This is a genomic window from Paenibacillus sp. GCM10027628 (genome assembly GCF_042676385.1).
Classification (GTDB): Bacteria; Bacillota; Bacilli; order Paenibacillales; family NBRC-103111; genus Paenibacillus_E.
On sequence record NZ_JBHTHA010000002.1, the window covers coordinates 288,358 to 403,700 of the forward strand.

Consider the following 115,343-nt stretch of genomic DNA (forward strand, 5'->3'; position numbering starts at 1 on the left):
TCAGATCTGTAATGACTTTATCGCCAATGACGATGCTCCCTGAGTCCGGCTCCTCTAACCGGTTCAGACAACGGATCAATGTGGATTTGCCTGCGCCGCTAAAGCCGATGATGCCGAAGATTTCACCTTTTTCAATGTGTAAGTTGATGCTATCCAAAGCTAGCATGCGGGTACTTGCAGTATGATACGTTTTGCTTAGCTGTTGAACGACAATCATCTGCATTCACCTCAGATAGACATGATGTTGTTGAAACCGCGACAACGCAAACGGAGAGATATCGTGTTCCGTTCGTCCATTCCGCGTTAAATCGGACAAAATTTCACCAACCACGCTGGCGAATTTAAACCCGTGACCGGAAAATCCGCCGGCAATAAGGACATGGTGATGCTCAGGATGTCTGTCGATAATGAACTGTTCATCGGGCGTCAATTCGTATTTGCATACGGCTTCACGCAGTACGCGTCCAGCCGCTTGGGGCAGAAACGCTTGTAGCGCATCCCGAAGATCCCGTTCATCATCGTCATAATGCCCGAATGACTCGAAAGGCGATCCCGGCTGCCAGAGCTGACCGGCATCATGGCGTCCGATTTTCACACCGGAGCCTCCGATGCTTGGGAAGCCATAAAACCCGCCGCCATTCGGTCCAGCGAATGTAAAACCAGGAAATCTGGAGACGTCGTACAAGGCTTCGTCTGCCTCGAACCAAGCGACAGCTTTGCGAACAGAACGGATGGGCAATCGAATCACAGAATCGATCTCGCGAAACCAAGCTCCGGCGCACAGGATCAGTTGATCCGCATGATAAGAGCCGTCCGCGGTATGGACCGTAACTCCACTGCTCCATATATGGATGCGCGTCACTTGTGTATTCAAGAGCAATCGGGCGCCAAGCGCCAAAGCTTGCTGCCGATAAGCGCGAATGCAGGCCTCGCTATATAGAAATCCGGCTTCCTGCTCATAAAGTCCCTCGTAGAATTCAGGCGGCTCAATGCCAGGCCAGCGTTTGCGAATTTCATCGGCATCTAACCGTTCCACTTGGAGGCCAAATGCTTCCGTTGTTTTCCATTTTTGTTCCAGACTGCCGGAGTCCGCCGGTCCCATATTGAGCACACCGCTGCGCACGAGCAATGACTTTCCGCTTGCAGCCTCCAGTTCTTGCCATAGCTGATCAGCTCGTAGCGCCATGGCCGTATATGTAAGGCTGCCGGTATAGGCATGCCGGATGAGACGCGTATCCCCATGGTGGCTTCCCGACAGATGAGGCGGGTCAAATTTATCGATGAGCAGCGCCCTGACATTGTGCTTCGCGAGATGATAACCCGCACTCATCCCCATCGAACCTGCGCCGATGACAATAACATCATACGAGGTTGGAATGTCGCTCGCCCTCCTTATCCGTGTTGAGGCCAACAGCAACGGTACCCGTTACTCCTGCGTTTAATTGTTCAAGCGAACGAATCGCTGTTAGAGCAAACAATGCGCTGCTCGGGGCAAGCGCTTCTTCGTTGACCGTAAACTTCGGATGATGCCATTCCTCTGTGCCGCTAGTGCCCATCCAGATGAAACTGCCCGGCACCTTTTCCTGGTAATGAGCAAAATCTTCGCCGCCTGTCGATGGCTGCGCCGTAACGACGCGAATCCCCAGTATCTCCGCAGCCTGGCGGAAAATCTCGACCGCTTCGGCATCATTATTCACGGGCGGGATGCCCGCATACCAGCTTAGCTTGACCTCCGCGCCGTAGCCGGATGCGATGCCGGTCGCCAGACGCTTCAGCAATTCGGGCATCTTCGCCCGAACTTCCGGCGTGAACGTGCGGACCGTCCCGTCCAGCACAGCTTCATCGGGAATGACGTTCCACGTCGTTCCCGCATGGAAGCTGCACACGCTGACGACCGCGTGATCGAAAGGCGAAATGCTGCGCGAAATCGCCGTCTGGATGCCGCCGACGAGTGCGCTGGCGGCGACGATCGGGTCGATCGCCCGTTCAGGGATGGCGGCATGGCCGCCTTTGCCCTGAACGCGGATCTTGAAGCCGTCGACTGCGGCCATCAGCGGCCCCGCCGTTAAGCCGATCGTGCCGACCGGCAGCTCCGGCTTATTGTGCATGCCGAAGATCGTCTGCACGCCGTCGAGCGCTCCGGCCGCAATCATAGCCTTGGCGCCGGTGCCCTTTTCCTCGGCCGGCTGAAAGAGCAAACGAACCGTCCCCTTGAACAAGTGGGCGTTCCGTTTGAGCAAAATCGCTGCGCCCAGGATCGCAGCCGTGTGGAAATCATGGCCGCAGGCATGCATGCGGCCATGGATCTCCGAAGCGAACGGTAGCCCCGTCTCCTCGATCACCGGCAGCGCGTCGATATCGGCGCGGAGCGCAATGATCGGCACTTCGCCGGACACCGATTCGCCGCCTGCTGTGCCCGACACCTCGGCCAGGACGCCGACCGGCATATCCAAAGGCAGCAGCCGGATCCCCTCGGCCTGCAAAATCTCCTTAATTCGGCGAGTCGTCTCGAATTCTTCCATCGACAGTTCCGGGAATCGGTGAAGCTCCCGCCGGATCCGGGTGAGCTCTGGCAATAAGGCTTCCGCCTGCTCCCTCACATCATCTGCCCAACCGGTGCTCATAACGACTGCTTAATCCGGTCAATCTGCGCCAGATGCACCTGCACATGATTAACGAAAGCTTCATATAGTTCCGAAAGTTTGAACGTTTTGCCTTTCACATTTACACCGGTACGCTCCCAATCTTCTGCCGAAAGTCTTTTGAAAAACAATGCATTATACGTCAGCAGCGCTTGATAAACCGCCAGCACTTCATCTAGCGAGCTTTCATTCGCTTTGGAGCGGCTAACCCACGGATCCTGATCAAAAGCAGGCAGCTTAACATCGGACTCCGCTACGATTTGGCGAATCCGAAACGAAGTCACAATGCTGTGATCCACCAAGTGGGAAATCACCTCGATCACGCTCCACTTCTTTTCCGACGCTTTCCATTTCAGCTGTTCATCGCTTAGTCCCTGGGTAGCCAAACGCAATTGTTCGTAAGTATTCGTAAATAACTGAAGATCAATAAGACTCTGACTCATAATTGTCGCCTCCATTAAGTTAAATGACATAGCTCCATTCCGGAGTAACGCGTTTCAAAAATTGTTTCGTTCGCTCTTCTCTCGGCCGCACAAACAGCTCTTCCGGCTGGCCTTCTTCCACGATGACGCCGCCATCCATGAACACGACATGGCTCGAAACATCGCGGGCAAAGCCGACCTCGTGCGTAACGATAATCATCGTCACCCCTTCGCGCGCGATCTTGCGGATTACTGTCAGCACTTCGCCCACCAGTTCGGGGTCCAGCGCCGAGGTTGGCTCGTCGAATAAAATGACTTCCGGGTTTAAGGCGAGAGCCCGGGCTATACCCACCCGCTGCTGCTGTCCGCCGGATAGCTGGCTCGGATAGGCATCCACCTTCTCCGAAAGACCGACTTTGTCCAGCACTTCCAGACTTTTGCGTCTAGCTTCTTCCTTCGGCTTCTTCTGCGCAATGACAAGTCCTTCCATGACGTTTTCAAGCACCGTTTTGTGTTTGAAAAGGTTATAATGCTGGAACACCATCGCCGTTTTACGGCGGAGTTGAATAATGTCCTGCTTGCTTGGATGCTTGCCGCTGATTTTGAAATCGCCGATCGCCACCTCGCCTTCATTCGGACGCTCAAGGAAGTTGACGCACCGCAGGAGCGTCGTTTTACCGGATCCGCTGGGGCCCAGAATGGCGACAACGTCGCCTTTTTCCACGGTCAGATTAATGCCGTTCAGCACCTTTTGCTTCCCGAAGGACTTATGAATATTGGTTAACCGAATCATACGACTCCTCCTCGATTATAGGCATTCACTTTTTTCTCCAAGAAAGCGGTGAGCCTTTCAGCCAGCAGCGTCAATCCCCAGTAGATGAAAGCGGCGGCGATAAAAGCTTCCAAAAATTTCAGGCTGACCGACGCGACAACATTCGCTTTACCCGTCAATTCCATCTGTGACACAGCAAAAGCCAGCGACGAGGTATGAAGAAAGCCTACAAAAATGTTGCACAAGTTCGGCAAAATAACGCCAATCGCTTGCGGAGCAACGATGCGCCGGAGCGCTTGCGTCGTGCTCATGCCAATCGAATAAGCTGCTTCGATCTGTCCCCGGTTCACCGATAGGATGCCTGAGCGTATGATTTCCGACATGTAGGCTCCCGCCGTAATGGAAAATGCCGTAAGCACGATGAGCAGCGAAGGAATGGATGCGGATTTGAAGCTCCATCCGAAATAAGCCGACGTTCGGTCAATGATGAGCGGTAATCCCCAATAAATCACGAATATATGCAGCAGGATCGGGGTACCGCGCAAAAACGACACATAAAAATCAAGGAGCCGATATATATATTTGACCTTATAAATTCTTGCAAAAGCGGTCACCAAGCCGATCCCGAAGCCGATAACGAGCGGTACGAAAGTCAGCACAAGCGTCAACGGCAAGGCCTTCAAAATTTCTATAAACGCCGTGAAAATAAACGCAACATCAATGCTCATGTTTCCCACCTCATCCGGCTAATGGACGCTCATGCTTTTGCAGCCTGAACTCCGTATGTTTGAAACCTTTTTCCAAAATCAGAACCGTCACGTAATAAATGATCGTCAGGCTAATGTACACCTCTAGCGTATGAGCCGTCGCAGCAATGAGCGTTTCCCCCCGCCCCATCATATCCATAACCCCGATCGTAAAGGCGAGCGAAGTATCTTTGAGAAACCCGATCACGGAGTTCGCGAAATTCGGAAAAGCGATGAGCAGCGCCTGAGGAACGACAATGCGGAAAAAGGACTGTGGCCCTGTCATGCCGACGGCATAAGCCGCTTCCGTTTGTCCGCGGTCGACCGAATTCACGGCGGCCCGGATATTTTCCGATTTGAAAGCCGCGATGCTTAGACCGTAGGTGATGATCACGAAATAAATCGGATCCCAGCGCGAGATATCGACATTTACCAGTTTCAGCAGCATCGGCAAGCCGTAGAAAACGAGAAACAGCTGAATAATGATCGGCGTCCCGCGCATAAAAGATACATATACAATCGAGATTTGATTAAGTACAGGTACCCGGTATAGGCGGGTCAATGCGATTAGCAAGCCGAGAATGAACCCAAGCGTCAAGGAAGCCACTAGAATTAACAAAGTTAGCGGCAAATAATAGAGCAGCTTCGGCAGAAAGGTGGCGACGAGCGTGATATCAAATGATTTCCCCATCTATTGCCCCTGTGTGTAGTCGGCTCCCAGCCACTGCGTGCTTAATTTAGCCAGCGTGCCGTCTGCTTTGATCGCTTTTAAAGCTTCGTCGATTTTCGCTTTCAGGTCTGTCTCGTCTTTTCGCAAAATGAAGTAGACTTTGGAGTTTGACAACGGTTCCCCTACTGTTTTCAATTGCGCATCTGCCGATTTATTCAAGAAATCGACCGCAAACTGAGTGCTGATCGATGCGTCCGCACGCCCCGCCTTAATGGATGTCTTCGCATCTTCGCCTGCTCCTGTATAAACAATGTTAATTCCTGCATTGTGCTCCTTATTGTATTTCTCAGCCAGTACTGCCGCATTGCTCGTAGCGGTGACCAAAAGCTTTTTCCCTTTCAGGTCGTCGATCGATTTCACCGTGTTGTTGTCTTTATGAACAATAATTTTGTTCGGGAAAATGTTATACGCTTCGTCGTTGAAGAGGAACTTTTTCTGGCGTTCTTCATTCACTTCCATTTGATGGGCGATGAAGTCGATTTTGTTCGTTTCCAGGCTGAGCAGCAGGTTTTTGAACTCCATCGTTTTCAACTCGAATTCGTAATCGGGAAGCCGTTTGTCGATCTCTTTCACAAGTTCCACATCATAACCGGTCAAATTTCCTTTATCATCAATAAAGCAAATATTGGGGAACTGCGTGCCCGTTCCGACGACGATTTTCTTCACCGCTTTGGATGCCGGCGCCGGGCTGGAGGTGCTAGCCGCTTGAGTCGTGGCGGCTGCAGTTGCTGCAGCCGTTGCTGCCGGAGAGCTTCCGGCAGTTTTCGCTTGATTGCCGCAGCCCGCTGCTAACACGGTTGTGAGCAGGATTGTGCTAAGTACAGTTAACTTTTTCATAGTATTTTGCCTCCAGTAAAATATATATTTTATATTATGTTTATCGTTTAACTCGGATTAATAACAACACTTCCGCTCCGTTGCGGAGATTAGCTCGGGTTTGGACCAGATCGCCTCTGCATGCTCGACTTAACACGGTTATTCAGCTTTAACTAGCTCAGCTTCACCGAATCTGCTACTTTAATACGGTTTTTCCGCGCTAAAGCTCGGGTTTCCGCCAGATCGCCTCTGCATGCTCGACTTAACACGGTTATTCCCCCTTAACTAGCTCAGCTTCACCGAATCTGCTACTTTAAGACGGTTTTTCCGCACTATAGCTCGGATTTGGACTAGATTGTCTCTGCTATGCTCGACTTAACACGGTTATTCCCCCTTAACTAGCTCAGCTTCACCAACTCTGCTACTATAACACGGTTTTTCCACGCTAAAGTAGTAGGTGCAGAATAGTAACAGCTTCATGTCCTGCGTTCCCGGACAAGATCTTACGCGTTGCACGTACCAACCCCCCGCCTTACAACGGGTAATGGCAAGCGGTCCAGTGCCCTTCCCGTACCTGGAGCAGCTCCGGCGTTTCTTGCTTGCACCTGGCAGTTGCTGCCGGGCAGCGGGTATGGAATCTGCAGCCGCTGGGCGGATTGGCCGGCGATGGTATTTCTCCTTGAATGGCGGTCCATTCTCTTTTTCGCGTCGGATCCGGCGAAGGAATGGAGGCAAGGAGCCCCTTCGTGTAAAGATGCGCCGGATGCCGGAACAGCTCCTCACTTGGCGCAATCTCCACAAGCTTGCCCAAATACATCACGCCGATCCGGTCGGAAAGATGGCGGACAATGTTCAAGCCATGCGCGATGAACAAGTACGTCAGTCCCAGCTTCTTCTGCAAATCCTGCATCAGGTTCACGATTTGCGCCTGCACGGAAACATCTAGCGCCGATACCGCCTCATCCGCGAGTATAAACTGCGGATTGAGCGCAATCGCTCGGGCGATGCCGATCCGCTGCCGCTGTCCCCCCGAGAATTCGTGGGGGTACCGATCATACAGCGAACCTTTTAAACCGACCAGCTCCAGCAGCTCCTCCACTTTTTCCCGTTTTGCGCTTGAGCTTAAACTGTGGTGAACATCAAGCGGCTCCGCGATAATGTCGCCAACCCGCCATCGCGGATTCACCGATCCGTAAGGATCCTGGAAAATGATCTGCATATCCCGGCGGGCTTCCTGTAAGCCTTTAGCCGAAAGTTTGGCTAAGTCACGTCCCTGAAAAAGCACTTGACCGCTCGTCGCTTTTTCAAGCTGCAGCAGCACCCTGCCCAAAGTGGATTTACCACTGCCGGATTCGCCGACGAGTCCGAAAGTTTCACCTTTTTCAATTGTAAAAGAAACCTGATTTACCGCTTGAATCAGCGATTTCGAACGATTCAGCAGCCCTTTGCCCACCGGGTAATATTTGCTGAGTTCACGGATCTCAAACAAATTCTCTTTCCCCGTTCCCACCGATTTCCCCGATACCCGAACAGCCTCACCCGGTTCATTGACGCTGACATCAGGAGCAGCCTGCTCCTTCCACCCGTCAAGCTCCACCAGGTCCTCGGCGTACCAGCATGCCGTTTGCCTCCCGTTCACTTCGCGCAGCGCCGGACTGTCATTGCGGCAGCGATCCGTCGCATGAGGGCACCGGGGATGAAAGCGGCAGCCCTCCGGCAAATCGGAGAGGCTCGGTATTGAGCCTTCGATGGCATACAATCTGGAACTGCGGTCCCCGTCCATCGTCGTGATCGAACGTAACAGCCCGCGCGTATACGGATGATGCGGCCGATCAAAGAGCTGCTGGGCCGTCGCCTGCTCGACGATCTGTCCGGCATACATCACGATGATGCGATCCGCCATCTCGGCGGCGATCCCCATATCGTGAGTGATGAGCAGGATGGACATCTTGAATTCCGCTTTCAATTCCTGCAGCAAATGCAGAATTTGCGCCTGAATCGTGACATCCAGCGCGGTTGTCGGCTCATCTGCAATCAACAGCTGCGGACCGCAAGCCAGCGCCATTGCAATCATGGCCCGCTGGAGCATACCGCCGGACAGCTCGCCGGGGTACTGCTTCATCCGGATTTCCGGTTCGGGAATACCGACTCTTCGCAGCAAATGGACGGCACGTTCCCAAGCTTGCGCTTTATTACCTTGCTTGTGTTCGATGATCACTTCCATAATCTGACTGCCGATCGGAAAGACCGGATCAAAAGCAGCCATGGGTTCCTGAAACACCATCGCCATCTTCTTCCCCCGCAAAGCGCGAAGTTCTTTCTGCGACAAGGTTGCAAGATCAATGCCTTCAAGCGAGATACGCCCTTCGGTAACGGCGCCGTTTTCGTAATCGATCAGTCTCATGACGGTTTTGGAAGTGACGGATTTGCCGCTCCCCGACTCCCCGACGAGACAAACCGTCTCACCGACGCCCAACTGAAAGGAAACGTCGCTTATCGCGGTCAGAGAGCCATTTTTCGTTGTAAAATCTACACTGAGCCTATCAATTTCAAGCAGCTGCTTCATCCTCTCGTCCCCCTTGCTAGACTCTGCTCTGTTTCGGATCCAAGGCGTCGCGCAGTTTATCTCCAATCAGGTTGACAGACAAGACGAACAGCGTGATCGCCAGACCGGGGAAGGTACATATCCACCAGGCTACGGTCAAATACCCTCTTCCTTGCGAGAGGAGTGTCCCCCAGTCCGGTATTTCTTTCAAAACACCCAGGCCCAAAAAACTCAATCCCGACCCTACCAAAATGGATGAGCCAAGACCGATCGTAGACATGACCAGCAGCGGTGACCAGGCATTAATGAGCACATGGCGGAAAAAGATGCTGACCTTTGAAGCGCCGATTGACCTCGAAGCGATCACAAAGGGTCGGTTCTTAACGTTCATGATTTGCCCGCGCATAACTCTCGCATACTGCGGGATGGCAGCTGCCGCAACGGCAAAAATGATATTATACAGATGGGGTCCGAGAGCTGCGGCAATGGCCAAAGCCAGCAAAATCCCCGGAATCGTCATCAAAACATCGATAAACCGCATGCAGATCTTATCCACAATCCCACCGATATAACCGGATAAAGCACCGATGGCGCCACCGACAAGAGCACCCGCTAAAACCGAGGCGAAGCCGATGATTAAGGAGTCTCGGCTGCCGTAAACGACCAAACTGAATACGTCCCTCCCGAAATAGTCCGTACCAAACAGATGAGAGCTGCTCGGCGGATTTAATATATGATCCGTCAGCATCGCTGTCGGTGCGTAGGGTGCAATCCACTGCGGAACCACCGCGCAGCCCACAATGAACAGCGTCACCGCAACGGCGATATAGACGAAACCGTCGGTTACCGTCATTTTGCCCCGGTGTGATGTCGCCTGCCTACGCAGTCCCTGCCTGCTTCCTTGCCAAAAAGCTTTCGACGAGATGACCTCTTTCATCTTCGGATTCCTCCCTTCACTCTGTTCTCCGCACCCGAGGATCAATAAATGCATATGAGATATCGACAAGCAGATTTACCGCTACATATACAATCGCTGAGAAAAAGACAACGCCCTGTACGACCGGCAAATCCTTCGCCATGATCGCATCCGCCAGAACCCGCCCGATGCCTTGCCGGGAAAAGACAGTTTCAATAACCACGGTGCCCGCCATTAGATCGCCGATATGAATGCCGATGATCGTAATAGCCGGGATCAACGCATTGCGCAGTGCATGCCGATACATCACCATGCGTTCCGATAAGCCTTTGGCACGCAGCGTTACGATGAAATGCTCATGAATAACCTCCAGCATGCTGTTGCGTACCATGCGAACGATGAATCCTGCACCGACAAAGCCCAGCGCAATCGCAGGGAGAATGAGCGTTTCCAGGCCATCGGACCCCATCGCCGGAAACCATCCCAAGTAGACCGAGAAGATGAGGATGAGCAAGATCCCCGACCAAAATGTCGGCATCGAAATACCGAATAATCCTACGAGACGGGCAATGACGTCAATCCAACGATTTTTGTGAATGGCGGAAAGTACGCCCAGCAGCACCCCCAGCACGATCGAAAGGATCGAGCTGGCCAGGGTAAGCGCAAGCGTCGCCGGGAAATGCTCCAAAATTTTCGGCAATACCGGATTACTGTTCACAAGCGATTTTCCGAAGTCCCCCTTCACAATGGAGGCGAAATAGTGCCCGAATTGTACGTAGAAGGGTTCATTTAATCCGAGCTGATGTCGAAGGTTCTCTATGGCCTCCGGCGTCATGGTGGTCGGATCGATCATGGACAGGACCGGGTCCCCGGGAAGCACATAGAGAATACAGAATACGAGAATGAGAGAGCCAATTATGACCAGCAAAGAAACTAGAAGCCGCTCCGTTATCGTTCTGCCCATTTCCATTGCTCCTTGTTTGTTTATTTTTGAAGATTGACGTCATTGAAGAGCGGATAACCAAGCGAGTCGAATTTTAAGCCTTTGACCGTTTTCGCTGCTGCTACCGTATAAGGGAATACATAGACAGGAATGATGACGGCGTTATCGATGATAGAATGCTGAACCTGTTTATAAAGCTCTGCGCGTTTCTTATCATCCGTTTCTACGACGCCTTGCTCCAGCCACTTATCGACCTGCGGATCGGCAAGACCAGGAAGCGTCGGTCGACCTTTCGGATCTCCCGTATGGTAGAACGCATAGAGCGCGGTCGGATCAGAGTTCACTTGACTGTTGCCGTACAAGTCATAATTGCCTTTCGTATAGACGACGTTCGCGATATCTTTCGTAATTTCAATCTCAACGGCAATTCCGATTTGCTTCAATTGCTGTTGAATAATGACCGCAATATCGTTTCGTTTTTCACGGTTCGGCGTTCCGTCCACATAATGCAGCGTTAGCTTTTTGCCGTCTTTCTCACGAACACCATCCGCTCCCTTCACCCAGCCCAGTTCATCCAGCAGCTTGCCCGCTTTGGCGACATCGGGCTTGAGCGAGTTCTCTAGGGTGGCATCGTAGCCGAAAATGCCCGGAGATAACGGGGACCAAGCACGAGGATAGGTGCCCAGATACAAAGTTTTGACAATGGCATCGACATCGATCGCAGATTGTACCGCTTGCCTTGCTTTCACGTCGTTCCATGGTTCGTGTCTTTGATTGAAGAACAGCGTGTACGGCAATCCGACCGTGTTCACTTGCAGGACTTGCACATTGGGATCGCTTTTAAGCGATACGATGTTTTGCGGCGGCACCGTTTCTACGGCCAGCACCTGCTTACTTTGCACGCTGCCGATACGCGTCGCCTCTTCGGGAATGATTTTGAATGTGAGTTGATCCAAATACGATTTTCCTTTGTTCTCGACAAGGTCAGGCGCCCAATTATAGTCCGGGTTGCGTTTCACTTGAATCGCCGCATTCTCTTCCCATTTCACAAAGGAAAATGGACCGGTTCCGACCGGGTTTTTACCGAATTGGTCGCCGTCTTTTTTGGCCGCTGTCGGGGACACAATGCCGAGCAATGCTTGACTCAAGTTGCCCAAGAACGCTCTGGATGGTGTTTCCAGATTCAGCTTGACGGTGTACTCATCGATAACTTCGGCCGATTTGTATGGCTTCAGCAGCGCTGCCGAATTCGCCGCTTTCGTGGCCGGATCGAGAATCCGGTCGTAGTTGTATTTAACGGCTTCCGCATTAAACGGCGTCCCATCATGGAACTTGACGTCCTTGCGCAGCTTGAACGTGTAGCTTTTGCCGTCCGGCGAAACGGTCCATTCCGTGGCCAGCCATGGCTTGATCGTGCCGTCCGGCAGTTGAACGACCAAGCTGTCATAAATGGTTCGGATTACCCTGACCGCTACCGCAAGTCCGCTGCGGTGCGGATCGAGCGTGTCCGGCGATGTGGCAAGGCCATAGGTTAATTCACCTCCGACTACAGCTTGCTTCGCAGCTTGTGCAGCGCCCTGCAATGGAACAGCACCTCCGCTTTTAGCTGAACTGCAGCCGGTTAGCGCTAATGCGAGCGCCATCCCTAGCGCGCTATATTTGATCCACCCTTTTTGTTTGGCCATACGTGTGCACTCCCCTTATCTATTTCGCAGCGGTTGCGCCGGCATATCGGTTAACCGGAATCGGAATTCCCAAATTTCCGCGCAGTGTATCTGATTCATATGCCTCCCGATAAATCCCCCGTTCCTGCAGGATCGGAACAACCAAATCAACGAAGTCATCCAGAGCATGCGGCACCGTAGCACGAATAACGAGTCCGTCAGCGGCTCTCTCTTCAAACCACTCTTGAACGAGATCAGCGATTTTCTCCGGCGTTCCGATAAACCCGCTTCTCGGCGTTGACGCTTTGAGCGCCACTTCACGTAGAGTTAGATTGTTCGCTTTGGCATCTTCCTTGATTTTATCGGTCGTCCCCCGGAAGCTGTTGCTTCCGAAATCGCCCAAATCCGGGAAAGGCTCATCCAGCGGGTATTGTGAGAAGTCATGGTGCTCAAAATAGCGCCCTAAGTAATCAAGCGCATTCTCTATCGTTACCAGATCCGCGACCTCTTTGTATTTACGCTCCGCTTCCTCTTGCGTCCGGCCAATGATCGGATTGATCCCCGGAAAGATCAGCACTTCATCGGGATTACGGCCATATGCTCCAACGCGCTGCTTAATATCCTGGTAGAAAAGCTTCGCTTCCTCTATGCTCTCGTGCCCGGTATAAATCGCTTCGGCCGTCCTTGCCGCCAAATCTCTGCCGGTATCGGAAGAACCTGCCTGGAACACAACGGGGTGTCCTTGCCGGGAACGGCCAATATTCAGCGGACCTTGCACCGAGAAAAATTCGCCTTTATGATTCAGCGTATGGAGCTTGCCCGGATCAAAGAAGACACCGGTCGCTTTGTTCCTTACAAAAGCGTCATCCTCCCAAGAATCCCACAGCCCCTTCACCACACTGACGAATTCTTCGGCGATTCGATAGCGCAGCTCGTGTTCGGGATGTTCGCCTTTACTATAGTTTTTGGCCGATCCTTCCAGTGGGGAGGTGACGACATTCCAGCCGGCCCGGCCTCCGCTAATATGGTCCAGAGAGGCAAACTGGCGGGCCACGGTGAACGGTTCGCTATACGATGTGGAGAGCGTTGCGACCAGCCCGATGTTCGAAGTGACCGCTCCGAGCGCGGACAAGATCGTAATCGGTTCAAAGCGGTTTAAAAAGTGCGGATTCGATTTTTCCGTAATATATAAACCGTCGGCAATGAAAATCAGATCGAATTTGCCTGATTCCGCTTTTTGCGCTTGCTGCTTATAAAAATCAAGGCTAACGCTTGCGTCCGATGGGACATCAGGGTGTTTCCAGGATGACATACTGTTGCCGACGCCATGAATCATGGCAGCTAGTTTCAACTTTCTTGGTTTTGACATGCTCTGACTGACCCCCTCACTTTATTCGACAATCCTATCCGTTAAATCAGATCTATAAGAATTAGTTCGTCACTTTTTCTTTCGCATAGCGGTTGACGGGGAACGGCAGCCCTAAATTCCCACGGAGCGTGTCGGCTTCATATTCCGTACGGTATATACCGCGCTCCTGCAGAATCGGAACAACGAAATCCACGAAGTCGCTCAGACCATTCGGCACACCAGAACCGACAATAAAACCATCGGCAGCCCCGGCTTCAAACCATTCTTGAATCCGATCAGCCACCTGAGTCGGCGTTCCGATAAACAACGGACGCGGCGTAGCTTCCTGTAAGGCGACTTGACGCAAGGTCAGGCCATTGTCTTTGGCATTTTGTTTGATACGGTCCGTCGTGCTGCGGAAGCTGTTCTGGCCCAGATCGCCGAGTTCCGGGAAAGAAGCATCGAGCTCATATTGGCTGAAGTCATGATGATCAAAATAACGTCCTAAATAATCGAGCGCCTCCTTGACCGTCACCAGGCTCGCCACTTCCTGATACTTGCGTTCCGCCTCCTCTTCCGTTTGCCCAATAATGGGGCCGATACCCGGAAGGATCACAAGATCGTCAGGGTTTCTTCCAAATCCGGCCGCCCGGCTTTTCACATCCTCATAAAAACGCTTGGCATGTTCCACGGTCGGGTGCCCAGTGAAGATCGCATCCGCTTCCTTGGCGGCCAGATTTTTGCCGTCCTCAGAGGATCCCGCCTGAAAAATCACCGGCTGCCCCTGCTTGGATCGGCCGATATTGAGCGGTCCTTGCACGGAGAAGAACTCGCCTTTATGGTCCAAACGGTGGAGCTTCTCCGGATCGAAGAAAACTCCGGATGCTTTATCCCGCACGAACGCATCATCTTCCCACGAATCCCACAAGCCTTTGGTCACCTGCAAATATTCCGTCGCGATCCGGTAGCGCTGAGGGTGGGTCGGATGCTCTTCCAGCTTCTTGTTATAATTGAGCGCCGAGCCTTCAAGCGGCGAGGTGACGACATTCCAACCCGCGCGTCCATGACTGATATGATCCAGCGAAGCAAACTGCCGGGCCACCGTAAACGGTTCACTATAAGATGTGGATAGCGTGCCAACTAGACCGATCTTGGACGTGACCGCCGCCAGTGCCGATAAAATCGTAATCGGTTCAAACCGGTTTAAAAAGTGCGGAATCGACTTCTCGTTAATAAATAAGCCGTCTGCGATAAAGAGCAAATCGAACTTGCCTTCTTCCGCTTTTTGCGCCTGCTGCTTATAGTAAGGAAAGTTCACGCTTGCATCTACGATAGCGTCCGGGTGCCTCCACGCCGACATGTTGCCGCCGACTCCGTGGATAATGGCGCCTAATTTCAATTTTCTTGGTTTGGTCATCGTAATTCCTCCTCGGACATTGATTGATTTATACGGTTAATTCAGCAAATGCTTCTTGTAAAAGAACAATTGCGCGTAGCCGCTGTTTAAACTCCTGCATCGCCACGGTGATGATAATTTCATCCAGCTGGTAAGCCTGCTGCAGATCTAGCAGCTTCCTCCTCACCGTTTCCTTTGACCCGTGAATTACGCTTGCTTCCTTGACTTCAATCGTATAGGACTCACCTGATTGTTTGCCGAATTCCTCGGCTTTCTCCTCGTTATTCACCGTAACGGTACGTCCGCTTTCCAAATGAACTTTGACATTCTTGGCATCGGCGGCAAGAGCTTTCGCTTCTTCATCGGTATCGGTCAAAATGACGGAAACGGCAAGTATGGCTTGCGGCTTCGACTCGTTCACGGACTTGAAATGCTGGCGGTAAGACGCTATAGCCTGTTTAATGACCGTTTCATCGCCATTAATAAATTGGGCGAATACATAAGGTATGCCCAAGCTTCCCGCTAATTCCGTGCCCGTTCCTCCGCCGCCAAGCAAAAATAATTTGGCCGGTTCTGCAGGTAAGGGAACCGCTTTGATCCCATGCAGCTCATGCTCAGGATCCAGCTTGTCATGGATGAATTGATCCAGTAACACGAGCTTATCTGCAAGAGGGGCTCCCTTGCCCGCCAGCTCCTGCTGCAGCGCTTTGGTTGACCTTGGCAGCCCGCCCGGCGCACGTCCGATTCCGAGATCGACACGACCCGGCGCCAAGGCTGCCAGCACATTGAAGTTTTCGGCTACTTTGTACGGGCTGTAATGCTGCAGCATTACACCGCCCGAACCAATGCGGATTCGCTCCGTTTTAGCTAGCAGATACGAAATCAACACCTCCGGAGAGGAACCTACCACACCGTCAGAATCATGATGTTCAGATACCCAGAAACGATGATACCCCAGTGCATCTGCTTTTTGCGCAAGCTCCAGCGTATGCTGAAATGCCTCTACGGCGGTTACATGTTCACGAATTGGACTCTGGTCTAAAAGGCTTAATTTTAAAGTCACGATTTTCTCCTCCCATGAAGCCGAATGATAAACAATAATTCCAATTGGTTTTGTCGGTTTTAACTTTCTACTACTTTATCACCGGCTCAGGAGGCGGTCAATTTCGTATAGAGATGTTCTATTGAAGGATAGAAAGTTTCTATGATGCGTGTGTTCGAAGATCAATTGCTTTCGCCGCATCCACAAAAATATGTGAGAAATTGGTGCTCGTTTCTTTGAGCGTAATGAGATTGGTACGCAAGGAGAGGCCGCTTAGCGCAGGAATATCGATCGGCACCAGCACCCCGTCCTTCACCTCTTGCCGAACGCAGAGCTCCGGCAGAAAGGAGATCCCCAGCCCTTTGGTTACGAGCTTTTTGGCCGTTTCCAAATTATCAATCTGGTATTCGATTCTGGGCGGTTGCTCCAACGTCGCGAACAGGCGGTGAATTTTCATCCAATCAAGCGACCCGCATTCAAAGAAAACGAGCGATTCACGGCTTACATCTTCGATGGTAAGTTGGCTTCTTTCTGTAAAAGGATGACGATGATGAACAAAGAGACGTATCGGATCCTCGTAATATCCCGTACTCTCCACATGCGGATGCGTCACATTACGGATAAAGCCGATATCCAGCTCTTTACCCAGCAGCTTCTCCAGGATGCTCTCCGACGGAGCCGTGTAAAGCTTAATTTGAAGATGGCGATGCTTTTTTTTAATCAGCGGCAAAATTTCCGGCAGTACATAGTTAGAAACCGAAACGGTACATCCGATGCGCAGCTCATTCGGCGCTGTGTTCAAATTCTGCAGCAGTTGTTTGCCCTTCTTGTACGTTTGAAGTATTTGCTGTGCGTAGGGAAGGAATTGTTTGCCTTTCTCCGTCAGCGTGAAATTTCTTCCTTCGCGTTCGAAGAGCAGCGTATTCAGCTCACGTTCCAAAGACTGGATACGGGCCGTCACCGAAGGCTGGGATAAGAATAATGCGTCGGCCGCCTTATTAAAACTGTTGTAGTGAATCACATAGACGAAGGCTTCAATGTTTTCTATATTCATGCCGCTTCCTTCCTTTCCATATCGCCTTTACTCAAGAGCTTCGAGAGTATGGAGTCCGCCTTGTCTGATCATTGCTTTGCAAATAACCGACTACCTGCCCGAACGCTTCCTCGGCGTCGCTGCCATCCAGTTGAAGAACGACAGCCTCTTGCTTTCCTAAAGACAAGCTTAACGAAACGATGCCCAACAGTCCTTTGGCGTTCAGCATCCGCTCTTTTTTTCCTATGTATATATTACATCTATACCGGTTCGCGATCGTGACAAAATCAAGCACCCGATCTAGCGTCCATGGCTCGTTAAGTGTAAAAGTCCACTCCATTCTCATTTTCATTCCTCCTCCGGCTTTAGAACAATATCCTTATAAAACAAAAAGACACAGGCATCCCGCTTCAGGATGCTGTATCTCCAGTGGTCTGGTCGATTACTTTTCCAATAATTCCGATTAATTTACTTGTATTTAAATTATAGGAGTACGGACATCCATTTGTCAACGGTTAAAATTTAATATGGATAAACAGCGCGGTTATGTTATTCTAGGCGAAGAATTACTCAAGGAGGAGCAGCAAATGACAGCACAAACGGACCTAAAGAAAGGCTCAATCGGCGAGGTGTTTCGCGTATCCTTAAAGTTAGGACTTACCTCATTCGGCGGGCCTGTTGCACATATCGGATATTTTCGGGATGAATACGTGAAACGAAAACAATGGCTGGATGAGCAAAACTATGCCGATCTCGTGGCGCTCTGCCAGTTTCTCCCCGGACCCGCCAGCAGTCAAGTCGGCATGTCCATCGGCATCCTGCGAGCGGGACTACTGGGGGGGATAGCATCATGGGCAGGGTTTACCTTGCCCTCCGCGATAGCTCTCATGTTGTTCGCGATGATTGTTCGCAGCTATGAGTTGACGCATGCAGGTTGGCTGCATGGTCTCATGCTTGTTTCCGTCGCAGTGGTCGCTCAAGCGGTGTGGGGAATGGCCCGTTCGCTTGCGCCCGATCGCACCCGAGGGACAATTGCCGTGTTGAGTGCGATTGCCACATTAGCCTGGCCTGCTGCCTATACGCAGCTGATACTGATCGCAGCAGCCGCTGTTTTCGGACGCTTGTTTTTGCCGCAAGCTGCCTCGACCGAAGTCACTTCAAGTGCTCCCGTCTTAAGCAAACGTATTGCCGTGCTTGCATGGGTGGTTTTCGGGGGACTATTGATAGGCCTCCCTATCCTGCGGCAATGGTTCCCCTCACACGGACTTGCTTTGTTCGATAGCTTTTTCCGCGTCGGTTCTCTTGTATTCGGCGGCGGACATGTCGTCCTGCCGATGCTTCAGGCAGAGGTCGTCCCGACGGGATGGATAACGGACAGCCAGTTTTTGGCCGGATACGGTGCGGCACAGGCGGTTCCCGGTCCCCTTTTTACACTGTCCGCTTACTTAGGTGCAGTCATAAACGGGTGGAGCGGTGCGGTTATCGCTCTGCTGGCCATGTTTCTGCCTTCATATCTGCTCATCGTTGGAGCTCTGCCGCTTTGGGGGGCGATACGCCGCCGGCCGAAATTCCAAGCAGCTTTGCAGGGCATAAATGCGGCAGTCGTCGGTATTTTGCTCGCAGCGTTGTTTAACCCCGTATGGACTAGTACGATCCACAACGCCTACGATTTCTCCCTTGCCTTGGCGGCCTTTGCATTGCTCGTGCTTTGGAAGCTGCCCCCATGGATCGTTGTCGTCCTAGCCGCCGTTGGCGGAGCGGTTTTATCTGCTCTGACAGCCCTTTGACGCCATCGCCGGAATGCGAAGCGAAGCGATAAATAGGTTTTGAACGCCGCCATGCGTCGGCGGCACAACGCGCGCCCGTGATTCGCGAGCTATGAATTCGCTTTAGCAGGAAAAGATCCCGCTAATTGTCCATCATTTCAGCATTTTCGCTGCACGAACTGGAATAACTCCCGTTAAATCTTTCGATCATTGCCTTTTCGCTTCGAATGGACAGATTTAGCAGGAGGTAATCCCGTTATTCGCAGATCTTACGGGATTGAGCCCAAATTAGCGGGATGATTTCCTTGTAATCTGCTCCAGGTCCATCTCCACGAAGGTACATCGAACCCTCACGCTTGATGATGCCGTCAATACCTCCAAAAATCAGTCCCTCAAATCGCGGTCGATCGGTCGCTCTTACAAAATCTTAACCTCATTTTAATACTACCAAAATATCCCTTTTCTATTATAAAATTAATTTTTGAATTCATAGAGAGGGAGTGTACGCTTAGATGATTCGTAAAATCAGTGGCTTCATCGTCACAGGCGCCGTATTTTCCGCTATTTTTGCTGGAGGAGCGCTCGCAGCGCCTATAAACGCTGTATCACATACAGCATGGATGCAAAAAAAGTCGATCATTGAAGGAGACTTAGGAGGAAATCTGGCGCTGGATCGCCCCGTCACAATTGCTGAAGCCGCAACGGTATTGGCTAGGTTGAAAGGTGTGACCGGCTGGACAACGGATGCTTCAAAGCACTGGGCCTCGGTTCCACTAAACGGGGCAACCAAATTCGGCGTTACCGCAGATGAAATTCGATTGCCGGATCAACCCGTATCGTCCGCTCGCCTTGTTGACATCTTCGGCAAAGCCGGTTACAAGCTGCAGCTTGCGGATGCCGCAACGGTCAAACGTGCAGATTTTTTCCAAGCGATCGGCGATGCCGCCACACTTCATATTACGATAGGCCACACGAACGACGTGCACGGTCATATTGAGGAAAACAAATCGAACAAAGAATTCGGTTATGCCAAAATCGCAACGCTCGTGAAACAGTGGCGCAGTGAAAATCCGAATTTTCTATTGATGGATGCGGGCGATACGTTTCAGGGGACGGTTTTCGTCAATCAGTTTAAAGGCGAATCGATAGTCCCCATCCTGAATGATTTGAATTACAACACGATGGCAGCCGGCAATCACGAGTTTGATTTTGGCTATCAACAACTGCTCAAACTCCGTGACATGCTGAAATATCCTGTCATCAACGCTAACGTCTTCAAGCAGGACGGCAGCGAGCTGCTGCCACCCGTCTACTACGCGGAAATCGGCGGCAAAAAGTTTGCCTTCCTCGGATTTGTGACGGAAGAAACTCCGATCTTGACGCATCCCGACAACGTAAAGGGACTGACGTTCAAAAACCCCGTCGAAGTCGCCAAGAAAGTCGTACCCGAGCTGAAAAAGAAAGCCGACCACGTTGTCGTCGTTTCCCATGTAGGCATTGAAACCGACCGCGAAATCGCGAAAAACGTGCCAGGCATCGACATGATCATCGGCGGCCACTCCCATACCCCGCTGAGAACGCCAGAGCAGGTTAACGGTACATATATTGTGCAGGACTGGGAATATGGCAAGTCGCTCGGTCGCGCCGATCTTTACTACCTGGGCAATGAGCTCGTGAACTTCTCCGGCGGTCTGCTTGAATATGATGATAAGGTGCAAGACGATCCGGAAGTCGCCAAATTAGTAAAAAACATCGTCTCAGATATCGATAAAGCGCTGAACGTCGTCATCGCCAAATCCGATGTCGACCTGGATGGCGACCGCAACTTCGTGCGCAAACGCGAAACGAACCTCGGCGACTTCATCACCGATACGATGATCGAGCGTTCCAAAAAAATCAACGGCTATGCCGCTGATGTGGCGCTGACGAACGGCGGCGGCATCCGCACGCAAGTGAAAAAGGGCGACATTACGAAAAAAGCGCTCTACGACGTTCTGCCGTTCCCGAACACAGTCGTGATCCTCGAAGCGAAAGGCTCCGAGCTGAAAGCGGCGCTCGAAAACGGCGTCAGTCAAGTCGAAAGTGGAGCTGGGCGGTTCCCGCAAATCAGCGGCATGTCGTTCAGTTACAATCCGACAAAGCCTTCCGGTCAGCGCGTCATCGACGTGAAAGTAGGCGGCAAAGCGCTTGAGCCGGACAAAACGTATCGTTTGGCTACAAATGATTTTGTTGCTGCCGGCGGCGACGGATATGACATGTTCAAAGACAAGAAAGCGCTGAACACAGGCATCACCTTATACGAGCTCGTAGAAGAAGCGCTGATCGCTCGCAAGACAATCAATCCGACTACGGAAGGCCGGATCGTAGAAGTGAAATGATGCACAAATAATAACAGCCTTTGATCGCGTTAAGCGACAAAGGCTGTTTTTGTTGATCACTCAATCTATCTTATTTCATTTGCTGGAGCAAATTCACGCGATAGGCCTCACTTTCAAGCCCTTGGATTTCTTTATACTCTTCCTCCGTCAGTCTTCTAGGCTTTCCTACCGATTTGGCAATCAAGTAGATTTTAGCGCTTTCTTCCATCACTTCCGTGCGGTAGTAAGCCTCGCGCAAGTTTTTGCCGGTTGTGACAAGCCCGTGATTTTTAAGTAAAATCGAGCTGTACCGGTCGGCCTTCTCGGCTACAAGGTTCGCCAGCTTATACGTTTGTCCTCTTTATTAAAGTTACCGATAACTCAAAATTAACAATTTCCCGCCTTTCTGTCAATCCTTAATTTCTATACAATAGACGAATACAATGAATGAAAAGGTGACTGTACGTGATTACAATCTATGATATCGCTGAAAAAGCCGGCGTCTCCGCCATGACAGTTTCAAGAGTTATCAATAACACAGGACGAATCAGTGAAGCGACTCGCAAGCGGGTACGCAAAGTGATGGAGGAACTCCATTACATCCCAAACTCCATGGCTCGCAGTCTTGTGCTGCAAAAGACAAATATATTATCGCTGCTGATTACGGATATCACGAATCCGTTCTATACGACAATTGCGCGCGGTGCCGAGGATGCGGCTAAGCGTTCCGGTTTCAGGCTGCTTTTTGGCAATAGCGATGAGAACTACGCGAAGGAAAAAGATTACGTCGATATGATCTTATCGACACGCGTGGATGGCGTCTTGTTCGCGCCGACGGGGGACGATTCGCTGGAGCATCTGCTGCAGCTGCAAAAACACAACATCCCCTTCGTCGTGCTCGACCGCGAAGTGCCGGGCATTGAAGCGGATGTTGTGCTCGGGGACAGCAAGGAAGGCGCACGCAAGCTCGTCGAGCACCTGATCGGGTTAGGGCATCGCCGGATCGCTCTGATCAACGGTTCGCAAGACGTTTCGACGGCCCGGCTGCGGCACCTAGGATACCGGGAAGCGCACACGTTGAACGGACTGCCGATCGACGACTCACTTATTATTCACGTCAATTATCGTGATTTCCACGACGAGTCGGCTCTTGATGCCTTATTGAAGCAGCCCGAACCGCCAACTGCGATTTTTGCCGCAAACAATATGCTTGCCGTTGGCGTCATTCAAGCTCTGCGGAAGCGCGGACTGCAGGTTCCGCAAGATCTGTCGGTCGCTTGCTTCGACGACTTCGTCCATGCGGAAGCGATCAATCCGTTTCTTACAGTCGCTGCGCAGCCGGCTTATCAATTCGGGTCGCTAGGCATGCAGCTTCTCATCGAACGAATCGAAGGTGAGACGGTTCAAGTGAACCGCAAGCTCATTCTTCCGTGTGAGCTGCAGATTCGCGCTTCTACTCAGGCGCTAATTCGTTAGACATGCAACTCTTATTTGCTTTGAGCGAAACGATCAATGGTTTCGAACGGCAAATCGTCTGTTATTAAGCGGTTGTAATGAGCCACCTGCAAGATTCCTTCTTCGTCGATCAAAAATTCGGCCGGAATGCGATTGAAATTGGAGCCTTCCTCGGGTGTTAATCTAAAACCGGCTGCTTCGGCTTCGGCGATGACAGTTTTACTATGGGCATCAGCTATCGTAGCCTGTACTTTCTCTTCAGAGATCTCGACACCGTACATCTCGTAGATAGCAGCCTTCGGGTCGGCAATGAGCGGGAACGGAGCATCCTGTTTACCGACATATGCGTGCAAGTTCATCTCAGGCGATTCGAAAAAAGCGATCACATTAAGCCCTTGCAGCTGCCATTCGGGGAAACGTTTAATAAAACGTTGAACTCTTAGATTACATAATGCACAAGCAGAGTTACGGAAAAATGCAAGAAGCACTTTACGTCCACGGTAGGTTTCAAGCGAAACGGACTCACCATTTTGATCGGTTGTACGGAACAAAGGGGCGATATCGCCCGGTTGAAGCTTTTTAGTCATAAGGAATTCCTCCTAAGTTTGATGTTAGGCACATAGCCTGCATTCATACCTTAGCAGGAATCTTTCCACTGTTCTGTGACCTAGTCACCAAGCTGATCCTCGAGCTCGCCTCGGCTAACGATTCGTACCCATCCCCGCCCCGTCTCTACCCAGCCTTTCTTGTGGAAGCGCTGCAATGCACGAGATACGACTTCCCGAGCGGATCCAATTTCGACTGCTAGTTCTTGATGCGTAGTGTGAAGGAGCGGCTGTATGTCCGAGGTGACGCGCAATAACGCTCTAGCGAGCCGGACATCTAACGGTATGGTTTGCTTTGGCTGCAAAAACTCGCTCATGCGCACCATACCATCCAGCAATCCGCCGAATATGGCATGACGAATCGGTTCGTGCTCCTGAACCCAGCGGAGGAAACTGCTTTTTGATACGAACAACACCTCGACATCAGTCTCGGCTATAAGTGAGCCTGGATAATCGCGGCCGCTCAGACCGCTCAACACCATAAGAGAGCAGACCTCGCCAGCTGAGAGCACGTTTAGGATGGATTCGCTGCCGTTCTCCCCGATCAGGGTGATACGGACGGTACCTCGTAATAGAAACATGCCATAAGATGCGGCATCTTCTTTTTGAAAAATAGGGGTTTTAGCGGGAAACGCCACTACGAATGGCTGTGCTTTGGCCCATTCCTCGGATGGAATGGTGCTTAGGAATGGGAATACGTCCAGTAGACGCGATTCCTTCAAGTTCAATGTCACTCTCCATTCCCTCTTTCTGTAATTTTATAGGTTTATGCTCATGCTCACCTCAATAACCGCAGCACAATTGCCTCGTACCATTTCCATGGCAGCAAAGTACGCCCCCACAAGCCAAGCCTCACGCCTCGTCCGAGCAGGTAACGAAGTCTCGGATTGGCTGCCCCAACAACTGCCGCAATCTGATCAGCAACCTCTTGCGGATCCGTTGCTGACTCAGCCGCCTGTTTGGAATAACGAAGCATTTTGTTAAGTCTGCTCCGATACGGAGACGACTCGTATGTATGAACGGCATCGAACCCTTTGCGCCAGATTTCCGTCCGGTAAGCTCCTGGCTCTATAAGGATGACCTTAACACCGTAGGGCTTCATCTCCAGCCGCAGCGATTCGCTGAAGCCTTCGATGGCGAACTTTGACGTGCTGTACGGCGCATAACCAGGAAAGGCGGATAAACCGCTAACGCTGCTGACATTCACGATACAGCCCGATCCTTGAATGCGCATGTGCGGAAGCACCGCTTTGGTTGCTGCAATGACACCGAACACGTTCGTTTCCAACTGCGCTCGCCATGCATCCATGGGCACATCTTCGACATAACCTCCAGTTGCGAAGCCTGCATTGTTAATCAACACATCGATTCTTCCATATTCTCGGATGATCGCTGCAACAGCTTGTTCAATCGTCGCATGTACCGTCACATCTACCTGCACGATTTCAATCGCTTCGCGGACACCAGCTGCCTCGGCAAGCTCCAGCAAGCGTTTACCATTGTCCAAATCGCGCATCGTCGCGACGACGCAGTATCCCTTTTTCGCCAATGTCACCGCAGTCAACATTCCAAAGCCGCTTGACGCACCAGTTACCATAGCGGTTGGATGCTCAATAGCCATCGTGCTCGAAGCCCCCTTTTACAATTGCACTTGCTTCCATAATCCCATAGAAAGGGTCCGCTGTCGACGCTAACTTGAACGAATCGACGGCCCAAAAGGCACAAAAAAGAAAGAAGCCCCTTCGTTCGGGCCTCCTCATTATCATCTGTTCAACACAAAAGACAGCCGGGATATTCCCGAACTGTCCTAAAATCCATTAACCCAAATCCGGCGCATCTGTCAATTCGATAACCGGCTTCTCCGTATGATGTAATTCAAACACGATGATTTCATTGCGGCCCTCGCGGAGTAAAGGAGCCGGTAAGTACAACGTTCGCTGCGGACCTTTTTCCCAGTAACGGCCCAAATTGAAACCGTTGATCCAGACCACACCCTTTGACCAACCATCCAATCGGACGAACGTATCACCTTTCTCCTCTATGGTGAACTCGCCTTTATAGAAAGCAGGTCGGTCTTTCTTTTCATTCGTCTCAGGAGCGGATCCAAACGGAATCGATGCTGTTTTGTCCAGCGGGAGTGGATATATCGTCCAATCAAACAAGAACTGATTGTTCATCCTTACACCCTCTGTAATGCCTTTAAAATCTTTCAGTTTCGGGCCGTAGTTGACGCGCCCCATATTTTCCACCAGAATGTCCAGCTTGGCGCCTCCGTCTGGAATGTCCAGCTGTAGTGGACGTGAATCCCAACGTTCCACCGTTCCTTGATAGACGCCGTCAAGGAACACTTGCGCGCGGTCATGCACCTCTTGAAGGTGCAGCTTCTCGCCTGTTCGCGGTCCGGAGACGTTCGTCGAATATACGATGAAGCCGTAATCTTGACCTAGCTTTTCCATTGGCTCCGGGGCCACACGCTTCACAGACTGTGATAGCAGTGACAAGTGCTCGAAGAGGTCTGCCTTTTCCGTCAAGGCAATGCGGCCATAATTTTTCTTCGCAATCGGATCAGGCAACGCAGGAAAACTATTGACATCGGTCCCTAAATAATTGGCGATGACACTGCGAACAGCGCTATATTTCTCCGTTACATCCCCGCATTCGGACAACGGCGAATCATAGTCATAACTGGTAATCGTCGCTTCATATTTCTCATGGAAGTTCGCTCCGTTATAGAACCCGAAGTTGGTTCCACCGTGGAACATATAGAAATTGACCGAAGCACCCGCACGCAGCATGCGATCGAACACATCGGCGACATCGCCAGCATCTCGCGTATGATGCGGCTTCAACCAATGATCGAACCAACCGTTCCAGTATTCCATGCAAACAAGCGGTTCATCGGAACGGTATTGCCGAAACTTTTCAAAAGCTTCCTCCGGCTTAGATCCGAAGTTAACGGTTGCCAGCGTGCCGGGGATGGTTCCCCCTTGCAGCATACCGTCTTCCGGGCCATCGGAAGTAAACAACAACACATCTACACCGCGCCTCACAAGTCCATCACGCAAATAAGTTAAGTAAGCGGTGTCGTTGCCGTAACTGCCGTACTCGTTCTCAATTTGCATCGCAAGGATCGGGCCACCGTTTGTACAAAGCAGTGGAGTCAGGCGTGGAATTAGTTCATCATAATAACGGTCGACCTTCGTCAGATAAGCCGGATCCATGCAGCGAAGCCGCATTTCAGTATCTTGCAGCAGCCACGCCGGCAGCCCGCCAAATTCCCATTCTGCACAAATATAGGGGCTTGGCCTCACGATCACATGCAGACCCAAATCTCCGGCAATCCGGATAAATCGTTCTACATCGGCAATTCCGGCAAAGTTAAATGAATTTTCCCGGGGCTCATGCAAATTCCATGGAATGTACGTTTCCACCGTATTAAACCCGCAAGCCCGCAGTTTGAGCAGACGATCTTCCCAATATTCTGGCACAACACGAAAATAATGAATAGCTCCAGAAATCAGTTGCAAAGGTTTTCCATCTAATAGAAACTGTTTGTTTTTTGCTTGTAAAATTGCCACGATTATCCCTCCGGATCATTGGTACTCTAAAGTCATGTCTTCCTAGTCCTATCATGGCTGAAAGATCACCTTTGCTCAATCTCCAAAATGAGCATCTTCTATACCAAATGTGCCAATTCAGTGATATGATTGATTTCATACCGCTGACGAACGAAAGGAAAAGTCTATGGATGAATTGTATCGTTTCCCCAACGTCGTGAATACACTGCAAGTCGTTGGCTGCCATTTTGGCTTGCAGCCTCCGGGGTGGCATTATCCAAGACATCATCACCATCTGTTTGAGCTGCTGTATTGCTCGGAAGGTGAAGTCGTGCAAGAAATGAACCGCGAGTCGTTGACGATGCGCGAAGGCGACTGGCTGTTGATCAAAGCCGGCGTGCGGCACCAGTCTTCGAATGTCGCCGGCATGGATTACGGTTATTTTAATGTGCATTTTGATCTCGACGACACCGAAATTCGCAGTCTGCTTGCCGCTGCTCCCTATCGGCACATCCATCATCAGGAAGCAGAACAAAGCAAACTGCGTTTCTATGTCAGCGAGCTTGAGGCGATTATGCAGCGCAATCGGGTTGATGACAGACTCGCTCAAGGCGAGCAGTCCGCTCTCCGCTTTGAGGATAAGCTGCTGCTGCAGTCGTATACGCTGCTCATCGTTCACGATGTGTTGAATTTACTGCGCAATCACACAGCACAGAATATGCGGACGTCGTCGCCAGGCAAAGACGCTTCGCTGTTTGCCACCGATGTTGCGCACGCGATTGAAGAGAAGCTGTCGCTCGGGCTGTGCGAGGAAGCATCCATTGCTGGCGTCGCCAAGGAGCTGAACCTCAGCCGCAGCCAATGCAGCAAGCTCTTTTCTAAGGTTTACGGGCTTTCCCCGAGGCAGTATGTCAGCCGACAAAAGCTGAACCTGGCGAAAGAGTTGCTCGTCACGACAAATCTGCCGATGGCGGATATTGCAGAACAGCTCGGCTTTCATTCCGCCAGCCATTTCTCCAGGCAGTTCCGACGCTGGGCCGGCCAGTCGCCGACTGAATTCAAACCGAAGCATCATTCGGTTTAGTTATCGTCTGGCGACGATTTAATCGGCAGATTGCGTCCCCACCTGATTCCAATCGAAAAAACGTCGCCGCACGCATGAGGCACGCTATTAAGATGGGGACCTGACTTCCAGCCTCACTTCTTCAATAATCTTCCGCACGCCTTCCTCGATTTGCTCCGGCCGCGCCCGTGAGATGCTGATTCGTAAAAACTTCTCCCGATCCAAATAATCCGATAAATAAAATCGCTTGCCGGAAACGACAGAGATATCCTTAGCCGCAAGCCGCTCTACTAAGCGTTCAAGATTGACCGTCCGCGGCATCTTGAACTGTACGAACACACCGGAATGGACATCCGAAGTTTTGAGTAAGCCTGAATCGTTATGACGCTTCACTGCCTCGTTCAGAGCGTGAATCCGCTGTGCATATTGTTTGGATATTTTGCGTTTGTGCCGCCCGTACATGCCGTTTTTGATGTACACTTCGAGCGCCGCCTGTGACAGCTGCGAGGTGTCTGCGTATCTTTGGTATTCGCAGAACGTCTCCATCAGCTTTTCCGGCAAAACGGCGACGCCGAGCCTGAGTCCCGGAAAAATGATTTTCGAGAAACTTTTTAAATAAACAACGTGTGACGTACCGTTATAAGAGTAAATGGGATCGATCCCCGATTCTTCACCTAAATCGGCCATGTAATCGTCCTCTACGACGTATACATCATATTTGCTCGCCAAACGGGCGATCGTTCTCCTATCGTCCGCGCTGTACGAGGTGCCGAGCGGGTTGTGGTACCTAGACATGGTGTAGAAAAACTTGATTCCGCCATGTCTGAATTTCTCCTCCAATTCCCGTAAATCAATGCCCGCAGTCGAACGGGCGATTCCGCATACCGGAATGCCCTCCGCCTCAAGAAACCGCAAATACAGATCATAGCTCGGCTGTTCGACCAGGATCACCGAATTCCCGTTCGGAAACGGCATTTTAGCCAATATTTCGAGCGCCCGATTGGCACCCGACGTTACGATGATCCTTTCCCCTTTAGCAAACACTTGATCTCCGGCCAAATGAGAAACGAGAGTATGACGAAGCGTTTCCAGTCCTTTCGAATCACCGCAGGTGAACAGGTCGCATTTGTAAGTGTCTAAGGCTTTGTCCAAGCTGATCTTGAAATCCAGATAAGGAAACACATTCGGATCCGGTGACGCTGAGGCAAAATCTATCGTCTTACTCTCCGTTACGTTAGGCCGGTCCCCCGGCTCTTCCACCACGTAATAGCCGCTTTGAGCAATCGAATAAATGGCGTGGCGTTTCTCCAGTACTGCATATGCCCGTGTAATCGTGCTGACGCTGCAATCGTAATGCTTCGCGGCATTTCGGACGGAAGGCAGTTTTTGGCCTGAAACGAATTGCCCTTCATTGATTTTTTGCTCTATATCTGAGAGAATATCCAAATATTTTTTCATTCCGCCCCCTCGCTTTCTATAACTCATTATATTAAACTCGTGCAACTGTTACGATACACTTTGGAAAATACGTTATTGTTCCAAGCCGCAGATTGGCATAACATGTCAAGTATCGGATTCAAGTTCGCGAACACGATCCCCGTTTTTTACGAACATACAAAAAAAATAGTCAAAGGAGTCGATCGAGAATGTCATCTGCTGTTCAAACCGATTTTCTCACCCTCTTCCATGAACGTCATTCCGTCAGATATTTTGATGCATCGTACAAACTCAGTGAACAAGAAATCAAGGAGATTTTGGAAATCGCTGGCCGCGCTCCTTCCTCATGGAATCTTCAACATTGGAAGTTCGTCGCCTTTACCGATGCGGCAGCCAAGGAAAAGCTGCTTCCTATCGCGAATGGCCAAAAACAAGTCATCGACGCTTCCGTTACCGTCGCCATACTCGGGGACTTGGAGGCCAATCGGAATGCCGAACACGTGTACGGTCCCGACATCACGGCCGGGCTTGAAGATGCTTACGCAGGCTATAATTCCCATCAAATCCTGTTCAGTCAAATCGAAGAGGCCTATGCGGTAAGTGACTCTTCATCCTATCGTCGCGACGAAGCAATTCGTAACGCATCGCTGGCCGCTATGCAACTTATGTTAGCCACCAAAGCGAAAGGTCTCGACTCGGGCCCAATGGTCGGTTTCGACGCCGACGCCTTCGTCAAAACGTTCAATGTCCCACCGCGTTATGTCCCGGTCCTGCTCGTAGCCATTGGCAAGGCGGCTAAACCTGCCCGGCCTACCTCCCGCTTCCCAGTAGAGCAGACGATCATCTGGAACGGGTTTGAGCCCGATGCCACAATTCTTTGAAATCTCGTGTCTCTGCACATAGCACTGACAATCTAGAACGCACATTTATATAATGACGTAGCGACGAAGCGCGATGACGCTTTTGCCATATAAAGCCTCATTGAACGCTTCTGATCGAAGAACAAGCACCGTTCGCGCGCAAATAACGCAGCCTTATCTGGCTGCGTTATATTTTTGCGAGAGAGAATTAACATGTTTGTTAAGCAATCTGCCAGTCAGCTAAATGTCACTGCCAGTCTATAACTTTAGTTTCCGAAGACTGTTGGGGATGCTGGGGAAGATGCGGATGTTGAAGACTGTGGGTTGTTGAGGAATGGCGGTAGTTATTGGGTGATATGGGTGATGTTAGGGATGACAGGCTGGCGAGGGACGTTGAGGACGTTGAGTGACATCGGGTATCTGGTTGAGGATATTGGGAAGCGGAACGTCAATCCGTTATTTTCAATAGTTGTCCTTCGTCTCGTTTTGTTAAGGAACGATGATGCGCTAAGGATCGATTTTGGGCCATACGTGCCGCTTTTTTGATGCCATAACGGAACGACGTTCCGCGAAAGTATAAAAGGCCATACAAACAATGTAATAGAGGAACGTCGTTCCTCTTCCTTAGCCCACATTGCAGGAACCCACGCACATTAGTGTAAAGTGAGACTGCAAGCTTCACCTCCGGTCCTTTCTAATCTCAGCGCGATTGAGCTCCACAACACCATTCACCTCTCATCGTTTGTAAGAATGAAAAACATCACTCTTGGCCCGATTCAACACAACCATCCCGCCCGCAACGCTGAAAAACAGCGTTGCAGCCTCGCTCAGTGTCCCAATTGACACATTTTTCTTATCATGGAGTCCGAAGACAAAATACTCTTGCTCGCCCACTAAATCGAGGCCTTTCGAAGGTGAGCGACCTAATATTGGGATCTCTGATTTTCGCCAATCAGAACAGCCTTTGACGAGCTCAAAAAAGGCATGCTGCGCAACAACACAACATGCTTCCACCTTATTCGCCTTTTCTAAATTGCCCCGGCGTAATGCCCTCGTATCTTTTGAAAACTCTAATGAACGTATTGCTGTTCGTGAAGCCCACCTTTTGCGTAATCTCCGTGATGGTGTCATCGGTATCCAGCATGAGCTTCTTGGCCAATTGGACGCGCTGCTTGTTCACGTAATCAATAAAGGTTTCCCCGGACTGCTCTTTGATGAAGCGAGACAAGTAGGGTGCATTGACTTCAAACTTCAAAGAGAGCGATGTCAGGCTCAGATCCATATCCGCCAAATGTTCATCGATATAATTCAGCACTTGATCCTTCAATCCCGTGTTGTGGCTCTTTTTCTTGGAATCGACATAGTCGCAGACCGTTTTCAAAAACTGGTAGATTTCGCCTTCGATTTCAGCGAACGATTCGCACTGCGTCAACTGTTTGATGAGCGCGTGTTTTTCTACCGCCAATTCATTAGGCCCCTGCTGAAGATGCTCGATCGCTTTCAAGATCGTACCGATCAGCTCAAACATCAGCAGCTTGCCAAGCTGAAGCGACAATGTCCCGTCAGAGACGTTCGTGACGATCAGCTCGCCCACCGCTTCCATCGCCTCTTCGTATTGGCCCGTTTTTATATGGTTAATAAGCTGGCGTTCCATGTCCAGCGGGTAGTACAGCTCATTCTTGGGCCGCTTAATCCGCTCGAACGGAATGATTTGACTTGGACCGATGACAAATTTGTATTCGAGCGCTTCCAATGCTTCCTCGAATCCATGAGGAATCCCCGTTACAGACGGATGAATATCACTGATGCCAATCGTCAGTTGAATATAGAATTTCCCTTGAATGATCGTCTGCGCCTCTTGGGCGACTTCGATCAAATCTTGCTTAATCCGAATCTCATCATCGCCGTGAATATTAACAAGAAACGCAACCATCCCATTAACTTCAGTAGAATAGACGCTATGTCTCCTGCCAATGAGCTCTTCGGTAATGTTTGTCACAATATAGTGGACGTATTGGAGCTTGGACTCCGCATCCTTCGGTCCGCTTTCGCCGAAAAGAGCCGCATAATCACCGATATGAAACAGCAAAACCGCAAACCGGTTCGTATCAAACTGCAAATCGAACGATTCCATCGTTTGCGCAAGCGCAGAACCGCTCTCGACTCTGCCTTGCAGCAATCGCGCCAGAAAATGGCTGCGCAGCACGTTCTGCTGCAACTGGATCGTCCGGTTTGCCGTATCTTGCTGCGCAGCATGCTCCGTCATGAAAGATTGTAAAAGCGAGAACTCGTTCTTGATGCCTTCCATGTTGGATTTCACCTTCGGAGAGACCATATCCACTATGCGGCGGATTGGCATATAGTGCCTTTTCGTCAGCCAGATCGACATGGGTGCTCCGACAAAAACGCACAGGAACAAGCCCACATAAATCCAGCTGCGCAGTTGACTGACTTTAGCGGCATAAATTTTCGTAGGGACAACCGAGACATACTTCCACTCGTTTTCGGAAGAGGATAAATAAGAGACTGTCACTTCTTCCCTGCCCCATTGTTGGTTGAAAGAACCTTCCGCAGTTGTGATCCGACCAAAGTCCAGATCCGCAACATGCGCCGTATCTCCGGCCACCATCAAAGGTTTGTTCGTCGAATCTATAATAAATACGCTGCCTGCTTGTGCGATCTGAATGTTGGCAATGGCAGCCTTCATACGTTCTGTGTTGAGAAGAACGACAAGGGTAGCCTGCGCATCGTTCGTATTTTGAATTGGAAGCGATTGCAGATAAACCAAATCATCACTGGCCAGTTGAACAAAGTTACCAAAGTAAATCTTGTTCAGCGCTTCTTGCCAATACGCCATCTTGATGTCTTTTTCTCCGTGGAACAGTTGAAAGAGCAGATCCGCTTGATTCATCGTCGATGTCGAAACGCCGAACTGCTGTTTTTTCATGTAAATATACATGTCGTTAATATTACCATTAGATGCTGCATAGGAACGGAGCGACGTAATCAGATCCAACGTATCGAATTTGACCTGCGCAGTGTTAAAATCGGCCTGATTGACGAATTTGATCACTTTCGGATCCAGGGAAAGCTGAAGCCCCATGCGTTTAACATCTTTGAACTGATTGTCAAGCGATTGCTTCACTTGATTCAGCAGCGCTTCATTCGAGCGGGTCACTTCCGAGCTTAATAAATGCTGCGATTGAAATAAGACGACCATCGTGATGACGATAGGAATACATAGAATGGTTAAATTGGAGTATAGCCAAAATAAAAAAACGCTCCGCTTCACCTGAGTTCCTCCCTTACTCTTGCTGTACGTCGTATTATCCCATTAAACGCGGTGCATGTACATCTACGATTTTTGCACGATCATCATTTTTCTTGAAATCCTCCCGAAAATGGAAAAACCCCAAAAAGCCCATCCCCTTTTTGTGACGTTAAAAGAGAACAGGAATTGGGTACGGTTATTCTTTGATCGCTCCGACCATAACACCTTTGACGAAATATTTTTGTAAAAAAGGATACGCAATAAGAATCGGCAGTGTAGCTACCATGATCGTCGCATATTTAATGCTTTCGCCAATCGCTTGCGTATCATTCGCGTTACCTGTGCCGGTTGTCATGGAATCCGTGCTGTTCTGAACAAGAATCTCCCTAAGAATGAGCTGCAGCGGAAACTTTCCGCGATCGTGAAGAAATAGCATGGCATTAAACCAGGAATTCCAGTGAGCAACCCCGTAGTAAAGTACCATTACAGCAATTACCGGCATAGACAAAGGCACGACGATCTGGAACAAAATGCGGTATTCGCCTGCCCCATCGATCTTCGCTGACTCCAGCAGCCCTTCAGGGATCGCTTCGAACGAAGTTCGCATAATAATCAGGTTCCACGTGCTGATCGCAACCGGAATGATAAGCGCCAGATAGCTGTTCCCCATATGCAAGTAATTATTAATTAACAGGTATGTCGGAATTAACCCGCCGCTGAAATACATTGTAAATACAATACAAATCATCAAAAACTTCCGCAGTACAAATTTTCTTGAAAGTGCGTAAGCACCAATTGTTGTGAAAAACAGGTTCACCGCCGTGCCAAGAATTAGAATGAGCAGCGTATTGCCATATCCCGTTAATATATTCGGATTGTCAATTACCTTCTGAAAGGCGCTGAGGTTGAAACCCAGCGGTTTAAACAGCAGCCCGGTATGCTGGATGAGCAAATTGGAATCGCTGATGGAAGCCATCAACACATAATAGAACGGGTATATCGTACAAACAATTAGCAATAACATAATAATCGCATTGCCGATATCGAATAGACGCTCAGATGCGCTTATTTTCATCATTAGTTCCTCCATCTAAGCCAGACTACCACAACCGGCTCCCGGAGAATCGGCGGGATAAGCTGTTGGCACTGATAAGTAAAATAAAGTTAATCAATGATTGAAACAGGCCGACAGCCGTCGTGTAGCTGTAATCATTGCCTTGCGCAAGACCTTCACGATATACAAAAGATGAGATGACATCTGCAGTTTCATACGTATTCGGGTTGTACAGCAGGACGATCTTCTCGAATCCAACTTCCATTAGGCCGCCAATGCGAAGGATGAGCAAAATCATAATCGTCGGGATCAGACCAGGCAGCGTAACGCTCCATATTTGGCGAAACCGGCCTGCGCCGTCCACGCGAACCGCTTCATAAAGCTCCGGGTTAATTCCGCTAAGCGCGGCCAGATAAATAATGGACGACCAACCGAGCTCTTGCCAAACGGACGTGCTGACGAAAATCGTACGGAAATTACCGGCGTCATTCATCAGCGCAGAATCATGCCCGCCGAAGAACATAATGATGGAATTTACAATGCCGCCGCGGTTTGTAAAATCAATAATTAATCCGGAAATGACGACAATCGAAATAAAATGGGGCAAATACGATACCGTTTGCACAATCGATTTAAACAACTTCTGGCGAAGCTCATTCAAAAGAATCGCGAGAATAATCGGTGCCGGAAAGCCGAAAATCAGGTTATAAAAGCTGATCAAAAACGTATTGCGCAGCACGCGTGAAAAATAATAGCTTTTAAAGAACGCGGTGAAATGCTGAAACCCAACCCAATCGCTGCCCCAAATCCCTTTTGCCGGACTGAAATCTTTGAAGGCAATGACAGCGCCATACATCGGAAAATATTTAAATATGAAGAAGTACAGCACAACCGGCAGCACCATCAGGTAAATTGCGCGGTTCTTTCTTAAGTCATCCTTTAGAACCCGAATGGACTTTGCCATGTTCTCACGTCCTTATACTAACAAATAATTCCAGGTCCCCCTTGTGGGGTGAAGTAGGGAGGCTGGCTCCCCTCTTTAATAAAACTTCAAATTACCGTTTGTTATAACGATCCGTTGCCGTTTGGTAGATCTCCGCGGCGCGGTCGATGTTCATTTTTTTCAATTGCTCTACCGTTTTGTCATAATCGTCCACGCTCGCAGCGCCCATGACCACTTTCGTGATTTGCTCCGTCAGCAGCGTGCTCACATCATTCAAGATTTTTCCTGATTCCTTCGCTTCATCTGTGGTCAACACGACTGGCGGCAGCATCACTTTGTACGCATTATTAGCGTATTTTGCATACAATTTCACGGCATCTTTTTGCGCTTGTAATTGATAATACTGATCGTTGTAACGGTCGTCGTCCAAACCGGAGAAGCCGTAGCTGGCAATAAAATATTTAGCCATCGCTTGGCTGATCGGCAGGTTGTCCGGATTTTTCAAAATTAGGTCGGTGTACTTCGGTTGACCGTCTACTTTCGTGTAGGTTTGGCCTTCGATACCGAAGTTTTTGAGAAGAGCGCCTTCTTCGCTATACAGATAATCCAGCGCTTTTACGGTTTCGGCGGCATGCTTGTTCGCGCTCGTAATCACCGTGCCGATGTTATCATATTCCCAGGACGTTTGTACGAACTTAGGCTCGTCGCCCTTTTTCAATACCGGGTATTGAACAGCAGCGAGCTTCGCTTTCGGGTCCGTCTTCTGCAGCGCCGGCATATAGGTGCCGATGCTTCCGCCGATGAAGCCGTAGAATGCTCCCGCCTTGCCGGAGGTTGCTTTCGCATCCATCGTTTTTGAATCATTGGACGCGAAGTCCGGATCGATCAAACCTTCTTTATACCACTTTTGCATCGTCGTCAAATATTGCTTGAATTCCGGTTGAGCGGGTCCGAATTTCACTTTCCCATTATCGATATAAAAGCTGCTTGCATTAGCGATTGTAGACATTCCCGCTACACCGTACGCACCAGCGAAGTCAGCAAATGATAGCGGATAAGATTTGTTCAAAGTGAAAGGGATAGCGCCTTTCTTCTCTTTAAAAGCTTTTAACACGGTTTCCCATTCATCAATCGTTTCCGGCGATTTCAAACCGAGCTCATCGAGCCAGTCTTGGCGAATGACCATACCGCTGAACGTTTTGTATTGGCCGTATTGACCTGCCTTCAGGTGAGGCATTACGTAAATATCCCCGTTATCCGCTTTGATCTGTTTGGCGATCTGCGGGTTAGCGTCCATAATTTTCTTCAAATTCGGCGCATTTTTCTCAATCAAATCATTCAGTTTAATGATCGTGCCGTCTTTGAACATTTTGGAAGTTCCGCCCTGCACACTATTCCAGTTCCAAAGCATGGCATCCGGCAAATTATTAGAAGCAACCATAACGCCATACTGCTGAACATCATCTTGCGGCGTGTTCCCCGAAGAATGCTGGAAATCAACCGTTACGTTCGTTTTCTTGGCCCATTCTTGCACCATTGGCAGTTCGTTCAAGCTTTTGACAACCGCTTTTGCGTTAGGATTCATCGGTGTCCATAGTGTCACCTTTACAGGTGCTTTAGAAGCGGCATTGGTTGCAGGTGCGGCGCTATCTTTAGCTGCTTCTTTCGTTGCCCCTGAATTACCGCAAGCCGTCGCCAACGCAAGTGCGAGAACGGATGCCATGACCGGCAATACTTTCGTTCTGAACATTCTTTTCATCGAAACACTCCCCTAAAATAGTAAGTCCGGCGCTCCCGCCGTAAAGCGGTTGTGCCCTGTGAATGAAGCATACATGATGCTGAATCGTGTCGTATATCAGCGATTTTTCATCCATATTGATTATTTAAGATTCGGTATCGCTTCTATTTGCAGCATCCTCATTTTATGAGAAAAGTAGTCTGTAAAGATGAAAAATATTGTTAGAGACACGATTGCGACATCTCCACACGTCTGTAACGATGCAAAACATCACTCCAGCTTCGCTCAGCGTACAAACCTGCTTTTTTTTCTCGTCTGTAAGTATTCAAAACATCGTTAGAGACACGGCTTCATTTCCCCATGCCCGCTGTAACGATGAAAAACATCCCTATGGCCCTTTATTCCGTATTCATTTCCCCGATTAACAAAGGAAAAATCGCCATCCCTCCGCTGTAAAAAGCCGGATCAGTGGCGATTTATTGGTTAGTCGCTGATTAGTACTTCGATGCCGAGCGCTTCAATTGTATCGATCCATTCCTTGGGACAGCCTGGGTCAGTGATCAGCATCGAGATTTCCTCCAGCTTAGAAACTCTGGCAAATGTAGACATGCCGAATTTAGAATGATCGGCTACGAGGATTGATTCCTCGGCCCGCTGCATCATTTTCCGCGAAATAATCGCTTCCGCCAAATGGAAATCCGTGATGCCGTCTGTTAACGAGATGCCGCCGACAGAGATGAACGCTTTGTTCACCTTGAATTGATCCAGCAGTTGGTCCGTTAAAGAGCCGGTTGAGGCTTGATACTCCACATTTACCTCGCCGCCGACAAAAATAATTTTGCCCTTGAATGTCTCCATGGCGAGGTTGAGAATCGGGACGGAATGCGTGATCAGCGTTAAATTCGCGCGGTCTTTCAGATGAGGCAAAATTTCGATCGTCGTCGTGCCGTTATCGATCATAATGGTTTCGCCGTCCCGGACTAGGGAAGCAGCGAGCTTACCGATGGCCGCTTTCTCAGCCTTCATCATTTGGGCCCGTTTGAGAAAAGGTGGCTCGACGAGCTCCATTCGCATTTTAACGGCGCCTCCGTATACTTTGCGAAGCTTGCCTTCTTTCTCCAGCCTGTCCAAATCCCGGCGCACCGTTTCAGTCGAAACGTTCAGTAGCTGGGACAAATGATGCACCTGCACTTTACCCTCTATTTCCAAATGATTCAGTATCGTCATTCTGCGATCTTCATAAGTTAATGACATGTAGGCCTCCTGCAATGACCATTGTTAGCGAAATGATGATGCTTTTTGATGTTTTTATCAGTGTATAAGGTGGAGAAATTTATGTCAACGGACGGGCGATAACGTTCTGAAGGATTAGAAAACCATAAAGTAGTTCAACAGGTTTTTACCCTTATTATTGAAGGGTACCAATCAAGGAAGGAATAGCCCCCATGGCAGGGAGGGCGCTGTAACGGCCCTTTGGGGCCTTTCAGCCTCGGCCACGTGCCTTTTCGCGTTTGTAACGCCCCAAACGGGCGCTTCAGCTCGCTTTCCTCACGGAGGGCGCGGTTCACGAGCGCTGTAACGGCCCTTTGGGGCCTTTCAGCCACGCACTCGCGCCTTTTCGCGTTTGAAACGCCCCGAGCGGGCGCTTCAGCTCGCTCTCCCCGCGGTGGGCGCGGTGGACGGGCGCTGTAACGGCCCTTTGGGGCCTTTCAGCCTCGGCCACTCGCCTTTTCGCGTTTGTAACGCCCCAAACGGGCGCTTCAGCTCGCTTTCCCCACGGAGGGCGCGGTTCACGGGCGCTGTAACGGCCCTTTGGGGCCTTTCAGCCTCGGCCACTCGCCTTTCCGCGCTTGTAACGCCCCAAACGGGCGCTTCAGCTCGCTCTCCCCGCGGTGGGCGCGAAAAAGCCGCCCCTCCAATAGCTCACGCTACTCGAGGGGCGGCCCTAAATCTCTCCAAACTATTTTTTATAAACCTTGTCATAAGCATCCTGATAGATTTGGATGAATTGATCCATGCCGGAATCTTTCAAACCTTTCAAGTAGGCGTCCCAGTCTTTATCGATGTTCTTGGCCCCCATGATGAATTGCAGCATGGATTGTTTGACGTAATCCGTGATAATCGGCTTTAACTGTTTCACTTGATTAGCCTGGTCATTCGTCAGGAAAATATCCGTCGGAAACTCTTCCTTCGGTTGATGGCCCTCGTACAATTCCTTGGTGGCCTTGTACAGGCGGGTTTCCAAGCCGTCCATCGTGTAGATGTCCTGGCTGGCCGCATACGAGGTCTCGCGATATTCCGCCGATCGGAGGCCCGGCCCCATTTGATTCCAATGGTCGTTCTGCACTTGGCCTACCCCGTAAGACGTTTCCTTGACTTTGAACTTCGCTGCGGTTCCGCGAGTATTTTTATCGTTCGCATCCGCCTTCACCCAGTTGCGGCCTTCTTCCCCGAAGTTGGACAATGTCGTGCCTTCCTCCGAGTACAAATAATCAGCCAGACGAATCGAAGCTTCAGGATTTTTGTTTTTATTCGTAATCGCAAATACCGAGTTTCCGATTCCGATGTAATGTGCCGTAAATGAGGCGCCGTCCGGACCTGTTAACGGCGCAATCGGATCATAGTCCTTGTGGCGGGTCGAAGTCGGGGAAGCATCTGTGAATTCGCCGAACCAACCTGCCGGGATAGCGCCTGCAATGGCCACATCGGGGCTATTGCCTTTTTGAGCGAGAGCGTCCGATTTTTGCGTGAAGGCTTCCTTATCGATTAAACCTTCGGCATATAATTTATTCAAATATTGCAAGCCTTTCTTAAATCCTGGCTGATCTACCGACGTGGCCAGCTTGCCGCCGTTCAGCGTGAAGTAATTGTTGTCAGCGTTGAAATAAACGAACGCATTCATGATGAACGTTTCTATGTCCGTATGCCAGCCCGTCGGCGAACCCGTAAGTGCAATTTCGTCCGCCTTGCCGTTACCGTTAGGATCCTTCTCCTTGAACGACTTCAGCATGTTGTAAAAGTCGTCGGTCGTTTTCGGAGCGCTGAGGCCAAGCTTCTGCAGCCATTTCGAGTTCACCCACATCTTGGCGGAGAATTGGCAATGGTAGCACTCATTGACGGAAGGAATCGCATAAATATTGCCATCCGGCGCAGTGATCGCCTTTTCCAAATACGGGATATCCTTGAAAGCCTTCTTGATATTCGGCGCATATTGATCGATCAACTTGTTTAATGGAAGCAGAACTCCCTGTTGACCGTACAGCAACTGCTCCTCTTTCGTCAGATCACCCTGCATGAAAATATCCGGATAGTCGCCGCTAGCCAGCAGCAGCTGCTTCTTCTCTTTCAAGGCTGCCGCCTCTCCCGGCACCAGCTGCCAGTTCAAATGAACATTCGTCTTTTCTTCCAAATATTTTGTAAACCAGTTCGTATTCAAATCCGCGATATTAGCCGATTGAGGTGCGAAAGCGCTGATCGTAATTTTGTTTTTGGCGAGCGGAAAGCCTGTTGCATTAAAGCCTCCTCCCCCGTCTGCGTTACCATCCGCTTTGGGACTAGCGCTAACATTCGGCTCATCGCTTTTCGACGTACAGCCGACTGCAAGGGAAGCCATGAATACGATAAGGAACAATGAAATCCAAGTTCTTCGAATTCTTTTCTGTGCCATTTCCCAAACCCTCCTTGTTTTTCGTAGCCAAACGATCCCCGGCGGCAAGCCCGGTCTGTACGCTGCCTCGCATCCCTCCCTTCCAGTGTAACGGGAATCAGCCTTTCAGGGAACCAATCAATAATCCCTTCACAAAATGCTTTTGTACAAAAGGATAAAGAATGAGAACAGGTGCGCTGGCGACGACGATGAGCGAATACTTCAGCAGTTCCTTTAAGCCTTGTCTTTCCGCAAGCTCCCTAACATCCTTGACCATCGTCGGATCGATCGAATTCAGAATCAAAATGTTCCGCAGAATCAGCTGCAGCGGATACAATTGGGCCGATTTCAAAAAGATTAAGGCATCAAAATAGGAGTTCCAGTAACCGATGGCGTACATCAACAGAAGAACGGCAATGATGGGTTTGGATAACGGGATGACGACTCGCATTAAGAACTTGAAATCGCTGCAACCGTCCAAATGCGCTGCATCCGTAAGTTCCGATGGAATCGACGTTTGGAAAAACGTCCTTGCCAAAATAACTTGCCAGACGGAAATCGCACCAGGAATAATCATGGCCCATCTGGTATCCAGCAAGCCAAGCCCTTTCACGGTCAAGTAATACGGAATCAATCCACCGTTGAACAGCATCGTAAATACGAATAGTGCAGTGATGACGTTCCGGCCGTAGAAATTATTTCGTGAAAGCGGGTAAGCGGCTGTTATCGTCAACGTAACGCTAATCAGAGTTCCAAAAAAGAGATAAAATAAAGAGTTGCCGTATCCGGTTAAGATCTGTGGATTTTGAAACACCGCTTTGTAGCCTCTTAGCGTGGGCTCTACCGGGAGCAACCAAACTTTCCCGGAAATGACGGCCGATGACGAGCTGAACGAGGAGCTGATAATGTAAACGAGCGGATAGGCCACGATAATCAAGCAGACAGTCAAAAACAAATAGACACAAAATAAATAGAATTTGTCGGTGCTGTTTTCTTGTATGCGTGTAGCTGTCGCTTTCACTTTTGGGGCTGCAGCCTGAACAGGATGAATCATGTTGTCTCCTCCTCCTACCACAAACTCGTTTCCGAATTTTTCCTTGCCACATAATTGACAATAATGAGCAGCAGCAAATTAACGATCGCGTTAAATAACCCTACTGCAGCTGAGAAACTGAAGTTCGCTCCGACAAGCCCCATTTTATACACATAGGTCGAAATGACCTCGGATGCCCCAACGTTGATCGCATTTTGCATGAGGTATACTTTCTCGAATCCGACGTTCATGATCTGGCCGGCATTGAGAATGAGTAGTACGACTGCCGTCGGCATGAGGCTGGGTAAATCGATATGAATCATCCGTTGAAACCGGGATGCTCCGTCCACTTTTGCCGCTTCATACAAATGCGGGTCCACCCCTGCCAAGGCGGCGATATAGATAACCGAGGCGTACCCCGTAAATTGCCAAATGTCGGAGAGCACATAGATGGTTTTGAAATACTCCGGCTTAGACATCATATTTTCCGCAGGGAATCCGAACGTATCGGCCAAAATACGGACGAATCCAAGCTGCGGCGAGAGAAACAGCATGATGATCGAAACCATAATAACCGTTGAGATGAAGTACGGCGCGAAGGTAACCAGCTGTACCGTCCGCTTGAAAATCCCATTCTTTAATTCGTTCAAGGCCAGCGCCAAAATAATCGGTGCCGGAAACCCGAGAAGCAACGAATACAGACTGAGCAGCGCTGTGTTTTTGATGATCCTCCAGAAAATGGGGAGATGGAAAAAGTCGATAAAATGCTTAAATCCGATCCAATCGCTTCCCCATATACCTTTCGTAACCATGAAATTTTTAAAGGCGATTTGCACCCCTGCCATGGGCACATATTTAAAAATAATCAAATAGATTAATGACGGCAAAATAATCAAATAAAGTTGCCAGTTTTTCTTAACCATTCTAAGTGCTATACTCATGGTACTCCCCCTCGATGCAGCTCGTATCCGTTTTTATTAAGCGCTTACAAAAACTATGATAACGGAGCGGGCGGCAAATTTATAGGGATCATTTTTAAGGCAGAGGTGTCCATTCATAAGGTGGTGTGAATCATTACGAAACCTGTTTTCAACTTTCAAGACTTGTCGATTGTCAAAAAAATGGCGATAGGCTACATTGTCATTATCTTCATCCCGATCATTTCGTTCGGCTTGTTTCTTTATAATCAGAACTACAATAGTTTTCTCGAAGAATATGCGCAAGGCAGGCAGAAAATTGTCGACCAGGTACTTAACAACGTGAACGTTAGCACAGTTCAGATCGAAAACGCGTACCAACTGTTTCAAAACAATTCGAACACGATCGCTTACTTAAGCGGCAATTACCGGAGCGATTATGAGCAGGTTGCCAATTTTTTGACCTATGTGAGACCCTTGTTTTCCTATATCATGTCATCCAATCGTCTGATCGGCGGCATGACCATTTATATGGAGCAGCAGAACGGTATGGTTTTCCGCCCGGAAATGGCCAAGATGGACGAGTTCAAACTGGATGAAAGCATCAAGAAGCTCCCGCTCGGCGTAGGGAAATGGATTACGTTAAAAAGCAGCGAGAATCCGGATATCAACCTGCATTATGTGCACAAAATCGGTAACCGCAACTTTGAGCAGGACATCGGACTTCTCGATATCGAAGTGACCTCGAATTTAATCAGACCGCTATTGGAATCGCTGCATTTGAACAGCAAAAGCAATTTATATGTGCTCGACCAGAATCATCAAGTCATTTACCGCCTGGAAAAAGTTCCTATTTCAGAGGAATCCGAACGCACACTATTTGCCGGCTCCGTTCAAACGGATGCCAATTACTCCTATAGAAATATGAACGGGAACAAAATGCTTGTCGAATCGTTCTACACCGACAGTCTTAAGCTGCACTTTGTCATGCTCGAACAAGTGGACGACGTCTTTATCGGGATCAAAAAGAACAAATACGTACTTGTTTTGACCGTTGCCCTCCTGTTGTTGCTGCTTTCAGGCATCTACTATCTAATCGCCAGTTCCATCACAAAGCGCATTTTGAAATTATCCAAGCATATGCGTCAGGTCGACGAAAACTATTTCCCGCTCTATCGCGGTGAAATCAATAAAGACGAAGTCGGGCATCTGACATCCTCTTACAATGCGATGATCAAGCGTATGGACGAGATGGTGAATACGGTACACCGGTCGGAAATGCTGCGGAAGGAAGCTGCCTACCATATGATGCAGGCGCAGATCAAACCGCATTTTTTATACAACACACTTGAATCGATTCGCATGATTGCAGAAGCGAACGACGATACGGAAGCGGCGGATATGTCCTACACACTTGGCAAACTGTTCCGCTATAGCCTTTCGGGGACTAGAGACGAAACCTCTCTGCGAGAGGAAGTCGAAAACGTCAAAGATTATATCAAAATCCAGCAAATCAGGCTGGCGGACAGGCTTCACGTCACGTTTGATGTTGAAGCTGTGATTGATCGTTTTATGTGTCCCCGTTATATCCTTCAGCCGATTATTGAAAACAGTATTGTCCATGGCATTGCAAATGTTAGAAAACAAGGTAAGCTCGCGATTCGCATTTGGGAAGACGCCTCTACAATGTACATCGAGGTTGCTGATTCCGGAAAAGGCATCGAAGAAGAGCGGCTGCGCATGATCCACGGAGTCTTAAACGGTACCGTCGATGCGAATCTTTTGCATCAGGGCGGCGGTGGACTCGGCATTTTTAATGTTAATGAGCGGGTTAAGATGTTTTTTGGCGACGAATCGGGGATTCAAATGGAGAGCAAGCATAATGAGGGGACAACATGTACGCTCAGATTAGTTAAGGGAGGCGAGCCATGAAGCTATTGGTTGTCGATGACGAACCTATTATATTAAACGGGATCATCCGCATGATTCAGAAGGCGAATACACCGTTTAATGAGATCGCCGGCGCCGCCGACGGTTATGATGCGCTGCAAAAGCTGGCGGATTTTCAGCCCGACTTGATCCTGACAGACATTCATATGCCGGAAATGGACGGCCTTGCTCTCATTAAGGAAGTGCAAGCCCGGAACCTGTGCGACCGGTTCGTTATTTTGACCGGCTATGGGGATTTTGACTATGCCAGACAAGCGCTGCGTTATCAGGTCATTGATTATTTGCTAAAGCCGATTAACAAGGAAGAACTACTGGGCGTACTCGAGCGAGTAGTAAGGTCCATTCGTGAAGAGCAGGAACAGACGACCGAATTTGAACTGCTGCTGCTCAAGGAGCATATTCTATACCATACGCCATTTGAGGAAATGCCGCTTAAACCGTATCAACTGCATAATCTTTTCCCTCATCCCTATACGATAGTCATCGTGATACAAGCCTATGAAGGCGATCCGATTCTTATGGCTGAATGGCTTCATGATATTTGTGATCTGCTTACACAGTATGGCAGCCAGAAGACTTACAAATTGCTATCCCGTTCCTTGCGGCAAGCGGTCCTTATCGTGAACGGCGCGCAAATAGCGTCAGACGAAGAACTGCAACGTGCATGCGTCGATCTATTTAAGATGAAGAAGGCTACAAGCGGCGAATATTGCTTGGGGATTAGCGGGAGGAAGAGCGATAAGGAATTCATTCGGGAACAGTATATGGAAGCAATGGCTGCAATGCTGTTCAATCGATATTTCCCCCCCGCCAACTTGACGGTTTATAAACAAATGACGGACAACCTTCACAGCGGCTATAACAAGCTCGCATTGTATATTGAGCACTCCTTGGTCCAACAGGTCTCCATCGAGCAGATTGAAAAAGACATGCAGCCAATTTTGATGCACTTTTCCGGAGATGCTGGTGACCTAAACAAGCTGCGCGAACGGTTTCTTATCTGCATTTGCGTCTATTTGCAAAGCGTCGGTTTGACGCCGGAAGCCGTTTGGGGCGAACATGCCGCAGCCAGACTATTCGCATCGAGCGGTGAACAAGTTGAGGGTACTCGTATTGCAGAAATTGTTGCACAGCTCATTCGCTCTATTAACCGAGCCGACCAGCCTGGACCGCACGTTCAGGCGATCGATAAAATCGTCGCTTTCGTGGAGCGAAATTACAAGCAGGACTTATCGCTCGATGCAGTTGCGGAGCATATGCAAATGCACCCTAATTACATTAGCATGTTGTTTCGGAAAGAAAAAGGCCAAACCTTCCTTCATTACTTGCATACATTCCGGCTCGCCAAAGCCAAGCAATTCATGCAAGATCACCCTGAATGGCCGATCAACGCCATTGCGGAGTTGGTAGGCTATGATAATCCTCGCCATTTTTTCAAAGTGTTTAAAAAATTCGAAAACGTCACGCCCGGACAATTCAGGCTTGGAAACGGATGATGAAATCACCGAGGACAAATGAAAAAAAAAGGATGCACCCGACGTGAATGACCGGGAAGCATCCTTGATCAGGTTAAAGCGCAGTTACAATCCGCTTTCTATATTTGAAATAGACAATGTCGGCATACCCCGACTGCTTGAGGAGCTCGCTCGCTTCGTCCAGCATCATCCCGATATCGTCGGGAAAATGCGAGTCCGAACTGAGCGTGAGCGGCACCTCATGTTTCCGCAGCATCCGAAGGAACGCCGGGCTTGGACAGGCCTCCTTAACCGGGTAACGGTATGCGAGACCCGTGTTAATTTCGGTCGCTACATCCGCAGCTTTCAATGCCTGTGCGACATCCTCATACATCGGAAGCAGCAGCGATTCATCCGGACGGTAGCCAAACACCTTTAAATTGTCCAGGTGCGCGACAATGTCAAACAATCCGCTAGCTGCCGCACCTTTAACCGTATCGAACAACTGCCGGTAAAGTGCCGGCAAGTCTTTTTCCTTAAAGAGGTCCTCCGTTTCCGGATTATCGAATCCCCATCCATCCAAGAAATGAACCGAACCGATCACATAATCGAAATCATAGGGGGCAAGCAATTCACGCAGTTCATTTTCCCCTCCAGGAAAATAATCTGCCTCCAGTCCTAACGATACCGGATAGCCAGCCTGCTGCGCTTTTTTGACCGCATCGATGTAGGGCTCAATAGAACCGATACATACGCGGTCAAGCCAATAACGCTGCAAACGGCCGAGCGGCGTATCATCAACGATCATATGCTTCTCATAATACGCGCGAAATTCAGTGAAACGGTAACCATGATCGACGATGCCGAAATGTTCAATGCCTCTCTCCCGCCCAAGCGCGAAGTAATGTCCGAACCATTCTTCATGAAAACAACCTTGCTCCATTCTTCGGTTCATAAGGGCAACCATTTGTTGCGCCCACTCCAACTTATGGGGATCCTCGTTTAGTTGCGCTTTGCCGCTGTACATGTTCTCCAAAGCTCTCGCCGTACGCTGCATCCATCCTAATGAATATGGACCTTCCTCTAAATGAAAATGAAAGTCAACTTTCATCCTAAACCTCCCCTACGGAATAAATATATTCATGACTAATCAACATTAACTGTTGATGTTTCCTGTTGTTTTCACCCATTCTATTCGGTGATATCCAAGTTGTCAATCGTGACTATTGTTAATTTATTATTAAGTTTTTCATTGACAGCTCTCTATGGCAGAGATACAATAGCCACAAAACAACAAAATAACTAACATATTCAACACAACAACTACATGAATCAACTTTCAAAAAGGAGGTCTAGTACACTGATCATCGTTTCAATTTTGCTTGTCATAGCGTCCGGCCTCGCTCACGCCGTATGGAGCTTGTTTACCAAGAGCAGCCGCAACAAGAGCGTGTTTTTATGGTCCATTTTGCTGATCCCAACAATCGCACTATTGCCTTATCTGGTTCGGGAATTATGGCTTCATCCCTTATCGCTTCAAGCATATGGACTGCTGATGTTGTCCGCTTTTCTGCAAGTCGCATATGCTTTGCTGCTGGCACGAACGTACAATATGGGCGACCTTTCACAGGTCTATCCCATTATGAGAGGCACAAGCACACTATTGATCCCCATTGTCGGCGTCCTGTTTTTGCGGGAATCGTTATCGCTTTTCGGATGGTTGGGGCTATTCTGCATGGTATGCGGCTTTGTTTGGCTAAGCGGCATTTTCTCGCGCAAACAATCAGGAGGCACAAGTCCCGTATCCCTTAAGCCTTTTCTTATGGCACTTTGTGTTGGCTTATGTACGACGTGCTACGTACTCGTCGATAAGTTAAATTTGCAGCACATCTCCGCCATTTCTTTATTGGAGGTAACGAATATCGGATTTGTCGCCGCATTGACGCCTATCGTCCTTGCTTCAAAACAATTGCGTACCGAATGGAAGGTTAACGGCAAAATCATTATGCTCGGGGCCATTCTCAATCCCGGATCTTATTTGTTATTTTTATTTGCTATGAAATACGCCCCCGTCGCGCACATTTCACCGATTCGTGAAATCGGGACCTTATTCGCTACCTTGCTGGGCATTATCGTGCTCAAAGAAAAGCAAGGCTTGATTAGAATTGCCTGTTCCGTCATGATAACGGTAGGCATTATGATTATTGGTCTATTTGGTTAGGAGGATCAACCCTATGAAGGTTCACTTTTTGGGAACGGCAGCTTTTGAGGGCATTCCGTCACTCTTTTGCGAGTGCACAACATGCCGGCAAGCTCGTGAACGAGGCGGGAACAATATTCGCTCACGCACCTCGGTGATGATCGATAACGTGCTCAAGGTCGATTTTCCGCCGGATACGTTTTATCATTCGCTCCAGTATGGGCTTGATATGAACAGCGTACAGGATTTGTTGATCACCCATTCTCATTCCGATCACTTATATGCTGAAGATATGGCGATCCGAGCGGAAGGATATGCGCAAGCGGGGGATCGGTCTATACACGTCTACGGTCACGACATCCCATTCCGTCTATGCTTTCAAGCGCTTAACGGGATGACCCATAACTATAAATTTCACCGTGTGATTCCGTTTGAACCGATGAAGACGCAAACGTCGACCATCGTCCCGCTTCTCGCAGATCACGACCCGCTTGAAACGTGCCTGCTATATTACATCGAAAAAGACGGCAAGTCGATCCTTTACGGCAACGACAGCGGTTGGTTTCCCGAACAGACATGGGCCTTTCTAAAGGATAAAAAGCTCGATTTGGCCATTTTGGAATGCACAACGGGCCGAGTTCCGCACCGAAATAACCACATGAGCGTTGATGCCGTGCTTGACACGAAACTGTGGATGGATGAGAATAGCGTCTTGAAGCCGGGGGCGCCGGTCATTGTCACTCATTTTTCTCATAATGCGGGTTTACTGCATGAGGATCTGACAGACATCTTCAAACCGCATGGCATACAAGTTGCTTATGACGGTTTGATCGTGGATATTCCCTAGGTTGGTCATAAAAGAAGTAGCAAGAAAGAGGTCATCCCGAAGTCTACGTTTAGACTTTGAGAGTGACCTCCTTTTTGTTTCAGGTTAAATCATCCTTACTTGCCGATTTAGTTATGAGGAACCGTAACGGTTGCCGATGTTGCAGTTTTATTGCCGGCATGATCGATAACGGTATAAGTGATGGTGTAAATGCGTCCATTACCTTTACCGGATCTTTCAGCACGAAGCATAAATTCAGTATCCAATGTGCCGATTTGAACGCCTTGAATATCGTTTGTCGTATTGCCGTCCCCTAACCCGTTGTCGCCTTCGTCGACTGTAATGGATGTTAGAACGACGGATGCAGTGCCGGAAAGGCTATCATTGGCATAAACGGACGCACTCACCGTAACCAATTGATGGTTTGGCGGTAACAAAACCGTTTTATCTAAATAGACTTTAAGGGTTGGAGGCGTCTTGTCAATTTGCACGACCGCCGTATGAGGCGATTCGGCATTACCCGCCATATCAACGCTCCAGTAAGAAATAGAGTGCTTGCCCTCTTCAGTGATGACAATGGAATTGCCTTGTTGCTGGGCCCCTCCGTCCACCTTATAGTAGGTGTTCGCCACACCAGAACCGCTATCCTTGGCGGTGAGCGTTACAGTGACGTCCCCGTTCACCCAGCCTGCTGGAGCGTTATCGGTTGTCACCGGCGGATTTACCGGATCGTTCGAAGAATAGCTTACATCGTCAAAAAGCATATTGCCGACATTCCAGCTGCGGAACCCGATTTGCCCTGCCCCTATCGGTATATTGGTTAATGTACCCGAATACACTTGGGCACCATCGACCCACAAGGTCACGTTTGGCCCTGTGAACTGCACCTTTATGGCATAGGTCGTCCCGCTCGCAAGCGTCGGTCCTGTAAAGTTGCCATATTGGCCTGCCCCATTCGACCAAGCCCATGAAGTTCCTAGATCGTAACCGATGGCTGCCCATGAGTTCATACCCGTGTAGCGGAACACTGCTTGGAAGCGTCCGTTAGCATTTTGTGGCGTAACTTTGAACGTGTACACCCCGTCTGCTTTTGCCGGTGAATTACTGTCTACTGCTACCGTACTGCTGTTACTCGCGTTAATATTCAGGCCGCCTGACAGAGCGCTGACGGTTCCGGTGCCAATAACACGATTCCAGCCCGCAATACCGTTGTTAAAATCCTGCGTGTACGATGTACCGATGCCGCTTGCCTTGTATACATTAAGTTCTGCCGCCGAAGCCCAGCCGCCTGTTCCGGACGTCGCCTCCAAACGAATATACGCCGCAGTCGTTGCAGTGAAAACTGCACTTTTTTCCGAAGCGTCATTCGCCCATGTTCCCGTTGCTACTTTGGTAAACGTCGTCCCATCTGTACTTATGTACACGTTGTAACCGGTGATGTTCCCATTAGAGCCGCCATCTTGTCTCGGCATATATTTCAGTTGACTTATATTGTAGCTGCCACCCAGATTCAGCGTAATGGACTGTGGGAGAGGATTGGACAAATCCCACTTTGTATGCCAGATGGTAGATAAATTTCCGTCCAGCACATTGGCTGCTCCATTGCTGTCGTTAACTGTCTCTTCACTTGTTGCGGCAGCCGTCATTTGAGACTGTGGGATCACCGCAGGGTCCACAGGCACAGTGCCGCCTAGGGCAACTTTCAAGTCGTCCATGATGAAATCGGTAGCGTTGCCGGTTACCTTTTGAATGCCAATCCAGCTATTTCCCGAGGCTGCGGCTGTAAACACTTTGGAGAAGGTCGTCGGTGTTGCCACCGTTCCTAAGCTCGTCGTCGATACGACCGATGTGCCGTCGCCAACAACAAAGGCATAGTCGCCGGAAGCTTGATTCTCGTAAGTGAACGTTACCGTGTATGTGGTACCCGGTACGAATCTTAATGTTTGCGGGATCGTCTGGTACAACAAACCGGAAGACTCTTTATGTGCCATGAGCGACCATTTGCCGTTCAGCACATCGTCAATCGTTTTGCCGTCCCAGCCCTTTTGCGAGAATGGCGCATGGAGTTTCATCAAATGTGTACGCGGATCGTTGGTACCGCCGGCCGGTCCTTTGACGAACGGATACCAGCCGTCAGGCACGTTTTCGAAATCTTGCACGAAATAGTCGTTGTTCGGGTTCGGTGTTTTGGTCGACTTTTCGAGACGCACATCGTCAAAGGTGACAGTAGAAGTACCTGCATCGGTTTTCAAATAGAGCGTTGCTGTCGTAGCGCCGGCCGGGACATCAAACCATACATACATGCGCTGCATCGTCGTATCCCTTTTGGAATCCGCCTGAATATAATTTTTCCATAGGGAACTGTTCGCATATGTACTGACATCGGCGCCACCGTAATTGTTAACACCGAGATAGGCTTTGCGGCCGCCTCCTGTGGACACGTAGACAGATGCGTAATACGTACCTTGAGTTAAACCTGTAAGCGTCTGGCTCACTGTTGTCGCACCCGAGCTGTATCCGATTTGCAGCTCATACTGGCCATTCGCGTTGCGCTGCACCGAAGCTCCGCTGCCCGCGACCGTCCAGGCGCTCAGGTTGCCGTTATTAAAACCGGGATCCGCAATCCCCGCACCTTCTCCATAATTCAGAGACGTATTCGCCGGAGCTGATCCTTTGTATACGACATACGCTTTATTCGCGCTCGCCGAAATCGTTATCTGATTGTTCGTAACAGCAAGATCGCCGACAAACTGTCTTCCCTGGTCGGACAATTGATACAGCTTCACTGTACTTAGACCCGCCCAACTGACGGGAAGCTGCCATGAAGTGCTTCCTGCGACTGAGTTCCAGTGATACAATTTGTCCTCTGTAGATGGACTCCATGGCAGCAAGTAGGCGCCTCCGTTCAGGATCGTCCGGCCGTCTTTAGCAATCAAGCGTGTGCCGCTCGCGTTGCTGACGGACACATTGTTTTCAAAGTTAATCGTATCCGTCGTCCATTTCGTAATCTTGAAATGCTGCAAATACTTCGTCGGCAAATCCGTCGCGAACGTCATACCTACCATCGAATCAAAGTTCGTTTTGCCTTGCCAGCCCTCATAAGCGGAAAGCTCTGTCCCGCCTAGCAGCGGATCGCGCGCAATCCAGGTATCCTTCTGATGGTTGCGGATGAAGCGGGCAATCTGGCTGTTAAAGCCTTTGATATTCGTGCCGCCATAGTTGTAATCAACGGCCCAGTGGTTCCAAATGCTATCGTACTCGTGATCGGACGGGAACTCCGTTGCTAACGGCCAGCCAAGCGAATTCACTTCCCGCGCTGTTTTGCGGCTGTCCCACCCATTCGATTGCCACACATCGATGTAAATATAGCCCAGATTCGGCACCTGATTTTTGAGCTGCTGCAATCTGGACAAACGGTTGCCGGAAGTGGAATCGTACCGTTTGTTGATATAGTAGGAGGAGTCCAGCCAATCCCAGCCGGGCGAGTTTTTATTCACGAGCGTTTCGTTAAAAGCCTGCGCCTCCGGATAAGATTCAGTCGCATTGATATGAACGCCGAAGAATGCATTATAGGCGCTCCCTGCATTCACAAGCGCATTCATATCGGCCACGCCGCCCTGACGCTGACCGACATCGCCATAGTCCGGATGCCCGGAATCGTGGCCTTCGGAAGCATAGCCTTTGAGCAGCACCATTTGGCCGAGGCCGTCGGTCGCATTATACACTCTCTTCGTCTCATCCAGCGTCTTCGTAAACGGATTCGTCGCCTGACTCGCGAAGTTCATCGGGATCCGTTGAACGACGAGATCCGGTACCTTCTCCGCACCCAGCGGATTGTTCATAATGGTCCGGTAGGCGATTGCCCCATCCTGCCAATCCACCGTACCATCGCTGTTTGCATCAGGCGTTATGATGACCTTCGCACTCGGGAGCGGATCCGTCGTTGTCATACCATTAGCGCGATACATCCATGCTCCACTCCACAGCCCTGTCCGGGAGTAACCGGTTTTGGCAACGGTCTGCTCCCTTACCCTTCCATTGTTGTCCGAGTTTTCGTAGACCGAATTCGACCATAACCCGCCTGCCAGTTGATTCGTGTTCACGAAAGCGTACATATAATCGACAGGCGAGGCATCGGCAGCCGGCGAACCGCTTACCGATTTGATCGTATCGCCCGTACCGGTAACGGCGGTGTACATTTTATTCCCGGCAAAAGTGGCTCCGGTCTGCGAGCTTCTCACCGAAAGCAGGTTATGATTGCGAATCTCCAGCGTGTTCACTTGCGTCGCTCCATTCTCCGCAATATTCGTGATATCGAAGAGCAGCGTGTTGTTAACAACTTTCATTTGCGCAGTGATGACAATTTGAATCGAAGAAATTGTAAGCGTATACAATGCAGTGTCTAAAGAGGGCATAGAAAAGATAACCGCGGGCGTATAGGCTGTCCCATTGATATAAATCTGGTTTAACGTGTCCTCTGAACCGTACATTACTGCTCCATTGGCCAACCACGTGTACTGATTCACCTTAGGAAACGTCGTGTCGAGATCGACACTGAGCACAGACGATGCAATCGACTGCGTTGCCGCGCTTGCCGTACCGTAAAGTACTGAAGCCATCGGATCAAACGGCCCTGAAACCATGGGCAAGGCAAGCGCCATCGACAAGGCTAGGCTCACCTTCCACTTCAAACGATTTTTTTTATTCATCAGCTCATCCTCCCTGAGAATTGTTAGCCGGAAATGCCGGGCATTTCCAGACTTCCCTCCCATTATAGCGCTGATTCGAAGCCTATGAGCTTGATACATTTTGTTATTGCTTGATGTTTTTTGAATGGGGTACATAGAAATGTCAAAAGCCACTCATCCATGAGCGGCTCCATCTCTACATGAATCGGCATTTAAAAATAAACAGCGCAGCAAAGCTATATTTTTTCAAATGGATCCTCCGACAACTGCGCGTATTGTTCAAGAACTTTCTTTATAAAATCAGACTTTGCTTCCGTATATGCTTCTCTATCGTTCTTAAATTGCTCAGCTAATCTTTCCTTTAGCGCTGAATATTCGTTAACCAGCTTGGTTTCTTTTCTCAATATATTACGAAAAAGCAACTGATCTCTCCAGCGTTCTTCCCCAGCAAGCATTAGATGCAGATGAGCCGCTCTTTTATCGTGTTCTACCTTTACGAAAAATCTTCTCCACTCCTGGCCATCCAGTTCCGGCGGCACATAATGCCAATCATTTTGCGATAGAACTCCAACAATTTCATTAAGATTGCGAAAGTCTGTAGTGCTGGCCATCAAATCAATGACCGGTTTCGCGGAAAGGCCTGAGATGGATGTGCTTCCAATATGCTCCACCTCTGCTATACCTAGCGGCATTAGAAATCTTATCAACCGATCTCTTTCAAGCCTTCCTTTTTCGTGCCATTCAGCTCTTGACGCTTGGATTTCGACTGTTTCCGTTGCCCATACCGGCCAATTGTCCATTAGGCTCCCTCCTTTCTTTCTACCTGATCACATCCAGCTACAGAAGCTCTTCAATCTTGATCTCACGAATCGAATCAATCATAAAATCGGCCTTAGATAAATCCTGATTTCCAGAGTTCGGATTGACATAGCCAAAACAAGTCATGCCCGCTGCTTTTGCGGCAGCGACACCATGCCTGGCATCTTCAACTACAAAACAATTCACTGGCTCAACGCCTAACAGTGCAGCTGCTTCCAAATAGACGTCCGGGGCCGGCTTCCCCTGTTTGACCTCCTCCCCGCTAACAATGCAATCAAAAGCATGGGTGAGATCGAACTTTCTTAAAACCTCTTCAATAAACACCCGAGGCGAGGACGATGCGAGGCCAATCGGAATGCGATGCTGCTTCAAATCATTTATTAATTCTCTAATTCCATCAATAGGCTCAATCAGACAGGCTTGCAGCAAATTAATTTTCAGCGCGACTTGATACTCGATAATTTCATCAATCGATTGTTTCAGCTGATACTCTTGGGTAATGATTTTCCACATTTCAGGGTTCGTCATGCCGACGAATCGTTCCAGCTCTTCTTTCGTGATGGCCGCCCCTAAATAACTCATGGTCCGCATTTCAGCATCAAAATGAATCGGTTCACTGTCAATGATGACTCCGTCCATATCAAAAATAAAAGCTTTTTGCATGGTTTGATCTCCTTTAACTCCTTTTTATGGCTAAATCACTATCCTAACACTACACGAAAGTTGAAACTTTGACCACTCACTTTAGCGTAATCGATATTCCTCATGATGCGGATAACAAAGAACCAGGTCTCATTGACTTGAAGCGAGTTTCGCACAGAGAATATGAGGCGCTAATAGTGTACTAGTTTGACGCTAATTCAATGAAAAATGGTCAAAAGCGAGCTCTATAGAACAAAAGTCTATAATTAAAGAACCAAATTCGTTAAACATGGAATCTTGTTCTCTATGCTACCTTTGGTGGTTGAATCACACCTATTTAGAGTCCCTTGAGTGTTTTATTAGAGACCAACGGGGCCATTGAATTGAGAGGGAAACTGATTATCAATTTTATTTTTGCGTGGGAGTCTCCTCCCCTATAGCAAAAAAAGCCGCCTTCAACGAAGGCAGCTCCTCTTATAAGCACCCTACACTTTCTCCAAGCTTTCCCGATAGGCCTTGGGGCTGTAACCGGTCATTTTCTTGAAAATCCGGCTAAAATGCTCCGGGTTCAAATATCCGATCCTCTCGGAAATATCGGAAATCTTGATGCCCTGCTCAAGCAGCCATTTGGCCTCGTCGATGCGCAGCTTCGTCAAATAATGAATGAAGTTGCAGCCTACCTCTTTGACAAACTGCTTGCTTAAATAGCTCTCGCTCACGCCCACCATTTCACTGATAAGTGTCTGGTTTACTTCCTCCCGGTAATGCTGGTCGAGGAACTTTTTGGCGTTCGCGATCGGAGTGCTATAGCGCGCAACTGGCATCGAATCAGTTCCATGCAAAGCAGGATGGACGCGATGGAGCAGCTGACTGACGAAGCCCATCGTCTCATCCAGCGTCTCGATCCGCTTGAGCTCATCGAAGGGATGAAGACCGCTGCCCTGCACGGCTTCCATCCGAATCCCTTTGGCGTAGAGCACACCGCCAAGCTCCCAGAGCAAATCGACGAAAAAGACTCTGACGTGTTCGGGGAGTTCTCTACGGGCATCCTGCAATCGCCGTTCCAACTGCCCGTATACCCGTATCCAATGGCTTTCGTCAGCGAGTTTCAGCGCTTGCAGCAGCGACTGACGAACGGCTAACAAATCGTCCCACAGCGCACTGTCGCGCGCGTCCTTCTGTCCGAAATCGGCCGGCACAGACTCCCGGTAAAACAGCTTGCCCAGACCCTCGTAATAGCTCCGCGTCGCGAGCACGCGGGCCTGCCGATACAAGCGATGCCACTGCGGGCTCCCGCTTGCCAGATCGCTGACGCCGACGGTGACGGACGCGTTCACATACTGCAGCAGCCGGGTTTGGATCATCGTCAGCGCGCTGTGAATTTTCTCGCGGATCGCCGATTCGCTGCGGTCATGCGGAAACGCGCACAACAGCACATACTCGCCGGCTTCCCGACGGACGATTTCATGCAGCAAAGACATTTCATGAAGCGCGGTTTGAATCGTTTGTTGAATAAAACCGTGCGTCCTTGCCATATCTGTACCTTTGGCCACTTGAACGACGACCGCCGTTTGGTTCGTTTCATGCAAAAACGTCCCTTGCGATGCGATCCATTGCCGGTAAGCGGCCGGATCCTCCATAGGATCGAAATCAAGAAGCTTTTGAAAAAACGCTTCCTTCGCTGATTGCTGCTCAGCGCTTGAAGATGAAGACAACGCCTGCGCCAAGCTGTCGCCCGCAGCGATTCCGCCGGGCCGTGCCAGCTCCTGCACGGCTTTGGCCATCACCGGGGCGATATGCTCTTCATCCATATCCGCTTTGACGATATAGTCCAGCGCGCCGAGCAGGAACGCTTCCCTCACATAACTGTAGTCGCTGTAAGCGCTCAGAATAATCGGGACCGGACGCTTCGGTAATGCCGGGTCGTTCAGTGCTTTTAACAACTCGATGCCGTTCATGCGCGGCATTTGAATGTCGACCAGCAGCAGATCGATATCGCCCCGCTGTTGGAGCAGCGCGAGTCCCTCCACGCCGTCGCCCGCTTCGCAGACGATTTCAATGCGGAGAGCCTGCCAATCGACCAAATGATGCAAAGCCAGGCGAACTAACGGCTCGTCGTCAACAATCATCATTTTATGCATGCGATCAACCTCCGACTGAAAGCTTGAATTCCCGGCTACCCTTTAATAGCGCCGTCCATTAAGCCTTTAAAAATGAAGCGTTGGAACACAATATAGAACAACATGCTCGGCAGCAGCACCAAAATAATGCCCGCGCAAAGCGCCACCAAATCGGAGCTGCGCTCGCCGACAAAAGCATACAACGCCATTGGTAAAGTGGCGAGCTCTTTTTTCGGCATATACAAATTTTGCACATAAATGTCGTTCATGATCGTCACGCTCTTGAGGATACCCAGCGTCGCCGTAGCCGGCAGCAGTAAGGGGAATATAATCGAGCGGAAAATGCGGAAATACGACGCTCCGTCCATCATCGCGCTCTCATCGAGCTGCGACGATATTTTCTCCAGGAACTGAATGTAGATGTAGATCTGCATGATATCCGTACCCACATAAATCAGCAATGGGGCACCCAGCGTATTGTACAGCTGCATGGAATGAATGAGCTGAAAGCGCGCGATCTCCGTCGTATAGGTTGGAATGATCATAGACACCATGAAGAGCAGCACAACCCATTTTTTAAACTTGAAATCGAACCTGTTCAGCACAAACGCCGTCATCGTGCCAAGCAGCGCATTTCCGGCGATACTCACGATAACCAGAACGAACGTATTGCGCAAGCCGAGCAAGATGTGTCCTTCGTTAAAGGCCTTCACATAATTTTCGTAATGGAACCAATTAACTGGCATGGAAAAAGGCGATGTCTCCGCCAGCTCCGCATTCGTCTTCAACGAACCGAATACGACCAGCAAAATCGGGATGAACACAATCAGGCACATCGCTATAAAAAGTATATAGTACAGCACATTGCTGAGCAATTGGCGCTTGCTTTGAGTAAGAGATACTTCCATCTAATTCTCGCTCCTATCTTTAATGATCCAATTTTGCAGCGACGAGAATACGATGATCAAACAAAGCAGACTGACCGCCATACTTGAGGCTAGGCCGTAGTTATTGTAAGTAAAGGCCGTCTGTAAGGAAAACAAGCCGAACGTCGAGCTGGCCGTTCCGGGTCCGCCGCCTGTCATGACGTAGGGAATATCGTACTGCAGAAGCGCTCCGGAAATATTGAGGAACAAAATGATTTCCATAACCCGCCTGATGCCGGGCAGCGTTATGTGGCGCAGCTGCGTCCAGAAGCCGGCGCCGTCCATTTTGGAAGCTTCGTACAAATCCGTTGGGATGGACTGTAAGCCGGCCAGAATGAGGATGATATGAACACCACTGAAACGCCAAAGCGATACGGCGACCAGCGAGTAGTTGACGACGCTCAAATTGCTTAACCAACCGGTAATCCATGATTCCAAACCGAGCCAGCGCAGCAGCTCGTTCAGCGGACCATTGACCGGATTGTAAATATAGCTGAACATGTAAGCAACGGCAATGCCGTTAATGATGTAGGGCATCAGCACGGTGAAACGAAAAAACGAGCTTCCGCGGATCGTCCGGTTGAGCAGCACCGCCGTCATGACTTCCACGGGAATAAACAGTAAATGGACGATAAAATAAACGCCGTTGTTGCCGATCGCTTTCCAGGCATCCGGGAAGTCGAACAGCAATTTTTTATAATTTTCGAATCCGATGTACTTCAAGCTGTCGCTGTATCCATCCCAATTCGTGAGGCTGTACCGAAACAGCTGAAAGGTGGGATAGATCAGAAAAAGCAGCATGAGGGCCACGGGCACGAACAAGAACGCAAGAATGATGACTTTCTTTTGCATGCTGTAGCTCATCTTCAACCACTCCTGTAAGCTTCTCTGAAGAAAAAGGGCACTATTCCGGCTTGCTCAAATAGTACCCTCTATCCGAATTACTTCCCTGCCGAATCGATCGCTTTCTTCCATTTTTCGTTGAGCTCTTTTTCCACCGCATCGATCGGTTTGCCGGCGAAAATGCTTTGTGCCGCTTTCTTCGGATCGAACTGCGCTGCAGCGCTTACTTTCGCGTATGTTTCGTCTGTACCGTTATACACGAAAGTTTTGTATGGATTTGTAGCCGTCCATTTGTTGAAGAAAGGAAGCTCCGTCGTAATTCCATTTACTGTGGAGAACTGCTGCACTTTATTAATTAAGCCGCCGTAAGTGTCTTTGCTGAACATCCAATCCAAGAATGCTTTAGCTTCTTCGACGTTTTTGGAGTTTTTGCTAATGCCGATGTTCATATCCGACATTACCATCGAATTCAGATCGCCGCTCGCCGAATCGCGGAAAGGCATCGGGAATACGCCAAGATCGTCATCCGATTTCACTTTTTCCATGTAAGAAGGATAATACCACTGGCCGAGGGCGATCATCGCTGCCTTTTTCGCTTCGAAAGCTTGCGTTGATTGGTCGAAAGAAACAGATAGCGCGTCAGGGCCTGCATACTTTTTGTCCGCAATTTCTTTAATGACTTTGCTCATTTTATCAAATGTGCTGTCGCTGCTGAATGGCGTCGGCTTTTTCGCAATATTAGCCAAGTAATTCTCGTCTCCGGATAAAATGTGCGGTCCGAATTCCATTAACGGGTAAAAGGTCCAATCCTCTTTGCCGCCAATGGAAATAGGCGTATATTTACCGTTCTTCTTGATCTTATCCATCGTTTCCATGAACTCTGGAAGCGTTTTCGGTATTTCCAAACCTAATTCCTTGAAAATGCTAGGATGGAAATATACAAATTCAGTGAAAGAAACGAGAGGAACACCTAATACTTTGCCATCCAGCTTCGTCGGGTATTTGTTAGTTTTGGCCGCATTCGTATCATCGAGAGGCAGCAGTGCCTGTTTGTAAATTTGCATATGGTTCGGCTTCAAATACATCAAGTCGGGCAAATCGTTAGCCGCGAGCCGCACCTTCAAGTATTGCCCCCCGTTGTCAGGCACCTTCTCCACTTCTACGGAGACATTCGGTTTTAACTTCGAATATTCTTTTACTTTCTCCGTCCAATACTCATAGTCTACTTTCGTGTCCCACATGGCCAGCTTCAGTTTCACCGGTTCTGCCGGCTTCGCCGTCTGAGCTGCCGCCTTCGTCGCATCCGGCGATGCCGGTGCAGTAGCTGCGGGCTTGGATCCTCCGCCGCACCCGGTCAAGGCCGTCATGGCCACTAACCCGACCAACGCCAGGGAACTTGCCCATTTTCTATTGTTCATCGCATTGACCCTCCAACTGTTCACGATTAGGTTATTTGCAACCTTGATATCATCATAATCGATTGTCACCGGCTGTCGAATGATCGTTTTTGTACATGACTTGATCTATTTTGAACTAACGGCCGGATCTTCTTCACGACTCTGAATGACGGGCAAGGTCATTTCCACCCGGGTGCCGGAAGGCTTCAGACGTTCCATCGAAACGCCGTACTCCTGACCATAATGCAGTACAATGCGGTGATGCACGTTAAGAACGCCCATTCCGCTGAAGGTATGATCCTGGCCCGGATCTTTCAGCTTCTCGATCTGCTCATCCGGTATGCCGACGCCATCGTCGGCAATCACGATTCGAAGCAGCTCCCCCTCTTTGTGAATGGCGATTGTAATCAATCCGTTCGTTTCCTTGCTGACCAAACCATGCGTAATCGCATTTTCGAGAATAGGCTGCAGCAGCAATTTGAGTATATAGAGCGATGCTGCCGCTTCGTCGATATCCCATTTGACCTCGAATTTGTTGCCGTAGCGGGTTTCCATAATGTAAATGTACTGTTTCAGATTCTCCACCTCGTCGGCCAGCAGAGTCAGGCTGCCGCCACGGTTAAAGGAGGACGACACCAGGCGAATTAGCGCCTGCGTCATATGGCGGATGTTGTCCACCCGACTGATGATCGCCATGAGCTTGATGGAATTAAGGGTATTAATCAGAAAATGGGGATTAATTTGCGACTGCATGGCGGCGAACTCCGCTTTTTGCTTCGCCTTTTCCTGCAGTTCCGTTTGCTTGATCAGCAGTTTGATCTGATCCATCATATGGTTAAAAGTCCGACCTAGCGTGACCGTCTCAGCGCTGCCGGAAGCCTCTATTTTCACGTTGAGATTGCCGTCCATCACACGCGACATTTTCACAACCAAGACACGGATCGGCTTCATTAATCGATGGACAAGGGAAAAAGAAATGATCAAGAATACAACAATGACAATCAAAGTCGCAATAAAAACCAACCGGGAAATATTGCTGTAATTAGCAGTCAATTCGCTATAAGGGATCTGGTACACGATCTTCCAGTCAGCAGCGCTAACCGTTGCGTAGGCAATGAGCATTTTTTGCCCATGGATCGTTTCAATGAAGTTGCCCTCTTGCTGCGAGGCAATGCGGGTCATGAGCGCAGCATCCACCCCCTGCTCGCTGGCCGGCAGGTTATAGCTGGAAGCGATCACGTCGCCGCCGGTCGTGACGATTCGAAACGCCGAACCGCCGCTGATCGGATTTTGCCACAACATTTTTTCGAAATGATCGCGGTTGAAGACGAAATAAATGAAGTCGATGTCATGCAGCATTTGAAAATAGCTTGGCCTAATGGCCGTGACGATGCTGATGGAATCCGGGGCGCCGTACAAAACACCGAGTTGTTGGCCGATAAAATGGACATGATCCTGCTCGGTGACCGTTTTCTTGTACCAATCCGTTTTACGCAGCTCGTTGTCATCAACGGCCAGATCCTTCAAGTACGTATAGACGCCGCCATTTTTAAAAAAGAAATTGATCGACTGCACCCTGCCCGACATGGAAGAGCTGTATTTGCCCAGTGCCTTGGATAAATCAACGGAGTAGGGCTGCCGCATGTCCGGCGCCAGCTCATGCAGCATCGTCGCCGTTTCCAGTACCTCGGTATCCATGCCAACCGCCGCCGAGAAGGTGACCTCATTGCTGATTTCCTGCTCAATCGAATATGTGACCGCACGAAGCGTCTGGAGCGTTCGATCCGTCGTTTGCTGAAGCAGGTCTCTTTTATATACCTGAAGAATGGTAGCGCTGATCGTCAAAATCGGCAGAACCACCATCGTAAAGATCAAGATATAGAGCGTCGTTGACGTTCGCCATGGTTTTCGGAATAGGTTCATCGGTAATCGACCTCGCATCATTCAAACTGAATCTAATCATAGCACAAAATGTATGCGGGACAGTGAAAAGCTGTAAAAATTAGAGGCTAAGCAGGTTCATTGTTGAACTTGCTCAGCCTCATTTTCATTTATTTGCTCGGTGCTGGACGAAGTATATAGGCCTCGCCGGCCTGGGTCGCGAATTCGAATCTGCCCTCAGAACCGGCGGCCACGGTCTCCGCTTCCCGTGTTACCTTCAGCGGGATATCGCTTCGGACCGCGCAAACATGGCCGTTAACGGAACGGATAACGGCTTCCGTCAATTTGCCGTGTTCCCAGGCAATGTCAACTTCGAACCCGCCCCGCGCCCGTAAACCGCGAACATGGCCGCTCTGCCAAGCGGGCGGCAGCGCCGGCAGCAGGCGGATCGTCCCGCCGTGCGATTGCAGCAGCATCTCTGCCACAGCTGCCGTGCCGCCGAAGTTGGCATCGATCTGGAACGGCGGGTGGTCGCCGAACAGATTGGGGTGTACGGCATGGCGCAGCAGCGCTTGCAGGTTGTCGTAAGCCTGCCCGCCATCCTCCAGGCGCGCCCAGAAGTTAATGATCCATGCCCGGCTCCACCCGGTATGGCCGCCGCCGTGCTGCAGCCTGCGGAGCAGCGCAGCCTTGGCCGCTTCTGCGAGCACCGGCGTGCCGTGCAGCGTGATCTGTTCGCCCGGATGGAGCGCAAACAGGTGCGAGATATGCCGGTGGCCCGGCTCCGGCTCGTCGTAATCGACGGACCATTCCATCAGCTGGCCGTAGCGTCCGATCTGCGGCTCGGGCAGCCGCAGCAGCACGCGGTTCAGCTCATCCCGGAAAGCGTCGTCGATGCCAAGCAACCGGCCCGCTTCGACTTCGTTAAGCTGAATCCTTTCTTGCGTTCGCTTTTTCCATGCGACGAGTCTCCCTCCGTTGTTCGAACCCAATTCGTTTGCTGCGTTATCAATAACTCTAATGTAAAGCTCTCCGATCGATTGTCAATCGGAGAGCGCATGAACAATGGAGACTAAGATAAGGCTATACTTTTAGAATAGCGATGACATCTAGCAGTTTCTCAGCAAACACAGCGTCGATCTTTTTGCCGGATTGAGCGTGAATATAGTTTTCCAGTGCCTTCCATTCGTTCTTCTTCTCGTTCTCGTCCGCATTCCGGTGAATACTTTCAAGCTTCGACAACAGGCTGGTTAACTGGCCATCCCCTGTAATCCAGCCTTGTCGGTAAGCATAACGAACCGCTTCGTCCAAATGGTCTGCATCCATTCGTACCTTTAACACGTATGCAGCGCTAGTTTTGTTGCCGGCCGCATCAACGGCTTGGACCTGCACAGCATGTTCGCCGATACTGAGCGATAATGGGCTGTACATATAGGGTAGTTCTGCTTTAACGCCATCCAACTCGATAGATTCGCTCGCGACACCGCTTATCAGGTCGGAGATATCGAACCGGAGGCTGCCGCCGTCCGTCCAATACACATCCATCGTGACGGATGGGACGATGACGGGACCGGTCTTATCGATTTTAACTGATGCCGTTTGAACAGGTTCTTGATTGCCTGCGTAATCAATGCTGTAGTATTGAAGCTGGTGAACGCCGTCTTCAGATACTGTAACGCTGTTCCCTTCCGTGAGTGCACTGTTATCCAGGCTGTAGTACGTCTTCTGCACCCCGCTGCCCGCATCGCTCGCGGTCAAAGTCACCGTTTGCGGCGCAATCTGCCACCCCGGCATCACATCAGCCGTCGTTACTGGAGCTGTCGTATCTTTCTTAAATGTGACGGTCTGTGTCATACCGAGTGCCCCCATCACATTAATATTCAGCTTAGTGGTCGGCTTCGTCTGTAAGACGGAGACTGTGTCATCAGCCCGTACAAGCGATAAACCCGCCCTGTTCAGTTCAAGGGCGACCGTGCTTTGCTTTTGTGTCGGATCGGATACGGCCACGGTCAGCTCGCTATCCGTTTCCTTCACCATCACGGATGCCGGGTTGTACGCTGAAATGAAATCTACCGACGCCGGATTCCAGAAATTCGCTGCCGTTATGCCGAGCTTCTTCTCTCTGACTGCATGCACGTCCGTCGTATTGCTCAGTACTTCAACATCCGGCGCGCTGCTGTATAACGCCGTTTCTGCAGCATTTTTGTGCGGAAGCATCACATAAGAGTAAGACGCATTCGAAGGTGCCGCTCCGTGTTCAAAAGCAAGGCTCAAATAATTGCGCGTGACCGGAGTCGAAGACTGACCGCTGTTGATCTCATTCCAAGCGCCGGTTCTCGCCTCGCGTAACCCAAATACACTGGAGGCTTCCGGAAAATAATAGCCGACGTCGGTTCCGGGTACATTGCCGGCCAAATGGGCCCACTTGACGTTATCCAGCGTCTGCGACCAGCCGATCTGGTTGGATTGGACGGCTCCATTAATGGTGAGCGCATTATCGCCGGCATCATTCAGCTTGCGGTTGTCGATGATCGTCTCGACCGGCTGCGATCCGGCTTTGCTGCTGGAAATACCTGCGCCTAACGCGACGATTTCGTCATCGAACATAAACCACGACTTTTTACCCTGCAGATCGCTTCCAGTCGTTTGCGAGAGCGAAAAGTCCATACCCGCCGCACCGTATTGACCGTCAATCGAAGAACCGCCTACCCACGTTCTCGGGTTCATGTAGTTTTTCCACTCAACGGGCGTTACCCCTTTTCCCGAGCCGTCCGTTGTCGTGCCGGGCAATCGGAACGAATCCACCGTCGGCCAGTAATCGTTGCGGTACCCGGTAAGATCTTGATCATACAAAAAGGTCATCCCGATTCCCGTATACCAGCCTTTTAAATTCTCGTTATTTCCCTTTTCAAAAGCGGAGATCCGGTTCGAGAACAGACTGAGTCCGAAACCGTAGCCTTCCCGCAAATGAACGATCCGGTCCATGCCTGCAAATACCTGATGTTTGACCAATTCGCCTCGAGGCTTGATCGAAGCGTCATTCATCACTTTTTTGACAAGGGTCAGTTCGTAAATCGACAGTCCGTCGTAGTAGTTGGCATATGTCGTGTCCGAGTTGATCCATTCTTTCGCCATACGCTTGATGGAAAGCGCTACATCCGCAGGAGCCCCTTCTGCCAGACGAAGCAAGGTGACAATTGTGCCTCTGGCGCTTCCCGAACTTTGTCTGGAGATGCCTCTGCCGTTCACCATATCCATGAACAGCCCTTTATAAATGACAGGCTCAAACGTATCCGAAACCCAGTTATACACGTTGTTCACGTTTGGGTCCGTCACCGGCCAAAGCGAACCGTTCAGCAAAAAGGTCATATCGGCAGCCCGGCTGAGCCACACTGCTCCGTAACCGGCCGTGTATGCGATGTTCGTATGTTGTACGAGAGACCCATCTTTGTAAACGCCGTCTCCATGATCCGTGTACACAAACTCCGGTCCGATGGAATCGCGTCCTTGCGTGATCTTTGCGCTGTTGTTGCCGACCACTCCCCGTATCGTTACAACCAGAGCTTTGTCTAGTAAATTGGCTCCGGTTTCCGTCACATTGTTCAGCGTTCTTACTTTGGGGTTCGGTACGAAGCGGTCCACAGCCTTCATATGCTTGGCCAATTGCACAGGTGTCAGTTGATCGTACATGAGCACCAGGATATCGTTCAGAATTTGCGGCGTTCCGATCTCCCAATCCCACCAGTTGCCGTATTCGGTTTTGCTTTCGTTATATCGGTTAGCGTAAAGCCAATCCAACGTGCTGAGGATATCCGTGCACAGCGACGCATTGTGGTAGAGGCTCGAACCTGTGATCGAGTACGCAAGCGCCATGGCTTTCAATCTGCCGTATGCGCTCGAGATTTGCGCCGAATCCGTTGTGCTGGACAAATCGTTCCACACCGCGGTACGGTTCGGAGCTTTATTCAGCTGATCCCAATACCCGGTCGCATTGGCATTAGTCACACTATCAACTAATTTGGACAAATTAGCCTGAATATCAGCGTCGGCTGTACCGCTGGCTGCGCCTCCCGTCAATTTATCGTACCATTTTTGCCGAAGCTGGCTATAAGCTTGAAAGGTTTCGGCGGATTCTACGTTAACCAGACATTGAGCTTTCACCGTTCCGTCCGGTGTCGCCACGATGATCGTCGCCGTTCCTAACCCTATGCCCGTTATAATTCCATTGTTGTCCACGCTGGCTACTTTCGGATCGCTTGAACTCCATACGACCGTTTTGTCCGCTGCGTTCGCCGGCGTTAGTGTCGGCGTCATTGCAACCGTCGCATCTTTAGCCATGGAAAAGGCCGTTTGATCCAACGAAATTGCAGTAATCCCGTTATATTCCTCCAAACTTATATCGTCAAACCACACTTTTCCTTTACCCGTTTCAAGAAAAGGTTCGATGACTAGCCTCATAACGCCGGCCGGTATGGTCATAAATACTTGCTGCACAGTCCAATCGTTCGTACCTAACAATTTGGCCGAAGCAGGGCCGTCTCCGACTTTACTCGTATTATAGTATTGCGTTCTAAAATAAGCTCCTGTGCCCGTGACGTTGTCAGTTTTCACCCATACTTTCAATCTGTAGGATTTGCCGGCTGTGACCGTGGTAACGCTTTGGTTCACAGAGACTCTACTCGTTGCAAAAGCATCAAATAAGATGGATTTACTTCCTTCGTGATACGTGCTTGAATCCAGCGTTACGTTCACCGTCTTATTCGGCGCTTTCCCGCTTCCGGTCGGAATCCATAAGCCCCAGCCTGACGGAGCAGGACTCGTAACACCGTTCCAAGAAGCGTCGGGCACCGTTGTTGTCTGTTCAAAACTTCCGTTCGTCATCAAGTTCACCGTTGCAGCCTCCGCACTTTCGATAGCGTTTTCATAATAAGAGATGTTTGTTGCAACCATGCTGAAAAATAAACAAACGACGACCAGCATACTCACTTTCCTCATGACCATCACCTCATTAAAATAAGTTTCATGCGTATTAAAATGTAAGGCCTTCAAAAGGATTTGTATATCGGCGATATTTGATATCGATCTCGTTTTTTTGCGAAAACCGCCGAATGAAGCACAATACCTGCCCTACAAATGAGCACTTGAATTGCAGGACAGGTACGATAATCAAAAAAAGTATGTTACTTCTTCACTTTCTCTTTGTAGCCGTCATTGGTTTCTTTCACGTGCTGCTGGAAGCTTGCATCGGCTTTGAACTGCTGTCGGATCCGGAATCGATTGGATGGAATCGATCAATTTCTTGTTTTGTTCAAGCACATCGTTCGGCATGCCCGGCACTTTCGCTCTGTTATATTTATCAAAGTAACCGGTCAGCCATTGGACCGTCATATCACCGCCATAGCCCTTCTTCTTGCCTTCCTCGGTTTGCTCGATGCTTCCGTCCGGCTTGATTGTAAAGTCGACATCCTTAATCCCGTATCCGCCTAAGTTGTATCCTTCCTCTGTAGACGTGTAATCGTAAACTTCCAGAATTTTCTTTAGCTTCGCCTCATCCACGGTTTTTTTGTTAATCAGGAATTGACCATAAAAACCGCTCGCCTGCTCATAATAGGTTTTGCCGTCAGCGGCTTTCGGCAATTCGTAGGCGACCAGATTCGCTTTCGGATTGGCCATCCGGCAAATCTCTCGATGCAAGCAGTGCATTGAGCTTCTCGGTAATCGTATTCGAAGGAATCCAGCTCAGCTTCAGGTTGATATTGAATTTTTCATTTAACTTTTTTACCGCTTCCAATTCTCCGGTCGGAGCCGCAGCGAAGGCAAGCGTCGTGATCGAAATATCGGTCGGAGCCGCCGGTTTGCCCGTTGCCCCTGCAGCCACTTTGCCATCCGTTGCTGTTTTACCGCATGCTGCGAGTGTTGCAGCCAGTCCGACAGCTGTGACGATGACCGTCATTTTCTTTGCCATTGTTTTCATAAAAACCCTCCTTGTTGGTTTAGCTTACCTTGTCTGTGTTTTGAATGATTCGAAGCGCTGAAGCGAATTGGACGCAAATCACCCCTTTCAAAGAGTGCGGCTTCACATCTACCCTTTCACCGAGCCCACCATCATGCCTTTGACAAAATATTTTTGTAAAAACGGATACACAATAACGATCGGCAGCGAAGAGACGACGACAGCCGCCATCTTAATAACTTGCGGAGGAACGGTTTTCTCGCTTTCCAGCATGGCCGCTACCGAAGGATCCCCGAATTGTGAGGCGGAAATGAGCAGCATCTGCAGCAATACCTGCAGCGGACGCAGTGAATCGCTGTTAATATAAAGCACCCCATTGAAATAGGTGTTCCAGTACGCCACCGCGTAAAACAAGCCAAATGCCGCAAGGGCGGACACCGAAACCGGCAGCATGATCCGGATAAACACGCCGACATCCGAGCAGCCATCGATTTTCGCCGCATCCTCCAGCTCATCCGGAACTTCCTAATAAAAATTTTTCATCAAGAATACATACCAGGCACTCGTAAGCGACGGCAAAATAAGCGCCCATACCGAATCGATCAGCCCCAAGCTATCAACCAATAAATAGTTCGGAATCATACCTGCATTGAAGAGCATGGACAACAAGATCATGACGAGGAAAAAGGTTTTACCTTTCAACCTTTTACGCGAAAGCACATAGGCCAGTGCGCTTGTAACGATCAAACTGAGCAGGGTGCCGACAATCGCCAAAAACCCGCTGATTGCCATCGCTTTTAAAAATGAATTCGTCGAGAATATAAATTTGTATGCCGATAAACTCCATGTCTCAGGAATCAGGACAAGCGACTTCGTCATATACTCCGTCGGATCCGTAAACGATATGATCACGACATAAATGAACGGCAGCAAGGTGACAAGCGCGAACAGCGTCAAAAGCGAATAATTGATGATTGTAAACATATTTGAACCTCGGCTTTTGCTCATCCTAGTATAAGCCCTCCTCTCCGAATTTTTTCGCTAAGCGGTTCGCCGTGACGACCAGAATAAGTCCGACCACTGATTTGAATAGCCCCGCGACTGTCGCGTAACTGAATCTGCCTTGTTGAATGCCTAAGCGGTACACATAGGTATCGAAGACGTCCGCAACATAGGCGACCGGCCCGCTCATCATCAAATAAATTTGTTCGAAACCGACATCCATGACCTGTCCCAAGCGAAGGATAAGCAGCACGACGATCGTGCTCCGAATCCCGGGAATGGTCACATTGAGCATTTGCTGCCAACGGTTCGCCCCGTCGATTTGCGCGGCCTCGTAAAGTTCTGAGTTTATGCCGGCCAGAGCGGCAAGAAAAATGATCGTCCCCCAACCGGCTTCTTTCCACATGCTTTGCGCAGTCAACATGCCCCCAAAAATGTCCGGATTCGTCAGAAACTCAACCGATCGGCCTCCGGAAGACACGATCAATTGATTGACGATCCCCGTACCTTGACCAAAAATCAGGAAGCAAATCCCGATAATAATGACCCACGACAGAAAGTGCGGCAAATAAATGACGGTCTGCACTTGGATCCCGGCCGGCAATGACCAATTTTTGCGCCCCGCGAAATCAAAAAAGGAGCCTCCGGCAGAGGCTCCTCCATGCTTCGATGCACAATTATTGTCTTAGGATCATCATGCGCCTGACAAAAGATGAGGATGTCAAACGCGCTTATTCCTTTGGCAATTCCCGGAAATGGCCGGGCGTTATGCCGATATGCTTTTTGAAGACGCGGATATAGTTTTTCGTTTGATAACCGACTTTCTCCGATATTTCGGCAATAGTCAAGTCCGTAGTTCGCAGCAGTTCGATAGAGCGGTCCAGCCGATACTTCGTCAAATATTCGATGAACGAAAGCTCCATTGTCTTTTTAAACAGTTTGCTCAAATAATAGGGGCTGAGTCCGCAAATTTGCGCGCATTGGTCGAGCGACAGATCGAAGTGATAATTATCTTCAATGTAACGCACCACCTTTTGGATCAGATGCACATGTTCTTGATCCTGTTTACTGCGTACGTACGTGGTGATAGGATCGATCAAATAGTTACGGAACCAATGATTCAGTTCTTGGATTGTACTGAACCTGCGAATATGCGTATAGGGATCGATATTTTTTTCTCCGAAAAGCTGCGTACTATCAAGCCGCTTTGTCAACTGCAGCGGCACTTTGGCGATCATGGTGACGCCGTTACCACTGTATCCCGGCAAATTGGGGTATGAACCTGTGACCCATTTGATCTGATCCTCGGACGCAAGCTCCCGAAGCAGCGCCTCTCTCTCCTGTTCTCCCGTAATTCTGCGTCCGCCGAAGTTGGGTGAAATCAAATACCCTTCGTCAGGCACATACATCGCAATATCGCCAGCTTTTTTATTGCCGCTTTGCAGAGCGGCCAGATCGCGAGCAATGCTGGAATAGAAGCCGGAGTAATTGGTCTGCCTAAGATCGGTCAAATTGGATGTGAAAATATGCCGAAAACAGATAACTGCCGAATCCGACAGCGATAATAGGAATGATCGAAGCAAACAAAGATAAAAACATCATATTGCGCAAAATCGTTTTGCGGCCAAAAAAACGCTTCCATTTCAACAGTCGCAGCATTGTGTGTCACCTCTCAAAGCAGATAACATGGATTGTACGCGCTTGACCTGGTTTAATCAACCTTTGCTGCGATAAAAACACAAAACCATCAATCCCAATTCTTGCTCAGCCTCTGAAAACTGAACAAAAAATGGGTACACTTATAGTTCACGATGCTTTCTACTCATCCATTGCACGAATAATTTGTTTCATTGCCTTTTTAGATTCGGGAAGTCCAAACAATGTCCAGACATGAGGCATGCCAGGGTACTCGTAAAATCCAAGCTCAATTCCCTTTTCATCAGCCAGTTTTTTAAACTTCCTGGCATCAGGGTTACAAATATCATGCGTTCCGGTAAAAACACTTATTTTCCCTAACCCTTCGAAATCCCCATATAAAGGACTTATCAAATAATGCTTTGTATCCAAACCGTCCGCATACCATCTCGCGGCTTCTTTGATAGCCGGAGTCGCAAGTAAGGGGTCGATCTTCTCGATTTTGGGAATAACGGGATTACTAAACGACATATCCAGACCCGGAGAAAGCAAAATGAGTTTCCCGGGCTGAGGAAGATTCTTTTCCTTAAGCAACTCGGCAAAAGCAAGAATCATCCCTCCTCCTGCTGAGTCGCCTATAAGGATGATATCCTTGGGTTTATATTTGGACCGGATCTCCGAATAAATAGCATTGAGCATGTCAAACGAATGCTTATAAGTATACTTCGGCGCCAATGGGTAAATAGGGACAGTAACCGAATAATGCGTGTGCTGCAGCAACTTGCCGACAAACTCCCAATGGAGACTTGTAATTTCTTCTATATAGCCTCCGCCGTGTAAAAATATAATATGTTTCTGTTTGAGATCGCTTCGAGGCTTCAATTCATAATAAGGAAAACCCTGATATTCGCTCTCGGTAATCGAATAAGTTGCGTAGAGTTCCTTCATGGGCTTGTGTGAAGCCTTTCTTTGTTTCTTCTCTAAATAATGTCGCAAATCATCCCCCGTTCGTTTCCATTTTCGCTTTAACCCGGTTGCCTTTAGAATGATTTTTAGCAACTTACTCTGTAGGCTTTCCATTCCGGTTCCTCCCCATCTCTTGAATACTTGTGCAAAGTTTTTCCGCCCATGCCAATTCAAGGTTCATTTGTTCCAATTGAACTTCCATTTGTCCCTTGACAGTTGATAAAAAAAATGGACTCGGCTGTTTACCTTTCGGTTCCGGGTTCGTTTCAAATTGGTAAATTTGTTGTTTAAGCTCCCGAATGACAGTCTGGCAATAATCGATAAAGTGTTTGACCAAACGGATCTGTTCCTCTAAGTCTAAAAATTCCAAATGGGCGCTTTTGATATGAAATATTCTCAAGTAATGATTAGAATTTGAATGTGTGTCCATCATCAGTTGAAAAAAACGTTGTCGTCCTTCTGCCGTAATCGCATATGTTTTTGAAGATCTGTCCGACAAGAAAGGAACGTCCGCCGGATCCGCATCTTGAATGAATCCAGATTTCACCATCTTAGTGAGAATTGTCGAAAGAGTGCCCCTGCTGATCTTTTCCCAAGGACTTCCTATCTTTGCTATCATGTAAGCATGTAATGGAAAATGCATTAATACGGATAAAATCAATAATTCATAAGTGGACAATCTCAAGCCTCCTAACCTTTCGTTTTTTAGTTTTAATAAAACTATATACCGTCACGATTTCTTTTGTCAACTTCATACTTATAAAGATGTTTACCCCGTTGTTTTGTACTACCAACAGCAGTGCAAATCGAGTAGGCACATAAAAACCTTCATGGGCCTCTCACAGAACCGTATGTGCGGGTCAATCGTTCAAGAGGGCTGTAGCGTTGCAGCAATTGGTCGATTTGATCTATGAGGTTCGCAACACTCCTCCAACGTCAACTCCAGCAATGGATCGCCAGTTTGCCCAATTATATCAAGGCTTATTTACCGATTTCATGTTGCGAAAGTTGAGTTTTTAACATTTACATTTCAAACTTTTTTTAACTTTTCTTTTCATAATTTCTTTTCACACGTTTTTTTCACGAATTTTTTCATTCTTTTTCATTCTTTTTTCATTCTTTTTTCATTCTTTTTTCATTCTTTTTTTCAAGCTTTTTTCCACACTTTTTTTCCACGCCTTACCTTTTGGCAACTATCCCTTTCACTCAGTAACAGCCTCAGCTTCCATTTCAAAATAAAATCAAAACCCCTAACCTGAAAATATTACGAAGTTTAACAACAACGAAAAAAGCTCTGGTCTCTGAACTTCCGGAATAGCGCCCATAGAGACAGCTCAGCAGACATGCTACTGAGCCTTAGGGATAGTGCACATAGAGGCAACTCAGCAGCAACTGTGCTGAGCCTTAGGGATAGTGCGCATAGTGCAACTCAGTAGCCTTACTACTGGGTTAATTGTGCCACTGAGCCCGGGGGATAGTGTCCAGATGAGCAGGTTCTTTTGCACGCAAAAAGGCGGGCCCGAAACCATCCTGGTTTCGAACCCGCCCATAGTGAATATGCACCTGCTATATGCTCATTTTGGCCCCAATGATCGTGGAAGGGATCTTCCTCCGCTTCATAAGTTCCGGAAGCGAGATGCCGAACATCGTTACCGCCACGCCGAGCCATTGCAGCCAATGGACGGACTCGTTTAGTACGACAAAAGACATTACCACAGCGGCCGGCAGCTCAACTGCGCTGAGGATCGTAGCAAGCCCGCCGCCAATTCGCGGCACGCCGATCGCGAAAAACAACGGCGGAATAACGGCGCCGAAAAATGCGAGCAGCAGCCCCCATGGCAGCAGTTCCTGATGCAGCGCTCCGTTGACGAGGAAATGCGGGGGAAACACCAGCATGACCAGCACGAAGGAGCCGGATTGCATGAACGCGCTGCGTGTTATTGGCGCGATTTGATTTTCGACTTTGCCACTAAGCGAGATGAACAGCGTGTAAGTAACGGCTGAGAGCAAGCCGAGCGTGATCCCGATCCATGAAACAGCTTCGTGCGTTCCGCCCAGAAAACCGCTAGCCATGATGATCCCTACAAAAAGAATCAGCAGCGATATGACCTTATCTTTTCCAGGTCGTCTACGTTCCATTATTGCTTCGAGAAGAATTCCCATCCAAGTAAACTGGAACAGCAAAATAATCGAAAAAGACGCGGGAATATACTGCAATGCCGCATAATACAGCATACCTGTCAATCCTGATGTAGTGCCAACAGCCATGAGCTTGAGCGCTTGTCTGGGTGCAACTTTATATGTGCTCTGCGCCAATTCTCCTCTCGCCGATTTTGAAGTCACCAGAACCAATGTCCAGAGCATAAGAACACCGAACAAATTTTGGCTACCGACGACATCGCCGACATGAAACCCTGACGCATAAGCTTTTTTGACAAACGTTGATAACAGACCATAGCTGCATGCTCCGGCCAGCACGAACAAAATGTATTTCATGATGCCTCCTTGCGAAAATAACAAAGACGGACTGTGCCCAGTCCGCCACGTTTTCGAATTATTCTATTATGCTGAAAAAAATTAAACAACTCTAGTGAGAAAATGATCCAGAAAGCGCTGCGTGTCCACTTCTACACAGACATTCATATTAGGCTCATGAGCCGGCTTGCTCCGCAGGTCGGCAACCGTTCTGCCCAGCGAGTGGAAGCCATCCAGATCGACACGAACATAAAGCGATTCAGTCTTCACGAAATCCGGTTGAATCGCCACACCGACAGCGAGTGGATCATGCAATCCGCAACCGCCGATACCGGGGTAAAAGTCTTCATATGCGTCAATGTAGTACTCGGTCATATCTGCCATAAGGGTTCCAAGTGCGGACTGCTTGTCGCGCCATGCCTGTACGTCTTTTTTTGGCAGCAACGTTTCCATCGTTACGTCGAGGCCCACGAGTGTGATCGGAATGCCGGAGGCAAACACGTAATCCGCCGCTTCCGGATCAGCATAAATGTTCGCTTCTGCATGCGGAGTCACATTGCCGGCCCGTTTCACGGCTCCGCCCATGACAATGACATTGTCTACGAGGTCGACGATATCCGGCGCCTGCATAATCGCCAGCGCAAGGTTCGTCATCGCGGCGACCGTAATGATTGTGACCTGATGCGGCTTGCTCCGTACTTGATCAATAATAAACTGCGGCGCGTATAACGGCGAAGCTTCCCGCTTCGGCATTTTGCTCTCGATCAGCGTGTTGCCGATGCCATCCTCCCCGTGAATATGCGTCGCATTTGCCTTCACTCGACTGACGAACAAAGGTTTAGCTGCACCTGGGATAACAGGAACCTGACTGTCCAGATGTTCCAGCACGAGAAGTGTATTGCGGGTGGCCTCCTCTACCGTTACGTTACCGAAGCAGGTGGTTAAACCCAATATTTCAAGCTCAGGTGAATGAACGGCATAACTAATCGCCAGTGCATCATCAATTCCTGTATCTACATCTAAAATGATAGGTTTCATTTCGCAATCTTCTCCTCCGTTAGCTCTTCAATGTGCTCATGAAATAGTCCAAAAACCGCTGACTGTCGACCTCCAAAGCAACGGAAGCATTCGTGACCGGAATCGCCCTGCGGAAATCGGCCAGCGTCGCTCCATAGGACATTGTTCCTTTGGTTTCAATACGAACGTAATGCTCTTCCGTCTTGACTAGATCAGGGTATGCCGCTACAGCAACAGCTAACGGATCATGAAGTGGAGCGCCGTAGAACCCATTTTGCTTTCTATAAGCTTCATAATAGAATTTCAATGCTTCACCCATAAAAGCGGCAGCTCTCTCATTGCCGGGAGCTGACGGCTTCGCCAACTCAAGGCGCTCTTCCTCGCCGATCGTCGTTTTCATCGTCACGTCGAGGCCAACGAGTGTGATCGGGATGCCGGATTCGAACACGCGATGCGCAGCTTCAGCATCGCCATAGATGTTCGCTTCCGCAACAGGCGTCACGTTGCCCGGCGCTTTCACAGCGCCGCCCATGATCACGAGCCGCTTCACTTTGGAAGCGATGGACGGATCTTGGGCCAAGGCGATGGCCAGGTTCGTCATGCGGCCGACGAAAACAAGCGTCAGCTCACCCGGATTTTCATTCACCTTGCGGACGATGAAGTCAGAGGCGCTCTCCGCGAGGGGCTTGCCTTTTGGCTGCGTGAGTTGGCAATTGCCAATGCCGTTATCGCCATGAATGTGTGTTACCGGCCCACGCCATTCGCGGAATAGCGGTTTAGCTGCGCCTATCGCGACCGGTACTTCGTAAGGGGCGCCTGCTAGCTCGATCACCTGCATCGTGTTGCGGGTGGCTTGCTCCACATCAGTATTCCCGAACACCGTGGTAATGCCTTCCACGGTAATATGCTTCGTTTTCAGGGCGAGCAAAATCGCCATCGAATCGTCAATACCCGTATCAACGTCAAGAATTATACGAACGTTTTGCAAAGTTAACACCTCTATGCGTAGTTTTTCAAAGTTTGAATGAGCATGTCCCAAAATTTATCCTGATCAAGCGTGAAAGCGACATTAACATTGGGTTCACGGCCTGTAACACCGAGCAGATCAACAACCGTCATACCGTAAGTATGTTCACCCTTAGTCTCAATATCGACCCGCAGCTTCTTCGTTCCAAATGCAGTCGGATCGATACAATAGGCAACACAGCAAGCGTCGTGAATCGGAGCTCCGGCAAAACCGAATACTTCTTTGTACGTATGAGCGAAAAAATTCAAAAGTTCATGAACAAAATGAGAAATCCGGTTATCCACATTGAGAATCCGCTCATGAATATCTTCCGTGACGATGGCCTGGTGCGTGAGGTCGAGTCCCATCATCGTAATGGGGACACCGCTCTCGAAAACGACTTTTGCCGCCTCGGCATCCACATAAATATTAAACTCCGCTGCAGGCGTAGTATTGCCGAATGTCCCTCCGCCCATGATAACAATTTCCTGAATCTTGGACAAAATGGCAGGCTCTTTCCGCATCGCCATCGCGATATTCGTCAATGGCCCGACTGGGACTAGCGTAATGTCCCCTTCCGACTCCTTCAACTTGCGGATGATGAGATCAACGGCATGCTCCTGCTCAATTGTTTTGCTTGGATGTGGCAGCAAAGGACCGTCCATACCGGAATCGCCATGAATGTCGGCTGCCGTCTGCCGTTTACGGACAAGCGGCTGTCCGGCGCCTTTAGCGACCGGGATATGCGTAAGACCGGCTAGTTCGCATACTTTCAAAGCATTCAAGGTCGTCTTCTCGACCTCGGCATTGCCTGCAACTGTCGTAATGGCGACGATCTCCACATTCGGGTTCGCTCCCGCAAGTAAGATGGCGATGGCATCGTCATGACCCGGGTCGCAGTCGATAATGATCTTTCTTTTCACGTTTGTTTCCATAGTTCGCTCCTTTTTTACCGTTATGCGACAGCGACTTTCGCCGCGCTTTCTGCCTGCGCCCGAAGCGCTTCATTCAGCTTCCGTTTCTTGCGAACCGCAAAAAACACAAGTGCAGTAATGGTCACGAGGTAAGGAATCATTTGAATAAATTGACTTGGAAACTTATTGCCTGGAATGGTTTGCACGACAGTTGCAATACTGCTTGCCAAACCGAAGATCAGCGAACCGAACAAAATACCGACCGGATTGCGGTTTCCGAGCAGAACGACGGCTAACGCCAGAAATCCGGTACCCGCGGTCATATCTTTGACGAACATGCTTGTCATGCCCATGGATAAGTAAGCACCCGCCAACCCTGTGAACAATCCGCTCCAAAGCAGCGCCGAATATTGAATGCGATTCACGGAAATACCAAGTGATTTTGCTGCCTGTGGCGCTTCGCCAACCGAGCGGAGATGAATGCCGTAAGGTGTTTTGTACAGGATGAATACACATAAAAGGACGGATAGAAATGCAATCCATGTCATTAAGCTATGCCCGCTCAGCAATTTGTTCAGATAAGGGATGGACTCAATGATCGGGATATGCACGTCCGGGATATTATGGAGTCCGGATGGCGAATAATTGCCCGTCACTCCAAAAATTTTGTTCATTAAAAAGATCGTCACGCCGGAACCAAAAATGTTAACGGCAAAGCCGGTAATGATCATATCCACTTTCAGTTTGAGCGAGAAGAAGCCCATTCCGTAACAGATCAGCATAGAAGAAACGACCCCTGCAACCAAACCGAGAACCCAACTGTCCGTTGCGGAACCAACGGCGATGGCACTGAATGCCGAGATCAGCATTAAACCTTCCAGACCGATATTGATAACGCCGGCAACATCGGCGATAAGGCCGCCCAATGCGGAGAGCAGAATCGGCGTCGTAAATCTAAGCAATACGACTAAGAGAGATAAATCAATAATTTGTGACCATAGAGCTGATAGCATCTAGTTCACCGCCTTTTGCCGAAGGGCGAATTTTTGCTTCAGATACGTAAAGATCGCTTGCGAAGATACGAAAAGGACGAGCATAACCTGGATCACGATCGCCAATTCACGCGGCATATCGCTGCCAACTTGCATCTGGGTAGCACCCACTTGAAGGTAAGCATAGAACAAGCTGACGGCAATGACGCCGATCGGATGATTTCTTGCCAATAACGCAATAATAATGCCGTCAAAACCAAGTCCTGCGGAGAAGTTGTCTTTATACGTACCATGCACGCCAAGGATTTCAACAATACCCGCCAGTCCTGCAAGCGCACCGCTAATCATCACACTCATGATAACGACGCGATTTGTCGAGATGCCTCCGTAACCGGCAAACTTGCTGTTTTTGCCAACCAGACGCAGCTCGTAACCTGATTTGGTTTTGTACATAAAAAGAAACATAACGACAGCAGCCAGCAATGCGATTAATACGCCATAGTGCGCTGGGAATCCTGCGAAAATTTTGCCTAGACGCGCACCATCATCTACATAGTGCATACGCGCGTAACCACCGCTAGCGGGATCCTTGAAAACGTTGTTGACCAAGTAAGAGGTGGTCAGAATCGCGACAAAGTTCATCATCAACGTTGTTACTATTTCATTCGCGTTCCAGCGCGTCTTAAGCCAGCCTGGAATCGCACCATACAGCGCCCCGCTCCCCATGGCGCAAATCAATACCAAAGGTAACAACACCCATGCGGAAAGTCCATGCGCGTAGACGGCAACCAGAGAACCGACGAAAGCGCCTACGTAGAGTTGTCCCTCAGCACCCATACTGAATACTCCGCATTGAAAAACAACAGATAGCGCAAGTCCTGTAAAAATTAATGGAACCGCTTTATTTAAAACAGTGCCAATGTTGAAAGCGTTTGAAAGCGGAGCACCCAGAAAAGAGCTAATCGCCTCCATCGGCTGATGACTGGAGAACAAAATAACGATGAATCCGCAAAGGATAGCCATGATCGCTGCGGCAATGATACCTGTGATTTCCAAATAGATTGCTTGTTTTGTATTCATTGGAGCGCCTCATTCCTTTCCTGATTCTTGATCCCCAGCATGTAATAACCGAGTTCTTCTTCCGTCAACCCATCATGATTGTCAAGAACTGCAACTAACCGACCGTTGTAAACAACGGCAATGCGGTCGCTTAAGCTCATGACTTCCGATAATTCGGCCGAAACCAGCAGTACGGCCGCTCCCCCATCACGCTTTTTGATAATCTCGCGATGAATGAATTCGATGGCTCCAATGTCGACGCCCCGAGTAGGCTGTGAAGCGATCAAAAGCTTCGGATTTTTTGAAAGTTCACGGGCAATCACCACTTTTTGCAGATTTCCCCCAGACAAAGATCCGGCAAGTACGTCTTCGTTTTGAGCGCGTACGTCGTAAACTTCCATCATGATTTTTGCAAATTGCTTGATTTTCTTTTTATTCAGAAAAGGTCCCCGTCTAAATTCCGGGTTCCGGTAATGGTCGAGAATTAAATTTTCGGCAATGGTGGACGTTAAACTGGCCCCGGTCGTCTGCCGGTCTTCCGGTACGTGTCCGATTTTCATCGCGCGAATTTGAGCAACGCTTTTTCCGGTTATATCTTCGCCCATATAGCGTATTTCACCAGACGTTGCTTTTCGCAAACCGCTGATCGTCTCGACCAACTCCGTTTGTCCGTTTCCTTCGACGCCGGCGATTCCCACCACCTCGCCAGCTCGAATGTTTAGCGAAATGCCGCGAAGTGCAGGTGCCCCCTTGTCATCGGAAGCATACAGATCCTTGACGGACAATATAGTATCCTTAGGTTCGGAAGGCTGTTTTTCGACACGGAATAATACTTCTCTTCCTACCATAAGTCTCGATATTTCTTCCGGATTCGTATCCTTGGTCAACATTGTCGTGACCGTTTTCCCTGCCTTGAGTACAGTAACCCGATTGGATATTTCCATCACTTCACGTAATTTATGGGTAATGAAAATAATCGTATAGCCTTGTTTGATCAACGCTTTGATCGAGTCAAACAGCTCGTCGGTTTCCTGCGGCGTCAGGACAGCTGTAGGCTCGTCCAAAATAATAAGACGCGCGCCGCGGTAAAGCACCTTGATGATTTCAACGCGCTGCTTCTGACCGACGGAGATCGTTTCGACCACCGCTTGCGGATCAACTTTAAGTTTGAATGTCTCAATGAGTTTCTCAATCTCCGACAATTCTTTGGCGCGGTCACGTACGAGGGAGAAGAGCCCTTTGACGGGCTCCTCGCCAAGCACGATGTTTTCCGAAACCGTCAGCGACGGGACGAGCATAAAGTGCTGATGCACCATGCCCATACCCTGCTTGATTGCATCTTTAGGGCCTTGAAAGTTCAGCGGCTGACCTTTATACAGGATCGAGCCGCTCGTCGGCGCCTCAAGACCGAATAAAATTTTCATGAGTGTAGATTTACCTGCACCATTCTCACCAACTAGCGCATGAATCTCGCCCTCATACACCGTCAAATCCACTCCGCGGTTTGCCTTCGTACCATTGGGGTAAGTTTTATGGATGTCTTTCATCTCCAGCAATATCGCCATGGTTACGCTCCCCCTCGTTACCGGCTTATTTCAAAGTCGTTTGCACTTTGATTTCGCCTTTGTTTAACTTCTGCTCGATTTCCATCATTTTATCTTGAATCGATTTTGGTACGTTTTTGTTGTACAAGTCGTCCTTAGCCAAGCCTACGCCGCCTTCTTTAATGCCCAGCACTTCATTCTTGCCGAAGCCCAGTCTGTCTTGGCTGAACAAGGTCAATGCGCGTAGAACCGAATTGTCAATCGATTTTACCATGGAAGTTAAAACACTGCCTGGATACAGACCGTTTTGGTTGGAGTCTACACCGATTGAATATTTGCCCAAGGAGTTAGCGGCTTCCAGAAGTCCGAGACCAGCTCCGCCTGCCACGTTGAAAGCGATATCTACTTTTTGCGAATTATATTGCGCAAGCGCTAGTTCTTTTCCTTTTGGAGCGTTGGAGAAATCTCCTACATAAGAAGCAACTACTGAAATAGCTGGATCCACATATTTTGCGCCTTGCTCATAGCCTGCTTTAAAATCGTTAATGATCGGAATGTCCATACCGCCGATAAAGCCGATGACTTTGTCCGGATTCGAACCTTTCATTTCCGTGCTTGTTGTAACCAGTCCTGCAAAAGCGCCTGCCAAGAAAGAACCTTCATTTTGGGAGTAAGTCATGGAATATACATTCGGAAGTCCGGTAATTGCCTCATCGAAGAAAATAAATTTCTGCTTTTCATAACGCTTCGCTACATCTTTGATAATGTCGGTCATCTGACTTGTCCCTAAAACGATGACGTCATATTTCCCACTGGATGCAAGCGATTCCAAACCTGAAGGCCAATCCGCTTGGTTTGTGCCGCCTTCTACGGTTTTAACGACCATGCCTAGTTGATCAGCAGCTTGTTTCACGCCTCTTTGGGCGGAATCGAAAAACCCTTTATCCCCTAGCGTACCATTAACAAAATAAGCGACATTCAACTTCTTGGCACTTGAAGCTGCTTTCCCGGCATCCGGAGTGCTTGTAGCCGTTTTGCCGGATGAACCGCATCCTGCCAAGAACACCATAACAGCTAGTAACAATAATGCAGCGATTCCTAATCTCTTTTTCATTGAGTTAATCCCCCTTAGATTTGTCATTTGGAATGGTGAATAGAATCGGGTTGTTTCGTGAGCGCTTCCAAGTCAGCTAGAGTGGGCATTCCAGCTTGCGCGCCCAGCTTTGTGACCGACATCGCAGATACCTTACATGCAAATGCCACTGCTTCTTCAAGTTCTTTGCCTGCGGCAAGCGCATACGCGAGTCCGCCGTTGTAAGCGTCGCCAGCTCCAGTCGTATCAACGACAGGAACGCGATAAGCTTGTACTCTTTTAAGCGATTCGCCCTTTCGGAGAAACGCTGAGCCTTCCTCACCAAGTGTTGTAACAACACAACTCGGCCCCATGTCAAGCAGCGCTTCCATCGCCGACTGCAGCTTGTCGCCGGACGCGTCGATGCCGGTAATCGTCGCCAGCTCTAACCGATTCGGCGTAATGTAATCCACGCAGCTCAGCATCGCCTTTGGCAACTGGCGGGCTGGCGCCGGATTGAGAATGACGGTTTTGCCGGATTTCTTGGCGATCTCACAGGCAGTTACCGCAGTTTCAAGCGGAATTTCTAATTGGACCAGTACAATGTCATGCTCTGCGATAATTTGCTTCAACGCTTGAATATGTTCAGGCAAACAAGAGGCGTTTGCTCCAGGCACAACGACAATTTGGTTGTCGTTCTCTGCAAGCATAATTGAAGCGATACCTGTCGGCGTTCCTTCGATTCTTCGGACGTAATCTGTGTGAATCGCGTCTTGATGAAGCGATTCGATCAGCGACTTCCCGAACATATCGTTTCCTACCGAACCGATCATCGTCGTTTGTCCGCCGAGCCTTGCAGCGGCTACAGCCTGATTCGCTCCTTTGCCGCCTGGAATAAAATGGACATGCTCGCCTGTCAGCGTCTCCCCGACGCGCGGAAATCGGGACGTTTCCACTACAATGTCCATATTCAAGCTCCCGATGACCACAATACGAGGTTTAATCATCATGTCTTTTCCTTTCTGTCGATCCTCTTACAACCACACTCACATCAAACAAATGCGTTTGCTCTTCTTGGATGTTGCCTTCGATTTTTTTGATCAGCAGCCGCGTTGATAACATACCCATGTCGTAAATCGGCTGCGCAATCGTCGTAATTTCCGGTTCAACAATCAGCGTTAAGTCAATGCCATCAAAGCCGCAAAGCGCAACTTGATCCGGTACGCTAATGCCCATCCGCTGGAGCTTTTTCAAGGCTCCGATCGCCATCGTATCATTGCCCGCGAAAATGCCGTCGATATCCGGATGACGCTGCATCAAATTTTCTACGGCTGCCATCCCACCGTCGACACGGAAGTAGCCCGGCTCCACTAGGCTCGGTGAATACCATGGAAAATGCTTCACGGATTGTTCGTAGCCTATGAACCGCTCTCTCCCCGTTAATGTTTCCTGAGGGCCATAAATATGAGCGATCTTCTTGCATCCGACATCTAACAGATGCTGCACCGCCAGATTGGCGCCTTCAAGGTGCTTGGAACTAACGACCGTACAAGATGCATCCCGCGGAGCCCTATCAAGCATGACCAGCGGAATGTTCTCACTTTTGAGCGCGTCTACATCATCCGAACGGAGGTTGTAAGATGCGAACAAAATACCATCCACGTAACGCTGTTTCAAAACCTTGATGTAGTTTTGTTCCTTATCCGCCTGGTTGTCCGAATTACATAAGATAACCGTATAGCCATACATCCGAGCCACATCTTCCACAGCTCTAGCCAGCTCAGCAAAGAATGGATTCGTAATATCGGGAAAAATAAGAGCGATCGCCCCTGTCTTCCTTCCCGCAAGCCCTCTTGCTATCGCATTCGGTTCATACTGTAGCGTTTTGATCGCTTGCTCCACCTTGAGCTTGGTTTCATCATTGACGTACCCGTTTTTGTTCAAAAAACGAGATACCGTCGCCACAGAAACTCCGGCCAGTTTCGCGACATCTCTAATCGTTGCCACTTGTTTGCCACTCACTCCTACTGATGTCGGTAACCGATTGTCATAACCAAAAATTAGTTAATGAGGTAACGGTTACACATACCCGATATTTTTCTTTTTCTCTATTTTTATCAATTAACGAAAAGAAAATTCGAACCGGAACTCTACATGGAACAAACAATGTGTAACCGGTTACATATTTTCTGTTTTTATTATAGCTCTCATTTTTCAAAAGTGTCAAGACAAAAAAAACGAACATGAACCCCAAACAGACAAAAACCGTCGCATCTGAGTTAACGCTCAACTCAGTCGGGACGGCGTTTTTTACGCAATTACAAGATTATTAGTTGTCATCGGATTCCTTGTTTTTATTATGAGTCATCACGACACCGGCAATCGTAAGCACGACTGCAGCTAGATTAGCTATTGCATTAATTTGATCGTCAGAGATAAAAGAAATATTAAATGCTTGAGCTGTTAATTTCAGAGCTCCTAACAAGGTAACTCCAAGCGTGATATAGTTTTTCTGATTCAGATTCAGATTCATCTCATTCCCACCCTTTCTATTGGATATAAAATAATATATTCATAGAATTGGCTATGGATTGGACAAGAAGCCTCTTTATACAAAATGAGAAAAACACCTTTTGGTTAACTCACATAGTATAGAACGAGGTGATTATCTATGCCGAATTACCGCATCATTATTGATCTTTCGGACTTCCAACTATACTTGCTGGACGGAAATACTGTGATCCGCGGATTCCCTATAGGTATTGGTAAAATGCTAACCGGAACGCCGACGGGCGAGTATTATATTATTAATAAACAGGCCAATCCGGGCGGTCCGTTCGGGGCATTTTGGATGGGTTTAAGTAAACCGCATTATGGCATTCACGGTACAAATAATCCTTCATCGATTGGCAAACATGCATCTCATGGTTGCATTCGTATGTACAATGAAGATGTACTTCAGTTGGCTGCAATAGTTCCCCTCCATACCCGTGTGACGATCCGCCCTTGAGCAAAGCTCTTCGCATCAGCTGCGGAGAGCTTTTACCAAATACACACATATCACGATGCCAAAATGCACATCATATAGTTGAGACAAAAAAGAAGCAAGAGCCTAGACCCCTGCTTCCTTTTATGTTAATCCGCCAGCGCCCAGCGGTTATCACCGGCTTTTGGACAGCTGCGTTCCTTCAGTTTGGCCGCTATTCGGACTAAGCATCCGCAAACGGAGCAAGTCATTCCATCCAGCAGTTTCGGACAGGCCGTGCAAGCTTGCAGTCGTCGGTGATACAGAGAATCAGAAACACAGTTCTCCGCCGATTGAAACATCGGCATTTGCAGTATACGGGATATTTGTTCCTCGGTTATTTGATATTGTTCATGACACCCTTTACATAGCCGCCCTTGGTCCATTGGCGCCTAAATCGAAACTTCAAGCACAGTAACGGATTTTGCAGATAACTGCAAACGGATCTCTTTGCCTTCCAGGGAAAACGCATGGAACGCTTGAGGTTTTACCGCATTGGGATGATCGAACGTATTATGGCTGTCTATTGAACTCGCAGTTAGTTCCGTGCCACTTACCATTAATGCGCTCTCATCAGCGATTCCCCTCAGTTCAATATGGACATCCGCCTCGGAGGTAGGATCCAGGTTACATATACTAATATGTATACGACCCTGATCATCTTTCGAAGCGGACACTGAGGTTTGTGGTTGCTTGCGGCCGTTGTGCTCATAAAAGTCGCTTATCAGGTGCGTGCTAAGCAGTGTTGCATCCTGATGAACCTTAAACATATCAAACACATGGTAAGTCGGCGTCAACAGCATCCTCTCACCTTCAGTCAGAATAACGGACTGCAGCACATTAACGACCTGAGCGATGTTCGCCATCTCTACCCGATCGCAATGATCATGGAAAATGTGAAAATTGATCCCAGCAACTAATGCATCACGAATCGTATTCTGCTGATACAAGAACCCTGGATTCGTTCCAGGCTCGACATCGAACCATGTGCCCCACTCATCCACGATAAGACCAACTCGTTTCTCCGGGTCGTATTGATCCATGATCGCCGAATGCTTTCTAATCAGTTCCTCCATTCGTTTTGTTCGCTCCAGCGTTTTAAACCATTCATCTTCGCTAAATCCGGTCGCGCTGCCCTTATTCTGCCAGGACTCACCGGTAATCGTGTAGTAATGCAAGCTAATGGCATCCATCATCCTGCCCGCTTCTTTCATTAAAGTTTCCATCCAATGATAGTCGTCTACATTCGGACCGCAGGCGATTCTATGTATTTTGTTTTCTCCATAGTTGCGGACGTACGTTTGATATCTGCGATATAAGTCCGCGTAATACTCGGGACGCATATTTCCGCCGCAGCCCCAGTTTTCATTGCCTACGCCAAAGTAGCGAACACCCCAAGGTTCTTCCCGCCCGTTTGAGCGGCGCCAGTCCGCCATCGGCGAAATGCCGTCAAATGTCATATATTCCACCCATTCCGACATTTCCTGTACGGTTCCACTGCCTACGTTTCCGCAAATGTATGGCTCGCACTCAAGCAGTTCGCACAACATCAAAAACTCATGCGTACCGAAATGGTTATTTTCCAAAACGCCGCCCCAGTGCGTGTTGATCATTTTTTTTCGCGATTCCAACGGCCCAACGCCATCTTTCCAGTGGTATTCGTCCGCAAAACATCCACCCGGCCATCTCAACACGGGCACTTTGATTTTTTTTAGCGCAGCCAGTACATCATTGCGAATACCTTTCGTATTGGGAATCGGTGAATCCTCGCCCACCCAGATGCCTTCATAAATACACCGCCCCAAATGCTCGGAGAAATGTCCATAAATGTTTCGGTTAATCTTACCCTTCGCCAGATCTGCATTAATCGTCACCTGGGTTGTCATCGAAATACCAGCTCCTTTAAAATAATGTTTTTATTAATCGATTAACAACAATGATTATTCATATTTATTTTAATCGCAGCTTCTCAACTATTCAACTATTTTATTGACGGTCATTGTTAGAGCATGATCCATAAAGCAGAGCAAGGAAATGCAAAAAACACTAACCCATGAACCGAGTTAATGTTTATGCTTCATTTCTATGTGTTGCTCAGATGATGCCATTCGGATTCGAGGCGCTTAGCTTAGTGATAGCAGCACTATTGGTTTTGGCTCCTGGTTAGGAGGCAGGTAACAAAGCGTGTTTCAGCCGATCCTTCTGTCTAAGATGATGACGGTAATGCATCTCAACGAGAGTAAACCATTCCCTGGCATTAAGTTCTCCAAGCCGCGGATGCGTTACGGTATGATTGGGTGAAATCTCCGCCAGCAGAGGCTCAATCTCGTTCATCCGATGCAAGACCGTATTCAGTCCTTCGGCAATTTGTTCTTTGCTCTGAGGTTGACCAGGCGTGTATTGCGGTGACGCAGGGACACGAATGCGCTCAGGCGGAAAGCCCCCGAGGCTGAATACCGCCTCTCCAGCTTTAGTTTTTCCTTCGGTGGAATTCACCGTATCAGTACTCTGAGTTCTGCAAAGCTCGACATTGCGAAGCTGCATATATAAAGCTGAATTTATCAGATGAAGATACATCTGTCCCAGTGACCAATCGTCTTCACTCGTTTTGTATGTCAGCTGTTCCATGCTAAACGTATCTAATTCCTCCAAATAGTGATGTATCAATGTTTCAAAGCCCTCTAAAACTTCATTTGAATTCATAAACGTTCAAGCTCCTCTCCATAGGGTAGCTTAAGTATACGAAAACGCTACTGACACCAGTATGTCAGTAGCATTTTAACATGTTCGCAGCTTCATCACGAACTCGAATCCGAAGTATTTCGGGCTCAAGAACAACAATGCCAGCTCCCCAACTGAGAATCCATTGAAGCAGTTCCTCCGGCTGGCGAACGCGCATGGTTGCATAAATACCTTCCGGTCGATGGTCAATGCTATCTAAATAAAAATTTTTTGACTCCTTTACTTTATCAATAATACTTTCATTGATTTGTAAACGAACCTTCACATCGCGATCATCCGGAGGTACATAATCTTGCAAATTGAAATCAGGCGGGAGATTAAACTTCGTATCAAGAACGGAAAGACCGCTCATCCGGGATAACCGGAAATGTCGAATTTCAAGCCGCAGATCGCAATGCCCAATCAAGATCCAGGCACCCTGTACGAGAACGAGCCCATAAGGAGCAACCGTGCGAATGCTATTGCGATTTCCGTCCGCTTCCGGCAATCTTTTCGAATAATGGAACTCCACTTTCTGTTCAGTCAAAATTGCGCGGCGCAGCTTCTCCATTGCATCAGCTTCGGGTCCGAAAATCTCCTCTTGTATTCTTAACAATTTAAAGGTCTTACGCACTCTAGATGTCTCAGAGAGGACGCTTTGAGGTAGGATCGTTTCAATTTTCCTCTTCGCTGCTTGCGCCCGGGCACCATAGTCGGCATCAAACCTCTGCTCAACAAAATCTGCTCCAATGAGCAGTGTGACCGCTTCTTCCACCGTGAAACTGACAGGGGGTAAAAAATACCCTTCCATGATGGAATAACCTGTCCCCGGAGCGCCCATGATAGGCACCCCAGCTTCACTAAGCGCTTGCATATCCCTGTAAATCGTACGGACACTCGTCTCGAAAATGCCTGCCAGATCCTCCGCCCGCAGCATTTTCCTGCGCTGGAGTTCAAGTACGATTGCTAATAAACGGTCTGTTTTATTCATAATTATCGGTTTCCCCTCGTAACTTTAAAGGAAATTATAACATAGTTATTATAAAAATGCGGCTCAAACAGGCCCGCGACGCGCGTCCAACCATCCAACATCGCCGATTCTTCTAGTTCAGTCGGTAGCTCTGTGAAAAAGCCGCACATGATAACTCCACTATCCCTTTGACTCAGCTTAATCCAAAATATTTCCCCCGCTATCTTTTGGAGCAATTACTGCTCACTTACTCCACAATCCCTAGGAATCGGTTCCATTCAGTAAAACCACAATCCCTAGGAATCAGTTCCATTCCGTAGAACCACAATCCCTAGGAATCAGTGTCATTTATAATTATCTCTATCCCCACTATCCCTATGACTCAGATTTAGCGTTCCATCCTCCAACACTTTATAACCCCCAAAATAATCCTTTATTCCATTATCCCATCGATTCAGAAAATTTTTGTCTTATTTTTTCATTTCACAATTGAAAAGAGACCGTACGTTCGATATAATCACAAATAGGAATGCACGTTCGCATATCAATTATGAATGGGGTAGAAATCATGGATTTTACAAGTATGTCCTTGGAACAATTTCATCATCATTTCGTTAATGAAGAAGCGTGCTTCCAATATGTGTACAATTCGAAATGGCCTCAAGGCTTTGTCTGCCCGCGTTGCGATCATCGTCACGCCTATGTGACCCATACTCGTCGGCTTCCACTCTATGAGTGCTCTCGCTGCCGTCATCAAACTTCTCTAACTGCTGGAACACTAATGGAAGGCAGTCGGACTGAACTGCGAAAATGGCTCATTGCTCTTTTTCTCGTTTCTCGACCAGAACAAGGCACGACTGCTGTAGAATTGTCCCAGATTGTTCAAGTAACTTATAAAACAGCATGGTTAATGCTGCACAAAATTCGACAAGTGATGCATGCTGCCGATGATCAAACGCGTCTATCCGGCGTTATACGAGTCAACTCGGCCGTGTATGGACTTCCATACAATCCTTCCGTGCATAAGCACAAACAAGAACATCTTCTGCTCGTAGGCTCTTCACTCAATGAACAAGGGGAGTCCAATTATGTAAAAATAAAGCTTGTCACTCCTGATTATCCAGGGGAGAGACATATTTCACGTTCAAACACAATGGATTTCAACAATAAACATACTGAATCGCAAAGGAGTTCTATTGAAACTGTTATTGGTTTATACAGCCCCAAACGTACTCGTCCACTCTTAAAATTTGCTTCCCAAGCCAGTACTTGGCTGAATAAAACGTTTCATGGCATTGGTGCAAAACATCTACAATCCTACTTAGACGAATTCACCTTTCGGCTAAATCTATCCATCCTTAATGCGCCCATTTTCACTCATTTGATCCAGCTTTGCTTTCATAAATCTACTACCTCTCTCTCTGCTCTGCGGCCAGAAATACAACCCATAATCAAAGAAAATAAAATCCAAGAAAAAATGACTCATTTGTCTAAAGCATCATTCGTCCAAGTTGGATCACAAACCAGGTTTGACCAATGGTTGTATAAAAAGCTAGACATAGCTAATTAGCATTTGAATAATTTATAGCTACATGTACGAATCAAGTTATAACGTCGTAGTGTAGAACACGAAATATTCACGATCGGCATCTGAGATCGACTACCGCCATAAAGTGCCTCACAGCTCGTCTTCATTCGACACTTCGGAAGCGGCAAAGGCGAATAGCAAACCGCACCTTATGAATGGCCACTAGCACTAGAGCATTCCTTTCTTAATGCGGTTAGGTAGTTATGTTCAGTATCTTTCCATTTAAGGCGTAGTGATTTCTGTGACAAGGTGTTTGTGCTAACCATCACATTTCTTTTTGAGACGTGATTGCGGTACAATTCTATATTTTTACATTCTGAGGTGTGATTGTGGTACAATTCTATGTTTTTACATTCTGAGACGTGATGGCGGTACAATTCTATGTTTTTACATTCTGAGACATGATGGCGGTACAATACTATATTTTTATATTCTGAGGCGTGGGGATACTGCTCATAGTATTTCATGTAATGGATTAGATTACTTGGGGTGGCGATGGGTGGTGGCGGGTGAACGCGGGTGGCGGTGGATGGCGGTGAGTGGCGGTGAGTGGCGGCGAGTAGTGGCATGAATAGGAATACGATGAACGACGATTCGATTAGATAGACAGTTACATAGAAAAAAGATCGCCTCCCTTACAACTAGAGACGATTCTTCGTTATATTCAAATTAGCTATATTTGCCTTTGGATAAGATCATGTACTTCCGCATAAGAATATACCTCCCCCGGCAGCTAATAGCCTTGCAGGCGCTGCGGGTTATCGTCAATTCTCGGTGGAGGACCAGTGCGTTGGGCGAGTGAGAGACGGCGGCAGCTTTGTTTCAGCGTCACCCTTCGCCGCATTGAGTTGGGCTTGGGTGAGAAATATACTCTCAGTCAGGTCGGCTCCCCTGAGGTCAGCGTCTCGAAAATCAGCTCCGATGAGGTCAGCCGCTCTCAGATCGGCTCCTCGGAGGTCAGCTGCAATCAGATAGGCGCCTCTCAAGTTGGCATATCTAAGATCCGCTCCTCGGAGATTGGCGCCGATGAGGTCAACTCCACGTCCTTGTTTCTTCTTGCGCCCTGAGGACCTCTTCTGCTCGTGACGGGCTTCATCTCGAGCGAGTTCGCTGGCCTTTAGGAGCAGCGTATTGACATCTGCTCGGTGTGCGACCACATCCAGTTCCAAGATGGACTCTGGTTCGAGGTGAGTAAGACGTTCAGTCTCATTAAGCGCCGATCTGAGCGCATCGTGAATCGGACGAGCCGCTTGCAGCGTAAGCGCTTCGGCCAGATACCAGAGGAGCTCGTGGAGTTGTCGCATGATCGGAAATACTTCAAACATTTGCTTCGCAGATCCGGGTACTTGCCGCCAGTCACGTCCACCGTAGGTTTCTTGAGAAACCTTTTGCCCCGCCCCAAAGCAGTCATAAACTGTGCAACCGCGAAAGCCCAGCTGCCTGAGGCTGTTGTGAACGCCGCAACGGAAGTCTGATTGCAAGTTTTGACAGGGCTTCCCAGCATCTTTATCGGTCGCGAAGTCTGTCGAAGCTGCGAAAGGCAGTGCGACACAGCACAAACCGAAGCAGTTCTCGCAATCTGCCAGCATACTTTGGTGGATCTTATCGTGATATTCATGATTTTCAAACATTACGTGATCTCCTATCGCATCTTTGTATTCCCTACTTGCCTATTTTAATTATAAAACAAGTTTTTCCGAAAATAAAAAGCATTTCAACCAAAGTTGAAATGCCTGCTACAAGTTCCCATGTGGAACCATTTCATTTTTCAATCCAAATAGACTGCTTTCCCGCTGCGAGCTGATTCATAGACGGCCTCAAGGATTTGCGAAACCACAAAAGCTTGCTCCGGTGTTACTACAGGATCCGTATCCTCCTCGATGGCCTTGATCCACAATCTCATTTCGACATCAGGAGCACTTTCCGAAGCGCCATCATAGAACGCAACTCCACCTGCATTCAATTCAACATCGGTGGTGAACAAACGGCTGTTCTTCTCACCGTTGATACGAAGACCGCCCTTCATGTCGGCTCCGCCCTCGGTTCCCGATAATGAACACTTTGCTTCATCCACTTCCAGCGTATTGAGCGCCCAACTGGATTCCAGGATAACGGTCGCTCCGTTTTCCATCACGATCATCCCGAAAGCGGAGTCCTCGACGGTAAATTTGCTAGGATCCCAAGGCCCCCAAGCGTTGGCGGCATTCTCTCGTTTGGAAAGCTCGTGATATGCGGTACCCAATACAACTTTGGGCTTGTAGTTGTTCATCATCCAGAGCGTTAAATCCAACGCGTGCGTGCCGATATCAATGAGCGGGCCTCCGCCTTGTTTTTCTTCATCGAGAAACACGCCCCAGGTTGGGACGGCACGCCTGCGAATGGCATGAGCTTTGGCAAAATAAATGTCTCCCAGCTCGCCTTGTTCACAAAGTTGTTTTAAATGCCAGCTATCAGCTCGGTAACGGTTGTTGTACCCGATCGTCAGTTTCTTCCCGGTACGCTTGGCCGCTTCCACCATGAGTTTCGCATCTGCAGCCGTCTTAGCCATCGGCTTCTCACACATGACGTGTTTGCCTGCTTCAAGAGCTGCGATGGCAATTACAGCGTGGGAGTCGTTAGGGGTACAAACGTGAACGATATCCAAAGTTGAATCTTGCAGCATTTCACGGTAATCCGTGTACACTTTCGCATCTTCGCTGCCATAGGCTGCGGCAGCTTCAGTTGCACGTTCCTCGATAATATCGCAAAATGCGACCATTTCCACGTTAGCCTGTTTCTTCAGGCTAGGCATATGTTTGCCGCCCGCAATTCCGCCGCAGCCAATAATTCCAATACGATAAATTCGAGACATGAAAGTACCTCCTGAGTATGTAAAATTATAATCGAATATCGACTTCGCGCTTCAATTGGGAGGAGCGAAGAATGCCGTCAATAATGGCTTGATTGCGAACAATAAGTTCTCCAGGGATCGGCGCCGGCTTGCCGTCTCGCACAGCTTCTACGAAATCGCGGACTTTTTCATGAAACACGTTTTTGTTATGTTCAATCAGTGGGATCGCACTTTCCGTATGGTGGCCTCGAACATCATGATACATCGTGATGGAACCGACTTTACCATCGAACACGCCGCTCCAGGGCCCTTTTCCGGCCGGTGTGACTTTAAGTCCGGCATCGGTGCCAAGGAAGATCGTCGGCCCAAGCGTATCCATGTGCATGGCCCATGATATTTTGAAATTGAGAACAAGATCTCCTTCAAAGCGCACCATGGCTACACCAAAATCTTCGACGTCGAACTTGCTTGCTTCACCATGAAATTTCGGATTTGTCCCAAAATGATTCGAGCTGTAAGCGGATACGGTAAGCGGTTTCGGGTATCCCATTGCATTCAACGCCATATCCAGCGAATAGCAGCCAATATCGGCGATCGCTCCGGCTCCCGCAATATCTTTGCGGATAAATGTACCGCCCGGCATTCCTCTGCGGCGCCCTCCGCCAGTCTCAACGTAATATACTTTGCCCAATTGCCCGGATTGAACCAGATCTTGAATGATCTTCATGTTGGGGTCATATCTCGGCTGAAATCCAACATTGAGCATATACCCGGTCTTGTCAGCTGTTTGCGCCATTTCGACTGCTTCCTCGAGCGTAACGGACATCGGCTTTTCCAACATCACATGTTTGCCAGCACGAAGGGCATCTATGGTTGTCTGATAATGCGCTACATTCGGTGTACAGATGCTGACCGCATCAAGCTCGAGTTCCAGAAGCTGTTTGTAATCGTCGAAAGCTTGTGCAGAAGCCAGATCCCAACGACTAACAAATTGAGCCGCCTTGTCCGGAATGACATCGGCAACAGCTACGATTTCGACATCACTAAGCTCCCGGTAAGCCTGAACGTGGGCGCCAGCTATTCCGCCTCCGCCAATGATCCCTATCTTTAATTTCCTGCTCATCGTATCCCTCTTTTCCCGCAAACATCATTCTGCCTTTATGTAAAATGAAGACATCTGTCATTAATGTAGCACAGGAAAAATTATAATTTTAGTCTAACTTCAGGACAATTAAGGTGCGAAAATACGACACTACGAAAAGCTCTATGTATAAGTTCCGCATGTTCGCGACAATAAAAACGGAGCCCTCTTCACAAGGAAGGGACTCCGTCTCGAATTAGTGGCAATATTGAAGCTCGCTCTACTTGCCAATTAACTTAAAATCGTCATAATGAAAACCCGGCGCGACGACACAGGATACAAATACTGGATCATTCCCCAGCGGTTTCGCTTTTTGCCACACATTCGCCGGAACTAGCGCTTGCGGCTGCTGGCCGTTCAACACATCAGGGCCAAGTATTAATTCCTTTGCGGTCTCTGGCTGCTCAGCGGTTCCTCCCAGGGTAAGCAAGAGCGGGCTGCCGGAATGCCAGAGCCATAACTCGTCGGACAATACGGTGTGCCATTCCGAACATTCGTCCGGATGAAGAAGGAAGTAAATCGAAGTCGCTGCATATCGCGAGCCGGAATACGCTTCGTTCAGCACTTCCTTCGGGATCTCGAAGGATGCTTTCCAAAGCTCCTTGTACCACCCGCCTTCCGGGTGTGGTTTTAAATCGAGCGCTTGTACGAGCGGTGAAAGTTGTTTGGTAATCATATGGATTCTCTCTTCTCTCTTTTTTCTACTTTGTGTAATTCAACTAGATTCGATGCACGGGAAGCGAAAACGAAATGCTGCAGCCATTGCCCAGCCGGCTTTCCGCCCATATCTGGCCGCCGTGGTATTGCACGATTTCCTTGGCAATGGCTAGTCCTAAACCGCTGCCGCCCGTTGTGCTCCGGGACTTGGAAGCTTTATAGAAGCGTTCGAAAATGTGCGGAAGATCTTCCTCGCTTATGCCAACGCCGGAATCCATCACACTGATGATCAGTTCGCTCGGTTCTCCAGCAATCTCCACGCGGACGCCGATATACCCACCCTTGGGAGTGAATTTTATCGCGTTGTACAATATGTTCGCATACACCTGCTCAATGCGATCAGAATCGACGGTTAGCAGCATATCTTCGCCTTCGATGAGCTGCATGTCCAGTGTGTAGGAAATTCCAGCATTGGCCGCATCCAATTCATACTTGGCGAAAAGCTGCCGTACCATAGCTCCGCTCGTCGTTGGCGCAAGCTGAAAGTGAAATTGCTTCGTTTCCAGCCTGCTAAGCTGATATAGGTCCGTGATTAAGCGCTGGATACCGACAATGCGCATATGGACGACGGATAAATATTTCCGCTGCTCTTCAGGATTCTGAATAACTCCATCGAGAATCGCTTCCACGTATCCCTGAATGGACGTTAGCGGCGTACCCAAATCGTGCGAGATGTTGGACAGTAAATCCCGGCGCGAAGTTTCCATAAGCGTGAGTTCATTCGTTCGCTCACGGACTTTGGCCTCCAGATCATTGTACAACCGAGCATTCTCGATGGAGATTGCCGCCTGTGCGGACAACAGCTTGATAATGTCCAGCCGTTCGGACGTAAAGGCATTGCGAACAAGATTATTTTCAAGATAAAGCACGCCCACCAGATTGCCTTGATGTAGAATCGGTTCACAAAAAATCGACTTACTTTCATGCGTCCGAATGTAAGGATCATGCGTGAAAAATCCTTTATTGACCGCATCGTCAAGGACAACGCCTTCTTTCGTCCGCGCTACGTATTGAATCACCGCAGCCGGCAGGTCTTCCCTTGTTTCCAGCGGCACAGAACTTACCTTACAGAACTCTTTAGCTTCCCGTGCCTGAGATTCTGTCCGCATTTCCGCTTCAACAAATAAATTGTCCCGATCTTTCAGAACGAGTATGCAGCGCTCCGCCCCTGAAGAGTAGGTCACGATTTCCATCAACCGCTTCAGCAACTGCTCCAAGTTGACTTCACTGGATAGGGAACGCGAAGTATTCATAATCGTCACAAAATCGAGCGCTTGAAGCGAATAGTCGCTGATTTTCGTAGTGCCCCAATCCTGAGACTCTTTGAGCGATGTCAAATAAGTGGGATAGCGAAGCTTCAACTCATCCGCCTTGGCTTTCGCCCCCCAGCTTAAATAACCGTAATAAGCATCGGTCAAATAGGTTTTGGCGATTTTCTCGCGCAGAGCATCTCTGTACAGTTTCCCCGCAAGCTCGCAGGCCAACGCTTCATGCTGGATAAAGCCCTGCTCGCGCGCTTGCCGGATCGATGCTTCGTAGCCTTGTTCCGCCTTCTGGAAATGCCCCGTTACGCGGTTCCATTCCGCACGCATCAACAAGCTAAGATGCAAGTAATTTTCCGGACAATTCGCGGCCCATTTGTCCATTTTGCGCATCATCTTGGCCATTTGCTTGCCATATGTTTTACGTTCGTAAATGGATGCCTTTTTATATATGGCCGTAATCGACAGCGCGTAATAGAAATATTGCTCAGGAATATGGAACAGGCCAAAAGAAACGGTTTGTACGGCTTCGGCAGCCATACCGGCTTTGACGGCATCCTCATACTGACCGAACAAGTAGTATAGCATCATCTTTTTGATCGAGTAAACATGCAAAATCACTTGGTTCGGGTGCACTTCCAGCTTTTTTATAAATTGCGCTTCCTCTTCCTCGTCCTTGCCGATGATCAGCGGGCTTGGGGAATGCCCCTCCAGGTTATGAATCACCATACGGAGCATCTCTAACATCAGCAGTGTATCGTGATGGTTTGTTTGCTCTAAAATTCGGTAATGTTTGCCCAGATCCTCATACACTTCCGTAAGGGGAATGCCCCGGAAATCTTTGACCAGCACCTGATAAGTAAGCGCGTATCCGCTAAAAACCAAATCGCCGTCTTCAATTCCGCTCCGAAACGAGTCCTGCAGATGGTCCATACAAACCTGAAAAGGCTTGACCCAAGAGCTGACAAAAAGCCCGAAGGAAAAGTGGCTTTTACTGCGGAATTGATGGGATTGGAATCGTGCATTCAGTCTCGCTCCAAGCAAGCCATACTCATAGCCACGCCCATAATCACCGAAGCCGGAACCCAGGATTAATCCGTAAGAACCATAAACATACGACATCGCAGGCGAATTCCCATATTTCAGGGAGTACTTCGTCATGATAAACATGAAGAGCACATACAAGTTCGTATTCGTAAAATAGGCAGATATCGAAACGCTCATCATGAGGTTCATCAGTTTGAGCAAATACGCGTCTTCCAGTATCGGTAAATCGTAAAGATCCGCTGTGCTTTTACGACCTATCATCAACTTTAATTTCAAGTATTCCTGGAAAATTTGCAGATTCGTAGGCTCGCTTGGGATTCGTATACCTAGCTTGGCTAGCGCCTCCAGCCCAACCTCAACGCTTTTACGCTGCTTACCGACATTGGTATATAAAATGACCTGTAAATTGTATAATTCAAGTTTCAGCTCGGGGGTACGGGCATCAGAAAGCAATTGAGCGTACACAGTCTCCGCTTCATCAGCTTGTCCGTTTAAATACAAAGCCTCCGCTGTTTCCAATCGGATAATGAAGCTTAGATCATCTAGCCCGCTTCCTTCGTCCAGCTGCAGCAAGGCTAACGCCTTATTGTAATATTGCAAAGCGGACCGGTAAGCATTGGACGCCTTCGCTTTTCTCCCCGCAGCCAGATTCAGCTCCATCAAATGAATACGATCCGCTTGCTCCATCAATAAGCAGGAACCGATGTTCATATGATTGACGACTTCAAACAGGCGTTGCCCCGCCTGAATATCCGGAAGATCCCTAAGCAGTTTGCTCGAAATGCTGAGGTGCATTTGCACAAGCGCCGTTTCTTCAATCGATCCGTAGACTGCTTCTTGAATGGAGTCATGAACAAAGGTGAAGCGGATATCCCGAGCATCGGCTTCCTCGTGCATTTCACTGAAAAATTTATAGTCCGTACCTACCGGAATGATCAATCCGGTTTGTATCGGGCCTTCCAATTCATTCATCACATGCGTAAATGGCGTTTCCATTACAATGCCGAGAGCCTCGAGATCAAAGGATACGCCTAAACAAGCCGCCAATCGCAGCAAATTTTGCGTTTTCTTCGGCAACCGATACAGCTTCTCGGCTAGAAGAAACATCAGATTATCGGTCATTCGCAATTTCTGAATTTCTTCGATATCCCATATCCATCGTCCGGATTCATAGCTGAATGTCAACAGACTTTGTTCATAAAGGGCCGTTAGAAATTGTTTAACAAAAAACGGATTCCCTCCTGTTTTCTCCAGCACAAGTTCGGCCAGTTCATTCACCTGCTGCGGCTCGATCTTTAGCGATCCCGCTACCAACTGCCGCACAGCCCCGATCTGCAAAGCTTCTAAGTCGATTGCCTCCGAAACCAGACGGGCCGGCAATTTATCCATCAACTGTGTGTGTGCCGGAGACTGGACATTGCTCTCGCGCCTGCTGCGATAAGAACCAATGAACAAAAAATACTGCAACTGAGAGTCGCTCAATAGCAAGTCAAGAAATTGAAGCGACCCCGTATCCGCCCACTGAAGATCATCAAGAAACAATACGATCGGCCGCTCTTTCACGGCAAATACAATCAAAAATTGCTGCAGCAAATAATGAAGCCGGTTTTGCGTTTCTTGCGGCGGGAGCTGCTTCGCTTCCGGCTGCTTGCCGATCAGGAGCTGAAGCTCCGGCATCAGATCGATCAGCACCTTACCGCTCGTACCCAGCAGGGATTGAAGCCGCTCACGGTAGACTTCGATCTGCTCATCCTTCTCCGTTAACAGCTGGCGAACCAACTGACGTAAAGCCCGGGATAACGCATAATAAGAAATATGCTGCTTGTTCGGTTCGAAACGGCTGGATAGAAACCAGACATTGTCCTTCATTATAGTCTTCATTGTCTCGGCAATGAGGAACGACTTTCCGTTTCCGGATTCACCCGAAACCCAAACCGCTTCAAGCGATCCTTGCACGGTACGCTGATATACTTGCAGCAGCTTGTCAATTTCTTGTTCCCTGCCATACAAGCTTTGCGGAAGTTGGAACACGTCAGTCATATCGGATTGCCCGACTTCAAACGGCTCCAGCTCTTCCCGTGTCTCACACATGGCAAGGCAGCGCTCCAAATCTTGAATGATGCCGTATGCGCTCTGATAGCGGTCTTCCGCATTTTTGGAAAGCAGCTTCATCACGATATCCGACAACGGCTTCGGAATCCCCATTCGAAGGCTTTCCGGCGGGGCCGGAGGAACCGCAAAATGACAGTGAATGAGCTCTACCGGATCTTCCGTCTGAAACGGCAGTCTGCCGGTAAGCATTTCATAAAAAGTAACGCCTAATGAGTAGTAATCCGAACGGTAATCGATGATCCGGTTCATGCGGCCCGTTTGCTCAGGCGACATGTAGCTGAGTGTTCCTTCCAGCATCGAGGGATCGAGCATCTCCTGCCGTTCTCTTGAAAACGAGGAGATGCTGAAATCAGCCAGCTTCATGATGTTTTTTTCCGGGTTGATAATGATATTGCTTGGTTTAATATCCTTATGAATGACAAATCGTTGATGAATGTCTCCGACAATTTTGACCAGTTGAATAGCCGATGTCAAAAAGGTAGTTAACGACTGACGAAAAACAGGAAAATAAGCCGATAGCGTCTCTCCATCGAAATCCTCCAGCACAAGCGCCACGCTGTTCTGGTGCTTGAATAACGCTAATGGCTGCACGATTCCGGGAATCTGCAGATGTTTGCCGATCTCGTATTCCCGTTTCATTCTTGAAATGTCAGGCGGTGCCGGAAATTCGGAGCGAAGCATCTTGATAATGACTTTTTCCATCGTCTGACGATGAGAAGCACGAAAAAGCACAGTTCGGTCGCCCTGATAAATTTGTCTGATTACATCGTATTCGGGCAATGTAAACATGAAGTACCTCCTAAAAAGTCCCCAAAAGTGACCCTTAACCTTTGAAGCATATTCCGTCCGCAATGAGCTTTGCTCAATCGGCGTCTAAACTCACTATTCAATGCGGTCAACCATCTCCGAATAGCTTCGATAAGAGTTTAGACATTACTTTTGGGGGAGCCCCGTTTATACAATTACAATAGCTTACCGTCCCATGGAAGCCCTTTTTCGTAACGACGCTGGTCATGTTTGCGCCATCCCTTGAGCCAATCGAAGCCTAATGCATCGAATTTGTACATCTCCCAAATCTCACACGGCTCTTCCGTTGAGCCCTCTTGGATAAGTATGGCATTAACCGCTCTTCTCGCCGCTTCGTTCGCGCCTTCCATCGTGGCAAGATTGGTATTCGTGCGAACATAATCGGAGGCCAAGAACAAATTGGGAATCGCAGTGTGCGCGTTCGGGCGCAAGTCCCAAGTGCCGACTTTATTAATAAGCAGCGGTTCCATGTTGACGACACCATGCGGGTTATCAAAATGGATATCGGTATCCAGGAACCAGGAATGAAGTACTTTGTCCTCTAAAATGACAGCGCCGTCGACATTCAGACTCTTCTTCAATTGGGCCCAAACTTCTGCCTGAATTTCTTCCGCTGTGCATGCCATGGCAGGCTTGCCGTACAAAATCCCCGGCGATTCCCAATCGGAAATGTCGACGGATAAAATGCCTTTCACGTTGCCGTCGCCATACTCGCTCAGGTTGACATCCGGCCAGAATTGCTTCTGGGACACAGACGTAAGCGACCAAGGCGCGTCCAAATAAATGACGTGACCGTGCGTGATCGCCACATCTTCTTTCAAATAATACTGGATACCGTTCATCCAGGCGACAGAATCTTTTAACTTGACAATCCCTTCCAGTGACGGGTCAGCTTGCAGCATCGTATCCGTTATGAAGGTTGCCATCACTTCAACCGGGAATGCAGCTATGTAATAATCGGCTTCGACGGTATATGTACGGCCCTCTTCCATAATCGTAACGCTTCTGATCACGCCGTCTGCGCAATCTATACTTTTGACTTCGGCGGATACGTGATAGCTGAGGCCCTTATCCCTCAGGTAAGTTAGCCAAGGATAAATCCATCTATCGTTAGTCGGGCCATTGAGCAGTCGTACAAAACTGGTGCCGGGCGTTGTGATATCCATCGTCATCTGCACTGCAACAGGTCCGACGGTTTGGGTATTGGCGATTTTGGATTGACAGGCAACAAGCGTTTTCGTGAATCCGGCAAAAATTTTCTGAAAGGCCTCCGACTGTTCCTGCGCCTCAATGAAGTTCCACCAGTCGATCAAATTGTACTCTTCTTGAATGCGCTGTTCGCAGCTAGTCATGATTTGCCAGAGTTTATCTCCGTATTGTTCCATGTCAGCGAGAGACAAGCCTAACCGACTGTCAAATAAATCCTTCATGACCACTTTGAAATCTTCGAATGTGAATTGGATCTTGGCCAAAAGCGGCAGCAGCGGTGCCGTATAGGTCGCGATATCCAACCGCGTCACTTCCATCAAATTGTCGTAAACGGTACCATCCCCGTAAGGAATCCGCTTCAGCGTGTCGATAACATGTCTGTAAAAACGCGGGAACAATCGGAAGCCATGCTCTCCGGGCAGATCCCTTCTGCCGTCTTTGCCGCTTCCGGCAACAGACATACTTCTCGCTTTTCCACCTGGAATCGATTTAAATTCGTACACGGCTACGTCATAGCCTCTTTCAATTAATTCATGAGCGGCACTTAACCCGGCGACGCCGCCGCCCAAAATTACGACTTTTTTCATCAATATTCTCCTCTCATTTTGTTCCTTTGTGTAAAATTGTCAGATAAAACCATCATATCATCTAGGTCATTCGAATCATAGACTTGTAGTGCTATAGCAGCAGAAAAAAGTATGCTATAAAGCAAACAAAGGACAGCCGAGCCCATGCGCTCGCGCTGTCCTTTATTTGTTCCCGGATTATACCGGCTCTCATCCGCTACTATTTGCCTTGCCTAGCATATTTAACCGTTCTGTCATCTTGAATTCGGCCGCTCCAGTTCAAGCCAAATCCAAAATCATAAGCGTTCCCGGCGGCATCCACATAAACCTCCATGTCATGAGCAACGTCCTCAAACTGCTCTTCTACGGTTTTCATATGTGCCGGCTGCTGCATCGGAAGCAGCGCCGAAGGCTCAGCCGCTCCGGTTAAAATATCAAGAATCGCTTGATCCTGAGCGCCAAAATTGGCGATGATCGCATTTGCTTCGCCTTCAAATTCAGCCATGACGGTTGGATTGGAGAGCAGAATGGAGACGATAACCGGCTTTCCTTCCATGACTTCCCTGGCATGCAGCACCATATCCAAATCAGAAGCGTTCAACACCGTAACCGTTTTATCTTTATAACTCCGGTTCAACACATCCCGCGAATCGCCTGCGATGCTTGTCTCCCTGGCATATTCCGCCGTATAAGGGCGGTACTGCAAGCTGATCGGCACATAACCGTTACCGCCTGCTTCGGCATCGGCCTTGCTGTACCCGGTTGTCGAGTATGGGCTTTCGATGAAGACGAGCGCGTAGTCCGCTTCTTCCGGAGAGTCCGTCACATCAAAATATTTGCTGACGATATCTAAATGAACCGGATAGCCAAAAATTTCTGGTGTCGATAAACCGAACCAGCTCGTACCTGCCGGGCGATACCGTTTCGGAATATATACCTTTTTATGTTTCTCTAGAGGGAGAACTTGATTTTCATTCTTGAGCATGACGATCGATTTCAGCTGCGCCTCGTAACCTGCTGCAACAAATTCGGGGCTGCCCACCTTGGCCGCTGTTTCTTCCGCACGCAAATATGGATTCTCGAAAAGCCCGGTCCTAAACATATTAATCAGCAGTCTAACCGCCGACTGTTCGAACCGTGCGCGCATAAAGGCTTCTCCATGTTCTCGTACCCCAATCCGGTACGCATCCACAATCGGCCCTGCCGCATTGTTGCCTCCGAACTGGTCGACGCCGGCCATCAGCAGCTTATAATGACGTTCTGCGACGGTCATGTTCTCTTCAACGCCCCAGCAGCGTCCACCGGGAAATAATTTTGAAATATCGGCGCCCTCATCGTCCGTTATGCCCCAGTCCGTACAGACAACTCCGTCATAACCATATTGCGTGCGCAGCAAATCGTTGATCAGGTAAGTATTATAGGAATTGCCGACATTTTCGCCATTCTTCGTATCTTGCCCATAAGAAATCGTGTAGTAAGGCATAACTGCGGAAGCTTTGCCAGTGGGTCCTTTCAACTTAAATGCGCCTTCTGTAAAAGGAATCAGATGCTCATCGAAATTGTTGCCCGGATACACGGCGAATTTGCCGTACCCGAAATGGGCGTCGCGACCTCCTTCGCCGGAGCCGCCGCCCGGCCAATGCTTCACCATCGCATTGACGCTTTCGTAGCCCCAGCCCTCAGCGATTTCCGCTTCCCCCGCAGAGGTTTGAAAACCGTCCACATAAGCACGTGCCATGTCGGCAGCAAGCTGCGCATCTTCCCCGAACGTCATGCCGAAACGGTTCCAACGCGGGTCCGTAGCAATATCGATTTGCGGCGACAGCGCCGTTGAGATGCCTAACGCCCGATATTCCTGGGATGCGATTTCCCCGAATTTCCTTGTCATTTCCGGATCAAAGGTTGCTGCGAGACCGAGTGTTTCTGGCCACATGGAAATCGCTCCGCCTGCACCCGCGTTGAATTCTTTGGAAGAATCCGCGCTATGCCTGGGATCCGTGCTGATATTGACGGGAATCCCCAGTCCCGCGCTTTCCGCTAACGCTTGAATATTATTATTCCAGTGTGCCGCTGTTTCCGGGTTTTCCACCATGGTCACCAGCACATGACGGACATCATCATTGGTCAGAAAGTCCGCCTGCTGATCCGTAAGATCGGAGGGACTCGCCCCGCTTTCTCCGAACGATTGGCCGCCATAAGTAGCCGGAAACCAGCCCATGCTCGCCGGTACCGCTTGATGGCTGCTGTACAGCATGAGCCCTGCGATTTGCTCGATGGACATTTTGGACGCAAGATCGCGCGCCCTTTCTTCGGGGGCCAGCCGCCAATCCTCGTAGGGGTCCAGCTTGCCGTCCTTATTCAAGTCCTTGAAGGACAAGCCGTCCGCTTCCAGGATATGACCCTTTAAATCTTCCGAATAACCAAGCGTCGGGCCATTGGCGTTGCTAACATATTGAATAGATGTACGAGTCCGTTCTCTCTGCATACGTTTCTCTCCTCCTAATCTATACAGCTATTCATTGATTTGCTGCAAAAACACTTCCAATGTCGCTTCCGTCAGAGCGCCTTGACTAAATGCGACGAGTCCCCGCAGCGGCATATATCTCATCATCGCGAGCATCATGTCTGACCCGTCTCCCTCAAGAACGCTGCCAAAAGGGCTCTGCTCCGAAAATTGTGTAAGCAGATTTTGGGCATGAACAGCCACTTGTTCATCGCTTAGCAAATCCCCGATCGTCGTATTGCGTGTGTATGTTCTTTTCAAACGAACGGAGGATTCAACACGAATCGTATCCTTGAGTACAATATCGCGGGAGGACTGACCGATCAGGATTTCGAACTCTCCTGATTCCACATGCCAATCTTTTAATTCGGTATTGTAGTAAGCAAATGCTCGTTTATCGAGGCGAAACGTAACAACCGTTTCTTCCCCCGGCTGCAGCGCGATTTTGACGAAGCCCTTGAGCTCCTTAAGCGGCCGAATGACGCTGCTTTCCACGTCTCTCACATACAGCTGCACGATTTCTTTGCCGAACCTGCCGCCGGTATTTCGAACACGGACGTTCACTTCAACCGTTTCACGATCGGTTATTTCTGATTGATCCACAACCAGGTCCGCATATTCAAACGTTGTATAACTAAGTCCGTAGCCAAATGGGAACAAAGGCTCAATCTCTTTTTTATCATAGTAGCGGTACCCAACGAACAGCCCTTCCTTGTATTCAACCTGATCGCCTTCACCAGGAAAGTTAAGGTAGGACGGATTGTGGCTGAGCTGAGTAGGGAACGTCTCGGCGAGCTTGCCGCTCGGGCTCGTACGGCCGAACAACAGATCGGCGATCGCGCCGCCAAGCGCCTGACCTCCCAGATAGCCCTCAAGTACGGCCCTTACTTTTGGCAGCCATGGCATCTCGATTGGAGCCCCGTTGCTGAGCACAAGAACAACGTTGCTCTGGACTTCCGCTACGGCTTCGATCAGCTTGCGCTGATTGTCCGGTATGAGCAAATGGGAGCGATCATAACCTTCCGACTCGAAGCGATCGGGTAACCCTACAAACAGAACAGCCACATCAGCCGCCTTCGCAGCTGCCGTTGCTTCAAATATCAATCTCTCTTCCGTCTCATCGCTGTCCAGCGAATAGCCCGGAGAGTAGCTTACTGCAACCATATCCCCTGCGACTCGGCGCACTTCTTCCACGATATCGTCCAGCTTCGTCGGCTTGACGTGCGAGCTTCCCCCGCCTTGATATCTCGGCGAACGGGCAAAAGCACCTATGAGAGCGAGGCTTTCCCCTTGCCTCAGCGGTAGGATGCCGCCCTCATTCTTGAGCAGCACCATGCTCTCGCCGGCGGCTTTGCGAGCAAGCGCATGATGCTCCGCAGCATCGTAGGCTGCGTTTTCATCGCGATGCTGGACGGCTTTGAAAATGATCGTAAGCAGCCGCTCCACAGCGCAGTCTAGTGCGGCTTCAGACAGCCGGCCGCTCCGCACGGCTTCCACGATCCTCGCATCCCCGATCCCGTTGCTGGACGGCATCTCGAGTTCCAGACCTGCGGCCAATCCGGCTTCACGCTCGTTGACAGCCCCCCAGTCGGATACGACAAAGCCTTCGTGCCCCCACTGCTCTTTCAGTATGTCTGTCAATAAATAAGGATGCTCCGAAGCGTATTCGCCGTTCACCTTGTTATAAGAGCACATGACCGTCCATGGCTGAGCCTGCTTGACGGCCCCCTCGAAGCTGGCCAGGTATATTTCCCGCAGCGTGCGCTCATCTATGTTGGCATTGACCGACATCCGGCGATGTTCCTGATTATTGGCGGCGAAATGCTTCAGCGAAGTCCCCACGCCTTGGCTTTGAACGCCAAGAATATGGTTTGCCGCCATTTCGGAGGACAAGTAGGGATCCTCGGAGAAATACTCAAAATTTCTCCCGCAAAGCGGCGAGCGTTTGATATTCGCTCCCGGCCCCAGAAGAATCGCAACGTCCTCTGCTTGGCACTCTTTGCCTAAAGCGACGCCAACCTCGCGGATCAGATCGCGATCCCATGAGCAAGCCAGACCCGCTGCGGAAGGAAAACAAGTAGCGGGTACACTGTCGAACAAGCCGACGTGGTCGGTGGACCCTTTCTGTTTCCGTAAGCCGTGCGGCCCGTCTGTCAACATGATCGATGGAATGCCAAGGCGTTCGATCGGCTTCGTTCTCCAGAAGTCCAAGCCGGAGCAAAGTCCGGCTTTTTCTTCCAACGTCATTTGCGCAATTAGCGATGGAATGTCTCTTTGCATGGAAATCCTCCTTCCCTATTTAGCAGCCGTTTTGGCCCAAGCATCCAATTGCTTTTGCTTCTCGGCAATAATTTTATCCAAACCGGCAGACTTCAACTTGGCATTGAATTCTTGCAGGCCAGCCGGATCCAGCGTCCCTGTTTCCAAGCCGACGCGGTATTGATTCAGCACGTTCGTCGCTGCGGCAACCTCCGTTTTAACCGGATCAACGTTAAAAGTGAAACCGAGTGCTTTGGAACGGATAGAGGATTTGTTGAATTGCTTCATTTTCTCCCAGTTTTGCGGATCTTCGCCTTCCCAGATATAGGACAGATAGTTGTTACCGACTTCCCACTCATTTAACATATAGCCGGATTCCTTGACGCCGTCAGGCTTGGCAATGATCGTGTCCGATTTTTTAACATAATGCTTGCCTTCGATCCCGTTGTCGATCAAATTCGCGATATCTTTATCCGTGTACATCAAATTCAGGAATTCCATCGCTTTCTCGGGATTGTCGCTATTTTTCGTGATGGACATCATGAAGGAAGTGATGCTGGAAGTAAACGTTACCGGTTTGGTTAATCGGACACCAACGAGCTCTGTTCCCGAGTTCCGCGATTCCTGGATTTCAAAGCCCGGTTTCAGGTTGGCCACATAACCGAAAGCTTTGCCTGCCTTCACCAAGCTCGGTCCGGTTTCCTGAGAAGTCGCGATATCTTTCATAATATATCCGGCCTGATACCATTTCCGTGCGAGCGCGATCGCGTCCGCATATTCTTGGGTTTCGAAAATATTGACGACTTTCAGGTTGCCGCCAGTATCGGTCAAACCGCCGAGTGAGTCGCCCAGAGGATCGAAGCTCGCTCCTGTAATCACTTGGGCTACCGTTTGTCCGGATTGCCCTTGGGTTTGCTGAACGACCGGCGCCACGCCGGGTTCGCCGTCTTTGATCGCTTGAAACGCAGGCTCCAGATCGCTGAACGATTTCACCTTGCTCAGGTCGATATGGTACTTCTCCACGAGATCCTTGCGCATCACCATCCCGAAATCTGCCGCCATATCACGGGTACTCGGAACTCCATATATTTTCCCGTCAATTTTCGTTGCATTCAGAATCTCGGGTTCGAATACGCCCTTGATGCCTTGACCTTTCTTCTCCAGCAGGTCGTCGAGTGGAATTAACTGTCCTTTTGCCACCTGGCTGCCGTAATTGAAAAAGGCGGAGCTGACCAAGAGATCCAGCTTTTCATTGCCGGCGAGCATCAGGTTGGTCTGTTGCGTCCAGGCGGAAATACTAATTGGGATCAATTTCACGGTTGCATTTATTTTTTGCTTCGTTATTTTACTAATTTCCTCTTGGACGGCCCCCACGTCAGGCATATTTTGAAAATTAATGAATGCCATGGAGATTTCGTATGGCTTGGAATCATCTTTAGCTTTACTGCCCGGCGTGGATCCGGACTGTGAATCTGTCGAACTGCCGCATGCAGAGAGCATGGTCGCAGCGGTTACGGTTACAGCCATCGAGCCGGCAATCGTTTTCCATTTTTTGAACATTGAATTACCCCCTAAGTGAATGTATATATGCACCGAATCGGAGATTCGGAAGAAACCTTATCCTTTGACAGCCCCGAGCGTAAGTCCTTTAACGAAATATTTCTGAAAGAACGGGTAGGCGCAAATGATCGGTACAATCCCGATAACCGCCATCGCCATACGCACCGTAGCCAGAGGAATTTTAGCCGTTGCGGTCGATTGATTGCTGCCCAGGCTTGTCTGCTGCAGGAATTGAATATCTGTCAGCATGCGGTTCAGCATGTTTTGCAGGCTAAACAGTTTGCTGTCGGTAACGAAGATGAGTCCGTTAAACCAATCGTTCCAGTAAGAAATCATCAGCATTAGCCCGATTGTTGCGAGAATAGGCAGCGATAGCGGCATGATGATCCTATAAAAGATTTTGAACTCCGTCGCGCCGTCCATATAAGCGGACTCGATAATCGGCGTAGGAATCGATGTGCTGAAGAAAGTTCTCATCAGCATAATGTAGAAGCCGTTCGTCAGCAAACCCGGCAGGATGAGCGCCCAGATCGTATTTTTGATGTGGAACACTTCGGTATAGATCAAGTATGTGGAAACGAGTCCCCCATTGAACAGCATCGTAAAGAAAACAAGAAAGGACATGATTTTGCGAAGCGGCATATCGTCCCGTGATAACGGGTAAGCGAGCAAAGATGAGATGATCAGCCCGCCGAACGTGCCGACGACTGTGATAAAGATCGTTATGCCGTAGGCTCTTACCATCGAGCTCGAATCATTGAGCAGGAATTTATACGCGCTTAGGCTGAACTGGCTCGGCCACAAGGAATAGCCGTGTTGGATAATCGCTTTTTCATCTGAGATCGACGCCATCAAGAGAAGAGCGAACGGAAACAGGCTCGCGCAGGTCAAGAGCAGGAAGAAGATATTGACGGCAGTTTGATTCATTTGGTTGGTTTTCATACACCTAGTCCTCCTTTCATCTAAAATAAAGCTCGTTCGCGGTTTCGCTTGCTTACCACATAGTTGGATATGAGTACCAAAATAAAGCCGACAAGCGATTGATAAAGGCCTGCTGCCGAAGACATCCCGATATCCCCCAAACTCATCAGCCCCCGGTACACGTACGTATCGATGACATCAGTCGTCGACTGGAGCGGTCCCGAGTTCAGCGGAACTTGATAAAAGAGACCGAAGTCGGAGTAAAAGATCCGGCCGATGCCAAGCAGCGCCATGATCGATATCGTTGGCATGAGAAGCGGTACGGTAATCGTGCGAATTTGCATCCATTTGCCTGCACCGTCGATGGTAGCCGCTTCATAATATTCGTGATCGATGCCGACAATCGCTGCTAAAAAGATGATGCACAGATAACCGACGTTCTTCCAGATATTCACGATCGTTAAAATATACGGCCAATATTTCGCTTCTCCGTACCAGGAAATCGGTTCAATCCCGAACAGCGGCAAAATGTGATGATTCACAAAACCGTTATCCACATTCAGCATCGAAAGGACCAGATAGCCGACGATAACCATGGAGATCAAATAAGGCAGTAGCACGACGCTTTGGTAAAAACGCGACAGAAAGCGGTTCTTAATTTCATTAAGCAAAATCGCGACGGCGATTGCGAGAACGAGATTGAGCACAATGAACAATCCGTTGTACAGGATCGTGTTTCTAGTAATGATGAAAGCGTCGGACGTTTTGAACAAGTATTCGAAGTTTTTGAAGCCGATCCAGTCGCTTCCGAGAATCCCTTTCCGGTAGTTAATATTTTTGAATGCGATAATGACGCCGAACATGGGCATGTAATTGTTAATGATTAAGTAGATAAACCCCGGCAGTACCATGAGGAATAAGGCGCGATAACGTTTCAGCGTTTTCCAGGCATTTCTTCTTGTGCTCTGTTTCATGCTGCGTTCCCCTCTTTCTTGTTTGTATGTATGTCCTAATTGTAGAGGATTGGAAGCTACGGCACCCACCAATAAAACGACCTGTCACTTTTGTTTTTCCGACTTTTTGGCGCCGACTGCATGAAGAAAGAAAAAGGCACCCCTCCGTATCACCGGTGGGATGCACTTCGTTATTTCTTTTGCAGCTGTTTGCGGTAATCTGCAGGCGTGAGGCCGACCGCTTTTTTAAAAATGGTGGAGAAATACGATAAATTCGAGTAGCCGGCCGTCAACGCGATATCACTGACCGGTTGCTCGCTTTTCATCAGCAAATGCTTCGCAAGCTCTATGCGCTGGTGCTGCAAATAGTCCGACAGGCTCGATCCCGTCTCTTTCTTGAAGACTCGGGTTAAATAGTCGGGATTCAGATATACGGCGTTGGCAATATCTTCACGGCTTAAGGACTGCTGCCCGATATGCTCGCCGATAAACTGTTTGACCTTCTCCACGAGAGAGAGGTTTTCTTGAATCGGTTGGATATGATTCATCACGACCTCAATCACGATGGGAACCCACGACTCCGTCGCCTTCAGAGAACGGACGGCTCTCTCCGAATTTTCCGTCAATAGGCTGCTCGCAAACACCTTATGGGCTTGAAGGCCTTTCAACTGCAGGACAAAAAACACCATTTGCAAAAAGTCTTGATAAAAAGCTTGCAGCCAGCCGGCATCAATCCCGCTTTTTTCATGCTTTAATGATTCCAGATATTGCCTGACTTCCGTCTGCAGCTTCTCTCTCGCCCCCTGCTTCATCAGTTCGGCCCATTCCGACATCAACGGCGCTTGCGGCCTGGCAGCGGGTTTGCCGCATGAACGGAGCTGCAGCGTACGATTGACCAACGTAACATTGTCTCCATCTAATGCTTGCAGCTTCTGCACCATCGCGAACATCTCATGAATGGCCACCTGTTCACCGATGTAACAGCATAAGTCGCAATAAAAATACTTGTTGCAGGATGCGATGAACTGGTTGCATTCCGACTCGATAAGACTCGGCGTCGGCGAAGTCTCGGATCCGATCGGAATAATGGCTAACAACTTGCCATTTTGAAGCGGAATGGCCATCGCATGGCGGGTGTGCCGGATGATCTGCTCTTCCGCTGCATTTTTCACCGCATACTCCATAATTCGCTGTTCGCGCCCGGATAGCTCCTTGTACCAACGCTGAACATGAATGTATATCGGCAGAAAACGCTGGTTGTCGGAAAACGAAATGCTTTGCTTAGCCAAATGCTCGCGGATCGCAACAGCTTGAGACGGTATGGACTGAGCGAGCAAATCCTGCCAAAACCGTTCCAACAAAAGGGGCTGATGCGTTTCCCACAGGTTATGATAATGCTTGTACGTAGCTTGAAACGTGCGCAGCTCTGCCTCTTTTCCTATTTTGCCAAGCGCTTTGCCAACTACGTCTTCAAGCTCCGAATAATCAACCGGTTTAAGCAAATAGTCAAAGCTGTTTAATTGAATCGCTTGCTTGGCATAAGTAAAGTCGGCATGACAGGTCAAGAACACCGTCTCGGTTTCAGGATAATGCTCCCGAACCCACTCTAGCAGCTCAAGTCCCGTGCCTTGCGGCATCTCAATGTCGCATATTAAAATATGCACGCCATGCTCCTCAAATATTTCTTTGGCCTGCCGAATATTGAACGCTTTGTAGACCTCTGTAATCTTCAATTTATCCCAATCTACGCCGGCTTGAAGACCTCTTACCGCGTGAGCCTCGTCGTCCACTATGAGCGCATGATACATAAGCAGCTACTCCTTCTTCTCTGAAGTGATCGGAATTTTGATCTCCACTACGGCACCTTTGGGAACCGCATTGAAAAATTGGATACTAGCCTGAGCGGCATATAGGAGGCGCAATCTTCGCTTGACGTTCCATAAGCCTACCTGTTCCCCCTCTGTATTCGTAAGCTCTACATTGCTTTGCAGATCATTCAAAATGTGCGGTTCAAACCCCGGACCATTATCACGAATCGTAATTTTGAGCGCTGAAGTCCCGTCCGTCATGTCTTTATCAACAACAACTTGGACCTCAACGGGCTCGTCAAGGGTTACTGCGTGCTTAATACAGTTCTCCACCATCGTTTGGATGACAAGCGGCGGAATTTCGCAAGTGAGCAGTTCATCATCGGCCTCAATCCGATAGGTTAAACTGTCAGGGAAACGGAGCTGTTGAATGCGCAAATAGTTCGCGGTATGCTTGAGCTCATCTCGCAGCGTAACATAGCCGGAACCACTTCTGAACATAAACCGGAAATAAGCGACCAGGCATTTGCTCATTTCTTGGATGAGCGCATACTCTTTTACGGTTGCAAGATTATAAACGATGTTCAGCGTATTCAGGAAAAAATGCGGATTGATTTGGAGCTGTAAATGTTTGAGTTCTTCCCGCTGGGCGTTCAGCTTTTCCTCGTACACATGAATTTTCAAATCGCGAATTTCAGCGATCAGGCCGGTATACGTTTCATGCATGATCTCGAACTCCGTGGAAGTCGGTTCGAGATGCAGCCGCGACTCCCAATGTCCGTCCCGCAGCTTTCTCATGGCAGCTACCATCCGGTTGATCGGGAGCAGAAACACTTTGCGCATCATCAGCAGGAAGATGACCAGAAAGACACAGGCGGCGATGGAGATAACCGATGATATGCGCTGTACAAACGGCAGCTTTTCCAATATCGTTTCGTCCGGAATTAAGGCCACTAAATTAAAATTCCCCACCCCGGACGGTTCGCTCATGACCAAATATTGATTATGGTTCCCCGATAAATAATAAGGCTCACCCGGTACTGCTTTCAATTGAATATTCGTCTTCTGAATGAAATCCGCATGGTTCATGGGTTCTAACTGATTCGTTGCCAAGAGCGCGGTTCCGGACTTTCCAAAGTCAATCTTATTAAAGGGGACGATCATTTTCTCCGCATTCACCCATGCCCCGACGTAGACGTTCCCTGTTTTGATCAAGTGAAATAAGTAATACGTCTGATCATCCCGCCAGTAATACCACCATGTATTGTTATACTTCGTCTTATCGCCTTGAAGCATTTGCAGAATGGCTTGTTTCACTTCCATCCGCTGTTCATAGCCCGATCCAAAATTTTGATTCCAAATTAACTCTTGATTGGTTTCGGAATAGATAAAAAATAAGTCGATCATTTTATAATAGCTGATTTCGTTCGAAATGGAATTGTACAAGCGCAGCTTGGCTTTATTGTAATCGTTCTCATGATTCTGCGACGTGACCTCTAGGTCGAGCAGATCCGTATTCAGCTGCGACAAATTGTATAAGTAATTATCGACCTGCTGGAGATTTTGATCGATTTGCCCGACGTAAAGACTTAGCAGATTCCTGTTGGACTGGGAAACTTCGTTTCGGACAACTTGTACGGAATAAATGTTGATCACCACTAGAACGGCGACAAGCGGCACAATAATGAAAATAATGCCAAACAGCTTAAAACGCAGCGAATTGAAAAATGGCCTTAAGGATGGCATGCAACATCAGCTCTTTCAATATTATAATTAGTATTAATACTAGGGGCTTCACACTAACTTAGCAATAAAGATTTAGAAAACTATGAAGAACTTGTATTTTCCATATATACTAGTATTGAACCTAAATCCTCCGATGCCTGCGAATAGTATGTGGCAAGGGGTATCTTGAAGCTACGGTCAAGAAAGGATGGATTTACCATGGATAGATTAGATAGACGAATTGGGAATCGGTATGTATCAAATTCACAGATAACCACTTTATATAATGGAGTTTTACATTACGGCGAAGATTTGTTTTTGAATCGCAAAGTCATCTTTTATTCAACCGTACTGAAGGAAGGTCAGTCTGAAGATACGTATTTGCTCAAATTCAAGCATACCGCCTCATTTAATCACGAAGGCTTCCTCCATATTCTCGATACCTCGTTTAAAGAACGTACTGTTCTCATCGTCTTGCAGCAAAAACCCGGCCAGCTCTTAACGGAACATGGATCAGGGCAGCCTTGGGTTTTCGAAAATGCCGTCAACCTCGTTACCGATCTCGGCGTATCTATGCTGGACGCGATGGAGGAGCAAGTCACCGGCTTTTCTGTAGGCATGGAAAATTTATGGTACGGTGAGAACGAACGAATCTCCGTGATTAACTACTGGGATGAAGGCACTCCGTTAACGCAAGGGGCAAGGGGATTGTGCGGGTTATTGGTTCAACTTCTTACCGGCAAAAAAGAAATGACCGACCCTTTTGATGTGCTGCACACGCATTTGGAGCGAATTCAAATCAAGGGGGCAACCGATGAGCAAAAAGAAGCATTAATTAAGCTGGTCAAACACGTCGGTCAAGGACAAGCGTCTTTGTCTACGCTGATTTTCGGTCTACGCAAACTGCAAACAGTTAGCATTCCGGATGAGGAGCAGCTTCCTCTGCCATCAAGGACATCCTTTTCGAGTGAACCTGTCCAGAAGCTTCCTTTTTTAAAAAGGAAAAGCGTAGGGGCCGCTGTGTTGGTTGTTGTGGCCATCTTTGCAATATGGATGGTATGGCCTTCTTCTTCCAAGACAAACCGTCCGACGCCAAGCCATTCCGATAAGCCCGTTTCGGCATTACCGACACCGACACCGAGCCCCTTAAAGGCAACAAGTTCGCCTAAGGCCTCAGAAACAAGCGGAGCGGGCACAGAGGCAAGCAAAGAAGTTCTTATCCCTAATCTCGTAGGTCTAACGCTCGCTGATGCGGAGAAACAGGCACTGGCCGCAGGTCTGCACTACAATTACCTGTTGGAAACGGGCTCACAGGCGAAGGACACGGTTACCAAGCAAGATCCCGCAGCAGGAACAAAAGGCATGCAAGGCGATAATGTGACCTTCTGGGTAAGTAAAGGGAGCTCTAGTCCGTAAATCGAAAAAAAGTGGTTGAGCAGGGGGACCGTACCAGCTCAACCACTTTTTGTTGTTATAGAGATGCGGTTCACCGCCCCCTTATATTGCAAGCCATCAACAAGA

At 48.9% G+C, this 115,343-nt stretch carries 86 protein-coding genes and 5 pseudogenes (1 of these 91 running past the window's edge); 12 read left to right on the forward strand and 79 right to left on the reverse strand.

Annotation, left to right across the window (positions count from 1 at the left end; all coding sequences use genetic code 11):
- The 17 genes from ACFQZT_RS02540 to ACFQZT_RS02620 all read right to left on the reverse strand — a co-directional run.
- Positions 1–217, reverse strand: partial view of a methionine ABC transporter ATP-binding protein gene (locus ACFQZT_RS02540; RefSeq protein WP_379296222.1) — the beginning only. It extends 569 nt beyond the left edge of the window; 217 of the gene's 786 nt are visible here — the first part of the coding sequence; it begins with the start codon at positions 215–217; its stop codon lies beyond the left edge, outside the window.
- 6 nt (positions 218–223) lie between these two features.
- Entirely contained in the window at positions 224–1,414 is a 1,191-nt protein-coding gene (solA, locus tag ACFQZT_RS02545; RefSeq protein WP_379297920.1) for an N-methyl-L-tryptophan oxidase, read from the reverse strand.
- Positions 1,362–2,624, reverse strand: a complete 1,263-nt coding sequence (locus ACFQZT_RS02550) for an amidohydrolase (protein ID WP_379296224.1) — start codon at positions 2,622–2,624, stop codon at positions 1,362–1,364. Before ACFQZT_RS02550 ends, solA begins: the two co-directional genes overlap by 53 nt.
- Complete coding sequence (locus tag ACFQZT_RS02555; RefSeq protein WP_379296226.1) at positions 2,621–3,085, reverse strand: DinB family protein; 465 nt, start codon at positions 3,083–3,085, stop codon at positions 2,621–2,623. Before ACFQZT_RS02555 ends, ACFQZT_RS02550 begins: the two co-directional genes overlap by 4 nt.
- A gap of 19 nt (positions 3,086–3,104) precedes the next feature.
- Complete coding sequence (locus ACFQZT_RS02560) at positions 3,105–3,857, reverse strand: amino acid ABC transporter ATP-binding protein (RefSeq protein ID WP_379296228.1); 753 nt, start codon at positions 3,855–3,857, stop codon at positions 3,105–3,107.
- Complete coding sequence (locus tag ACFQZT_RS02565) at positions 3,854–4,564, reverse strand: amino acid ABC transporter permease (protein WP_379296230.1); 711 nt, start codon at positions 4,562–4,564, stop codon at positions 3,854–3,856. The genes ACFQZT_RS02560 and ACFQZT_RS02565 overlap by 4 nt, the downstream gene beginning before the upstream one ends.
- A gap of 10 nt (positions 4,565–4,574) precedes the next feature.
- Positions 4,575–5,273: an amino acid ABC transporter permease gene (locus ACFQZT_RS02570; RefSeq protein ID WP_379296232.1), complete on the reverse strand. Its 699-nt coding sequence runs from the start codon at positions 5,271–5,273 to the stop codon at positions 4,575–4,577.
- Positions 5,274–6,149, reverse strand: a complete 876-nt coding sequence (locus ACFQZT_RS02575) for a transporter substrate-binding domain-containing protein (RefSeq protein WP_379296234.1) — start codon at positions 6,147–6,149, stop codon at positions 5,274–5,276.
- A 511-nt stretch (positions 6,150–6,660) separates the two neighbouring features.
- The gene (locus ACFQZT_RS02580) at positions 6,661–8,694 is read right to left on the reverse strand and encodes an ABC transporter ATP-binding protein (RefSeq protein WP_379296236.1); all 2,034 of its coding nucleotides are present in this window, start codon (positions 8,692–8,694) and stop codon (positions 6,661–6,663) included.
- Between the two features lie 16 nt (positions 8,695–8,710).
- Positions 8,711–9,610, reverse strand: a complete 900-nt coding sequence (locus ACFQZT_RS02585) for an ABC transporter permease (protein ID WP_379296238.1) — start codon at positions 9,608–9,610, stop codon at positions 8,711–8,713.
- 16 nt (positions 9,611–9,626) lie between these two features.
- The gene (locus ACFQZT_RS02590; RefSeq protein WP_379296240.1) at positions 9,627–10,553 is read right to left on the reverse strand and encodes an ABC transporter permease; all 927 of its coding nucleotides are present in this window, start codon (positions 10,551–10,553) and stop codon (positions 9,627–9,629) included.
- A 20-nt stretch (positions 10,554–10,573) separates the two neighbouring features.
- On the reverse strand, positions 10,574–12,217 hold the full coding sequence (locus ACFQZT_RS02595; RefSeq protein ID WP_379296242.1) for an ABC transporter substrate-binding protein: 1,644 nt from the start codon (positions 12,215–12,217) through the stop codon (positions 10,574–10,576).
- Positions 12,218–12,236: 19 nt separating this feature from the next.
- Entirely contained in the window at positions 12,237–13,565 is a 1,329-nt protein-coding gene (locus tag ACFQZT_RS02600) for an LLM class flavin-dependent oxidoreductase (protein ID WP_379296244.1), read from the reverse strand.
- A 61-nt stretch (positions 13,566–13,626) separates the two neighbouring features.
- Positions 13,627–14,961, reverse strand: a complete 1,335-nt coding sequence (locus ACFQZT_RS02605) for an LLM class flavin-dependent oxidoreductase (protein WP_379296246.1) — start codon at positions 14,959–14,961, stop codon at positions 13,627–13,629.
- 28 nt (positions 14,962–14,989) lie between these two features.
- Positions 14,990–16,003, reverse strand: coding sequence for an LLM class flavin-dependent oxidoreductase (locus ACFQZT_RS02610; RefSeq protein WP_379296248.1), 1,014 nt, complete (start codon positions 16,001–16,003; stop codon positions 14,990–14,992).
- A 139-nt stretch (positions 16,004–16,142) separates the two neighbouring features.
- Positions 16,143–17,036: a LysR family transcriptional regulator gene (locus tag ACFQZT_RS02615; protein WP_379296250.1), complete on the reverse strand. Its 894-nt coding sequence runs from the start codon at positions 17,034–17,036 to the stop codon at positions 16,143–16,145.
- A 31-nt stretch (positions 17,037–17,067) separates the two neighbouring features.
- On the reverse strand, positions 17,068–17,361 hold the full coding sequence (locus tag ACFQZT_RS02620; protein ID WP_379296252.1) for an HPr family phosphocarrier protein: 294 nt from the start codon (positions 17,359–17,361) through the stop codon (positions 17,068–17,070).
- 241 nt (positions 17,362–17,602) lie between these two features.
- On the opposite strand from ACFQZT_RS02620, the gene chrA reads away from it, so the two are divergent.
- Together chrA and ACFQZT_RS02630 are read left to right on the forward strand one after the other, a co-directional pair.
- Positions 17,603–18,802: a chromate efflux transporter gene (chrA, locus tag ACFQZT_RS02625; protein ID WP_379296254.1), complete on the forward strand. Its 1,200-nt coding sequence runs from the start codon at positions 17,603–17,605 to the stop codon at positions 18,800–18,802.
- 491 nt (positions 18,803–19,293) lie between these two features.
- On the forward strand, positions 19,294–21,159 hold the full coding sequence (locus tag ACFQZT_RS02630) for a bifunctional metallophosphatase/5'-nucleotidase (protein ID WP_379296256.1): 1,866 nt from the start codon (positions 19,294–19,296) through the stop codon (positions 21,157–21,159).
- Between the two features lie 70 nt (positions 21,160–21,229).
- On the opposite strand, the pseudogene ACFQZT_RS02635 reads toward ACFQZT_RS02630, so the two are convergent.
- Positions 21,230–21,490: pseudogene (locus ACFQZT_RS02635) on the reverse strand (class II aldolase/adducin family protein); the annotation flags it as partial.
- 113 nt (positions 21,491–21,603) lie between these two features.
- On the opposite strand from ACFQZT_RS02635, the gene ACFQZT_RS02640 reads away from it, so the two are divergent.
- Positions 21,604–22,614, forward strand: coding sequence for a LacI family DNA-binding transcriptional regulator (locus ACFQZT_RS02640; protein ID WP_379296257.1), 1,011 nt, complete (start codon positions 21,604–21,606; stop codon positions 22,612–22,614).
- 11 nt (positions 22,615–22,625) lie between these two features.
- Here ACFQZT_RS02640 and ACFQZT_RS02645 read toward each other — a convergent pair whose 3' ends face one another.
- From ACFQZT_RS02645 to ACFQZT_RS02660, 4 genes are all read right to left on the reverse strand, one after another.
- Positions 22,626–23,180, reverse strand: a complete 555-nt coding sequence (locus tag ACFQZT_RS02645) for a redoxin domain-containing protein (RefSeq protein ID WP_379296258.1) — start codon at positions 23,178–23,180, stop codon at positions 22,626–22,628.
- Positions 23,181–23,260: 80 nt separating this feature from the next.
- Positions 23,261–23,932 carry a Crp/Fnr family transcriptional regulator gene (locus tag ACFQZT_RS02650; RefSeq protein ID WP_379296260.1) on the reverse strand — a complete coding sequence of 224 codons (672 nt, stop codon included), beginning with the start codon at positions 23,930–23,932 and terminating at the stop codon, positions 23,261–23,263.
- Positions 23,933–23,976: 44 nt separating this feature from the next.
- The gene (locus ACFQZT_RS02655; protein ID WP_379296262.1) at positions 23,977–24,819 is read right to left on the reverse strand and encodes an SDR family oxidoreductase; all 843 of its coding nucleotides are present in this window, start codon (positions 24,817–24,819) and stop codon (positions 23,977–23,979) included.
- Positions 24,820–25,015: 196 nt separating this feature from the next.
- Positions 25,016–26,776 (reverse strand): glycoside hydrolase family 35 protein, encoded by a 1,761-nt coding sequence (locus ACFQZT_RS02660; protein ID WP_379296264.1) that lies wholly within the window; start codon positions 26,774–26,776, stop codon positions 25,016–25,018.
- 166 nt (positions 26,777–26,942) lie between these two features.
- Here ACFQZT_RS02660 and ACFQZT_RS02665 point away from each other — a divergent pair, with 166 nt between their 5' ends.
- Positions 26,943–27,839 carry a helix-turn-helix domain-containing protein gene (locus tag ACFQZT_RS02665; RefSeq protein WP_379296266.1) on the forward strand — a complete coding sequence of 299 codons (897 nt, stop codon included), beginning with the start codon at positions 26,943–26,945 and terminating at the stop codon, positions 27,837–27,839.
- Between the two features lie 87 nt (positions 27,840–27,926).
- Here the strand turns inward: ACFQZT_RS02665 and ACFQZT_RS02670 are convergent, their stop codons facing one another.
- On the reverse strand, positions 27,927–29,276 hold the full coding sequence (locus tag ACFQZT_RS02670; RefSeq protein ID WP_379296268.1) for an aminotransferase-like domain-containing protein: 1,350 nt from the start codon (positions 29,274–29,276) through the stop codon (positions 27,927–27,929).
- Positions 29,277–29,464: 188 nt separating this feature from the next.
- Between ACFQZT_RS02670 and ACFQZT_RS02675 the strand changes: the two genes are divergently transcribed.
- On the forward strand, positions 29,465–30,136 hold the full coding sequence (locus ACFQZT_RS02675; RefSeq protein WP_379296270.1) for a nitroreductase family protein: 672 nt from the start codon (positions 29,465–29,467) through the stop codon (positions 30,134–30,136).
- Positions 30,137–31,130: 994 nt separating this feature from the next.
- Here ACFQZT_RS02675 and ACFQZT_RS02680 read toward each other — a convergent pair.
- The 8 genes from ACFQZT_RS02680 to ACFQZT_RS02715 form a co-directional block, all read right to left on the reverse strand.
- Complete coding sequence (locus tag ACFQZT_RS02680) at positions 31,131–33,407, reverse strand: helix-turn-helix domain-containing protein (RefSeq protein WP_379296272.1); 2,277 nt, start codon at positions 33,405–33,407, stop codon at positions 31,131–31,133.
- Positions 33,408–33,582: 175 nt separating this feature from the next.
- Positions 33,583–34,464, reverse strand: a complete 882-nt coding sequence (locus ACFQZT_RS02685) for a carbohydrate ABC transporter permease (protein WP_379296274.1) — start codon at positions 34,462–34,464, stop codon at positions 33,583–33,585.
- Between the two features lie 22 nt (positions 34,465–34,486).
- On the reverse strand, positions 34,487–35,404 hold the full coding sequence (locus tag ACFQZT_RS02690; protein ID WP_379296276.1) for an ABC transporter permease: 918 nt from the start codon (positions 35,402–35,404) through the stop codon (positions 34,487–34,489).
- Positions 35,405–35,495: 91 nt separating this feature from the next.
- Positions 35,496–37,142 carry a type 2 periplasmic-binding domain-containing protein gene (locus ACFQZT_RS02695; protein ID WP_379296278.1) on the reverse strand — a complete coding sequence of 549 codons (1,647 nt, stop codon included), beginning with the start codon at positions 37,140–37,142 and terminating at the stop codon, positions 35,496–35,498.
- 462 nt (positions 37,143–37,604) lie between these two features.
- Complete coding sequence (locus ACFQZT_RS02700) at positions 37,605–38,375, reverse strand: DeoR/GlpR family DNA-binding transcription regulator (RefSeq protein WP_379296280.1); 771 nt, start codon at positions 38,373–38,375, stop codon at positions 37,605–37,607.
- A gap of 706 nt (positions 38,376–39,081) precedes the next feature.
- The gene (locus ACFQZT_RS02705; RefSeq protein WP_379296282.1) at positions 39,082–40,788 is read right to left on the reverse strand and encodes an ABC transporter substrate-binding protein; all 1,707 of its coding nucleotides are present in this window, start codon (positions 40,786–40,788) and stop codon (positions 39,082–39,084) included.
- Between the two features lie 97 nt (positions 40,789–40,885).
- Complete coding sequence (locus ACFQZT_RS02710; protein ID WP_379296284.1) at positions 40,886–41,821, reverse strand: carbohydrate ABC transporter permease; 936 nt, start codon at positions 41,819–41,821, stop codon at positions 40,886–40,888.
- A 14-nt stretch (positions 41,822–41,835) separates the two neighbouring features.
- Positions 41,836–42,741 carry an ABC transporter permease gene (locus ACFQZT_RS02715; RefSeq protein WP_379296286.1) on the reverse strand — a complete coding sequence of 302 codons (906 nt, stop codon included), beginning with the start codon at positions 42,739–42,741 and terminating at the stop codon, positions 41,836–41,838.
- 180 nt (positions 42,742–42,921) lie between these two features.
- Between ACFQZT_RS02715 and ACFQZT_RS02720 the strand changes: the two genes are divergently transcribed.
- A complete protein-coding gene (locus ACFQZT_RS02720; protein WP_379296288.1) occupies positions 42,922–44,649 on the forward strand; it encodes a sensor histidine kinase in 1,728 nt (575 codons plus the stop codon).
- On the forward strand, positions 44,646–46,163 hold the full coding sequence (locus ACFQZT_RS02725; RefSeq protein ID WP_379296290.1) for a response regulator: 1,518 nt from the start codon (positions 44,646–44,648) through the stop codon (positions 46,161–46,163). Before ACFQZT_RS02720 ends, ACFQZT_RS02725 begins: the two co-directional genes overlap by 4 nt.
- A gap of 73 nt (positions 46,164–46,236) precedes the next feature.
- Here ACFQZT_RS02725 and ACFQZT_RS02730 read toward each other — a convergent pair whose 3' ends face one another.
- Positions 46,237–47,232, reverse strand: coding sequence for a PHP domain-containing protein (locus ACFQZT_RS02730; protein ID WP_379296292.1), 996 nt, complete (start codon positions 47,230–47,232; stop codon positions 46,237–46,239).
- Between the two features lie 309 nt (positions 47,233–47,541).
- On the opposite strand from ACFQZT_RS02730, the gene ACFQZT_RS02735 reads away from it, so the two are divergent.
- Together ACFQZT_RS02735 and ACFQZT_RS02740 are read left to right on the forward strand one after the other, a co-directional pair.
- Positions 47,542–48,342 carry a DMT family transporter gene (locus ACFQZT_RS02735; protein ID WP_379296294.1) on the forward strand — a complete coding sequence of 267 codons (801 nt, stop codon included), beginning with the start codon at positions 47,542–47,544 and terminating at the stop codon, positions 48,340–48,342.
- Positions 48,343–48,355: 13 nt separating this feature from the next.
- Entirely contained in the window at positions 48,356–49,168 is an 813-nt protein-coding gene (locus ACFQZT_RS02740; protein WP_379296296.1) for an MBL fold metallo-hydrolase, read from the forward strand.
- Between the two features lie 107 nt (positions 49,169–49,275).
- On the opposite strand, the gene ACFQZT_RS02745 is transcribed toward ACFQZT_RS02740, so the two are convergent.
- From ACFQZT_RS02745 to ACFQZT_RS02885, 29 genes and pseudogenes are all read right to left on the reverse strand, one after another.
- Positions 49,276–53,856 carry an endo-alpha-N-acetylgalactosaminidase family protein gene (locus ACFQZT_RS02745; RefSeq protein WP_379296298.1) on the reverse strand — a complete coding sequence of 1,527 codons (4,581 nt, stop codon included), beginning with the start codon at positions 53,854–53,856 and terminating at the stop codon, positions 49,276–49,278.
- A gap of 215 nt (positions 53,857–54,071) precedes the next feature.
- Positions 54,072–54,635, reverse strand: a complete 564-nt coding sequence (locus ACFQZT_RS02750; protein ID WP_379296300.1) for a GrpB family protein — start codon at positions 54,633–54,635, stop codon at positions 54,072–54,074.
- A gap of 37 nt (positions 54,636–54,672) precedes the next feature.
- Positions 54,673–55,317: an HAD family hydrolase gene (locus ACFQZT_RS02755; protein ID WP_379296302.1), complete on the reverse strand. Its 645-nt coding sequence runs from the start codon at positions 55,315–55,317 to the stop codon at positions 54,673–54,675.
- Positions 55,318–55,781: 464 nt separating this feature from the next.
- Positions 55,782–57,437, reverse strand: coding sequence for a helix-turn-helix domain-containing protein (locus tag ACFQZT_RS02760; RefSeq protein ID WP_379296304.1), 1,656 nt, complete (start codon positions 57,435–57,437; stop codon positions 55,782–55,784).
- Positions 57,438–57,472: 35 nt separating this feature from the next.
- Positions 57,473–58,324, reverse strand: coding sequence for a carbohydrate ABC transporter permease (locus ACFQZT_RS02765; RefSeq protein WP_379296306.1), 852 nt, complete (start codon positions 58,322–58,324; stop codon positions 57,473–57,475).
- Positions 58,325–59,206 carry a carbohydrate ABC transporter permease gene (locus ACFQZT_RS02770; protein WP_379296308.1) on the reverse strand — a complete coding sequence of 294 codons (882 nt, stop codon included), beginning with the start codon at positions 59,204–59,206 and terminating at the stop codon, positions 58,325–58,327.
- 77 nt (positions 59,207–59,283) lie between these two features.
- Positions 59,284–60,603 (reverse strand): ABC transporter substrate-binding protein, encoded by a 1,320-nt coding sequence (locus tag ACFQZT_RS02775; RefSeq protein WP_379296310.1) that lies wholly within the window; start codon positions 60,601–60,603, stop codon positions 59,284–59,286.
- Between the two features lie 105 nt (positions 60,604–60,708).
- Complete coding sequence (locus ACFQZT_RS02780) at positions 60,709–62,505, reverse strand: cache domain-containing sensor histidine kinase (protein WP_379296312.1); 1,797 nt, start codon at positions 62,503–62,505, stop codon at positions 60,709–60,711.
- Between the two features lie 128 nt (positions 62,506–62,633).
- A complete protein-coding gene (locus ACFQZT_RS02785; RefSeq protein ID WP_379296314.1) occupies positions 62,634–63,455 on the reverse strand; it encodes a glycosyl hydrolase family 95 catalytic domain-containing protein in 822 nt (273 codons plus the stop codon).
- A gap of 91 nt (positions 63,456–63,546) precedes the next feature.
- Positions 63,547–67,458 (reverse strand): polysaccharide lyase family 8 super-sandwich domain-containing protein, encoded by a 3,912-nt coding sequence (locus ACFQZT_RS02790; protein WP_379296316.1) that lies wholly within the window; start codon positions 67,456–67,458, stop codon positions 63,547–63,549.
- A 213-nt stretch (positions 67,459–67,671) separates the two neighbouring features.
- On the reverse strand, positions 67,672–68,136 hold the full coding sequence (locus ACFQZT_RS02795) for a type 2 periplasmic-binding domain-containing protein (RefSeq protein ID WP_379296318.1): 465 nt from the start codon (positions 68,134–68,136) through the stop codon (positions 67,672–67,674).
- Positions 68,084–68,437 carry a hypothetical protein gene (locus tag ACFQZT_RS02800; RefSeq protein ID WP_379296320.1) on the reverse strand — a complete coding sequence of 118 codons (354 nt, stop codon included), beginning with the start codon at positions 68,435–68,437 and terminating at the stop codon, positions 68,084–68,086. The genes ACFQZT_RS02795 and ACFQZT_RS02800 overlap by 53 nt, the downstream gene beginning before the upstream one ends.
- A 108-nt stretch (positions 68,438–68,545) precedes the next feature.
- Positions 68,546–68,929 (reverse strand): annotated as a pseudogene (locus ACFQZT_RS02805) (carbohydrate ABC transporter permease); the annotation flags it as partial.
- A 12-nt stretch (positions 68,930–68,941) separates the two neighbouring features.
- Positions 68,942–69,424, reverse strand: coding sequence for a carbohydrate ABC transporter permease (locus tag ACFQZT_RS02810; RefSeq protein WP_379296322.1), 483 nt, complete (start codon positions 69,422–69,424; stop codon positions 68,942–68,944).
- A gap of 1 nt (position 69,425) precedes the next feature.
- A pseudogene (locus ACFQZT_RS02815) lies at positions 69,426–70,004 on the reverse strand (ABC transporter permease subunit); the annotation flags it as partial.
- A gap of 145 nt (positions 70,005–70,149) precedes the next feature.
- On the reverse strand, positions 70,150–71,001 hold the full coding sequence (locus ACFQZT_RS02820) for a helix-turn-helix transcriptional regulator (RefSeq protein WP_379296324.1): 852 nt from the start codon (positions 70,999–71,001) through the stop codon (positions 70,150–70,152).
- A gap of 235 nt (positions 71,002–71,236) precedes the next feature.
- Positions 71,237–72,133 carry an alpha/beta hydrolase fold domain-containing protein gene (locus tag ACFQZT_RS02825; RefSeq protein WP_379296326.1) on the reverse strand — a complete coding sequence of 299 codons (897 nt, stop codon included), beginning with the start codon at positions 72,131–72,133 and terminating at the stop codon, positions 71,237–71,239.
- Complete coding sequence (locus tag ACFQZT_RS02830) at positions 72,114–72,698, reverse strand: PadR family transcriptional regulator (protein WP_379296328.1); 585 nt, start codon at positions 72,696–72,698, stop codon at positions 72,114–72,116. The genes ACFQZT_RS02825 and ACFQZT_RS02830 overlap by 20 nt, the downstream gene beginning before the upstream one ends.
- Before the next feature lie 887 nt (positions 72,699–73,585).
- On the reverse strand, positions 73,586–74,515 hold the full coding sequence (locus ACFQZT_RS02835) for an EamA family transporter (protein WP_379296330.1): 930 nt from the start codon (positions 74,513–74,515) through the stop codon (positions 73,586–73,588).
- A gap of 81 nt (positions 74,516–74,596) precedes the next feature.
- The gene (locus ACFQZT_RS02840; RefSeq protein WP_379296332.1) at positions 74,597–75,532 is read right to left on the reverse strand and encodes a nucleoside hydrolase; all 936 of its coding nucleotides are present in this window, start codon (positions 75,530–75,532) and stop codon (positions 74,597–74,599) included.
- A 19-nt stretch (positions 75,533–75,551) separates the two neighbouring features.
- Positions 75,552–76,499 (reverse strand): nucleoside hydrolase, encoded by a 948-nt coding sequence (locus tag ACFQZT_RS02845; protein WP_379296334.1) that lies wholly within the window; start codon positions 76,497–76,499, stop codon positions 75,552–75,554.
- Between the two features lie 11 nt (positions 76,500–76,510).
- Entirely contained in the window at positions 76,511–77,452 is a 942-nt protein-coding gene (locus tag ACFQZT_RS02850) for a nucleoside hydrolase (protein ID WP_379296336.1), read from the reverse strand.
- A 20-nt stretch (positions 77,453–77,472) separates the two neighbouring features.
- The gene (locus tag ACFQZT_RS02855; protein WP_379296338.1) at positions 77,473–78,444 is read right to left on the reverse strand and encodes an ABC transporter permease; all 972 of its coding nucleotides are present in this window, start codon (positions 78,442–78,444) and stop codon (positions 77,473–77,475) included.
- Entirely contained in the window at positions 78,445–79,503 is a 1,059-nt protein-coding gene (locus tag ACFQZT_RS02860) for an ABC transporter permease (RefSeq protein ID WP_379296340.1), read from the reverse strand.
- Positions 79,500–81,047, reverse strand: coding sequence for an ABC transporter ATP-binding protein (locus ACFQZT_RS02865; RefSeq protein ID WP_379296342.1), 1,548 nt, complete (start codon positions 81,045–81,047; stop codon positions 79,500–79,502). The genes ACFQZT_RS02860 and ACFQZT_RS02865 overlap by 4 nt, the downstream gene beginning before the upstream one ends.
- A 25-nt stretch (positions 81,048–81,072) precedes the next feature.
- Positions 81,073–82,140 (reverse strand): BMP family lipoprotein, encoded by a 1,068-nt coding sequence (locus ACFQZT_RS02870; protein ID WP_379296344.1) that lies wholly within the window; start codon positions 82,138–82,140, stop codon positions 81,073–81,075.
- Positions 82,141–82,163: 23 nt separating this feature from the next.
- Complete coding sequence (gene rbsK / locus ACFQZT_RS02875) at positions 82,164–83,108, reverse strand: ribokinase (RefSeq protein WP_379296346.1); 945 nt, start codon at positions 83,106–83,108, stop codon at positions 82,164–82,166.
- Entirely contained in the window at positions 83,098–84,105 is a 1,008-nt protein-coding gene (locus ACFQZT_RS02880) for a LacI family DNA-binding transcriptional regulator (RefSeq protein WP_379296348.1), read from the reverse strand. The genes rbsK and ACFQZT_RS02880 overlap by 11 nt, the downstream gene beginning before the upstream one ends.
- 322 nt (positions 84,106–84,427) lie before the next feature.
- Positions 84,428–84,631, reverse strand: a complete 204-nt coding sequence (locus ACFQZT_RS02885; RefSeq protein WP_379296350.1) for a hypothetical protein — start codon at positions 84,629–84,631, stop codon at positions 84,428–84,430.
- 138 nt (positions 84,632–84,769) lie between these two features.
- Here ACFQZT_RS02885 and ACFQZT_RS02890 point away from each other — a divergent pair, with 138 nt between their 5' ends.
- Entirely contained in the window at positions 84,770–85,108 is a 339-nt protein-coding gene (locus tag ACFQZT_RS02890) for a L,D-transpeptidase (RefSeq protein ID WP_379296352.1), read from the forward strand.
- A gap of 125 nt (positions 85,109–85,233) precedes the next feature.
- On the opposite strand, the gene ACFQZT_RS02895 is transcribed toward ACFQZT_RS02890, so the two are convergent.
- The 4 genes from ACFQZT_RS02895 to ACFQZT_RS02910 form a co-directional block, all read right to left on the reverse strand.
- A complete protein-coding gene (locus ACFQZT_RS02895; RefSeq protein ID WP_379296354.1) occupies positions 85,234–85,509 on the reverse strand; it encodes a DUF6171 family protein in 276 nt (91 codons plus the stop codon).
- 6 nt (positions 85,510–85,515) lie between these two features.
- On the reverse strand, positions 85,516–87,009 hold the full coding sequence (locus ACFQZT_RS02900; protein WP_379296356.1) for an alpha-N-arabinofuranosidase: 1,494 nt from the start codon (positions 87,007–87,009) through the stop codon (positions 85,516–85,518).
- Between the two features lie 277 nt (positions 87,010–87,286).
- Complete coding sequence (locus ACFQZT_RS02905; protein WP_379296358.1) at positions 87,287–87,826, reverse strand: DinB family protein; 540 nt, start codon at positions 87,824–87,826, stop codon at positions 87,287–87,289.
- A gap of 64 nt (positions 87,827–87,890) precedes the next feature.
- The gene (locus ACFQZT_RS02910) at positions 87,891–88,835 is read right to left on the reverse strand and encodes a helix-turn-helix transcriptional regulator (protein ID WP_379296360.1); all 945 of its coding nucleotides are present in this window, start codon (positions 88,833–88,835) and stop codon (positions 87,891–87,893) included.
- A gap of 547 nt (positions 88,836–89,382) precedes the next feature.
- On the opposite strand from ACFQZT_RS02910, the pseudogene ACFQZT_RS02915 reads away from it, so the two are divergent.
- Positions 89,383–90,166 (forward strand): annotated as a pseudogene (locus ACFQZT_RS02915) (transposase); the annotation flags it as partial.
- A gap of 1,000 nt (positions 90,167–91,166) precedes the next feature.
- On the opposite strand, the gene ACFQZT_RS02920 reads toward ACFQZT_RS02915, so the two are convergent.
- From ACFQZT_RS02920 to ACFQZT_RS02985, 14 genes and pseudogenes are all read right to left on the reverse strand, one after another.
- Positions 91,167–92,033, reverse strand: a complete 867-nt coding sequence (locus ACFQZT_RS02920; protein ID WP_379296364.1) for a pentapeptide repeat-containing protein — start codon at positions 92,031–92,033, stop codon at positions 91,167–91,169.
- 137 nt (positions 92,034–92,170) lie between these two features.
- Complete coding sequence (locus tag ACFQZT_RS02925) at positions 92,171–93,253, reverse strand: Gfo/Idh/MocA family protein (RefSeq protein WP_379296366.1); 1,083 nt, start codon at positions 93,251–93,253, stop codon at positions 92,171–92,173.
- Between the two features lie 25 nt (positions 93,254–93,278).
- Positions 93,279–94,355, reverse strand: a complete 1,077-nt coding sequence (locus ACFQZT_RS02930) for a Gfo/Idh/MocA family protein (protein ID WP_379296368.1) — start codon at positions 94,353–94,355, stop codon at positions 93,279–93,281.
- Positions 94,356–94,593: 238 nt separating this feature from the next.
- Positions 94,594–95,046, reverse strand: a complete 453-nt coding sequence (locus ACFQZT_RS02935) for a cupin domain-containing protein (RefSeq protein ID WP_379297922.1) — start codon at positions 95,044–95,046, stop codon at positions 94,594–94,596.
- A 46-nt stretch (positions 95,047–95,092) separates the two neighbouring features.
- A complete protein-coding gene (locus ACFQZT_RS02940) occupies positions 95,093–95,545 on the reverse strand; it encodes a sensor histidine kinase (RefSeq protein ID WP_379297924.1) in 453 nt (150 codons plus the stop codon).
- A 54-nt stretch (positions 95,546–95,599) separates the two neighbouring features.
- A pseudogene (locus ACFQZT_RS02945) lies at positions 95,600–100,300 on the reverse strand (AAA family ATPase); the annotation flags it as partial.
- Positions 100,301–100,473: 173 nt separating this feature from the next.
- Positions 100,474–102,114 (reverse strand): hydroxysqualene dehydroxylase, encoded by a 1,641-nt coding sequence (locus ACFQZT_RS02950; RefSeq protein ID WP_379296370.1) that lies wholly within the window; start codon positions 102,112–102,114, stop codon positions 100,474–100,476.
- Positions 102,115–102,313: 199 nt separating this feature from the next.
- Positions 102,314–104,578: a glycoside hydrolase family 3 protein gene (locus tag ACFQZT_RS02955; RefSeq protein ID WP_379296372.1), complete on the reverse strand. Its 2,265-nt coding sequence runs from the start codon at positions 104,576–104,578 to the stop codon at positions 102,314–102,316.
- Positions 104,579–104,605: 27 nt separating this feature from the next.
- The gene (locus ACFQZT_RS02960; protein ID WP_379296374.1) at positions 104,606–106,876 is read right to left on the reverse strand and encodes a beta-glucosidase; all 2,271 of its coding nucleotides are present in this window, start codon (positions 106,874–106,876) and stop codon (positions 104,606–104,608) included.
- 15 nt (positions 106,877–106,891) lie between these two features.
- Entirely contained in the window at positions 106,892–108,415 is a 1,524-nt protein-coding gene (locus tag ACFQZT_RS02965; RefSeq protein WP_379296376.1) for an ABC transporter substrate-binding protein, read from the reverse strand.
- Positions 108,416–108,472: 57 nt separating this feature from the next.
- The gene (locus tag ACFQZT_RS02970; protein WP_379296378.1) at positions 108,473–109,357 is read right to left on the reverse strand and encodes a carbohydrate ABC transporter permease; all 885 of its coding nucleotides are present in this window, start codon (positions 109,355–109,357) and stop codon (positions 108,473–108,475) included.
- A gap of 20 nt (positions 109,358–109,377) precedes the next feature.
- Entirely contained in the window at positions 109,378–110,310 is a 933-nt protein-coding gene (locus ACFQZT_RS02975) for an ABC transporter permease (protein WP_379296380.1), read from the reverse strand.
- 170 nt (positions 110,311–110,480) lie between these two features.
- The gene (locus ACFQZT_RS02980) at positions 110,481–112,097 is read right to left on the reverse strand and encodes a helix-turn-helix domain-containing protein (RefSeq protein WP_379296382.1); all 1,617 of its coding nucleotides are present in this window, start codon (positions 112,095–112,097) and stop codon (positions 110,481–110,483) included.
- 6 nt (positions 112,098–112,103) lie between these two features.
- Positions 112,104–113,843, reverse strand: a complete 1,740-nt coding sequence (locus ACFQZT_RS02985) for a sensor histidine kinase (RefSeq protein WP_379296384.1) — start codon at positions 113,841–113,843, stop codon at positions 112,104–112,106.
- 198 nt (positions 113,844–114,041) lie between these two features.
- On the opposite strand from ACFQZT_RS02985, the gene ACFQZT_RS02990 reads away from it, so the two are divergent.
- Positions 114,042–115,238 carry a PASTA domain-containing protein gene (locus ACFQZT_RS02990; protein ID WP_379296387.1) on the forward strand — a complete coding sequence of 399 codons (1,197 nt, stop codon included), beginning with the start codon at positions 114,042–114,044 and terminating at the stop codon, positions 115,236–115,238.
- Positions 115,239–115,343: the final 105 nt, after the last annotated feature.

Bases quoted from the DNA above. Each gene is read 5' to 3' on its own strand.
- ACFQZT_RS02550 (WP_379296224.1), bottom strand. From the start codon at position 2,624: ATGAGCACCGGTTGGGCAGATGATGTGAGGGAGCAGGCGGAAGCCTTA.
- ACFQZT_RS02555 (WP_379296226.1), bottom strand. From the start codon at position 3,085: ATGAGTCAGAGTCTTATTGATCTTCAGTTATTTACGAATACTTACGAA.
- ACFQZT_RS02560 (WP_379296228.1), bottom strand. From the start codon at position 3,857: ATGATTCGGTTAACCAATATTCATAAGTCCTTCGGGAAGCAAAAGGTG.
- ACFQZT_RS02565 (WP_379296230.1), bottom strand. From the start codon at position 4,564: ATGAGCATTGATGTTGCGTTTATTTTCACGGCGTTTATAGAAATTTTG.
- ACFQZT_RS02570 (WP_379296232.1), bottom strand. From the start codon at position 5,273: ATGGGGAAATCATTTGATATCACGCTCGTCGCCACCTTTCTGCCGAAG.
- ACFQZT_RS02575 (WP_379296234.1), bottom strand. From the start codon at position 6,149: ATGAAAAAGTTAACTGTACTTAGCACAATCCTGCTCACAACCGTGTTA.
- ACFQZT_RS02580 (WP_379296236.1), bottom strand. From the start codon at position 8,694: ATGAAGCAGCTGCTTGAAATTGATAGGCTCAGTGTAGATTTTACAACG.
- ACFQZT_RS02585 (WP_379296238.1), bottom strand. From the start codon at position 9,610: ATGAAAGAGGTCATCTCGTCGAAAGCTTTTTGGCAAGGAAGCAGGCAG.
- ACFQZT_RS02590 (WP_379296240.1), bottom strand. From the start codon at position 10,553: ATGGGCAGAACGATAACGGAGCGGCTTCTAGTTTCTTTGCTGGTCATA.
- ACFQZT_RS02595 (WP_379296242.1), bottom strand. From the start codon at position 12,217: ATGGCCAAACAAAAAGGGTGGATCAAATATAGCGCGCTAGGGATGGCG.
- ACFQZT_RS02600 (WP_379296244.1), bottom strand. From the start codon at position 13,565: ATGTCAAAACCAAGAAAGTTGAAACTAGCTGCCATGATTCATGGCGTC.
- ACFQZT_RS02605 (WP_379296246.1), bottom strand. From the start codon at position 14,961: ATGACCAAACCAAGAAAATTGAAATTAGGCGCCATTATCCACGGAGTC.
- ACFQZT_RS02615 (WP_379296250.1), bottom strand. From the start codon at position 17,036: ATGAATATAGAAAACATTGAAGCCTTCGTCTATGTGATTCACTACAAC.
- ACFQZT_RS02620 (WP_379296252.1), bottom strand. From the start codon at position 17,361: ATGAGAATGGAGTGGACTTTTACACTTAACGAGCCATGGACGCTAGAT.
- chrA (WP_379296254.1), top strand. From the start codon at position 17,603: ATGACAGCACAAACGGACCTAAAGAAAGGCTCAATCGGCGAGGTGTTT.
- ACFQZT_RS02630 (WP_379296256.1), top strand. From the start codon at position 19,294: ATGATTCGTAAAATCAGTGGCTTCATCGTCACAGGCGCCGTATTTTCC.
- ACFQZT_RS02645 (WP_379296258.1), bottom strand. From the start codon at position 23,180: ATGACTAAAAAGCTTCAACCGGGCGATATCGCCCCTTTGTTCCGTACA.
- ACFQZT_RS02655 (WP_379296262.1), bottom strand. From the start codon at position 24,819: ATGGCTATTGAGCATCCAACCGCTATGGTAACTGGTGCGTCAAGCGGC.
- ACFQZT_RS02665 (WP_379296266.1), top strand. From the start codon at position 26,943: ATGGATGAATTGTATCGTTTCCCCAACGTCGTGAATACACTGCAAGTC.
- ACFQZT_RS02670 (WP_379296268.1), bottom strand. From the start codon at position 29,276: ATGAAAAAATATTTGGATATTCTCTCAGATATAGAGCAAAAAATCAAT.
- ACFQZT_RS02675 (WP_379296270.1), top strand. From the start codon at position 29,465: ATGTCATCTGCTGTTCAAACCGATTTTCTCACCCTCTTCCATGAACGT.
- ACFQZT_RS02685 (WP_379296274.1), bottom strand. From the start codon at position 34,464: ATGATGAAAATAAGCGCATCTGAGCGTCTATTCGATATCGGCAATGCG.
- ACFQZT_RS02690 (WP_379296276.1), bottom strand. From the start codon at position 35,404: ATGGCAAAGTCCATTCGGGTTCTAAAGGATGACTTAAGAAAGAACCGC.
- ACFQZT_RS02695 (WP_379296278.1), bottom strand. From the start codon at position 37,142: ATGAAAAGAATGTTCAGAACGAAAGTATTGCCGGTCATGGCATCCGTT.
- ACFQZT_RS02700 (WP_379296280.1), bottom strand. From the start codon at position 38,375: ATGTCATTAACTTATGAAGATCGCAGAATGACGATACTGAATCATTTG.
- ACFQZT_RS02705 (WP_379296282.1), bottom strand. From the start codon at position 40,788: ATGGCACAGAAAAGAATTCGAAGAACTTGGATTTCATTGTTCCTTATC.
- ACFQZT_RS02710 (WP_379296284.1), bottom strand. From the start codon at position 41,821: ATGATTCATCCTGTTCAGGCTGCAGCCCCAAAAGTGAAAGCGACAGCT.
- ACFQZT_RS02715 (WP_379296286.1), bottom strand. From the start codon at position 42,741: ATGAGTATAGCACTTAGAATGGTTAAGAAAAACTGGCAACTTTATTTG.
- ACFQZT_RS02720 (WP_379296288.1), top strand. From the start codon at position 42,922: ATGGCGATAGGCTACATTGTCATTATCTTCATCCCGATCATTTCGTTC.
- ACFQZT_RS02725 (WP_379296290.1), top strand. From the start codon at position 44,646: ATGAAGCTATTGGTTGTCGATGACGAACCTATTATATTAAACGGGATC.
- ACFQZT_RS02730 (WP_379296292.1), bottom strand. From the start codon at position 47,232: ATGAAAGTTGACTTTCATTTTCATTTAGAGGAAGGTCCATATTCATTA.
- ACFQZT_RS02740 (WP_379296296.1), top strand. From the start codon at position 48,356: ATGAAGGTTCACTTTTTGGGAACGGCAGCTTTTGAGGGCATTCCGTCA.
- ACFQZT_RS02745 (WP_379296298.1), bottom strand. From the start codon at position 53,856: ATGAATAAAAAAAATCGTTTGAAGTGGAAGGTGAGCCTAGCCTTGTCG.
- ACFQZT_RS02750 (WP_379296300.1), bottom strand. From the start codon at position 54,635: ATGGACAATTGGCCGGTATGGGCAACGGAAACAGTCGAAATCCAAGCG.
- ACFQZT_RS02755 (WP_379296302.1), bottom strand. From the start codon at position 55,317: ATGCAAAAAGCTTTTATTTTTGATATGGACGGAGTCATCATTGACAGT.
- ACFQZT_RS02760 (WP_379296304.1), bottom strand. From the start codon at position 57,437: ATGCATAAAATGATGATTGTTGACGACGAGCCGTTAGTTCGCCTGGCT.
- ACFQZT_RS02765 (WP_379296306.1), bottom strand. From the start codon at position 58,324: ATGGAAGTATCTCTTACTCAAAGCAAGCGCCAATTGCTCAGCAATGTG.
- ACFQZT_RS02770 (WP_379296308.1), bottom strand. From the start codon at position 59,206: ATGAGCTACAGCATGCAAAAGAAAGTCATCATTCTTGCGTTCTTGTTC.
- ACFQZT_RS02775 (WP_379296310.1), bottom strand. From the start codon at position 60,603: ATGAACAATAGAAAATGGGCAAGTTCCCTGGCGTTGGTCGGGTTAGTG.
- ACFQZT_RS02780 (WP_379296312.1), bottom strand. From the start codon at position 62,505: ATGAACCTATTCCGAAAACCATGGCGAACGTCAACGACGCTCTATATC.
- ACFQZT_RS02790 (WP_379296316.1), bottom strand. From the start codon at position 67,458: ATGAGGAAAGTGAGTATGCTGGTCGTCGTTTGTTTATTTTTCAGCATG.
- ACFQZT_RS02795 (WP_379296318.1), bottom strand. From the start codon at position 68,136: ATGGCCAATCCGAAAGCGAATCTGGTCGCCTACGAATTGCCGAAAGCC.
- ACFQZT_RS02800 (WP_379296320.1), bottom strand. From the start codon at position 68,437: ATGAAAACAATGGCAAAGAAAATGACGGTCATCGTCACAGCTGTCGGA.
- ACFQZT_RS02810 (WP_379296322.1), bottom strand. From the start codon at position 69,424: ATGAGCAAAAGCCGAGGTTCAAATATGTTTACAATCATCAATTATTCG.
- ACFQZT_RS02825 (WP_379296326.1), bottom strand. From the start codon at position 72,133: ATGGAAAGCCTACAGAGTAAGTTGCTAAAAATCATTCTAAAGGCAACC.
- ACFQZT_RS02835 (WP_379296330.1), bottom strand. From the start codon at position 74,515: ATGAAATACATTTTGTTCGTGCTGGCCGGAGCATGCAGCTATGGTCTG.
- ACFQZT_RS02840 (WP_379296332.1), bottom strand. From the start codon at position 75,532: ATGAAACCTATCATTTTAGATGTAGATACAGGAATTGATGATGCACTG.
- ACFQZT_RS02850 (WP_379296336.1), bottom strand. From the start codon at position 77,452: ATGGAAACAAACGTGAAAAGAAAGATCATTATCGACTGCGACCCGGGT.
- ACFQZT_RS02855 (WP_379296338.1), bottom strand. From the start codon at position 78,444: ATGCTATCAGCTCTATGGTCACAAATTATTGATTTATCTCTCTTAGTC.
- ACFQZT_RS02860 (WP_379296340.1), bottom strand. From the start codon at position 79,503: ATGAATACAAAACAAGCAATCTATTTGGAAATCACAGGTATCATTGCC.
- ACFQZT_RS02865 (WP_379296342.1), bottom strand. From the start codon at position 81,047: ATGGCGATATTGCTGGAGATGAAAGACATCCATAAAACTTACCCCAAT.
- ACFQZT_RS02870 (WP_379296344.1), bottom strand. From the start codon at position 82,140: ATGAAAAAGAGATTAGGAATCGCTGCATTATTGTTACTAGCTGTTATG.
- rbsK (WP_379296346.1), bottom strand. From the start codon at position 83,108: ATGATGATTAAACCTCGTATTGTGGTCATCGGGAGCTTGAATATGGAC.
- ACFQZT_RS02885 (WP_379296350.1), bottom strand. From the start codon at position 84,631: ATGAATCTGAATCTGAATCAGAAAAACTATATCACGCTTGGAGTTACC.
- ACFQZT_RS02890 (WP_379296352.1), top strand. From the start codon at position 84,770: ATGCCGAATTACCGCATCATTATTGATCTTTCGGACTTCCAACTATAC.
- ACFQZT_RS02895 (WP_379296354.1), bottom strand. From the start codon at position 85,509: ATGGACCAAGGGCGGCTATGTAAAGGGTGTCATGAACAATATCAAATA.
- ACFQZT_RS02900 (WP_379296356.1), bottom strand. From the start codon at position 87,009: ATGACAACCCAGGTGACGATTAATGCAGATCTGGCGAAGGGTAAGATT.
- ACFQZT_RS02905 (WP_379296358.1), bottom strand. From the start codon at position 87,826: ATGAATTCAAATGAAGTTTTAGAGGGCTTTGAAACATTGATACATCAC.
- ACFQZT_RS02910 (WP_379296360.1), bottom strand. From the start codon at position 88,835: ATGAATAAAACAGACCGTTTATTAGCAATCGTACTTGAACTCCAGCGC.
- ACFQZT_RS02920 (WP_379296364.1), bottom strand. From the start codon at position 92,033: ATGTTTGAAAATCATGAATATCACGATAAGATCCACCAAAGTATGCTG.
- ACFQZT_RS02925 (WP_379296366.1), bottom strand. From the start codon at position 93,253: ATGTCTCGAATTTATCGTATTGGAATTATTGGCTGCGGCGGAATTGCG.
- ACFQZT_RS02930 (WP_379296368.1), bottom strand. From the start codon at position 94,355: ATGAGCAGGAAATTAAAGATAGGGATCATTGGCGGAGGCGGAATAGCT.
- ACFQZT_RS02940 (WP_379297924.1), bottom strand. From the start codon at position 95,545: ATGGTACGGCAGCTTTTCGCCAAGTATGAATTGGATGCGGCCAATGCT.
- ACFQZT_RS02950 (WP_379296370.1), bottom strand. From the start codon at position 102,114: ATGAAAAAAGTCGTAATTTTGGGCGGCGGCGTCGCCGGGTTAAGTGCC.
- ACFQZT_RS02955 (WP_379296372.1), bottom strand. From the start codon at position 104,578: ATGCAGAGAGAACGGACTCGTACATCTATTCAATATGTTAGCAACGCC.
- ACFQZT_RS02960 (WP_379296374.1), bottom strand. From the start codon at position 106,876: ATGCAAAGAGACATTCCATCGCTAATTGCGCAAATGACGTTGGAAGAA.
- ACFQZT_RS02965 (WP_379296376.1), bottom strand. From the start codon at position 108,415: ATGTTCAAAAAATGGAAAACGATTGCCGGCTCGATGGCTGTAACCGTA.
- ACFQZT_RS02970 (WP_379296378.1), bottom strand. From the start codon at position 109,357: ATGAAAACCAACCAAATGAATCAAACTGCCGTCAATATCTTCTTCCTG.
- ACFQZT_RS02975 (WP_379296380.1), bottom strand. From the start codon at position 110,310: ATGAAACAGAGCACAAGAAGAAATGCCTGGAAAACGCTGAAACGTTAT.
- ACFQZT_RS02980 (WP_379296382.1), bottom strand. From the start codon at position 112,097: ATGTATCATGCGCTCATAGTGGACGACGAGGCTCACGCGGTAAGAGGT.
- ACFQZT_RS02985 (WP_379296384.1), bottom strand. From the start codon at position 113,843: ATGCCATCCTTAAGGCCATTTTTCAATTCGCTGCGTTTTAAGCTGTTT.
- ACFQZT_RS02990 (WP_379296387.1), top strand. From the start codon at position 114,042: ATGGATAGATTAGATAGACGAATTGGGAATCGGTATGTATCAAATTCA.